Here is a 115,343-nt window from a genome sequence, read left to right as displayed (position 1 = left end):
AGATGTGAAGCCCAGCTTGAGCCATAATGCGTTGTGCCAAATAAAGTTTGTGCTGCAAAACTATCAGACTGGTGAGCTAAACGTGCCGGATATGAAAATAATGGCAAAACAGCTAGACAATGAGGTTACTCGGTTCGATCTAGACTTGACTGCAATGGAAGATGCAGATGGTATCTCATTAGAGTGGACATTTAAGGATGAATTATTCAGTCCAGCTTTAATAGAGAAAATGGCTCTCGGGTACAATCAGTTGCTTGAAAACATATGCCGTGATCCAGATGTAGCAATTCAGCAGCTTCTACCTAACGAAAACTCGTTTTTGATTGACGGTAATGAAAACAATATAGACAGAGAAAAAACCGTCATAGAGCTATTTAGTGATGTGTTGAAACACTCAGAACATAAAATAGCGATTACTGATGAACTTGGCGAGTATAGTTATTTACAGGTGCATAACCGAGCAATAAGACTTGCTGCAGCCTTAGAGCAAATGGAAGTTGGAGCTAATTGTACCGTTGCGATTTTAAGTACTAGGAAAGCACATTTATTAGTAAGTATGTTAGGCATCATGATGAGTGGTGCGAGTTACATTCCTATTGAACCAAGCTTAAATCAAAACCGAATCGAAGCTATTTTGATTGATGCGGATGTTGATGTGGTATTGGTTGAGGAGTCATTTGCTGAGCAGAATGCGTTATCAAGTGTCGATTATTTTACACTTGATGATTGTTTTTCTGAGGGCTGGTTTGAAGAATATGCTCAAGATAGCATAGATGTAGCGTTTCCTAATCCAAATGATACTGCATATATTGTTTATACATCAGGATCAACAGGAACCCCAAAAGGTGTGGAAATTTCACATAGGGCGCTCACAGATTATTGTGTATATGCCCGAGAAAACTATTACAAAGACTGTTCAATAGGTAGTTTTGTCGTTACTTCTCATGGTTTTGATATTTCTGTGCCATCACTGTTACTCCCCTTACTCTGTGGTGATCAGGTGATACTGTCGACACCAAATAAAGAAATAGAGCAGTTGGCAGAATATGTATCAAACCCTTCGAATAGTCCTGTATTGGTAAGAATGACGCCTATGCATGTAGTAGCACTAAACATGCTCTTGGAAAATAAAGAGGTTAACGAAACTCCCCATGTGTTTGTAATAGGGGGCGAGCAGCTATACTTTGAAATGGTCAACAAATTAAAACATAGGCTACGTAAAGCTAAAATCTATAATCATTACGGCCCAAGTGAATCAACGGTTGGTTGTCTGATATACCCACTAGTTGGGGAGAACACGATTTCTAGTGGCCCTGTGCCTATCGGTAGACCGATGGAAAATACCTCCGTATTAGTTTTAGACCACAAAGGGCGAGAAGTACCTTTTGGTGGTAAAGGTGAATTATGGGTGAGTGGGCCTTGTTTGGCAAAGGGGTATGTTAATCAGCCTGAGTTAACTGCAGACAAATTTTCTTATCGTGATCAAGTAAGGTATTACAAGACAGGAGATCTCGTTTCAGTGAATGAAAGTGGTCAACTTGTCTTTATCTCACGCATTGATAACCAAGTCAGTATAGATGGTTTTCGAATAGAGTTGAACGATATCCGTTCTAATATTATAGCTTGCGAAGTTGTTGATAATTGTGCTGTAAATACTGTCGAAGTAGAAGGTAGAACAAGAGTTGTAGCGTACGTTATATATAGCGACTCGGAGCAAACAGTAGAGCAATTGGAACAGCACCTCTTATTAGAGTTAAAGAACCGGTTACCTAAATACATGATGCCTTGGGCTATTGTTCAAGTGGAAAGCATTGCTACAAATCAGAATGGTAAAATTGATTTTGATGCTTTACCGCTACCAAAGGAAGAGCAAAAACCTCGTGAGGTGGTAGAGCCTAAAACTGAGTTAGAAACTTTACTTTGCCATATTTTTACTAAGGTTCTTGGACGAACAATAATTAGTATTGAGGATAACTTTTTTAATTTAGGCGGTGATTCAATCTCAGCAATACAAGCTGTTGCAGAAGGACAGAAAAAAGGTGTCAAATTCTCTCTACAAACACTATTTGACTATCCAACAGTTAAAGAACTATCAACTATGGTAGAAGAACCAGATAAACTGCAACCTAATCAAAAGAGTGAAGGGGAAAGTCTGTTGTTGCCTATGCAGCAGCAATTTTTTAACAGAAAGTTAGTTAATGAACATCACTACAACCAATCTATTTTATTAACTGTACCAGAGTCTTTAAACCTAAAAGTATTGAGACAGATGTTTGAATGTTTGGTCAATACCCATGACTCACTGAGACAGTATAGTGTTGATGATAAAATGTACTTTGAACCAAACGAGGGCGAACTGTTAGATAAAGCGATAAGTTATTCCTCGATGAAGAATATGAAAGCGGAAATTGATGCACTTCAATCAAGTTTTGATTTAAGCCAGCCTCCGTTGTTTAAAGTTTGTCTTTTTGAAGATAATGGGCAGCCGGAAAGGTTGTTTATTGTTCTCCATCATTTGTTAGTAGATGGTATGTCGTGGCGCTTAATGTTGGACGATCTGAATTGCTTGTTTGAACAAATTGAGCAAAACTCTTCTTTAGAGCTTATACCACAAACGCTCTCTTTAAAACAGTGGAGTGAACATGTTGAGCGATATAGCCAATCCATTGAATTTGAAAAAGAGTCTAGTTACTGGCATAGTCAACTTGCTAAAAAGGTCGACAATTGGCCTCATCGTATCGTAAATTTCGATGCTAATACGCAAAATGAACTGATCTCGCTTCAGTTTGAGCTGGATGAAATAATGAGTAATGAGCTTGTAAGTGCTGCTAACACAGCTTATAGAACAGGCACGCAAGAATTACTGCTTTCTGGAGTAATACTCGCATTAAATTTATGGACAGAAAATAATCGTTTTATTACCTATTTAGAAGGCCATGGTAGAGAAACATTGGATGAGGTAACTCCAAGTCGATTAATGGGATGGTTAACGACCTACTACCCTGTGCACATTGATATATCTCAATGCACTAATACAGGGGAGGTGATCAAGGTAGTCAAAGAAAGTATGCGCGTTGTACCTTCCAATGGACTTGGCTTTGGGTTGTTAAATAAACAGGGTTCTGTGATTCAAAATCAAGAATTGGCTGTTGAATTCAATTATCTTGGTCAATTTGATGCGACATTTTCTGATAATAGTGCCTTTGGCGTTGCTCAAGAAAACCGAGGTAATGAGCGTTGTCCTATGCAACAGCAAAGAAACGGTATCTATATAAATGCGGTTTTAATTGATGGTACGTTGAAGTTTTATTTGTCGATTGACACAGCGAAGGTAAATAAATCGTCAGCTTTTGATTTGTTGGCGCTTATGCGTACTCAAGTTGAGCTTATCGCTACACACTGTTTGATGGTGCTAGAGCTTATTGATAACGAACCTGAAAATTCTGCACGGTTGGATAACCATTCAATGGCAAATTCTACAGAAGAAGAACAAAATATTGAGGAATTTACAATTTGAATACGTTCAATCTGTTAAGAGAGCTAAGAGCAAATGGCGTTAAAATTTTTCTTGAGAGAGAGAATATTCGCATTGGTGCTGCTAAAGGCAAAATATCTCAGCAACAACTTGAGTTGCTAAAGCAAAACAAATCTGAGCTAATAAGTTTATTAAAAGAAGAGCAACGGTTGCTTGCAGAACAAAAGAATATTCAAACTTTAACGGTTTCTGACTTCCCGCTTGCAACTGTCACTTCAAGTCAGCTTAGTGCATGGCAAGAGAAGTATGAAATCGAAGATATATATGCTGCAACCTCTATGCAAGCTGGGATGATCTTTCATAGTCTAAAAGACAAAGGGGCCTCTCTGTATGTTAACCAACTTTGGTGTCGACTTGATAAGTCTATAGATTTAGATGACATGAAATTGGCTTGGGAGTTCCTTTTACAGCAACACTCGATATTTCGTACAGCTTTTGTTGGTCAAGAATCGCAGTTGCAGCAATTAGTTTGCAAATCGTCCGATATTCCATGGAGTAACTACGATCACACACATTTGAGTGAGGCTGAGCATGAGCTACAATTTCAACAGTTTTTGGAAAATGATCAGTTAGTAGAGTTTGATTTTGAACATCCTCCTTTATTAAGGGTTGCGACGTTTAATTTAGCTGATGGTAGTCACCGAATGGTATGGACATACCATCATGCGTTAGTGGACGGCTGGTGTTCTAACTTGGTATTGCAAGGCTTGATTGAAAATTACAAGACAATACAACAAGGGAAGTCTCCGAGAAAGGTTGCGTTAGAGAGTGATTACAAGCGCTATATTCATTGGTTATCCAAGCAAGATCACAAAGAAACTTCAAGTTATTGGCGCAATAAATTACAGCCGCTCAATCACTTAGTTTTATTAGCTGACCAAGATCAGGGGGGGGCTCCGAGGTTTAACGCATGTAAGATTAATCTATCAGAACGTCTAACTGAACAATTAAACCAGTGTTGTCGTAATCAAAGTATTACACTAAACAGTTTAGTGATGGGCGCTTGGGCATTATTAGTTCACAAAGAAAGTAATAGTAACATAATCAGTTTTGGTGCTACGGTAGCTGGTAGGCCTGCGACGTTAAGAAATGTTGAAAAGACAATTGGATTATTCATAAATAGTATTCCTGTTGTTAGCCAGTTCACAGGAGAGGGCTCGTTAGTAGACTGGTGTAAAAGTATTCAAGATTATCTTGTCCAAAGCAATGAACATAGTTACTACCCTCTGACAGAAATTCAAAAACAAGCGCCTATTAATGGCAAATTATTTGAGTCTTTAGTTGTTTTCGAAAACTACCTAGTAGAAAAAAATGACTCAGATGAAACACCCTTTGTTCAAGATGTTGGTCACAAAAACCAAACAAGTCAGCCCTTAGCGTTAGTTGTATTACCTGCTGTTTCACTTGGCTTTCATTTAGGTTATCAGCAGCAATTATTTTCAGATAAAAAAGCTAAGCACTTATTGGACGAGCTTCAAAGTATATTGGAAGTTTTTGCTCACTCTGAGCCTAAGGCATCCATTAGTCAGATGTTGAATTCATTGGGCGTAGCGAATAGAGAAACGGTAACTGTATTGGAAGGAAGGGATAGGGAAGAGGTATTACACCGCTGGAATGATACACAGCTTGATTACCCTAAAGACTTACTTTTGCATCAATTGTTTGAGTCCCAAGTTAGTAAATCACCTGATAGAGTCGCGTTAACTTTCAAAGGCAGTAGCCTGACTTATGCTGAGCTTAATGATAAAGCTAATCAAGCGGCTAAATTACTTAGACGAAACTATTTTGAGAAATATAGTCACGATATGCCTGCGGAAACCTTAGTTGGTTTATATTTTGAACGTGGTTTTGAAATGGTGGTGGGGATCTTAGCCTGCTTAAAAGCTGGTGCTACCTATGTGCCCATCTCTCCCGACTTTCCTCCTGCAAGAACGCAGTACATAGTGGACGATACAAATACTTCATTTATTCTGTCGCAATCTTCGCTCATACCTAAACTAGATATTGAATTATCAGATATGATAAATGGTCCTGATTTAATTGAATTAGATCTAGTAATGAGTAGTGCTGATGAATCAATAGCACCTTTTGTTAGTGATGCCAGTTCCTGTAATCTCGCATACGTAATTTACACTTCAGGTACTACAGGAAACCCTAAAGGTGTAATGATTGAGCATTGCAATGCCGTACACCTTGTTTATGCTCAACAACTAGCTTTTCATGCGTCCGAATGTCAGCGTTCATTACTGTTCGCAAGCTATACCTTTGACGCGTCTGTATCAGAGCTGTTTATTGGGCTAAGCAATGGTCATGAGGTGTTTATTTGTAGTGATGAAGATCGCGAAGCCGATAACTTAAGAAAGTTAATTCAGAATAACAATATTGACTTAGCAACCATACCACCTGCATTGCTACAAATTATGGCAGAACAGGGGGGGTTAGCATTAAAAGTCCTCGTATCAGCCGGTGAAACTCCAGCTAAAGGTGTCCTAGAAACGTTTCGTAAGAATTCATGCGTCATTAATGCTTATGGTCCAACGGAATCAACTGTTTGTGCGAGTACTCATAAATATCAGTGTGAAGTGGATGACGCACTTATTGGGTTGCCAATTCGAAATGTCTTACTTTATGTTCTAGATGAACAATTACAGCCAGTGCCCAATGGTACGCAAGGTGAATTGTACATAGGGGGAGCAGGACTGGCTCGAGGGTATTTAAATCGAGCAGAGCTCACGGCGGAGCGCTTTATTGACAACCCGTTTGTAGACGATGCGGCAAGGGCATTGGGCTATACCCGGTTATATAAAACGGGGGATGTGGTACGTCGTCGAGAGGACGGCAATATAGAGTATTTAGGGCGTAATGATTTCCAAGTAAAGATCCGCGGCTATCGCATAGAGTTAGGTGAGATAGAAGCGGTGTTGTGTGAGGAGACATCAGTACGTCAAGCAGCTGTGATAGACCGAGCCAGAGATGATGGTAGTGTGTATTTAGTGGCATATGTGGTGATGCAAGAAGGGCAGACGTGTGACTCGACACACTTAGTGTCGCAGTTAGGCGCAAAACTGCCAGAGTATATGATACCGAGCCACATAGTCACGTTAAGCACACTACCGCTGACGTTAAACGGCAAGTTAGATAGACGCGCATTACCGGCCCCGGAGATAGACAGCGAAGAGTTTGTGGCGCCTCGTAATGAGACAGAGCAAGCATTGTGTCAGGTGTGGCAAGATGTGTTGGGGTTAGCGCAGGTGGGCATAGAGGATAACTTCTTCCGCTTGGGTGGGGACTCCATTGTATGTATACAGTTGGTATCACGTCTGCGTCAGGCTGGTTATGTTTGTCAGGTAAAAGACATCTTTAATGCCCCAACCGTTGCGCAGTTGTCTTGTTTATTAGCAGACAACATGCTGAACGGAGTTGCTCAGGTTGAAGCTGAGCAAGGCGAGTTGGTTGGGACATTTGATTTATTACCCATTCAGCAATGGTTTTTTGATAAGGCATTACCAGCACCTCATCATTGGAATCAAGCCTTTATGGTACGTCTTCCTAGCACAGTAAGCCCCCAAGCATTGCAAGCTGGGCTCGAAGCACTAGTTGCGAGACACGATATGTTGCGCTGTCGATTTATCGATAATAAACAACAGTATTATGGGATGGATGAGGTAAACACCGAGCTGTTAACATTAGACGTTAGTAACTTAGATGAGGCGCAGTTACACCAGCAACTTACAGCTTTTCAGTCCGAGTTTGATTACCAGTTTGGGCCATTATGGTGTGCTGTACACTTAACGGGCTATGACGATGGAAGTGCTCGATTGTTTATGGCGTTACACCATCTGATTGTGGATGCTGTTTCTTGGCGTATTTTAGTAGATGACTTGAGCATGATTATGCAAGGGCATACACTGCCAGATAAAACAAGTAGTTATCGCCAGTGGGTTCATGCATTAAAGGCATTAGAACCAGATACAGAAGAAATACGGTATTGGCAGGGGGTTATGGCAACCCCTTGCAGTTTGCCAACTGCTGAAGAAACAATCATGGTTGATGTATTACAACAGTCTTCAGAAGTAACAGCGCATCTATTACGAGATACTAACGAAGGTTTTAATACCGAGATTAATGATGTGTTGTTGAGCGCTATGGTATTAGCGTTAAGTGAAACACTGGGTGAGCAAGCGTATACGCTAGGATTAGAAGGACACGGTAGAGAGCCAATGGACGAAACATTGGACTTATCGCGTACTATAGGTTGGTTTACCACACTGTATCCAGTGCGTTTGTTAGGACAAGAAACCGTTGCGGATACGTTAATTGCAACGAAGGAAACATTACGTCAGGTGCCAAATAAAGGATTAGGGTTTGGTGCGCTGCGTAACAAAGGTGAACTTGGGGGAGCCTTGCCAACTATCATGTTTAACTACCTCGGCCAATTTGGAGATGGCTCAGGACAAGTTGAAGATTGGTCTTTGGTAGGAGAAGATGTGGGCATGACTAGCGCTGCAGGCAACGAAGACAGTGTACTGTTGAGTGTTACTGGCGCGATATATGAGGGACGCTTGCGCTTTAAAGTGGTAAGTCGACTATCTGAGTTAGTGCATCACAACTTTAATGAGGCGTTTACATCAGCGTTAGCAGCGGTTGTGGCAGCAGGGTGTGCGCAAGCCAAGCTAGGGGGGCGTAAAACGCCGAGTGATTACGGGGTTCCGACATTGTCAGCTGCTCGTTTGCAGTATTTACAAAAGACGCATGACATTGAAGCCTTATACCCTGCCAGCAGCTTACAGCAGGGCTTTATCTACTATCACCTGAATGAGCCAGACGACGATGCGTATAGAGTCCAAGTATTATTAGATTATCATTGTGCTTTGAATATTGCGCACTACCGTCAAGCATGGCAAATGGCGTCACTGCGTTTCCCCAGTTTACGCGTATGCTTTGATTGGCAAGATACCCTAGTACAAATAGTGACTTCAGGGGTTAGCCTAACCGACGAGCACTTTAGTGTGGTTGACATTAGTCAATTGGCGTCAGATGTACAGGAGCAAGAAATCGAGCGGTTGCAGCAAGAGGCACGGATGATTGGCTTTGACTTGAGTCGTCCGGGACTGGTTAGGTTAACCATCGTTAAACGAAGCGATACCTTGTACACGGTGATTAAAACAGAGCATCACAGTATTTCGGATGGCTGGAGTGGGCCGGTACTGGGGCAAGCGGTACACGAATATTATGAAGCATTGCAAGCAGGTCTCACGTGTGAGATAAAACCAGATCAGGCTTACTTAAATGCACAGGCTTACCAAATGAGCCGTCAGGCGCAAAGTGAAGCATTTTGGCAAGCACAAAAGCAGCAGTATGGTGAAGCAAATGATCTAAGAGGCTTGTTTGATAGTTCAGTTGAACTGGCGGATAGCCACCTTAATACGGCTCCTAAAGAGCAGGCCCTGGAGCTAACAGGGAATGCATTAGCTCAGTTGAAGAACATGTGTCGGGAAAGCGGGACGACGGTGAATGTTGCGTTGCAGTTTGCTTGGCACTACTTACTTCACGGCTATACCCAAGATAATCAAACATTAGTGGGGACAACAGTATCAGGTCGTGATTTACCGATTGAGGGTATTGAGTCGAGTGTCGGTTTATACATCAATACGTTACCACTTTCGGTGTCGTGGGATGAACAGCAGAGCGTTGAAGGCGTTTTACAATCAATTCAGCAAAGTATCGCGATGTTGAACAGTCATAGTGCGATATCGTTGGCGAAGTTACAGGAAGGGGGTCATCGCTTATTCCATAGCTTAGTCGTATTTGAAAACTACCCAAGAACGGCCTTAGAGGGGGCGGAAGGGATCATCAATCAGGTTCATTTTAGAAAATCAGTGGAGAAAATGGACTATCCGCTCACATTACGTGCGTTTGAGCGTGATGAGAGCCTAGTGATGGCCTTGTGTTACAACGGAGATTGGCTAAGCAACAAGCAAGCAACGCGTTTATTGTCTCAGGTGATGCGTATTCTCACGCAATTACCTCAGGTGGAGAGGTTATCTCAGTTATGTCTATTGGATGAGCAAGAGCGCACTGCGACCTTATTAGAAGGTAACGATACACAAGCGACTTATCCCATTCATGGTACTCTGGTGAGCGAGTTTGAACGACAAGTATTAGCAAGCCCAGAGCATATCGCTTTAGAGATGGGTGGGGTCCAATTGAGTTATCAGCAACTTGATGCGCAGGCGAATCAGCTTGCACGAGAGTTGCGTGATAGGTATCAGCAGCGCCATAGGCAAGCGATGCCAGCGAATACCTTGATTGGTCTGTATATGGACAGAAGCGTCGAAATGATGGTTGCGGTGTTAGCTGTGCTGAAAGCAGGGGGGGCATATGTGCCAATTTCACCAGAATTTCCAGCAGAGCGAACGGCCTTTATCCTAAAAGATACGGGGTGTCCGTTTGTCTTAACGCATGCGGCGGGTACTGAAGCTTTGCAAGGCGGATTAGCAGAGCAAGAGTGCGCAGCAGAATGGTTAGCCGTTGAACAAGTGATGAAGCATACTGTGGCCAGCGATACAGCACTGCCGTTGAAAGCAGGGCCAGAAGATCTAGCATATGTTATTTATACCTCAGGAACGACAGGGCAGCCGAAAGGGGTAATGATAGCGCATCGTGCAATAGTTAATCGTATCAACTGGATGCAAAAGCGCTACCCGTTAAGTAGTGAAGACAAAGTATTACAAAAGACGCCTTACATTTTTGATGTATCAGTATGGGAGTTATTTTGGGCGCACTGGGCGGGCGCCTCGTTGGTGATGGCAGCACCTGATGTGCATAGACAGCCAGAAGCCTTGCATACATTGATAGAAGAGGCAGGAGTGACAACATTACACTTCGTGCCTTCGATGTTAGCGGCATTTTGTGCAGAGATGTCGAGTGAAGGTAAGGTATTACCGCGCAGTGTTAAGCAAGTTTTTAGTAGTGGAGAGGCACTGCAGGTGAGTCATGTGGATGCTTTTTATGGTTTAGGGCAGCATGATGCGGTATTACACAATTTATATGGCCCAACGGAAGCGTCAGTGGATGTGAGTTATTTTGACACACGAGAAGCGTTTACGAGCCATGTACCGATAGGCAAAGCGATAGATAACACGCAACTCTATATCCTTAACAAACAATTACAGCCAGTGCCCAATGGTACGCAAGGTGAATTGTACATAGGGGGAGCAGGACTGGCTCGAGGGTATTTAAATCGAGCAGAGCTCACGGCGGAGCGCTTTATTGACAACCCGTTTGTAGACGATGCGGCAAGGGCATTGGGCTATACCCGGTTATATAAAACGGGGGATGTGGTACGTCGTCGAGAGGACGGCAATATAGAGTATTTAGGGCGTAATGATTTCCAAGTAAAGATCCGCGGCTATCGCATAGAGTTAGGTGAGATAGAAGCGGTGTTGTGTGAGGAGACATCAGTACGTCAAGCAGCTGTGATAGACCGAGCCAGAGATGATGGTAGTGTGTATTTAGTGGCATATGTGGTGATGCAAGAAGGGCAGACGTGTGACTCGACACACTTAGTGTCGCAGTTAGGCGCAAAACTGCCAGAGTATATGATACCGAGCCACATAGTCACGTTAAGCACACTACCGCTGACGTTAAACGGCAAGTTAGATAGACGCGCATTACCGGCCCCGGAGATAGACAGCGAAGAGTTTGTGGCGCCTCGTAATGAGACAGAGCAAGCATTGTGTCAGGTGTGGCAAGATGTGTTGGGGTTAGCGCAGGTGGGCATAGAGGATAACTTCTTCCGCTTGGGTGGGGACTCCATTGTATGTATACAGTTGGTATCACGTCTGCGTCAGGCTGGTTATGTTTGTCAGGTAAAAGACATCTTTAATGCCCCAACCGTTGCGCAGTTGTCTTGTTTATTAGCAGACAACATGCTGAACGGAGTTGCTCAGGTTGAAGCTGAGCAAGGCGAGTTGGTTGGGACATTTGATTTATTACCCATTCAGCAATGGTTTTTTGATAAGGCATTACCAGCACCTCATCATTGGAATCAAGCCTTTATGGTACGTCTTCCTAGCACAGTAAGCCCCCAAGCATTGCAAGCTGGGCTCGAAGCACTAGTTGCGAGACACGATATGTTGCGCTGTCGATTTATCGATAATAAACAACAGTATTATGGGATGGATGAGGTAAACACCGAGCTGTTAACATTAGACGTTAGTAACTTAGATGAGGCGCAGTTACACCAGCAACTTACAGCTTTTCAGTCTGAGTTTGATTACCAGTTTGGGCCATTATGGTGTGCTGTACACTTAACGGGCTATGACGATGGAAGTGCTCGATTGTTTATGGCGTTACACCATCTGATTGTGGATGCTGTTTCTTGGCGTATTTTAGTAGATGACTTGAGCATGATTATGCAAGGGCATACACTGCCAGATAAAACAAGTAGTTATCGCCAGTGGGTTCATGCATTAAAGGCATTAGAACCAGATACAGAAGAAATACGGTATTGGCAGGGGGTTATGGCAACCCCTTGCAGTTTGCCAACTGCTGAAGAAACAATCATGGTTGATGTATTACAACAGTCTTCAGAAGTAACAGCGCATCTATTACGAGATACTAACGAAGGTTTTAATACCGAGATTAATGATGTGTTGTTGAGCGCTATGGTATTAGCGTTAAGTGAAACACTGGGTGAGCAAGCGTATACGCTAGGATTAGAAGGACACGGTAGAGAGCCAATGGACGAAACATTGGACTTATCGCGTACTATAGGTTGGTTTACCACACTGTATCCAGTGCGTTTGTTAGGACAAGAAACCGTTGCGGATACGTTAATTGCAACGAAGGAAACATTACGTCAGGTGCCAAATAAAGGATTAGGGTTTGGTGCGCTGCGTAACAAAGGTGAACTTGGGGGAGCCTTGCCAACTATCATGTTTAACTACCTCGGCCAATTTGGAGATGGCTCAGGACAAGTTGAAGATTGGTCTTTGGTAGGAGAAGATGTGGGCATGACTAGCGCTGCAGGCAACGAAGACAGTGTACTGTTGAGTGTTACTGGCGCGATATATGAGGGACGCTTGCGCTTTAAAGTGGTAAGTCGACTATCTGAGTTAGTGCATCACAACTTTAATGAGGCGTTTACATCAGCGTTAGCAGCGGTTGTGGCAGCAGGGTGTGCGCAAGCCAAGCTAGGGGGGCGTAAAACGCCGAGTGATTACGGGGTTCCGACATTGTCAGCTGCTCGTTTGCAGTATTTACAAAAGACGCATGACATTGAAGCCTTATACCCTGCCAGCAGCTTACAGCAGGGCTTTATCTACTATCACCTGAATGAGCCAGACGACGATGCGTATAGAGTCCAAGTATTATTAGATTATCATTGTGCTTTGAATATTGCGCACTACCGTCAAGCATGGCAAATGGCGTCACTGCGTTTCCCCAGTTTACGCGTATGCTTTGATTGGCAAGATACCCTAGTACAAATAGTGACTTCAGGGGTTAGCCTAACCGACGAGCACTTTAGTGTGGTTGACATTAGTCAATTGGCGTCAGATGTACAGGAGCAAGAAATCGAGCGGTTGCAGCAAGAGGCACGGATGATTGGCTTTGACTTGAGTCGTCCGGGACTGGTTAGGTTAACCATCGTTAAACGAAGCGATACCTTGTACACGGTGATTAAAACAGAGCATCACAGTATTTCGGATGGCTGGAGTGGGCCGGTACTGGGGCAAGCGGTACACGAATATTATGAAGCATTGCAAGCAGGTCTCACGTGTGAGATAAAACCAGATCAGGCTTACTTAAATGCACAGGCTTACCAAATGAGCCGTCAGGCGCAAAGTGAAGCATTTTGGCAAGCACAAAAGCAGCAGTATGGTGAAGCAAATGATCTAAGAGGCTTGTTTGATAGTTCAGTTGAACTGGCGGATAGCCACCTTAATACGGCTCCTAAAGAGCAGGCCCTGGAGCTAACAGGGAATGCATTAGCTCAGTTGAAGAACATGTGTCGGGAAAGCGGGACGACGGTGAATGTTGCGTTGCAGTTTGCTTGGCACTACTTACTTCACGGCTATACCCAAGATAATCAAACATTAGTGGGGACAACAGTATCAGGTCGTGATTTACCGATTGAGGGTATTGAGTCGAGTGTCGGTTTATACATCAATACGTTACCACTTTCGGTGTCGTGGGATGAACAGCAGAGCGTTGAAGGCGTTTTACAATCAATTCAGCAAAGTATCGCGATGTTGAACAGTCATAGTGCGATATCGTTGGCGAAGTTACAGGAAGGGGGTCATCGCTTATTCCATAGCTTAGTCGTATTTGAAAACTACCCAAGAACGGCCTTAGAGGGGGCGGAAGGGATCATCAATCAGGTTCATTTTAGAAAATCAGTGGAGAAAATGGACTATCCGCTCACATTACGTGCGTTTGAGCGTGATGAGAGCCTAGTGATGGCCTTGTGTTACAACGGAGATTGGCTAAGCAACAAGCAAGCAACGCGTTTATTGTCTCAGGTGATGCGTATTCTCACGCAATTACCTCAGGTGGAGAGGTTATCTCAGTTATGTCTATTGGATGAGCAAGAGCGCACTGCGACCTTATTAGAAGGTAACGATACACAAGCGACTTATCCCATTCATGGTACTCTGGTGAGCGAGTTTGAACGACAAGTATTAGCAAGCCCAGAGCATATCGCTTTAGAGATGGGTGGGGTCCAATTGAGTTATCAGCAACTTGATGCGCAGGCGAATCAGCTTGCACGAGAGTTGCGTGATAGGTATCAGCAGCGCCATAGGCAAGCGATGCCAGCGAATACCTTGATTGGTCTGTATATGGACAGAAGCGTCGAAATGATGGTTGCGGTGTTAGCTGTGCTGAAAGCAGGGGGGGCATATGTGCCAATTTCACCAGAATTTCCAGCAGAGCGAACGGCCTTTATCCTAAAAGATACGGGGTGTCCGTTTGTCTTAACGCATGCGGCGGGTACTGAAGCTTTGCAAGGCGGATTAGCAGAGCAAGAGTGCGCAGCAGAATGGTTAGCCGTTGAACAAGTGATGAAGCATACTGTGGCCAGCGATACAGCACTGCCGTTGAAAGCAGGGCCAGAAGATCTAGCATATGTTATTTATACCTCAGGAACGACAGGGCAGCCGAAAGGGGTAATGATAGCGCATCGTGCAATAGTTAATCGTATCAACTGGATGCAAAAGCGCTACCCGTTAAGTAGTGAAGACAAAGTATTACAAAAGACGCCTTACATTTTTGATGTATCAGTATGGGAGTTATTTTGGGCGCACTGGGCGGGCGCCTCGTTGGTGATGGCAGCACCTGATGTGCATAGACAGCCAGAAGCCTTGCATACATTGATAGAAGAGGCAGGAGTGACAACATTACACTTCGTGCCTTCGATGTTAGCGGCATTTTGTGCAGAGATGTCGAGTGAAGGTAAGGTATTACCGCGCAGTGTTAAGCAAGTTTTTAGTAGTGGAGAGGCACTGCAGGTGAGTCATGTGGATGCTTTTTATGGTTTAGGGCAGCATGATGCGGTATTACACAATTTATATGGCCCAACGGAAGCGTCAGTGGATGTGAGTTATTTTGACACACGAGAAGCGTTTACGAGCCATGTACCGATAGGCAAAGCGATAGATAACACGCAACTCTATATCCTTAACAAACAATTACAGCCAGTGCCCAATGGTACGCAAGGTGAATTGTACATAGGGGGCGCAGGACTGGCTCGAGGGTATTTAAATCGTGCAGAGCTCACGGCGGAGCGCTTTATTGACAACCCGTTTGTAGATGATGCGGCAAGGGCATTGGGCTATACCCGGTTATATAAAACGGGGGATGTGGTACGTCGTCGAGAGGACGGCAATATAGAGTATTTAGGGCGTAACGATTTCCAAGTAAAGATCCGCGGCTATCGCATAGAGTTAGGTGAGATAGAAGCGGTGTTGTGTGAGGAGGGAACAGTACGTCAAGCAGCCGTGATAGACCGAGCCAGAGATGATGGTAGTGTGTATTTAGTGGCATATGTGGTGATGCAAGAAGGGCAGACGTGTGACTCGACACACTTAGTGTCGCAGTTAGGCGCAAAACTGCCAGAGTATATGATACCGAGCCACATAGTCACGTTAAGCGCACTACCGCTGACGTTAAACGGCAAGTTAGATAGGCGCGCATTGCCGGCCCCGGAGATAGACAGCGAAGAGTTTGTGGCGCCTCGTAATGAGACAGAGCAAGCATTGTGTCAGGTGTGGCAAGATGTGTTGGGGTTAGCGCAGGTGGGCATAGAGGATAACCTCTTCCGCTTGGGTGGGGACTCTATTGTATGTATACAGTTGGTATCACGTCTGCGTCAGGCTGGTTATGTTTGTCAGGTAAAAGACATCTTTAATGCCCCAACCGTTGCGCAGTTGTCATTAATACTGCAACACACTGAGAGTATCGCATTATTAGAGCAAGCACCCGTTGAAGGGCGCACTCCATTGTTACCTGTACAGAGGATGTTTTTTGATGAAAACCGTAAAAACCCTCATCATTTTAATCAGTCATTATTATTGAATGTTAAAAATGGCATGTCTGAAAGTGATCTACATCAGATAGTTGAAGCGATACTAACAAGGCATGATGTTTTTAGAATGCGTTTTAAAGACCTTGAGTCTGGGACAAACTTCTATCAAGAGCTAGATTCTGCAATGGTTTGTAATTCGGTAGAAATGATAGAGCTGTCCTCGTATGAATACATCGTATCGACATGTGAGCAGATGCAACGGTCTTTGGATTTACAGCAAGGACCATTATTTAAGGTGGTTTGTATCAAATTACCTGATGGTAAGCAGAAGTTACTAATCCTAGCGCATCATTTGGTGATAGACGGTGTGTCTTGGAGGATTTTACTTAGAGACCTCCAAGTGGCAGTCGAACAAATAAAGAATGGCAGTGCACCGAAACTAGCGGCGAAGACAAGCTCCTATAAAAACTGGTCTCAATTTATAAAGCATTTTACAAAAGAAAAAGGGTTCTCAAGTGACCAGGAATATTGGCTCGATAAATTATCTGAATACGCTTGCGTTTCAAAAAGTAATCGGATATATATTGAAAATAGTTATACAAAACAAGTTCGTCAAAGCACATTTACCTTAAAGCCGTTGATTACCTCTCGACTTTTAGGATCTGCCAATGATGCCTTTCGTACTCGTCCAGAAGAATTGATGCTAGCCTCATTATTTAGAGCTTGTAATCAAGGTTTAGGCTTGGATGCAGTTCAGATCAATTTGGAAGGTCATGGGCGTGAAATGTTATCTAAAGATTTGGATGTATCAGAAACAATAGGCTGGTTTACGACTTTCTATCCTTTGATATTGATTAATTCCGAATTAGATAATGTTGAAAGCTGGGTCAAGTATACAAAAGAAACGATTCGCAACGTTCCTAACAAGGGATTAAGTTTTGGGGCGTTATCTTATTTTTCACCAGAAGAAGATGTCAGAGAAAAATTACAAGGCCAAGTTGATAGATCTATTGTATTTAACTATTTGGGGCAGTTCGATAACGTGTTATCGGATCTGGATAGTTCATTTTCCATAGCATCAGAGTCAAGAGGCCAAGAGACATTAGAGCATGACACGAGTAGAAGCGTTATTTTTAATGCTCGTATTGTAAGTAAACAGTTCGAGGTAACTGCAATCGTATTTTCATCTGATGAGGATGCGAACAAAGTGGAATTACTTTTGACTTATTTTCAGCAAGCGTTATTAGAAGTTGTTGATTTTTGCGAAGAAGTAAATCAACGCAACGATCTTAAGAATAAAATTAAAAACCTAGATTTATTAGAGTTAGAAAGTAGCGACTCAGCTTCCTTAATAAAATTAGAAGAGATTATAGGATTGGAAATATAATGTTAAACAATTTGTTGCAAACTTTACATGAACGGAATATCAAACTTCAAGTTCTAGAAGGTAAACTTAAAGTATTTGATGTCGATGGTAACTTAGATAACACAATACTTTCTGAACTAAGGACTTATAAGGAAGACTTACTCGCTATTTTCAGCCAAAGTAAGGGGTTTACACCAAGTGATTTTCCATTCGCAAATTTAACTCAAGAACAACTAGACGCAATAGAGAAAAATTACACCGAAGTAGAAAATATTTATCCAGCAGTACCCATGCAGCAGGGGATGTTATTCCATGGGTTTGAAGATGGAACTGGTGAGTCTTATACCAGCCAAACTGTATATAAGTTGTTTGGTAATTTGGACGACATACAATTTCAAAAAGCTTGGCAAATGGTAGCGCAGCGGCATGATACTTTTCGAACTTGTTTTGTAGGATTTGAAACTCATACTATTAATCAAGTTGTTCTGGAAAAAGCCAATATTCCTTTTAACACACTAGAGTGGAAAGATTTAGATAGAGATGAATTTCAGAGAAAATTGAATGAGTTTAAAAAAGCAGACAAAAATAAAGGTTTCGATTTTGCCGTAGCTCCTCTCATGCGATTGACAAAAGTCATGGGGAGAGACGATGAATTTTATTTGGTTTGGACAAGACACCACTCCTTGTTAGATGGTTGGTGCCAAAGTATTGTCTTTAAAGAAGTGATGCAATGTTATGATCATTTAACTATTGGTTCACCTCTTCAACTTACCGATACACCGCCTTATCAGAGCTATATTGAATGGTTTGTTGAGCAAGACCAAACGAAAGCGAAAACATATTGGCAAGATTACCTACAAGGTTTTAGTTACCCCACACCACTCGTTGTAGATAAGCAGATTGAATTGGCTGAAAATGAAGATTCTGTTGGTCGTTATTATTTTAATGTAGATAGAGACACTACGAAAAAGCTTTCCTCGTTGGCGAATCAATATGGCGTAACAATCAATACTGTGTTTCAAGCTGCTTGGTCGTTATTGTTAGCGAGTTACAGCGGTGAAAAAGATATCGTTTTTGGCGCGACGGTTTCAGGTAGGCCAGCAGAAGTTAAAGGTGTCGAGTCAATCGTTGGCTTATTCATTAACTCATTGCCTGTTAGAGTGAACTTTAACAATCTGACATCTGTGTTAGATGTACTCGAAAACTTAAGTGCTTCGTACTCAAACTCAAACGCTTATAGTTATTGTCCACTCAATGAAATCCAGAAAAATAGCGAAGTGAGTAATGGAGCATCTCTATTTGATTCGTTAGTCATATTTTCAAATTTTGCAGAGTTAGATCAAAAGGGGGTTGATGTACAAGCTGCAAACTCGCTTACATTAGATTCTGTACAAACAGATGAATATACAAATTACGGCCTTACGTTTATGGTAACGATGTCAGACACCTTGTCGGTTCGTATTACCTACCCACGGAATCGATTTTCTGAAGATGTACTTGCGCCTTTGGGAGACCATATATGTAATTTGCTTATCTCAATGAGTAATGGGTTTGAACAAAAGCTGAGTGAATTACAGTTGTTGAACTCTCAAGAGTTAGGATTGATAGCTGAAGATCTTCAAAGTGTGCATTCTATTTCGAAATCAAAAACTAGGTTTAATGAGCTATTCGAGCGACAAGTTGAGAAATCACCTCACGCACTCGCAATAAGGTTTTTAGATCGAACATTAAGTTATGAAGAGTTAAATGGTAAAGCTAATCAGTTTGCGCACCTATTAAGAGAAAAAGGGGTTAAGCCAGGTGATAATGTTGCTTTGTGCTTAGAGCGATGTGAAGATATTCCTATAAGTATTTTGGCAATTATGAAAATTGGTGCAGCGTATGTGCCTGTTGATCGCTTCTATCCAAGCCAACGATTTCAGAATATTTTTGTTGAGGCCAATGTTAAGCATTTAATTGTCCATAACAATTTATGTATGTTACCTGGTTTAGAGGGACCTGAAGCCATTGCTATTGACCACCCTGACACTTTGGATCATTTAGTGTCGTTACCAAATACAAACATTAACGCAACTGCTGAGTTCGGTGAAACAGCATACGTGATTTTTACATCTGGCTCACGTGGCAAACCAAAAGGCGTAGAGGTTACTCACAGTAATATTTGCCATTTCCGTGACGTATTTGCTAGTCAAATGGCAGATTTAGACCTGCCTTCTCACAGTTCTTGGTTATGGCATGTTAGTTATACATTTGATGCGTCTTTAAAAGGTATGGCCGCACTTTCTTTGGGTGGGGCTGTCACTATCGCTGCCGAGAGTCAGTATCAAGATACGGCTTCTTTACTTCGTCTTATGCGCGAAGGAGACATTCAAGTATTCAACGGTATTCCTCAGTTAGTTGAGCTAATGATTGAAGAGTTTGAAGAACAGGATCGTTATCACCTTATTTTAAGTGGCGATACCATTTCTAAAAAAATCCACTCAAATACGCTTGAATATATTAGTAGAGTAGATAAGAAAGCAATTAATGCATATGGGCCGACTGAATTATCTGTCAATATCTCATATGGGCTAATTGAAGAAAATGTGGCAAATAATGTGATTGGTAAGGTTGTTGAAGGAAACTACCCGATCGTTATTTCTCCGTTTGGGGCGATTTTACCAAAAGGTATTCCTGGTCAACTTTGTGTCTCTGGCGCGAGTGTCAGCATAGGTTACATAAACAACCCAGAGTACAACGAATTGGCGTATGCAGAATATAATCTGCTTCATGAACCTAGTCGCTTCTACCGTACGGGTGATAGAGTCGTTCTAAATCACGATGACACGATGCAATTTATAGGTCGTACCGATGATCAAGTTAAAATTCGTGGTTTTAGAATTGAACTAGACGAGGTCAGAGAGGCACTTACACAAGTTCCCTCAATCAGAGAGTCATACTTATCTGTATTTAGTGACTCTGCTGGCATCAACCATCATGTAGCGTATTGTCAATTAAACGCGGATGAGCAGGGGGAAGAGAGTGAACAGACAGAGGAAATTCGTAGAAGTCTTTCGAAGTTAATACCTGAATACATGCTACCGAGCTATATCATATTGCTTAGTGAATTGCCCAAAACACCAGGTGGTAAGGTAAACAAGGCGAGTTTGCCAAACCCTCTCGACGCGAAGAAGTCTGATCTGGAAACTGATCCTCAGTCGGAAGTAGAAAAGACATTGCTGAAAATATGGTGTGAAGTTCTTGGCCATGAAAGCATTGGCCTCACTGATAACTTTTTCAGTATTGGTGGTGACTCGATTATGTCAATGCAAATCATGGCAATGGCTAAGCGTAGTGGCATAGTCTTTAGTGTTAGACAGTTATTAATAGGGCAGTCAATTAGAGGGTTGGCTAAGATGATTGAAACAGATCATCAAGAAACATCTAAACAGTCAGAAAGTGAAGGGTTTCAAAAGCTATTGCCTATTCAGCATCGTTTTTTCGATATCGATTCTGATCACGTGAACCACTACAATCAAAGCTCTTTGTTGAAAGTATCAGGAAACTTTAGCTTCTCCCACTTAGAAAAAGCTGTCCAAGCAATTGTTGAGCGGCACGATGTATTACGACTAAAGTTCTTTAAAGATGACAACAAATGGTATAGCAAATACAACCCATCGAATAACTTTAAGTTAAAGCAACAATGTATAGAAGAAGATATTAGCCATATTTCTGATACCGAGCTTGCTGAATTCATGTGGTCTAGAGGGTCTGAAGTACAAAAAAGTCTAGATATTGAAGCTGGTATATTGTTTAAGGTCTATTACTTCAATAGGGGTCAAGAGAACTCAGGTCGTGTGCTATTTTGCTTCCATCACTTAGTCACTGATGCAGTTTCTAGATGGGTGATGATGTTAGACATAAGTCAAGCCTTAAAAAGTTTGGAAAAAGGTGAAGAAATAGTTCTTAAAAGTAAAGCCGCATCGTATCAACAGTGGGCTGAATATCTTACTACAGCAATGGATGAAGGAAAATTCGCAGAGGATAGAGAATATTGGCTCAATAATTACATCCCTGTTGAAGACAAATTGCCTGATGAATCTGCATTTATCACAGAGCCTGATCCAAACAACTTTGAATTTGTTGAGCTGCAACTTTCAAAGAAGCATTTCCCGGCAATCGCTTCTATGGACAAGTCAGCAATAGAAGACATGTTGTTGAGCTCTTTAATGCATGGGCTGGCGAAATGGAGTGGACAAGATACCCAGCATATTGATTTAGAAAGCCACGGCCGTATTAATTTGGATGGTGCTCCTGATGTATCTGAAACAGCTGGGTGGTTTACCTCTGTATACCCTTTAAGTGTAAAGGTAGCGCAGCAAAGTCCCGAGCAAGTATTTAACATTGTAAGAGCTCAGCGCTCAAACATACCAAACAGTGGAATAGGTTTTGGTTTATTTAAGTATTTCGCTAATGACTTCCAAATGCGTGACCAATTAAAGGGCCGCAGTTCAAATGTTGTATTTAACTTCTTGAGTGAAAGTTTGAGTTCTTCTTCTAGTGAACAAGAAATAGAAGTAGCACCTGAGGCGGTGGGTCCTCAGTATGATCTTAATCGTGTCACTCCTTATCAGTTTAATATCTTGTCCTTTATTGCAGATGGTGTATTACATATTCAATTTAACTATAGCAACGTTGAATACAGTTTAGAGAAAGCTCAGACTCTATCTGAAAATGTTAGTCAAGCGTTGCAATCATTATTAAGAAACGATCAACTGAACACAAACCATGGCTTGAATGCTCAAATTGCGGCTGGGCAAGATAATATCTTAATTGAACTTAATCAATCTAATGCAGACACAAACTTATTCTGCATTCATCCGATTGGTGGCTATGCAAACCATTATGAGTCAATGGCTGCTAGCTTGGCGGACACATGCAAAGTCTTTGGCTTACAAGCACCTGATATATTCGTTGATTATCATACAGAGAAGATAGAAAGCTTAGTGGAGCAATATATCCAGCTAATTAAGCGTGTACAGCCTAAAGGTCCTTATCATTTGTTAGGGTGGTCAGCCGGAGCAAGACTAGCTTATGAGATGGCAACTCAGTTGGATAAGTTAGGGGATGAAGTCGGTTTGGTTGGGCTGCTAGATCAACCTCCTACAGAAAGTCAGACTTCAGAAGATAAGAATGAATTTGCAAAAGTACAGAGCTTCTTTGGTAATACATTGGAAATTGATTGGAATGAAGTTACGCAACTTTCTACTGAGCAAGCGATTAAACAGTTAGCTCTTACTGCCAAAACACAGGGATTAGCACATAAAGGGTTAAGCATTGAACAAGTGGAGAATTACATACGCTTCTTAGTTACTTTCCCACATGCTATGGATAAGCTAAAGATGAAACAATCAAGTTTGAACCTTCATCTATATAAAGTATTAGATCAAGAAGAAGCAGACAGGTATGAGTTAAACCAATATTACAATTGGGATCAAATTACTTCAGGTGACATTTCAGTGAAAAGAGTCGCTGGCAACCATAGTAATATGATTGAAAGACCTTACGTTGACTCGCTAATCGAGCCGTTGAAGTCAGATTTAACCAAAGTGAAAGGGTAAGCTGACTAAGTTATGACTCTAAATAGTGAAATAACATTACATGAGTTAGCGGGAAACAAAATGTTGTTTCACGCTAACTTAGATGGCCGAAAACTTAAAGATTGGGTTGATGACAATCAACGCCTGATTCAAGCTGTAATTAATGAAAGTGGTGTAATCTTAATACGAGGTTTAAAACGGATGACTTCGTCACAGTTCTCCGGAATTTTGGAGCAGCTTTTTGCTGGGCCATTACTCGATTACACCTACCGCTCAACACCTCGAACGCATTTACGTGGTAATGTTTACACGGCATCTGAGTATCACTCAGAGCTTACAATCGTTCAACACAACGAAAGCTCTTACTCTAATTGTTGGGCAAGTCGTTTAGGGTTTTACTGTCAGCAACCTTCCAAATCAGGAGGCGAAACGCCAATCGCAGACAGTTTAAAAGTCTACGAATTGATACCGCAAGAAATTAGGGAAGAGTTTGAACGTAAGGGGTTGCGTTATGTCAGAAATTACGGCTTGGTCGATCTACCATGGCAAGAAGTATTTCAAACAGAAGATAAGGCTGTCGTAGAAGCTTCTTGCATAGAAAATAATTTAGATTTTGACTGGACTGAAGGTGGCTTACGAACGACTCAATTAAATCCCGCTGTTGTTATTCACCCTAAGTTAAACAAGAAGGTTTGGTTCAACCAAGCGCATTTGTTCCACGTGAGTGCATTGCCCAAAAAGGTTAGAGAGAACTTAATCAGCGTGTACGGGGAGTGCAATTTACCTCGCAATTGTACATTTGGGGATGGTAGTTATATTCCAGATGACATGATAGCTGAAATTTTAGCTGTGTATGAGCGTCAAATGATTGTATTCAAGTGGGAACAAAATGATGTGTTGCTATTAGACAACATGCGCTTTAGTCATGGTCGTTTGCCGTTCACTGGTGCGAGGAAAGTTTTAGTTGGAATGACAGGTAAGACAGGGTGGACGGAGTGTACTTAATCTAATGGAGTTAACATAAATGACGACAAGCACATCAGAAGCTTTGCTCGATGAAGTCTATTATGCGTACAACAAAGTACCATTTTTTAAAAAGCATATAGATAAAAGCGGAGTAAGCATTAATCAAATAATGGATAGTAAAGATATTTCACTTTTGCCTTTGACGGAGAAGCGAGATTTCAGGAAACACTTTCCCGTTGGTGTATTTGCCCAAGGGTATAGTATGGGCTCTCCATTATTAACTCGTTCGCAAAGTTCCGGAACAACAGGTGATAGGTTAGTTACTTTTGAGCTAGGTATGCTGTTAATAGGGCGAGCCGTTGCTTGTACTGAAGTGAATGCAGAAGTTGAACACGCTTTTGTAAAAACACAGAGAAAAATAGTACGCTACGCTGCACCAAATTGCTCCGATGTCGAGTGTGCGAATCCCAATAGTAGTAAAGAAGATAGAACGTTATCAGATGGTACACTGGTTTTGCCTGTCTATCATGATCTTTTGACAACATCTGAGCATCTTATAGAAACGGCAATTAAAGAGATTATTGAATATCAACCTGACCTATATTATGTGGATCCAACACATTTTGCTTTCTTAATTGGAGAATTTCAAAAGCGCGGCATAATCCCCCCAAAAGCGCCTATTATTTGTTCTTACTCGTCGGTAACCGCGTTAAATCGTCGACGTATATTATCTGGGTTTGACCAAGCCGTTACCTTTTCCGAACTCTTGTCTTGCTCCGAGATGGGATGGGTTGCAATGGAATGTTGCCATGGTGCACTTCATCTCAATGATAGTTCGTTCCATATAGAAATTTTAAATGATAATGGCGAACAAGTTGAACACGGAGAAATTGGAGAGCTAGTAATTAGTAGTATAGATCAAGGAGCTGTTCCGCATATTAGATATAAAACGGGAGACTATCTTCGCCTTGATGAAACGCCATGTCGATGTGGTCACTCACATCGAAAAGTGTCAGTAATTGGTCGTGCTTCCAATTGTATTGCGTTGGGCGATGGAACACAGGTTTGGGCCAGTACGCTAGATAGCTTAATTGGTGCACCCAAAGGTCTAAAAATGTATCAGTTGCACCAGCATACCAATGATTATTTTTCATTGAAGCTAATAGCTGAAAAAGACTTTGAGCAAACGCAGCTATCAGCTAGCTTGGCTAAATTAAAATCTTTGCTTGGATTAAATAGTCATTTGGATATTAGTTATGTTGACTATATAGCGACGGAGCGATCTGGAAAATTTCAAATAATAAAAACAGATTTAAATGGGTAGCCTTGTGATTAATAAAGAAACCAACATGAATAGCATAACAAATGAATTTCCTGGATTGAATGCGGAGATAGATGGTGAACCTGTCTTGTATTTAGATAGTGCAGCAACCTCATTAAAACCCAAAGTAATGATTGACGCCATAAGTCGATATTACAGTGGAGTTGCCTGTAACGTACATAGAGGCAAGCATTTCGCGATGGAAGAAGTATCTAATCAATACGAGCAAGTTCGTTATAACGTCGCTAATCTGATTCAATGTCATGGAAACGAGGTCGTCTTTGTTAGCAATACAACAGAAGCAATTAATATGGTTGCTTCTGGTCTAGAGCTGCAAAAAGATGATTTAGTGTTAGTAAGTGAGAACGCACACCATTCAAATTTACTTCCTTGGTCAAGTAAAGCTAAGACGGAAATTATAGTGAGCTTACCCAATGGCGCTATTGACATTGAACAGTATGAAAGGCTTTTACAGCAAAAACCAAAAGTTGTAGCTTTGACTCATTGCTCGAATGTGACTGGTATATATATTGACTTAGAGCGCATGGCTGCTTTGGCTAAATCAGTAGGCGCCATTGTCCTTGTTGATGCTGCTCAGTCTATACCTCATCGAAAAGTGTCAGTGAAAAGTGGCAACATTGATTTTATGTGCTTCTCAGCGCACAAGATGTTGGGTCCAAACGGTGTCGGTGTGCTGTATGGTAAAACAGACATGCTTGAGTCATTAGTTCCTCAAACTTTAGGTGGGGGATGGTTGATTGGGTTGAGTATGATTCTTTTAGATTACGTAAAATACCGCATAGGTTTGAAGCTGGGACACCAAATATAGCCGGAGTGATTGGTTTCGGTGCGTCAATTGACTATTTAAATAGAGTTGGAATTGACGTAATAAGTGAGCATGACAGACGTTTAGGCCACTTTATATTAAAAGAGGCTAAAAAAAGGGACTATATAAAGGTCATTTGCGATGATGAGAGCCTTGATAGAGGTGCGGTGCTAAGTTTTGCTATCAGAGGATTAGACGACTTAGATGACGTATCTAGATACTTAAGTGATTCGTATGGAATCATTGTGAGAAATGGTCACTTATGTGCTCAACCATATACTCAAAGCCAAACTGATGGGCAGGTACTTCGTGTATCAGGATATATCTACAACAGTGAGGAAGACATTAAAACTTTCTTTTCTGCATTAGATGAAATCTGCACGAGCATGCTGAATATAAGTTCGGTTTCAGCGTAGAGGGGGAAGCAAATGGATTACTTAGCATTGTTAAACCAGGGGAGCGTAACGACTTCCTTTTTTGATCAGAACAAACCACTTCCTTTAGTCATAACTGATACCTCTAATAGTATTTCGTTAATAGAATGGGCATCAAATAACAGTGAAGTGATTAAGCAATGTGTATTCAAGTATGGTGCTGTATTATGTCGAGGCTTCGTAGTAAAAAGCCATAAGGATTTTGAACGTTATATCGAGCTAACTTCAGCAGGCGCGTTACCATATCATGAACGCTCATCTCCAAGAGAACAGGTGGAGGGTAATATTTATACGTCGACAAGCCAACGAGCAGATCAATCTATATTTTTGCACAATGAGCAGTCTTACAATCTTAACTTTTCTCGTAATATTTACTTTTATTGCGAAGTGCCTGCAGCAGTTGGTGGCGAAACACCGTTAGCTGATACCCGAAAAATACTTGAGAGAATTCCAGAGCCGTTAAAATTAAAACTCGTAGAGAAAGGATACCAGTATCAAAGGAATTTTTCCGAGCTTTTTGGCTTAACATGGCAAGAAGCATATCAAACCAGAGATCGTAATGAGGTTGAAAGTTACTGTACACAAAACGACATTCAGTTTGAATGGGCGGACGGAGATATAGAGCTGCGTACGAGGCAAAAACGAGCAGTTATTGCTATCCATCCTTTTACAAAAGAAAGGTGCTGGTTTAATCACTGCACATTTTTCAATTTCAAAACTTTGTCAGAGCAAGTGCAATCTTCTTTGAGTACTATTTTCGACATGAAAAATGTGCCAAACCAGACTTGCTTTGGAGACGGAACTCCTTTCTCTCACTCTGAAATTATTCAATTGCAACAAGCTTATTTAGCGGAAAAAGTGAGTTTTAAGTGGGAGTCTTCTGATGTGTTAATGGTAGACAACATGCTTTCAAGTCATGGTCGAGAACCATTTCAAGGAAACCGAAGAGTGCTAACAGGGTTGAGTGAACCAACATTGTGGAGCGATGTGCAAGATAAAGAAATGATGGTATTAGAAATCTAGGCTTGGTGAATAATGAATATTGAATCTGGGATCAGAGACACTTCAGCACAAGATGAAGTTATCGTAACAAAAAAGAGCCGTGGGCCAATAGTGAAATGGGCAATTGTCATAATCATTTGTTTAGTTGTTGCTTTTAGCGTTTGGGGCAGAGTGTATTCCATTCTGTCTGGGGAGAAAGGAATTTCGGTTGATCAATTGAGCTTTATCGAAGTGGGCAAAGGTGACTTCATACGGCAAGTCACAGTACAAGGTGTCGTTGTAGCGGCCAATAGCCCAACCATATATTCAGGTTCTCCTGGTATCGTTCGCTACTCGGTAAAGGCTGGAGATGCTGTTAGTAAAGGGCAAGTGCTAGCGACAATAGAATCTCCTGAGTTAAACAATCTAGTTAACCAAGAACGTACAAGACTATCTGAACTAGAGCTTGCAGTTGAGCGCCAAGAGCTTGAACTTAAATCAGCGCTGTCAGATGCGCAAAAAGAGATTGATTTAGCGAAGGTTAACTTGGTTTTGGCTGAAAAACAAAAAGAACGTGCAGAAAAATCCTTTGAAGCTCAGATTATTAGCAAAGAAGCATTAGAGGTAACTGTAGCAGAGCGCGAGGTAGCTTTACTTAACCATAAACACTCAATTATAGAGTATGGAAATGTTAAGGACGAAGAGAAATTTGAACTGGATACACGCAATTTTGAGCTTCAACGGCAAAAATTAATTTTAGAAGATGCTGAGCGCCAGTTAACGGAGTTAGTTTCCCACTCCCCAATTAACGGTGTGGTGGGGGTGACAAGCTTTAAAGATTTTGATCAAGTTGAAGATCATCAACCTTTATTAACAGTAATCGAATTGGATAATTATGAAGTTGAAGTTTACATACCTGAAATCTATGCGGATGAAATGACACATATGATGGAGTCGAAGGTATTTGTGAATGGAGAATATAAAAATGCTCAGCTTGTAGGAATTTCACCAGAGGTAGTCGATGGCCAAGTTAAAGGGAGACTCCGTTTTGCTGATAATTCTATTGGACTCAGACAAAATCAACGTGTTAGTGCACAAATTTTTATTGAGTCAAAGAGGGATGTCTTAAAACTTAAATCTGGGGCTTATTTGGATTCATCCGGAGGAAAGTACGTTTATGTTGTTAAGGATCAACACGCTGTCAAACGTGAAGTCAATTTTGGAATGAGAAACGCTGGAGAGGTTGAAGTTATTAGCGGTCTTAAAGAAGGTGAAGTGGTAATTGCTTCAAATGTCGAACTGTTTGCTCAAGCAAAACAAATATATTTATATAAATAAAACTTAAAGAGATAAATATGGAACACTTAATAGAAATAAAAAAAATTCGCAAAGTATTTAAGACTGGGACCGTAGCGACTAATGCACTCAGAGACGTTGATTTAACAATAAATAAAGGTGAGTTCGTGTCGATCAAGGGACCATCTGGTTCAGGTAAATCAACGCTATTAAATATAATAGGTTTGTTAGAAGATTATGAATCTGGTAGTTATAAACTTGATGGTGTTGAAGCTAGTAGTCTGAATGATGATCAGGCTTCAGAACTTAGAAACGAAAAAATCGGTTTTATTTTTCAAAACTTTAATTTGATCGCTGAATTGTCACTTTATGACAATATAGAAGTACCTCTTATATATCGTGGCATGACAAGTCAGGAACGTAAACAACGTGTTGAAGAGTCTTTGCGTTTAGTTGGACTTTGGGGCCGTAAAGAGCATCGGCCAGATCAATTGTCGGGTGGTCAACGTCAACGTGTCGCTATCGCTAGAGCTTTAGCTGGCAAGCCTTCACTCATTTTGGCGGATGAACCAACAGGTAATCTAGATAGCGAAATGGCTGCATCAGTTATGGACTTACTGTATCAAATCAATGAAATGGGCAATACCATTGTTATGGTAACGCATGATGATGAATTAGCATCAAAAACTCAGCGACAAATTCAAGTGACGGATGGCGTTGTTAAACAATGCGATACTGAGACAGAACTTCTAAAAGAGCAGGAAGCGTCATATGCTTAAATATAATATGAAAATGGCGTGGCTTTCGATTCGCCGTCGCCCTGTATTAAATCTTTTAATGGTAATGGCTATCGCTATTGGTATTGGTATATTTACTGCAGCAATCACAATGGTCTATCAAGGAAGCCAAACAGACTTACCACATAAATCTGATCGACTATTTTTAGTTCAACTAGATAGCAGGAATCTGGCAAGCGAACCTGTAGATAATTTTAACAAGATGATTGATATGACTTACATTGACACGGTTAATGTCAGTCAAATTGATTACCCAAAATCTCAAATAACATTTGGCTGGCTTACCGACCAGCTCGTAAATGTCGAGAATAAAAATGTAATGCCATATAGAGGCTTTTCATTTGTAACTAATAGAGCTTTTTTTTCAATAATGGATATTCCATTTTTATATGGCTCTGCTTGGAGCCAAGAGCAAGAAATAAGTGGTGCGCCAGTTGTAGTTATAACAAAGGCGAGAAACGATTTATTGTTTAACGGTGAAAATAGTGTTGGTAAGCAAATTCGTTTAGATGATAAAGCCGTAACTATCGTTGGTGTAATTGATGAGTGGCATGTGAGATATCGATTTTATGATCGTACTTTCATGAAAGGCCTCTCTGATGATGCGTACCTACCGTACCGATATGCTTTAGATGCAAATTTATCACGTAATGCACGCTTTGAATGTTGGGATAACACTAGCATGCGTTATCAATCGAGTGGCACTGAGGAGCTTTTGGCTTCAGAGTGTGGCTGGATTACAGTTTGGTCGTTATTAGACAGCAAAGACGATTTAGCTGAATTTAGAAATGTCCTAGATGATTATGTAGATGGACAGCGTGCTTCAGGTCGTTTTCCGCGAGAAGGTGGTCATCTGTTGACAAGCCTCGATGAGGTGATGGCCTATGTACATAACAAGAATGTTGATTACCAGTTCTATTTCATTATTGGCAGCATGTTTATGGCCGCGTGCATATTTAGCGCTGTAGGTATTATGTTGGCTAATTTTATGAGCAAAACTAGAGAAGTTTGCATTAGACGTGCATTAGGTGCGAAGCGAAAAGTACTGATTGGCCAATATATTAGCGAAGTTGCGGTAGTAGGGTTTATTGGTGGTGTATTAGGTATATTTATAAGTTTTGGATCCCTTCACCTTATGAAGCTCAAAATGTTTCACAGTGTAGGTTTTTATGCTGACATCGCGGATTTAGATTTGTTGTTTAAGCTAGATGCTGTCATGGTTGGAACTGGAATTTTCATTGCAATCATTAGTTCAATTCTAGTGAGTATTACCCCGATTTTAAGAGTCTGTCAGGTAAAGGTTAGTCGTAACCTTACGATGGAATAGGATAACAAGATGAACTTAAAACACATTCTCACAATGATAAAATTCCATAAGTTCTTTGCACTAGTGATTATTTTGCAAGTTACTTTATCCATGAGTGTTGTTAGCAACTCTTTCTTTTTGGGGTTAAAAGTATACAAAGAGTGGTCTCTAGCAGAGGGAATAGTCCCAGAAGAATTAATCACTATTAGTGCGAAAACTTATCAACCAGGTGCCAACTTTCAAAGCTTATTAACAGAGGATCTTGATGAGCTGAGTAAAATTAAAGGTGTAAAAGGCGTTACTCCGATCAACTTAACCCCTATCGCAGCCGGATGGCCAAATACTATTTATGATAGTGAAGGCGAAAATAAGACTAGTTTGCAAACGCATATCTTTAATGTCGACAGCAATGGTCTTAATGTCTTAGGCCTAAAATTAATAGAAGGGCGAAACTTCAATAGTATTGACGTCAAGTATAGCGATGGTTCAGAGCAACCTAATGTGGTTATGTTGAGTGAAGCTATGGCTGAAGAGTTGTTTTCTGACAGCGATGCAATAGGCAAAACTATATGGCTAGCTGAGGATTCAAGTCCAGTTGAGGTTATTGGGATTTACAGTAATTTTATTAGTAGTCAATTCTTGGCGGCTAAAGGGATGCCTTATCGCAGCATTTTACAGCCTAAAGTTGTTTGGCATAGAGAAAATGCGCAAAGTTACATAATACGGGTAGAACCAGGAACCGCTGGCTCTGTAAAGAATGCAATAAGTGACCATTACGCCCAAATAGTAGGGAGAACTGGTGGTAGGCCTGATTCACTTGCTGACGTAAAGTGGCAAGTTTTCTTTGAAAGAGTGGGTACATTTCTCATGTATATGACGATAAGTGCCTTATTATTAATCATTACATTTTGCGGCCTTATAGGATTGATTAATTTTATAGTCTCTACTCGCAAGGGACAAATCGCAACAAGAAGGGCATTAGGCGCGAAAGTGAGCCGTATTATATGGGAATTTATAACTGAAAATATGGTGATTACTGTCGTAGGTATTCTATTTGGTTTGCTCTTTACGGTAGTTATTTCTTCAATGTTTAGAGAATTTAATGGTTTAGTAGCAGCTGATTTGGTTTATGCGTTGGTTGTAGCTGTCGTTATATGTTTACTTAACGCGATAGCCGTGACTATTTCTGTTAGAAAAACAGTTAAACGTCAGCCATCTGAATTGTTGATATAAAAAATTTACAGCCCTAAGTAGGGCTGTTTTTTCGTGGGTATATAATATGACTAAACTTACAATTCTTGATCAAACCCCTGTTTTTGGCACACAAAGCGGTGTTGATGCAGTAAGAAGGAGCATAGCATGCGCCCGCTATGCAGAGGAAATTGGCTATGATGCATATTGGGTAACAGAACAACACTCTATGAAAGCTTTTGGTTGTGCATCTCCAGAGATATTAGCTGCGAATATATTGGCGCAAACTAATAAAATTAGAGTTGGGGTTGCTGGTATCCTGATTGGGCATTACTCACCTTTAAAAGTAGCCGAAAATATTGCGTTGTTAAATGCGATAGGTAATGGTCGATTTGATTTTGGTATCGGACGTACCCCAGGCGCAATGCCTGATGTCACTAAAGAGTTAGGTGGTGAAACTTTCACCCCCGAAGAGCTTGATAGAAAAAGTGATGAAATTATTTCATATTTGAGTGACATGAACTCTTTAAGTGCAGTTCCAGTACCAGACTCTTTTGACAGTTACTGCATATTATGTGGAAGTATGGGAGGTGCAGTTAAATACGCAGCTCAAAATGGATTACCATTGGCCTACGCTATGTTTGTTAACCCTACTCACTGTCAGGAAGCGATAGAGTATTATCGTTCGAATTTTGTCCCATCTAAGCTTTTCGATAAACCTAGAGTTTCTTTGGCTGTCAACGCTATCGTTGCTGAGAGTGACGATATAGCGCAGGAGTTGGCTTTACCGGCCATTAATTTTTTTATTCGAAGCAGAACTGACGGTTATGAAGGAAGTTTTCCTACACTGGAAGAAGCCAAACTATATGACTTCAGCGAATCTCAGAATCATATGCTAACGCATATTTTGAATTCTTCGCTAATAGGTAGCCCTGATACCGTGGAACCAAAACTAAAAGCCTTATTGACGCAAACCCAATGTGATGAGTTAGTTGTATTAACACTGGTTGAAAAAGAAATAGAACAACTATTTTCATACCAAGCAATCCATAAAATCATGCAAAAGCATAATAAAGAAAAGCAATAAATTCATTGGAGCATAGAGTATAAACACATGACTAAACAATATTATTTAAAGGAAAATGTTTTTATCAATCCTCTGGTAAATAGTTGGTATGCTTGGCCTTATTTGCTACCCCCTGTTACATTTGCAATGTACGCGAGTAAAACACATAAAAGACTAATGAACTCGTTTGTCAATAATAGCGAAATACATATTATGGCTAGCCAAAATAGCGAGTTAGTTGGTGGAGAGTTCGTTGATTGTAGCCTTGAGCAAGTTGAGGAAGTCAAACAATTATTGGCTAATCTGGATGAACAATTACCGTTTCTGCAAGAGATAGCGAATGCTGTTGATAAACTGAACAGTATGCTTATGCAGCACAATACTGGGCTATGTATTGAAGCGTTGTATGAACAAATTCCGGAACCTTTAAAAGGCTATGTTGAGCTAAATATGGATTTGTATCATCAGCCCTCCTTTAGACTAATTGAGGGGTTGCTTTATAAGGGGCCATATTATCGTAAAGACTTGCAATCAATTTCGTTTGGGTTGCTAAATGAAGATTATAAACGCCCATTCATATTTAATACTCCTATATTGCCACAAAGTAATAATCTATTAGTGCAAGCTTCATTTGATTCCGATATTTGGGATGATGTGTTTTCAGCACGTACAACGCCTTTAACTGAAGAGAAAATTAGAACTTTATTCGAAGATAGATTACTAAAAGGTGGTTTGTCTGTTGAAGAATTATTTACGGAAGAGGCCCCTAGTAAACGTCACCAAAAAGTGGCAAGTGGGGTTAAATTTACATATACGGGACATGCTGGCCTTCTTATTGAGTCGCCTGATGTGAGTGTGCTAGTCGATCCGATTATTCCGTCGAGAATACAGAGCAACCATAACGATGTGGTCAGCTTTAGCGAACTCCCAGATTATATAGATTATGTTTTGATCACTCATAATCATTCTGATCATGTACAGTTTGAAACGCTTTTACAGCTACGTCATAAGATCGGTAAAGTTATAGTCCCAACTAATAACGGAGGCTCTTTAGCTGATCCGTCACTAAAACTAATTCTACAAAATTTAAATTTTAATGTTGTAGCCGTTGAAGATATGGAAGAAATAGAGCTTGTAGGCGGGCGTATTATTGCACTACCATTTTTGGGTGAACATGGGGATTTAAATATTCGAAGTAAATCGGCTTGGTTCGTAGAAATAGCTGGGAAGTCTATTTTTGTTGGAGCTGATTCGGTTAATTTAGAATCTGCGCTTTACAGGCAAATTAAAGAATATGTTGGCAATATAGATGTGCTAGCTATAGGGATGGAGTGTGTAGGTGCACCTTACACTTGGTGCTATGGTGCGTTAACAACTTCTACGGTTAGCAAAGAAATCAAAGAGTCAAGGCGTTTAAATGGCTCTGATTTTGACAAAGTTAGAGTGATGTTAGACATATTTAAACCGAATCAAATGTTTATTTATGCGTTAGGCATCGAACCTTGGTTTCGATATTTTATGGGTCTTGAATACACAGAAAACTCAGAGCAATTGATTCAAACAAATATGATGCTTAATTACTGTAGAGACAGAGGGGTCTCTATAGAATTATTAGAAGGTAAATACTCTGAGTTTATAGAATAGAGGGGCTTTATTTTTAAGCTCTGGTGGTGTTTAGAAGGTAATCGTGCAGCGAACCACTCCTGGAGATTAACATTCCAGGGCAGTAAACTGTCGATATCGCACTGTGGTTGAGCCAAGGCGTTTAAGCAATGCATCACATAGTCGAATGGCGTTAGGCCGTTTGCTCTGGCTGTTTCGATTACACTATAGAGGATTGCGCTACTCTCTGCTCGGTTGTTGTCTATTTTTAGGTGTCCGTCATCGAGGTAGCGGATGAGTTTCGGCCATTGTCTTAGGGTGTAGTGGACACCGAACAATGATAATAGTTCATACTTTGCGTTGATTTATGGGCTATACATTTCTGTATTACATATCTTGTGGTTCTGTTTGATCGCATTTCTTGTCACTTCTGAAAAAGTATTATCTGTTTTTCAAAGAGTTGGAAACAGAGTTAATCAAACCTGCGGTGTCGGACTTGTAGTGTTTGGGGCAACTCTAGCGTTCACGAACTCAACAAGCTCGTAAAGCAAAGCTTCCATGCCACTACAAACAAAGAAACGAAAAAAAGTTGGTGAGCTTTCAAACACCACTCCATAGCTATCAGTCATAAGGAAATGTACTGTGATTTCTATACTACGATCTGCTATTGAGTAATTACGTTAAATTAAAATGGGCCAGAAATGGTTGGATGAACGGCCGCTTTGTAGAATGAAGGTAACATTGATAGTGTGATTACGTCAAAATCGCTTGGTACTTATACCGTCAGTATCCCTTGGTAATCACACTGCTATAGCTAAATAGAATAGACTCAATCGGCTACTTGGTTGAGTCTACTCTTCCCTTAAGGTATTTCCAGTTAGCGCGAGCGTAATGTTCTGCGTCTAATTGCAACCATGACGCTACTTAGTAGAATAAACAAGTAGCCGAACGCACCACCTGAACTGCCTTTATCTTCCTTATCGGTCGTCGTTGGAGTTGAGCTCGCTTTGTACTGTGCTTTTACAACCAGCTCACTGGTGACTTGGTCAAAAGCTAGATCCCAACCGGTAAATGTATAACCATCTCGTTTTGGCTCAGTGGGCGGCGTTGCTGCTTGTCCATGAGCAACTTCTGCTGCTTTGATGACGGTGTCATTCCAATCCACAAACTTCACTTGATACTTGTTAATCTCAAATTGTGCCGTAATGGTAAGATCTTGATTGACATCATTAAAGTCGGTATTCCAGCCTGTAAATGTATAACCTTCCCGGGGCGGAACTTGAGGAGCCGTTGCAGCACTACTTTCTTCAATAGTTTGAGTAGAAAGCACGCTTCCATCCCAGTTCTTAAACACGACACTAAATTGTTGTGGTTCATAGCCTGTTACCTGAAATGCGACTTTGTTGTCTGTGTAGTCTAATTCAGGGGCTTCTGATGAAAAGCGAACACTGGGTGTAAACACGCCAGCTTCGCTAGGCGTTACAGTAAACGAAACTTGGACTGACTTAATATCAGACGCGCCAGAAAAACTACATAAGCGACTGTTACTCTGGTCGATGCAGTTAACTGTATATCCTTGATCTATAGAATGGAAATCCAATTTGATTGCGGCGTCAGCATCGAGGTAAAGATCAAATAGGCGCGGTAAACTGGACAATGTGTTTTCAGTTATTTCCAGCGTAACTCGATTGCTGGCTCCTGTTTTTACCTGTTTTGCTCCCGTTATATCTTTCACTGAGATTTTACTGATCTGTTCTTCGTCAACAAAGATATAAGGCGTGGCGCCTAACGTTGTTAATTCTCGGGCTTTCGCACCTTGGCTATAAATGCCAGCAGAATCTATTTGAATGTTGGCATCTAACTGCCAAACACCTTGACCTTTTTGCAAGTCATCTGTGCTGAAATTTAGGCTTGTAGTGCCAACAAACGTATTCTGATCACTGCCCTGTTGCCACTGTTCTATGGTGAAGAGTTTATCTTTTGCCTCGGAGCCTTCTGGTGCTCTGAGAGAGTAGTAGCCTTTGGCCATACCAGAAATATCTGACGCCGTGACGGTTAAAGTAACGTTTTGCTCACCATTCGTTGAGGTCAATTGATTTGATGAAAAAGCGATATTGTTGATGCTTGGCGGCACAATATCTAGTTCAGTTTGATTTTTAACCGTAATAACGGAAGGTAGACCGAGTTGATTAAAGTGGCCTCGATTGTAAGCCCCCATATTTCCATTGCTATCTGTGAGCATCGCAGAGGCAACAAACCACTCACCTGGTAGATCTTTATCAGTAAAGGTAAAAGAGTAATTCGAACGATAAACTCCTTCGACATCCGTTTCTTGCCAATCAGATGACTCAGCCTGTTTTATCGCAAGTGATTTATACTGGCTAGGTGGTGAAACCCTTATTACACCTTTAGACATCGTTGAGTGGTCATAAGCTTCTATGGCTATATTAACCGTTTTATCGCCTGTATTTACATCAACTTCAGTGTCTGAAATCGTAATTGATTTTATTTCAGGGTTAACGCCCTCAGAGACTTTATCATTCGCGACGATGATATGTGGGTTAAAGCCCGCAGCTTCAATTTCACTCTCGCGCAGCCAAAAGCGAACAGCGTTGTTTACGTCAAGTATATGGCCTAGGGTTAAAAACCATTTACCATTTAGGTCGGCATCAGTGAAAGTGAAACTGACCTTACTTTCGTAAACTCCCGGCTCGTCCGTTTTTTGCCAATTAACAGCGGCTGCAGATTTATTGCCACCCCAGCTGAAGCCTGTTGGTGGTGATAAATAAACGCGTGCGGCTTTTACACCGCTTTCATCATAAAACCTTAGTGTTATATCAACGGTTTTGTCACCGTCGTTGACATTAACTGAGTTGGAGCTCAACTGGATTGATCTTAACTCTGGTGGATTTCGTTCGGTTTCAGTTGTCGTTTTTTGTTCTTGGAAGCAGTGGGTATTGAGTACATCCAACATAGACTCGGCGGGCAATAAATTGTCACTTTTGCCATTTTCAGCATTTGCCATTAGTAATTCAATTTTTGTATCACAATCTATTTTTGGGTTAGTGATGGTATCTAAACTAAGTGATTGGCTTGCTTGTGCATTCATTGCTGCTAGCCCAGAGACTAGCGTTGCCAGTGTGGTTTTCTTAAAGAGATTAAAACTCATTGTTAGTCCTTTAAAGTTATTGCGTATAGCACTATTTAGCGAAATACTCGGTTAGTACTGATTAGTACTACAAAATTGAGTAAACACCCTAAATTACCATATGGCTCTAAATCTTTAGAGGATTTTTTGTACTTAAATTGTGAACAAATGTGTAAGCCAGTTTTCCCTACTCTGTTGAGTTAAGGTGATTTTTTAGATGTTCGATAAAAAGCTGGGTTTTATAGGGGGTGTAGTTTGTTTTGGGATAATACGCCCATAATTGTTTTGTTTCGGATTTTATTTCAGGTAATACAGGTATGAGTAAACCTTGATCAAGTTCCCTTTTCACATAGCTAGGCGCAATAAATACCAGTCCCAAACCTTGTACTGCTGCTGTCAACATAGCGTCGAGTTGATCAGAAACGAAGTTATAGTTGTCAAACTGGAAGACATCGCCATTTTCTAAAATAATCCCGCCTAGTTTGTGGTAATAACTGCTTAACAACATTTTATGTTGGCGCAGATCATTAAGGGATTTGATAGGCTCATGTTGTTTGAGATAGTGAGGAGCACCAAAGATCTGCATTTGATAATCAATGAGTCGACTGCCTTTATGAGAGGCTGAGTCAAAAGCTTCATAGTAGCGTGTGATCACTAAATCGTGAGTAAGATCTGGGTGTGCGCCAGGGGCGATGACATTAAGGTGAATTTTTAATTTGGGATATTTGGCTAAAAATGAGGCGATATTTGGCATTAAAATGGTGCTGCCTACCGCGAGTGTTGAAGCGATTTTTAAGCTACCAGATGGCGCTTGATTCAGTGCTTGTCCGTGATCAGTTAAACATTCAAACTGCGCTAGCCATAGAGAAGCCTTCGGTAAAAAGTGCTCCCCAGCCTCAGTGAGATTGACTTGGCGAGTGGTACGAATAAATAGCGTTAAGCCAAGCTGTTGTTCTAACCAATCAATTCGCTTGCTCACTGCAGATGCTGAAACCCCCTCTTCATCTGCGGCACGAGTAAAACTGCCAAACTCTACAACTTTGCTAAAACTCCGCACTCCGGTTAGCCAATCCATTAATTATTTCCTAGCAAGAATAAGTGTTTTTATTATTACCTTGTTTTTTGGATATTAAAAGCTCGATAAAATCATCCTCAGTAAATTCAAGGGGGTTGACGTGTTTCAAGTTGTGTTTTTAGCTGTTTTGCTGATGTCTTGCTCTCAAATCGCAAGCCAAATTTACATTCCTGTTTTACCTAATATCACGGATTCCTTACAGCTTACACCTAGTCAAGGACAAGCAGCAGTAATTAGCTATTTTACTACACTAGGAGCTGCGCAACTGCTGGTTGGGCCGCTACGAGATAAGTTTGGTGATAGACCTTTATTTTTTAGTGGGCTGGGTATTTTACTGTTAGGCACAGTTTTTTGTTCGATTGCATCTAGCGCCGAGGTATTTTTTATCGGTCGAGTGTTGCAAGGCATTGGTGCTGCGTCGCCGGTGTTAATTGGTAGAACGCTTCTTGCTGCTAGATTATCAGGTAGTGAACTTAAAAGCGCGATGGCGACGCTATCAATGTCGGTGAGTGTTACTGCGATTTGTAGTCCATTCTTGGCTGGGGTGTTATCTGGCTGGGTAGGGTGGCAGGGGATGTCATGGTTTGCGTTTGCTTATTATATTTTGATACTGGTTTATGGCTATAAAACTATGCAGCAGAGCAGTAAAATTACTATGTCGCTGAGGCCAAAAGCGCTCTTTAATGAATATCAAAGTCTATTGTTAAACCGCTCGTTTATTTCCCTTGCGTCGCTCAAGTGGTTGCCTACTTTTTTGTATCTCACCATTCAACTGTATCTGCCGTTTTTATTGGCACGGCAGTTTGGCTTGGAAGCTAACGCAATAGGTCAGGCGATGATGATCCCCATGTTTGGTTTACTCATAGGGTCAGTATTAACTAAGGTATTGCAGCGCAAGCGCACTTATTTAGATATCGTGATTTGGACTTGGCCGGCGCTCGTTGTCAGCGTGTTATTGCTGCTATTTGCAAGTGGTAGTGCGTTTGCTGTTTTGCTTGCTTATGCTGCGATTATGTTTGTATTTGGCGCTTATTTTCCAAGTTACATGCACCTTATTGGCGTTTTACATCCAGAGAAAGCAGGAACAGCTAATGCGCTAGTCGGCGCGGTTGAGCTGTTATTTTTTTCTTGCGTGGCTTGGTTAGTCAACCGATGGCTACTGAGTGGCGTTGAGTCACTCGCGGCACTCGTTTTTGGTTGTGCGCTGTTACTGTTTATAACCTGGCGGCATTTACGCACTGTCCTTATGCCGATTTGTAAAGAGTAATAGAATGCAGGGTTTCTGCTACATAGCATTTATCTATGAGACTGTTGGCTATGTATGTGATCTTAGGGTAGGGAAAAATAACAATGCAGTTTGAAACAGAACGTTTATCCATAAGGCGAATGACAATGGACGACTTAGATGCGGTTTACAGCCATCGGAAAAACCCAAATACGTCAAAATATATCGGTGCGCCTGCCACGTTCGAATCGGCAAAAGAGAGGCTAATTCAAGCTTGCCAACCTTGGAAAGGTGGGGTCGATGAGCGTTTGATCCTTGCGATCGTTAAAAAGCCACAAGCTCAACTTATTGGTGAACTCGTTTTTAAATATGTCGATGCAGGAAAACGGGTCGGTGAGATTGGCTTCCGATTAGCTGAGGCCGAAATTGGTAAGGGTTATGGGGAAGAAGCCGCAGCATCACTGATAAAGGAGGCTTTTCAAAGTTTCTCTGTAGATACAATTCAGGCCATATGCGCTGTAGACAATCAACAATCGCAGCGGTTGATGCTGAAGTTAGGGATGAAACGCAAAACTCGTTTAAAAGCCTTTTTGGATATAGGCGGTGAAAAGCACGATATCTATATCTATCAATTAAATAACCTGAGTTGCTAGATCTAGATAAGGAAATAATTTAAGGTGATTTTAAAACAATGAGTTAGCTCTAAACTTCCAGTAAAATAGAAATTAACTTGAGTTTATGAAGCTTGACCTATAAAAGGGAACTAATTACAGTGCTTGATTTTAAAGGATTAAATGTGACATGAAAAGAATAACCGTTCTGGCGTTGCTGCTACTCTCTGGATGTCAAACTAGTAACACTTCTGTGCCGTTAACAGCTGAAGAGCTAAAACATATTCGCTATGTAGATATGCGACATTTACCCATCAAAACTCAAGCGGATGGTTATTGGATTCAAAAACGCCGGATAGAACCCATATATCCAATAGAGGCGGCCAAAGGTGGGATATCGGGATGTGTTTCTTTGATGTTGGGTATAACCCCTGATGGGAGAGTGGGAAGCTATAAAATCACCAGCAGTTATCCCGAGGGCGTTTTTGATATCAGCGCACTTCAGGCTATTAAAAAGTGGCGTTGGATCCCCGATGACAACAACCCTGCGCGTCAGGCTATATTAATCGATGCGAAGCTTGATTATTTTGTAATTCAAGGGCAAAAAAATTTGGATGAAGCAAAGCGAAACTGTGAATTCACCTCCATTCCGGGGCGTTAAGTGTAGCAGTTTTACTGCATAGCGCGCGAACGTATCCGCGCTTTTATGATTTGAGGCAATTAAAATGGAATTTGAACTTTTAGCGCAGCACAAAGCGCTGATACCAATCATTGCAAAATGGTACTTTGACGAGTGGGGGAGCATTGTTGAAGAGGCTTCTGTAGAGCGTTTTGAGCAAAAGCTTTTAGACTATCTTAACGAGTCAGCCATTCCTTGTGTAATCGTTGCGCTTGATGGCGATACAGTCGCAGGAGTCGTGCAGCTTAAATTTCATGAAATGAGTATCTACACAGATAAAGAGCACTGGATTGGTGGTGTATATGTGGACAAGCCCTATCGTGGAAAGCAGTTGGCGTCACGCTTAGTGACAGAAGCGGAGCGGTTAGCCATTAAATTCGGTGTCAAAACGTTATATTTACAAACGGAACACCCAGAAGGTGGACTCTACCGAAAACTCGGCTGGCAACCGCTCGAAAACGTCAATTACCGAGGCGTTGATGTGGTAGTGATGAGCAAAACAGTAGTTTAGTTAAACAAGCTAGATTTTAAGCTCAGGTATAAGGCGTAATAAAATCCGACTGTCTCATATGTGCAAAACTAGACCGTTCATCAGCAACTTATCGCCTTAAATCCAACTGCTATAATGGACGTTCGCCCAACTTGTGTTCGGACAGAAACAATTTAGAGCCGAATGTCGGATCCATGCTGTAAGTTCAATTAGTTGGTATAATGTTATCCTTTTAGTTATTTTAGAAAGGCTAACAGACATTTAAGTAATGGAACTAGATAGTCCTAAAACTATACCAAATATTAAAAATGTTACGCCACTCACTTTATTGAATCGGCCTCGGCCTTTTTCGCCTACTAGCAGCTTTACCTTCTCAGCAAGTGCTGCATAACCAAAATAAATTGTGAAATGGATCAATGCACTGATAATGCACAGCATCACAACTTGAGGCATCAATAAAACGGTTGGATTAATAAATTGAGGTAGTAATGCCGATACAAAAATTAATGCTTTTGGATTCAAAGATGTAACCCAAAATGCTTGCTTAAAAATCAGCCATGGTTGATGGTGTAAAGAGGACTGAGAGCCGTCAGTATCAAGCTGAGACACTGGCGAACGATATACTTTAATGCCTAAATAACATAGATAACCAGCACCAATTACTTTTATAAAAGTTAATAGTTCACTAAATGTTAGAATGACTGCTCCCAGACCTGTCGCACTTATAATCAACAAGAGCTGAAATGCAGCGACATTACCTAAAACGCCAAGCGCTGCTAGCTTCTTTCCATGGTTCAATCCATTGTTTATAGAAAGTAACACAGATGGTCCAGGTGACACCAAAAGTACCGTAATTATTACAGTATACGTAACGTATTGTTCTATATTCATTTTAATTCCTGACAATTACTTAGTTACTTGGTTTTCACTGCCGTAATCGCGAATAACATTGCCAACTCTTATTCTGAAGTGGCTAAAAAGCTCTTCCTTTCCTTTTTTCTGAGCGATTTGGTGTTCAAAATGCTCTTTCCATTGCATTAGCGCTGTTTCGTTTTGCCAAAATGATAAGGATAAAAATCTATCTTGGTTAGAGAGGCTTTGAAAACGCTCAATAGAGATAAAGCCATCAACCTCGTTGAGTGTACTTTTCAACGCCTGCGCCATTTCAAAATAGATCGCTTTTCCCTGCTCTTTTGGAGTTACTTCAAAAATCACTGTGAGCATGTATTTTCTCCTTCAAGATCTCGCTTGTAAGTTGAGGGTACAACCTGCAAAAACGTACGTTTCTCATTAACAATAAACTTTTCCCTTTGGGCAAAGCGAAAGTTGCTTTTACCAAGTTCTGACAGGCGTAACTTGCTTCTATAGCGTTCATAATCAGCCAAAGAATCAAAACTGATTAAGCCGTAAGCTATATTATTTGAACCCTCATGAGGTAAAAAATACCCTAATAACTCTCCTCCACATACGGGAATGATTTTGCTCCAGTTTTCAGCGTATCGTTCAAACATATCCAATTTGAAGGGATCAAGCTGGTATTCAATAAAACAGGTAATTTTCAAAGTGGTTGTCTCCATTTTCGTTTTTTGGCAGTCTACTCGTCATTAAATTTTGATACTTCGATGGCGATCGAACTGTGAAGGAAAAAGAGTGGAACCTAATATTGCCTATATTGGAAATTTAATCGGAGATACAGCTCGTTCTAAAATGCTTACAGCCTTGATGAGTGGTAAAGCGCTAACGGCAACAGAGCTATCACTTGAAGCAGATATTACCCCTCAAACAGCGAGCAGCCATTTAATGAAATTAGTTGAAGGCGAGCTTTTAGTCGTCAGGAAGCAAGGCCGCCATAAGTATTTTCAGCTAAGAAATATCCAAGTCGCTGAACTTATTGAGCAAATGCTTAATATTAGCGTATCTGTATCAAGTCCAAAGATATCAACTGGGCCTAGAAACGAGAGATTGAGAAAATCCCGTATTTGCTATGACCACCTAGCAGGAGAGTTAGGCGTAAAGCTGTTCGATGCTTTGGTGGACAAAGGTTGGCTAATTGAAAACTCTACTGAGATTATATTGACGAAAACAGGGCAAAAGTTTTTTAGCAGCATAGGCGTTGATTTCAGCTCTTTTAAAAACCGAAGCAGACCAATATGTAAGGCATGTTTAGATTGGAGCGAAAGAAGAAGCCATCTGGCTGGCAGTTTAGGTAAGTGGGTACTAGACGATGCTATGAATCGCAACTGGGCAACACAAGATTTGGATTCAAGGGTAATTCAGTTTACTCCTCAAGGACTTAGTGCCTTTACGAAAAGGTATGGTATTTAAGTGTTAATACATATTGTTGATGTATGCCGTTCAATGTTAACTCCTCGCTTAAAGGCGGTCTTAATGCCAACTCGCTAAAGGTAATAAATAGAGCCAATGCGTTGCTCAGAGGCTCTTTTAAAGTTACTACGTTAACAAGCTTTAGGGCAGGAATGAGTTGGCTGAACGACCGCTAGGTATGTACAAATAGTGCAAACAGCAGACATCCACCATAACATAAATGCAAATTATGGTGGGTGTAAGTGTTAGCCTAGTATTATTCATCTTGCTTACATGAAAATGGGCCAACCAGGTCGCTTTTGATGGCAAATTTGGTATCAATTTCCGGATGCCGTGTTTTTATCTCCTCAAGCGCTTGCTCGAAGTTCTTTTTAACCATCACTCTCCAAGGATGCGATGAAAATAAAATATAGTTATCGTAGTCATTCACATGAAAATGGATATCCCCGATATAGGTGAGGCTATTTTCTGCTATATCAAAAGTGCCAAGGCAGTTTAAGTTGGGATCAACTAATTTGGATCCTTGCATATATAACACCTGGTCAATTTCGTGCGTCCCCACTGGTAGTGGTAGAACAATCAACTTTTCCCGGGTGTCTTTTAGAACGAAGCTGTAGTTGTCTAGCATTTTTTGTGTATTTCGGGTAATGAATTGAGCATTACCAATATCGCCAGAGGTACTAAAACGGGCTAAAGCTAAGCCATGTCCTTCAGGCAAAGGCTTTTTAGCATCATATGCCAATTGCGCGCAACCAGACAGAAAAAGAGAACAAACAACAACCATAGTTTTAAACATATTTACTTCTCACTACATAAAGGTGCGGCATTACAAGCACCTATCAAATTCTAATCGCGAGCATTAAACCCAAAAAAAGCAAACATTACAACTACAAGAAATACACAAACAACCATGATTTTTAGAACAAATAGCAGACACCCACCATAACATAAATACAAATTATGGTGGATGTCAGTGTTAGCCCGTACTTCAATAGTGCATTTATCGCGGCGTTTAAGTGGTAGTGAAGATTATAGCTTTGCTTTAGCTGTATACTGTTCCAAACCGAACCTGACGCAACTATGGGATCCTCCTTCCAATGGCAGACCAAGCTATTTCACTTTCTAAATATAATCAAGATTGGCCACGGATGTTCCAAGATGAAAAGCTAAGGTTAGCGCCTTTGCTATGCCCTTGGATTGAAGGTGGTATTGAGCATGTGGGTAGTACAGCGGTGGTTGGTATGGTTGCTAAGCCTGTGATAGATATTATGGTGGGGGTTAAGTCGCTAATAGCGTCAAAAGAAGCCATCCAAGTGCTCACTCAACACGGTTATTGTTATTACCCCTATAAAGCTGACGTAATGCACTGGTTTTGCAAACCAACGCCTGAGTTTAGAACCCATCACTTACATCTTGTTCCTTTCAACAGCCTACTTTGGCAAGAGCGTATTTCTTTTAGGGAAAAATTAAGAGCATCATCTGTTTCAAGAGCTGAGTATTGCGCGTTAAAGCAGGCATTAGTAGAAGAATACAAAGATGACCGTGAGCAATATACTCAACAAAAATGGCCGTTTATTAAACGGGTGTTGGGTTGTTAATTTAATGTTGATTTTTTGGTTCTTAGCCCAATATAACGTAAAGCAGTAGTCGAGTATTAAATAGGTGAGGCTTGGCTCTGCTGTGATTTTTACGTTAGAGGAGTTGAAGAAAAGGAATGAAAGGAAAAAAGATATTAATTGTTGGTGGGAGTACAGGTATTGGCCTCGCATTGGCAAAACGCGTAAGTGAAGATGGCGGTGAGGTATTAATAGCCTCGAGATCTGCATTTGACAAACAAGCTAGCATTAGAAGTCAGCCATATCTTGAAAGTTGTACTTGTTATTCGGTTGATATCACAGTTGAAAGTGAGATTAAAAACCTACTTGAGAAAATAGGAAAAATTGATCATCTAATTTTTACTGTTAAGTCTCCACTCATTGTTTCTCCATTTTTAGAACTCGATCTCAAAGAGGTTCGTCATGCTTTCGATACTAAGTTTTGGGGGCAGTATAGCTTTGCTAAATTGGCTCACCAATATATTAACGATGGCGGGAGTATTGTGTTTTCGTCGGGAACATTAGGTAAGCGGCCTTATAATGGGTACTCAACATTAAGTACGATAAGTGGTGCAGTTGAGTCACTTGGGAAGGCTTTGGCAATTGAGCTTGCTCCTATTCGGGTCAATACCGTTTCACCAGGATTTAAAACATTGAAAGAGTTGGAGGAAAAAATTCCTCTAGGTCTTGGAAGTGATTCTCAAATTTCCAATTCATATTTGTTTTTGATGAATGACAGTTATATAACGGGCTCAACGATAGTGAGTGATGGTGGAGCTATGCTCGTTTAGGGGTGACCTACAATGCCAAGAAAACCCAAGAGCCTTGGCTCTTGGGTTTTACATTAAAGCAGCAATTAATTCGCTTTTGTCGCTTTATATTTGATAGTTACATTGTAGTAAGGGAATAGGCCGCGTAGGCGGAAATTCCATTTACCTTCTGCAGGTTCGTCAAATACACAGCTTTCTTCACTCCCCCAAAGGTATGGACGACAGTCGTACTTGAAGAAGTTTGGCATTTTCTTATGGCGTACATATAGGTCTGCTTCGCCTTGACCTGTGATTGATACTTCTAGTTTATCAAAGCCCGCTGGTAGCTCGATTGAGCGATGTTGCCACCAGAACCAACCTGCAAGGCCTGTAAACTCGCCTTCAATAATCGTCGGCTCTTTAGCAAGGTTAAGGTCGATAACCACAGGGTCATGATCCGATGCGCGATAAGCGTGTGTTGCGTAAAGACTTGCTTTGTGAGTATCTGACTTGTACTCAGTGTTGTAATCTAGCGCAACGGGTTCGTCAGCATTGATATGCCAATCCGTTACTGACTTTACTTTCTCCATCATCGTGTTTGAAGCAAAGGCGTGATCTAGGCTACCGATACGTCCTTGATACACGTATGAATAATCTAAGCTATTGCCATGAAGCGTTTGCTTGATGTTGGCATAACCATTCTCGACATAGGTGTTGATTGGATCTTCCTGAGCGTACGCGTTCATGTCACCCAGAATAATCACATCATCTTCCGCAATTCCTGTCGGATTTGTGCCAAGCCAAGTCGCTAGGGTATTAACCGCAGTGACTCGAGTTTGGTTCCAACAACCTTGACCATCATTTTGGTCTTGATCTAAGCCCTCAGCTTTTGAGCAACTGCCTTTAGAGCGTAAATGAGCCATTACTACCGTGAAGACTTCGTCGCCGCTTGCCTCTTTGAAAGTTTGTACGACAGGAGGACGGTTACCATAGTCAAATGGTACTGTTTCGGTAAATGCTGGCGTGCCTACTTCAGCTACTTTATTACTACGATAAATGATGCCGGATGTAATTGCGTCCCCACCCACTTGATCAACATTTAGGTTTACAAATGCGTAAGTATTAGCAGAGTCTGTCGCATTTAAAGCGTTAACGAGATCGGCAATCGCACTAAACTCACCAAAGCCATCATTTTCTACTTCTAGCAGACCAATAATATCGGCATCGAGCGCCGAAATTGCAGCAACCGTTTTTGCTTTTTGGCGTTCAAACTCTTCTAGGTTGTCAGCTCCTCGTGACGTTGGGAAACCTGCACCTTGACCATCACCATTGAAGTAGTTTAATACGTTGAAGCTAGCAATACGTAAATCTCCACGCACTTCTACCTGAGGTGCTTCTGTACGTAGATTAGTATGAACAAAGTTTGGTGTTGTCGTTGGGTGAATACGGTATTGGCTATAACCATATCCCATTACACCCTCAAGGCCTGTCACAGAATCGCCCAGTCGTAAGGTGTTATAGGCATCTAGTGTAGGTGATGGGTAAGGAATAACGTCAGGGTTTTGTACTGATGAACCATCATCCAGTAAAATTTCTTTGCGCTTGTTCTCAGCTTCTAGCTGGTTAGCTGCATCACCTGGAGTTGCTACTTGAGTGCTCTGGTATAAACGTTCGGTACCTAAGCGTACTTCGCCGTAGCGCGCAAGTCCGTATGTATCGTTAACGACCAACTCATTTGAAATCGAAACCAACATGCCTTCGTAGGCTTCAAGACCGTTCTCTGCAGGTAAAGTAACGGTAGTCGCTGAAGCCGTTGCAGAACCACATAACTCAATTGCGTCGACGTTAATAAGTTGAGTTTGACCATACTTCTCTTCAACTTTACCACGTAATTTAACCACATCGCCTGTGCTTACTGGTGTTGCAGTATATACGACAAAAATACCTTCGGACGTATTACTATCAGCATCATAGTCAGTGCTTTCTTCTTGAATGAAGAAGCCGCCAAGCCCCGCATCTGATTGTAGGCTTGCAGTGACAACAGCTTGAACTTCAACCGTTTCTCCAGCTAATGGGCTTGCATCGCCTGCGCCCTGAATGGCACTGATCAAGGTGTTATTTTCGCCACAGATAACAGGCTCTGGCTCAGGTACGTCACCGCCATTAATGTGGATACCTAGGTTGCTAAAATCGTCTTTAGCAAGTGCAAGCCATTGTCCAGCGCCAATAAATGCAGAAGTTGCATCAGTTCGGCCGGTTGTTATTGCAGGATCTCTGACAAGCGTTTTATCTTTTGTTCTAATATCGCCATCAATCCATTCACTACCTGGGTCGACACCCACCTGACCTAGGCTATCAACAACTGCACCATTGAGCGTAAGCGTAACGGCGTCATCACCATTAAACCAGCTACTTGTGTTTGTTAACTGTGCCTTTGCGATGATCTCTGCTGCGGAGTCTGCATGAGCAATGACATAAGTTGATTTAGCCGCAAGTTCACCACTTAGTTCTATGTTAGTGCGAGCTTCTGTTGCGCCATTAAAGAAGAAATTGACAGAGTAACCAGTTAGATCGACAGCTTCGTCACTACCATTGTAGAGCTCAATGGCTTTGTTATAACTGCTACCTTCAACATACTCAGAGATAATCACCTCTGCTTGTGCATTTAGGCAAGCTAATGCAATAGCTGAAGCTAGGATAGATTTTTTAATCATTTTTTATTTTCCCGTGTATTAGAATTATCCGAATTTTTATTCGGACGCAGTATTTTAAGCGCTATTGATGACAATTCAATTAAACTTCACTGTTTGTTTACATTGGTTTACACTAAATTGTGTGTTGAAGGACAAAAGTCGTTGAATTTTATGCCATATTCAAACGTTGCCTGTGAGCAATTATGTGTATATTTCGAGATGCAACGGTTGCGCTATACTCAATTAGGATCGGAGCAAATATTTGTAGCAAAGTTGCCAGTCAACTTAATTTGAAAATGAAGGCGGGAGTGCGTAAACATGGCGATAAAGAGTGTAAAACAGTCATGCCTTCTGTTTATTGCCCTGTCATGCACATCATCGGCAAATGATGCCATAGTGGGAGCGCATAATGTTTGGCCTCCCTACGTCATTAACGAACATTCCGGTTTTACTGTTGATTTAGTTCGCGCGGCATTTAAGGCCGAGAATCAAGATTTTGAAATGCTCATTATGCCATTCAGTCGTGCCATGCGAATGGTTGAGAAAGGGCAGGTCGATATGATCCCCGCTTTATGGCGTTCTGAAAGTCGCGATGAACGCTTTATTTTTAGCAAAGCTTATTACAGTAATCGGCTGGTACTTATTTCACGTACAGAGCCAACCATTCATTTTAAAGAGTTGGACGATCTTAAAGGGCTAAGTGTATGTGCTATTCGGGGCTTTCGTTCTGAAATTGCACTCGCTCAGATCCCACAAATTCGCCTAGAAAAGCTCACAAACCTGACTTCCTGTTTGTCGCTTCTCAATAAAGCGCGAGTAGATGCTGTAGTTAGCGACGAGCTTGCTTTTGCGTATTTACAATCTCAACACGCTGAATTTCACAGCTTCAAAGTACATCAACCGACCATAGCACAATGGCCGCTTCATATTGGCGTTAGCAAATCTCATCCGAATGCAATAGCAATTATTGAATTGTTCAATAAGGGTTTGATACAACTTAAGACGAATGGTATTTATCAGGCAACACTTAAAAAGTATCAATTAGATGAGTGAATAACCGAGCATACTCGCTTCTGTTATATTATTTATGTAATTGGGGCAAACTGAAGCTGCTGTTTATCTATCATCATTTCCAATAGGTACGAAATGCTGGTATCAAAATCTTGATACGCTTTGCCGAACTTTTTACGCAATGTAACTTGTAATGATTCTTGTATCTTTGCTGGCGTTGTACCTTTTGCTAGCGCTTCATGTACTGCATTCCAGGCAAAAGTTAAAAATTGAATATCTCTAGAAACTGATTTCACCGAGGTATTTTCCCCGTGCCCGGTTAGTACGAGGAGAGGGCTTAGTTGCTTCACTTCTTTGAGTACTGAAATGAGCTGGGTAATGTTACCTCTAGGTGTCATGATGGGCATAAAGTTGGAGTTCACTACGTCACCTCCAATTAGAATGCGTTGTTTGGGTAGCCAAAGCATAACATCACCTGGCGAATGACCATCGTTGGCGAGCACAAATTCAACTTCAGTATCACCAAAAGTACGGGCTTGTTGATGTAAAATGGTTGAGGTAGGGATGGCGAGTGTGCTCTCACCAGTTGCGCCTTTAGTCATATTAAAAAACGCTTTAACATCAACCGACCCATCGCTTTTCATCGTCTCAGCGGACAAAGAGGTGGAGATAAGCTCTGCACCGAGCTTTGCAAAAGCGGCATTGCCAAGCCAATGATCGGCATGGCTATGAGAGTTGACTACCCAGCGAATTGGCTGTTCAGTTACACGTTTAACTGCTGCGATAATAGCGTTACCAATGTGCTCGGATGAACCAGTATCGAACACTAATACACCTTGAGTTGTAACAATAAAATGACTGTTTGAATTCCACCCTTTATTCTCAACTGTTGGTCTGCCATAAAAAGGAGAGATTACGCTATAGACATTCTTTGAGACTGAAACGGCTTCTAACTCAAGTGATTGAGATTGTGCATTGACGTGAGCACAGAAGAACCCAACAATCATGAGCCCTGATTTAATTCGATTTAGCATCATTTATCCATATTATTGTTATTATTTATATCAGTACTTGAAGCTGCTCACTTCAATGGCCCAATTGAAACTAACATTTTCTCCAAAATGAGTTCAAGCGCTTACGCTGCTTAAAGTGTAAGCAAGCGTGTCACCTTATTAAACTCGCTTTTTAAAGCCTCAAATCATCGTTCAACAGTCAATCAGCAATGAGCTTATGCATACGTATTCAATAGATTGTTTAGCTAGGAATTCTATATTGTTAATCTTGTGTGAATAAGAGGCGCAATAATGAAAAATATAAAACTAAACCAAATTGCAGCGGGAGTGTTGTTAGCATCCAGTTGCGTTACACCTGCATATGCCGCTGACGGCGACCCAACAACATTCGTTCATTTATTTGAATGGTCTTGGGCTGACGTTGCTATGGAGTGTGAAACGTTTTTGGGGCCAAATGGCTACGCGGCTGTGCAAGTATCGCCACCCAATGAGCATATTACAGGGGATCAATGGTGGACTCGTTATCAGCCAGTCAGTTATGAGATTGCGAGTCGTAGTGGCAGTCGAGCCGAATTTGCCGATATGGTCGCGAGGTGTAAATCTGCCGGAGTAGATATCTATGTTGATGCCGTTATAAACCACATGGCTCATGGCAGCGGGACTGGAGTTGCGGGTAACACTTTTGGCAACAAACAATATCCTATCTATAGTCCACAAGATTTTCATGAAACCTGTGCAATAAACCCTGAAGACTACGGTAATAATGCATGGCGAGTACAGCACTGCGAACTTGTAGGGCTTCATGATTTAGACACCGATGCGAGCTACGTACAAAATACCCTCGCGGGCTTTTTGAACGATTTACAGTCTCTGGGCGTGGCAGGGTTTAGGTTGGATGCAAGCAAGCACATGCCCGCAAGTGATATTGGCGATGTGTTAGCCAAGCTAAATCGACCAGCGGTCGTTTTCCAAGAGGTGATTGATCAAGGAGGCGAGGCGGTTTCTGCTTCTGAATATCATCAAAATGGTTTAGTCACCGAGTTTAAATACAGCATTAAACTGAGCGAGACATTTAAGCAAGGCAAATTGGCTTGGTTAAAAAGCTTTGGCGAAGCTTGGGGTATGATGCCAAGTTATAAAGCCGTGGTATTTACAGACAACCATGACAACCAACGCGGGCACGGTGGTGCAGGCTCTATCGTTACCTTTCATGATGGTAAACTGTATGATTTAGCGAATGTATTTATGCTGGCATATCCTTATGGTTATCCTAAAGTGATGTCTAGTTATGAATTTAATGGCGACGCTGATACTGGTGGCCCTTCGGTGCCTGTTCATCAAAGTGGTAACCTCAATTGTTCCAGTCAATTATGGCAGTGTGAGCATCGTCGCCCAATGATTGCAGGTGCAATGCAGTTTAGAAATCATACTAATGGCAATTGGACTGTGGCAAATTGGTGGGATAATGGTAATAACCAAATTGCATTTTCTCGAGGTGATTTAGGCTTTGTCGCCATTAACCGAGAATCTTCTAGTATGGGTCAAAGCCTGCAAACAGGGCTCTCTGCCGGAATCTATTGTGATGTGCTAAGCGGAGGTATCGGCCAAGAAAACTGCGCGGGTAGAAGCATCGAAGTTGATACCAACGGTTACGCACAAATTAATTTAGCTGCTATGGATGCCGTAGCCATTCATCATCAAAGTAAACTGGCAACGCCACCAGAGACCGGTGATTGGCAACGCACATTAGTCTTTATTAAAGCGGAAACTCAATCTGGTCAGGATATGTTCGTTCGAGGTGGTCTTGATCATGTCGCAGCATTGCAGCGCGGGATTGATTGCGGCGCCGATCCTGCTCTTTGCTCTTTACCTATCAAGCATTTGAACATGCGAAACATGACAACTTCGGCTTGGAAAGTGGCTGATACCAGATTGGATTGGCTAGCGGCTGAAACTGGGCAGTCTAGTGATGCCCAAGGGAGTCCGCTGGATTGGACAACCAATATTTGGCCTGCTAACTGGGGCGCGGAAAAACGTTACGACAGCGATGGTTTTGGCGTCATGTCACTCAATCAATGGGGAGCACATTACTGGTTGCTGGAAGTAGAAATGGACTGTAGCAAAACATTCAACGGTTGGTTTGAAGTAAAAGCATTCGTTAAAAATGGTCAAGGTTGGGAAGGGGATATTAACCAACAAGACACGCCATATACGAGCAATAATCACTTTGCTCAATGCGGAAAGTTGAACGTGTTTGAGTTTGGCACAAACTCAGTCTCTATTTCGTCATTATAACAAAGATGGACTAGGGCTAACCTAGTCCAGATTTACACTCCTCAGTGCTGTAAAAATTACATCCAACCAATACACTAATCTTTAATATTCATATATTTCATGATGTTATGTGGTGGTATTGATTCTGCATAAGTCTTCGCATCTACCTCTACATCAGCAACGTATTGAAGGAGAGAATGATGACGGAGTCAGACAATATTTCAGTCGCGATCTTAGCCACTGACGGATTCGAACAAAGTGAGCTGATTAAACCTAAGCAGGCGCTTGAAAGCGCTGGATTTAATGTTGATATTATTTCATTAAAAAAGGGGGGGATTACCGCTTGGGATGAAGACCGTTGGGGTGAGAAAGTCGCCGTTGATTTAACCTTGGATGAAGCCATACCCAGTAAATATGCAGGGCTCGTTTTACCTGGCGGGTTGTTCAACCCCGACAGGCTAAGGCAGGAAAAATCGGCGGTTAAATTTATTCAAGCCTTTTCACAGTTTGGGAATAAGCGCCCAATCGCGGCGATATGCCACGGTCCTTGGCTGCTAATCGAAGCCCAGTTGGTTGAGGGCAAAACGCTTACCTCTTTCCCAAGTATCAAAACCGATCTTAAAAATGCAGGCGCAGACTGGATTGACCTAAAAGTTGCAGTAGACGACAACTTGATCACGAGTCGCAATCCAAATGATCTTGATGCTTTTAATGAAGCAATAATTGAGGCTCTGCAACAAGATACTATCAATTAATCGAAAGAGTGAGTTTGTGCCGTTTCAAACAGACACTAATTGGTATAAATAAGGAGAGGATAATGTCAGACATAAAGAAAACTTTTTGGGAGGCGCTAGACAGCAGCCCCAATGTGATGATTGGTTTGAGTGATGACAATAATCACCATGAGCCAATGCGCGCACAGTTGGATAAAGACGCCAATGGCGAGTTTTGGTTTTTTACCAGTAAAACAAATCGTATTGCCAAGTGTGGTAAAGCGACTGCTCAATTTTCCAGTAAAGGGCACAACGTATTCGCTTGCATTCGCGGACACTTAATTGAAGAAACGCGACAAGACGTACTTGATGCCCATTGGTCAAGACAAGCCGAGAGCTGGTTTGAAAAGGGTAAAGATGACCCCGAGCTTATCATGCTCCGTTTCGAACTGGACGATGCTGAAATTTGGCATGTTAGCCCCGACTTGAGCGGCTTATTAAAACTAGCCGTGGGCAAAAATGTAGAACCGGAAGAGATGGGTGAGCGAGAAACGGTCCAGTTTAGATAATCACATTACTCAATTTGAAGCAGTCACTAGGGCGCAAAGACGGTACTTGTTTTTGCGCCTTCATTGCTTCCACTCACGTGAAAATGTTCCCAAATGTATTGTTAGTAGTTTAACTATTTAGGACTTTGGGGAATTCTCTGGACAACGGCTAACACTGTGATAACAATAAATGTATTGATTTTAAAGTGAGCTGTTTCAGTGAATTCAGGAGTTTACATGGCCACCGAGGATACCTTTGATAATTGGCAACACGCCTTATCTGCCAGTTATGAGCAATTAATTAATCAATTTGTTACTCACACGCCGCAACTATTGGGCGCGGCACTCATGCTGCTTGTCGGTTGGGTGGTGGCTTGGCTATTGAGCAAGCTAACTATTTCGTTATTTAAGCTTTGCAATCGTGCATTGGTGGGGTTAAGTCAACGAGTGCAAACCGAACAAACGCTTCAGCTAAATCTAAAACACGCTCGATTAATAGGGAAAACCGTGTTTTGGGTCACGATGATGTTTTTTATCGCAGCAGCCACATCCAGCCTTGGCTTAAACTTCTTCAGTGATTGGATCTCCTCGCTACTCAGTTATTTACCAAACCTCCTCGCTGGGATATTTATTATTGTTGGTGGTTATCTGCTTGGCAATTTGGCCAGTGCCATGGCAAGAGCTGGTGCGCAGTCTGTAGGGTTTGCGCGAGTCGAAGTCGCGGGTAACATCGCCAAGCTCGCGATCCTATTTACCGCAACGGTAATAGGTATTGAGCAATTAGGGATCAATATTCAATTTGTGACCAATATGGTGGTGGTGCTGACAGGCGTACTGTGTGCGGGAGTTGCATTGGCTTTTGGTCTTGGGAGTCGAGAACTAATCGCAAATACTGTTGCGGCAAAACAAGCGCTGCGTCACTGTCGAATTAACGATCAAATTGAAATTGCAGGCGTTTCAGGCACGCTCACCGAAATCACGGCAACGATGTTAGTGATTGAAACCCAAAAAGGGAGAACCCTAATACCGGCAAGGCAATTTTTAAAGGACTCGGCACATATTACCGCTACACACAGTCATTCAAGTAAGCAGTAGGGAGGCTCTATGTCAGCGTTAAACCTCAAAATTGCGCAACACTTTTTACAAGAAGAGCCAGCAGGCGCCGCGCGCTTACTTTCTTTGCAAACGCCAGATGTCGCTGCTGAGTTACTAAAAACGTTACCAAATGAAGTTGCTTTAAACGTACTTAAAGTCATGCAGCCTCGCAGTGCAGCGGAAATACTGATAACGCAAACGGATGTGGATATTGCTAGGTGGCTAGGTAAAATGAAGTTGGCTGATATTGCTGCTATCTTAAGGCATTTACAGGACGAAGAACTTGCTCGTTTTCTTAATCTCATTTCAGTAAGACGACAAACTCTCTGTAAGATGTTAATTAGCTACCCTGATTATACTGTGGGAGCGTGGGTTGAGACGGACGTATTAATTCTTGAAGAAACAATGACAGTTGAGGAGTCACTACTGCGCTTAAAAAAGCGTGACTATATCGGGTTTGCGCTAGTTTATGTGGTAAATCAGCATCGCCATGTGGTCGGTCAGTTGTCACTAACTCATTTGCTTCGAAAAGCGCCGCAACAGAAAATTGCAGATTTGATGGATACTCACGTCGCTTCTCTAAGTGGTTATACCGAGTTGCATAGTGCATTGAAATCGCCCGTTTGGGCGCAACAAGATCAGGTTGCAGTTGCCAATCGAAGTGGTGATTTTATTGGGGTATTGCCACATTACAGAGTGAGAAGTGCACTTGGCCGAATGGATGAAACACAAGACAAGCCAAGTGAATCTTTAGATTTATTAGATGCCTACACCAGTTCGTTTGTCAGTATGTTAGATACATTGGTGCCAGTTAAGGTCAAGGGGAAATAAGCGATGAGCGTAGCGAAAGATACATTAGATTCAGCGGTAGAGCAGCTCAGTGATGAGTTTTTAAGTAAGTTTCCGCTCAAAAGTGCGCAGCTCCTTGGCACTTTACCTCCAGACGAAGCCGCTGAATTATTACAACAGCAGGCACAACATATCATTTATCGTTTATGGAAATATTTGCCGCCGGGAGCCGCTGAACAAATTTTCCAGCAATTCCCTGTGGATTATCAAGCACAATTTATCGCGAGCCTAGATAGCCATATTGCGGTCGGGCTTTTGAACAAACAGTCGCAGGAAGCGCAGCAGGTACTACTTGCTAAATTAAAGGAGCAGCATTCAACCATAGCGGATGAACTTAGTGAGTTGCTGGTTTTTCCTGAAAATACCGCTGCGAGAATGATGAACAAAAAGGTTCAAGCGTTTTACTCAGATACAACACTACGAGAAGTACTTGCGCAGCTGAAGCGATTAGACGGTAAAGTGCCAGATGTCATCTATGTGTTAAACGAACAGCAGGATTTAGTGGGCGAAACAACACTCAATATTTTAGTGGGAAGCTCCTCAAGTAAAACCCTAATGCAGGTTGCGACACCGATCCGAGTCACGCTAAATGTAATGGATCATAAAGATCAGGTCGTGGAAGCGTTTGAAGGGCACAAAGTGCGAGCAATTCCGGTACTTGATGCGCAGCAACAGCTAGTTGGGCAGATCCGATTTTTTGACGCCTATCAGTCAACCAAAGAAGATTTAGCGAGTGATATGCAGACCATGGTAGGTGCGAGTAAAGACGAAAAAGCTCTATCAAGTAGCTGGTTTGCAGTAAAGAAACGGCTCCCGTGGTTACAAATTAACTTGTTAACCGCATTTGCAGCCGCTGCCGTTGTGGGGGCCTTTGAGGGATTGATTGCTCAAGTTACCGCTTTAGCTATTTTACTGCCGGTAGCTGCTGGACAGTCGGGTAACGCAGGGGCTCAAGCTTTGGCGGTAACAATGCGAGGCTTAACACTACGAGAAATTTCAACGCGACACTGGTATCAGGTGATGCTAAAAGAAATGATGGTTGGTCTGCTAAATGGCATAGCAATAGCCGTTACTTGTGGCATTGGCGTATATTTGTGGAGTCAATCACTCGGTCTTGCACTTGTTATTGCGCTTGCGATGATATCGTCTCTTGTCATTGCGGGCAGCTCAGGCGCCATTGTACCAATTGCCTTGAAAAAATTTGGACTCGACCCTGCGCAATCTTCATCAATTGTACTTACGACAATTACAGATATAGCGGGTTTTATGTCATTTTTGGGGATTGCGTTGTTGCTGTCAGATATGTTGCCGAAAGGCTAAGTGAGGAGTGGGATAATTCGTAGAGCTAGTGCAGGCACTAGCTCTGAGCAATACGTATTAGTTAACTACTACGTTGCTTGCTTGAGGACCTTTCTGGCCTTCTTCAACTGTGAAAGACACTGATTGGCCTTCAGTTAAAGTTTTGAAACCGTCAGAAACGATAGCACGGAAATGTACGAATACGTCTTTACCGCCGTTTTCTTGAGTGATGAAACCAAAACCTTTCTCTTCGTTGAACCACTTAACTGTGCCGTTTACTGTGTTAGACATAATTGAAACCTTTTTCAAAAAATTAAATATGTGGTGAAAATCACCGATAAAGCGATAGATAAAACTTAGCTAGTAACGCATTGGTATATCTATAAACGACTTTTTAAAAAAAAGAGTATCAAGAAAAAACAGTGCAGCAGTAGTAAGTGCTCTAAGTATCTAAAGCCTGCATATAGTATAGCGTTCTTAAGGCGCTGTCCAATGAAGTTTGCAACTTTTTTGTTTAAAAAGTGAGCGGAAATAAATTTTGAGCGAATTTATTGGTGTAACTTTGATTGGGATGGACGAATTTGAAACATGTGTTTTCTTCGCTTTATTATTACCAAACTGTCCATCGTATCCTGTATTCTTCAGCTTGCTTATTTCAAACTGCGATAAAATAAAGTGGTAACGCGCTCTTCTGGTAGCCAATTAGCATAGTTAAGATTAAGTACTTGTAGTGGGCGAGCGGCTACAACCTCTTCCAAGCTTGTATTATTTTTCATTGCATCTAGCATAATCGTTTTCGCTTTATGTAATAGTGCTAGATAATCTTGTAAATTTTGTTTATCTGTTACTGGGCCATGGCCTGGTATGACGGTGGTCTTGTCGTCTATTTTCTTTATCACATCTTGTACAGCTGCAATGACCCCATCTAAGGAGCCGCCGCTGTCGACATCGACAAAAGGTAAGCTGCCTAAATTAAAATAGATATCGCCCATATGTACGGCATTTGCTCGGTCAAAAAAGATCACTGCATCGCCATCGGTATGGGCGTGATGATAATGCCATAAGTGAGCATGCTCTTGGTTAAAGTGGAGCTTCATATCACTGCCAAACGTCAAAGTTGGCAAGTAGTCAGAACCATCACCGTGTTTTTGTTCTAACCGCTTGTATACATTGTGATGTGCGATAACATGGCTGCCTGCTTGTGCGAAATTTTCGTTGCCTCCTGTATGGTCGCCATGATGATGGGTATTAATCACAAACTCAGGTGCGTTGGGTTGGATAGTTTTGATTTTTGCTTTAATTTGTTCGCTGAGTTTAGCGAACTGATCATCGACAATGTAAACGCCATCTGAGCCTGAACTTATCGCAATATTACCTCCTTGCCCAAATAGCACATGAAGGCCCTTTGCTACCTCTTGCAACTTAAATTCAATATCATCAGCTTGTGCGTTTGAAATGTTTATCAATCCAAACGCGATGGCAGCGAACGAATTTCTTGCTAATTTAATCATGATCCATCCTTTTTATTCTATTTTTTGTTTATTTCTATAAGGCAGTGGCTTCAGGTGTTTTATCATACGTGTCGATTCACTCTTCTGCCGCTGCTGCGTTGTCTATTACCTGCCTCAATGCAGCATCCATCTTTAGGATAAAGTCTTGTTTAAATGGATATTTTCCTTCGAACCCTTTTAGGTACCCAATGTGGGCAGTGCGCCGCATTACTATTTTATCTTCAACAATATTACTGGTGCTTAAACTTGGTGTTATCTGCGACATTTTATTGATACCAAGTAAAGTAGAAAGCCGATCATTGACGTAACAATCAATGCGCCCACGTGCGAGCTTTTCAATATTTGAACGTGTGCTTTTGTTTTCCCAAAGTTGAATAAGTCCTTGTTTTTGCGCTTCCATTAGGCTTTCATCTAAGATGATATAACCGGCATTAATGCCAATATTAAGTACTCTTTCTGGTTTTACATGAGGCAAGTTTTTTAGCGTGATCCCTTGATTGCAAAAGGCAACCACCACCTCTTCTTGAAGAGGAATTGAATATGGCCAGATATAGGGGCGTTTTTTGATATGAATATAAGGTGGCATTAACGCCATTGCATCACCGGATGCCATAGAGGAAACACCTCGCTTCCAAGGTACCGCTTGCAAATTAACTTGATATTCATGACTCAGCAAACGTGCGGCTTGCTTCACTATATCGACATAGATGCCATAAAGCTCGCCGTTAATTTGATAACTATAAGGCGGGTAAGCATCGTCGACCAAAATGGTTACTTTAATAGGTGCTGAGTATTCTGGTTTATGGGGAGCAGCGCTAGATAAAAGCGGCAGAAAGATACAGCAGCAAATAAAAACAAAGCGAAACAAATTCATTTTTCACTTATGTATGTAGAAGTCGTCTTTAAAATATAGAGGTTTTTTACGAAAAATCTAATGAGTTGAAACCGCAGCATTTTGAAAAGGGCTTATCGATATTAAAAAATGATAAGCCCATATTGTTTAGTGGCTAATGCTCAGGTTTGTATGTTTTCTCTCCAATTTGAAGTCTGTCAAACCGCGGTGAGATTCTTCGATATTGTCCTTGCAGCAGCAACTCAATGATTTTATTGTCACTTTCTGCCCACTTGGATAAAGGAAAATATGCAATTTGCCATTTTCCGTCATCCAGATAGATTAGCCTGATTTCAGTATCGTGAGACTCTTCTATCAACAGTAGGTATTCTGTCTCCTCTGTTTTATCGAGCTGAATAGCGAATAGAGCGGTTCTTACTGCGTATTGAAATGCGTAAGGACTCTGTTTTACATGTGCAGAAACCGCGTGCTTCATTTCTATTGGGAGCGCATCGCTTGCTACATTGAGCAATTCAATATTGGTCCAAATATCAACGTCTTCGGGTTGTGCTGATTCAGCCGTTAATGCGCGCTCAATTGTTTTAATAAGCACCGCATCCGAGCTGTTGCGTTTTATCTCTTCAAGCGCTTCAACACCAGGTTTACCGAGTTGGTTAGCAAAGTAGTAAGTATCGAGCTGGTCAATTTGTTGGTTACTTTGTAAAAAACGTGAAACCTGACTCATCACAGTTATCTTTCTAAAGTCCAAAAGAGGACTTTGTGACATCAACAAGATGCTAGTGATTAACAGCACGATGGGGCGGTTAGCCAGTCCAAGGTTGTTTACCCAGCTTGACTTAAATCGAGCAAAATTAACAAGATACCCAATAGCGAAGAGCCCTAAGAAGGCACAAATAGTAATTGCCCAGAGTCTGGCGATGTTGAAGCCGTACTGATCAACCCTTAACCATAATCCATAGGCGCTAATGGATATGTAGATAGGGAAACAAATTAACACAACCAAAGTGAGAATTTGCACCCATGTACTAGAGTTTTTGCCATAATTAGCAGTATTGAGTGTAATGAGTTGCGCACCTAATAGGAAAAATACCAGTGCGCTGCCACCGTTTTGCCAAAGCGGCGCAAGGCCAGTGCCAAGCAAACTGATTAAAAATAGTGAGGAGATAAATGCAAGTACTGGCAATAAAAGCCGTGCAAAGCCCTGACACACTATGAATAATTGGCTCAGAGTGCTGGCTTTATCTCGCGCATTTATGACACCTATTGCTTGAGCTAGTGTTAATGCTGGATAAAAGAACCAAGGCTCGGAGAAAAGCTCGGCAAAAAATTTGATATTGATAACAGAAAACAAGCCAGCCCAAAGCCCCAAAATTGCGCCTGTTGCTAACGTAAATAGTTGTGCCGTTAAAAACACAGTGATGACACTGGCGAAGCAGTCTGCAAGCGCGGAATATTGCGGTAAAGATGCGTGGCTGCGATCTGTTACAACCAAGGGGATCACTAGAAAGGTACATAGAAATAGAACTAGCGGAAAAGGCCAACATTGGAAAAAGGTGTCAGATAGTGGGGAGTGTAATTGCAGGCCGGTATAAAATCCGAGCGAGAGAACGAGGACTCCAAAGGCTATAAACCAGAGTACTTGCTTTTTAGTTAGTGATTGAAAGCTGGCATATAGAATCAACGCAGGAAATGTGATTGCGAAAGCATATAGTCCAAATAGCCACTCATTTGCAAGCTTGGGCCAATGTTCAATCGCGAGCAATTGATGCAGTAAAACTAGTACAACCCCTTGAACAAGCGCGAGTAATAACAGCCGTTTTGATTGCTGAGTAATATCCATGTTCTATCCTTTATATCTGCAGTGCATTGCAGTAGGTCTGTGATCAGTAAGTCCTCTAATGGTAATAAACTAAAAATAAACCCTGCGTGACTACTTAACCTAAGTTACTCAGTCTCACAGGGTTTTTATACTTGTAGATTAGACGCTAATTTTAAAGTTTATTCTCTGCGAGTGCGATAAAGAAACTATAGCTTAATGCGACATCGTGAATACGCTTAAAGCGACCAGACGCACCACCGTGGCCAGCTTCCATGTCGGTTTTTAGCAGCAGTAGATTATCATCTGTTTTATATTCTCGTAGCTTAGCGACCCATTTCGCTGGCTCAAAGTACTGCACCTGAGAATCATGCAAACCCGTGGTTACAAGCAGATTTGGATATGCTTGGGCTTTAACTTGATCGTAAGGTGAGTAAGACAGCATGTAATCAAAATACGTCTTCTCATTTGGGTTGCCCCATTCGTCGTACTCATTTGTGGTCAGCGGTAGCGTTTCGTCAAGCATGGTATTGATCACGTCTACAAATGGAACTGCCGCATGTACACCATCGTACAACTCTGGCGCTTGGTTAATGACTGCACCCATTAATAGGCCACCTGCGCTGCCACCCCTCGCATAAATACGTGAAGCATCCCCATACTTTTGCTCAACGAGTGCTTTTGTGACATCAACAAAGTCGTTAAAGGTGTTCTTTTTGTTTAACTTTTTGCCATTATCATACCAAGGACGGCCAAGCGTTTCTGAACCACGAATGTGTGCAATAGCATAGACAAAACCACGATCTAAAAGGCTTAATCGGCTTATTGAGAAGGTTGGCTCAACATTAGAACCGTATGAACCATAACCGTATTGTAGTAACGGGTTTGAACCATCTTGCTTGAACTTATCTTTACGATAAACAATTGAAACCGGTACTTTTATGCCGTCACGTGCGGTGATAAAAATACGTTCAGATTGGTAGTTTTCAGGTGCAAAGTCGCCCAATACTTTGTCTTGCTTTAATAGTGTTTTGTCTAAACTAGCTAGGTCGACATCATACACAGAAGCCGGGGTCGTCATACTCTGATAACCAATTCTTACTGCATTTGCATCTAGGTTTTCGTTACTAGTTAAATAAACGGCGTAAGCCGGGTCATTAAAGGTTAAACGCTTGCTTTCGTTATTATCTAAATTTAATACGGTGATTTGGCTAAGACCATTTTCACGCGTTTCGTAAACTAGGTGCTGATTAAATAGCTCAAAGCTATCTAGTTTTGCATCGGCATTGTGCGGTACAACGGTTTGCCATTTTGAAATATCACTTGCATCACTGGCTTTAACGCGCATCAGCTTAAAGTTTACGGCATCTTTATTGGTGTGGATGTAATACCAATCGCCAAGTTTAGCAATGCTATATTCATGACCACTTTCTCTAGGGATAAAGCGCTCAGGAGTTGCTTTTGCATTATCTGCGTCTAGTAAAGATACACCTGACGCCTCGGTACTTGAATGGTGAATGTATATTTTGCTCTTGTCTTTACTCTTTGAGATATACGTGTAATAGCTGTTATCTTTTTCTTCGTAAATTAATTCATCTGTGCTTTGTGCTGTGCCTAGAGTATGGCGAAACACTTGATAACCAAGCAAAGTAACAGGATCTTTTTTGATGTAATAGATAGTTTTGTTGTCATTTGCCCAAACGATAGGACCTGAAGCGCCTTCAATCGTATCGTCTAATAGCTTACCTGTCGTTAAATCTTTGATTCGAATCGTATAAATTCGACGACTTAATGTATCCTCAGCAAAAGCTAACAGGTTTTCGTTGGTTGAAATGGAAAGACCACCGACACCATAATAGTTTTGACCTTCAGCGCGGATATTCGCATCAAAGATAGCTTCTGCATTTTTACCATCTTGGTGTTCACTGCGGTAATAAGTGAAGTATTCTTTGTCACCCTCAGTGGCACTAAAATAATAGTAACTGCCGTTTAATACTGGCACGCTGCGGTCATCTTTGACCACTTTGTTTTTAATTTCGTCAAATAAGGTTTGTTGTAGTTGCTCTGTATTTATGAGCTTACTGTCGGTATAGGCATTTTCTTTGTTTAAGTGTGACAACACCTTTTCGTCACTTCTAGTATCGTCACGTAGCCAGTGATAATTATCGACAAGTTCTTGACCGTGAATGGTCGTCTTGTGTGGGATCTTTTCAGCTATAGGTGCCGTTACCGCTGTGGCTTGCTCAGCGGTAGCTTCAGACTTTGTGTGTTGTGACGGCGCTTCTTGACAACCGAGTACAGTAACCAAAGATGCTGCTACTAATGTAAATTTAAATTTCTTCATTTTTATTCTTCTGTAATAAATCAATTCATCGAGTCTAACTAGTTCTTATTATGAGGACAACTAATTGAGACGATATTTTGTAACAATTGCAAAAAACAAGATATTAGTTTTCTATTCAGTCAATATCAAAGCGGCCAACCAAACGCTCTAAGTCTTTAGCTAAGCTAACTAATTGGTCAGCGCCTGCATTTAATGCGGCTGTTTCTTCTCCGACTTGTCGTACAGAAACATCCACCGAGTCAATCAAACGTCTAGTGTGGCCTGCATTTTCTCCTTGTAATGAGGCCTGTGACGCTATATTTGAAACCGAAGTTTTAATTCTTGATACTGCCTGCGCGATATCAGTAAATGCTTGCTGCGCGCTTTGTGATTGTTTGATAGTCGTTTCAGATTCGCTTACGCTTGATGTCATTTGGGCTGATACCGTCCTCGTTTGAGCGATGAGGTTGGTTAACACTTGCTCTATTTCCTGCGTGGCGTCATGTGAGCGCTGCGCAAGCGTTCTTACTTCATCAGCAACCACCGCAAAGCCCCTACCTTGTTCACCTGCACGGGCTGCCTCAATCGCTGCATTTAATGCTAAAAGATTGGTTTGCTCTGCGATAGAACGGATCACGCCTAAAATATTAGTGATATCTTGGCTTTCACTTTCGAGCTGGTTCATGGCGTTGGCGGACTCAGCCAACGAATGATTAAGCCTCGCAACCTGCGATACTGTACTTTCTATTGTGCTGTTACCACGCTGAGCGTGATCGTCCGCAGTGACGACATCCTCCAAAGTGTGACCGCAGCTTTCACTGATCTGTGCAGCAAGCTGCTCTACGGTTTCAGTGGTCGTAGTAGCACTGGCAGAGTCTTCAGCCTGCGTATGGCATTGATTACGGATATCGTTGATACTCTTTTGTGACCCTAATGCAGCATCATTCAATGTTGAGGCATTACTTTGAATATCTTTTACGAGCGAATTAATTGAGTCCAAGAATTTATTGAACCACGTGGCCAGCTCTCCAATTTCATCATTGGTGACGACTTTTAAACGTTTGGAAAGGTTGCCTTCACCTTGTGCTATTTCTTTTAAACCATCAGACACCATTTCAATAGGTTCAACTATCTTGTTGGCAAGCGTTATTGCAATAATAATAAACAAAATTACCATGATAACCGCGATAATAGTGATACTAATCGTCATATCGTAAGCTGAAGCTAAGATTTCATCTTCATCGATCACTGCGATAAATTGCCAACCGAGTGTGTCAGAGCGATAAATCTTAGCATCATAGGTTTTATTATCAGTTTCAATAGTGAGGTAGGGTTCGTTTGTGGCGCTGCGAATGGCCTTGTAAAGGGGGCTGGTGAGATCTTTAATGTGTTTAAAGTTATGATTTTTATTTTTGGGATCGGCAAGTACAGTGCCTTCGGCATCAAGAAGGATTAAATATCCCGACTCCCCGAGTCGAATATTGCTCACGATATCGGTCAGTGTAGCAAGCGTTACATCTAATGATTGCACGCCAATTACTTTGCCATCACGTTTTATACCTGTGGCAACAGAAACCATAGCTTGTCCCGTTACTCCTTGATAAGGCTCAGTAAGGATAACCTTGCTGGGATCTTTAGAGGCGTTTTGATACCAAGGGCGCTTTCTTGGATCGTAATCACCAAGGGGCTCCGCAGGATACTGAATAAAACCACCGGAACCGGTGCCAAGATATACAAACAATAATTCTTCGTGGGTTTGCCCAAATGCCCGATAAAGCTCAAAAATATTGCTTTCGGTTTGGCCGTTCTGTAGCGGAGTCATCGGTTTCTCTGCACCAAAATAAGTGGTAGTGTCTTGACCCACTTGTTGCACAGCCTTGGACTCGGCGAGGAAGCGCGCATTTTTCTTCATCTGCTCAAAAAACAGTACAAAAGACTGCTCGGCTTGCCTTATCTCATTGCCAGAAGCATCAAGGAATTTATCAAGAGAGTCGCTTTTGGTCTGAGAAATGCTGACCACAGAAATCGCTAAAATAGGAATGATCACAGTGAGAACAAAGCTAATAATGAGCTTTTTGCGCATTTTCATACAGACAACCCTTAACTATCCGAGTGTTTTTATTATGCTCCTAGCAGGAGCGCATATTCTCAGGGCAAATCTGAGCCACGGGCGTGGCTCGTTAAAGTCCGTATTACAAGCTCTTTGCAGTGGTAAATTTGACCAAGCAACGTACTTCAGAAACTAAAACTAATGTTACCCCTCTAATAGGTTTAGCATTGGATCTCATGTTTTTTAAGTAATTTGTAAAAATCAGAGCGATTACGCTGTGCAAGTTTTGCAGCTTCCGATACATTCCCTTCGCAAAGTGCCAGTACTTTTTGGATGTAGTCATATTCAAACTGGCGTTTTGCTTCATTTAATCCTGTAAACGCATTCTGCTCTTTATCTTTAGGCAGGGCTTTTTGTACGATATCTTCAGTGATCATTTTACCTGGCGTAATAGCAACACAGTGCTCCACAATATTATGGAGCTGACGGATGTTGCCCGGCCAATGGTAATTCAACAAATGCGTAATACTTTGTTGGTTAAATTGCTTTTCGCCATCGCTGAGTGCACTTAAGAAGCGTGATGCAAGTAGTGGAATATCTTCCAATCGCTCTCTTAAGCTTGGGATTTCAACAGACACCACGTTTAAGCGATAGTATAAATCTTCACGAAACTGCTTTTCCGCAACGGCGCTTTGAATGTTCTTATGGCTTGCAGAGACAAAACGAACATTGACCTTATGCTCGGTTTGGCCGCCCACCGGACGAACGGTTCGCTCTTGTAAAACACGCAGTAGTTTAACTTGCAAATCAAGCGGCATATCACCAATTTCATCGAGGAATAGGGTGCCGCCATCTGCCGCTTGTACTAAGCCTTCTTTGTCGCTCACCGCGCCAGTAAACGCCCCTTTTTTATGGCCGAATAGCTCAGACTCCAATAAATGAGCGGGCATTGCGCCACAGTTAATCGCAATAAATGGGCCTTGCGCTTGGTTACTAGCCAAATGGATTGCTTTTGCCGTCACTTCTTTACCGGTACCGCTCTCGCCTTGGATAAGAATGTTTGCGTTACTGCTGGCAAGTGCTTGAATTTGTTGTACCAATTGACGCATTGCGGCACTTTGGAATAACAATCCATGGAAGTTATTTGGATCCGAAGTTTGTGCCGTCCTCACTTTACCTGCAAGCGCCTCATTGATGACATCGAGCATTTGCTGAGAGTCAATGGGCTTGGTTAAAAAGCTCACAAAGCCCTGCTGCATGGCGTCAACAGCGTCAGGAATAGAGCCGTGAGCTGTCATCATCACAACGGGCATGCCAGTATAATACTTCTTTATTTGCTCATTAAGTTCAAAGCCGTTCATGTGCGCCATCTTCAAATCGGTGATGACCAAGTCGATAGGCATTTTCTTGAGGATATTTAACGCTTGCGTACCGCGGTGCGCAACTTCAACTTCGTAGCCGTGACTTTCTAAACGCATGGCCAGTAGCTCAGTTAAAGACGTATCGTCATCCACTAAAAGTAACTTTGCGCCTTGTTGTGTTTGACTCATAGTGAATCCTCCTCAAGTGATGGGTTTTCAGAAAGATCGGTTTCTAAACGTTGTTTTTCTATGTCAGCAAGTTTTTGTTTTAGCTCGGCAAGCTGTTTTTGGGTTTGTAACAATTGCGCTTGGTGCTGTTGCGCCTTATTGTCAGAGTAATAATTACTGATTTTTTGCTCACGAAGGCTTTGAGTATGCCAAGCTAGCGATTCAAACCAAATGTTGTAATCGTCTGGCCAGTAATCTTGTAGTTTTACTTCTTCAATGGCTTTAAGTTGCTTGGTGGTTGAGTCGGTACCGCAATAGGTGTGAATAAAGCCTTGTAAGTGCAGCGCACCTTTATAGTAATCGTTAAATGTCACGTTATGTTTTTTAGCGCACTGGCTGACTAAGGCTTTGATCACCTCAGCTAAAGGTACAAACTTAGCGCTGGTTTCTGTTTTTACAGGGCCAATAAATTGCTTTGTTTGCTCGACGTTTTGCTCCGTTGTGGCACAACCACCGAGCAAAAATAGCGTGATACTTAATGCGATGTATTTCATTTTGGATCCCTTTTTGGAAAGGCGACTTGAATACTGGCGCCAGATTCTACTGATAGCCATTTCACATAGCCTTTTAATTGCTTCACACACTCAGAGACAATGGCTAAACCTAAGCCACTGCCATTATTATTTTTATTTTTTTCACCACGAACAAATGGCTGGAATAATGAATCGGCTTCATTGATGTCGATGCCATCACCGTCGTCACGGACTATCAACAATACTTCGCCATTTTGTTCTTCAATTGAAATAGTGACATTGCTTTTAGCGTGATCAATGGCATTGCTCACTAACTGAGTTAACACTAATTTGCACGGAAGATAAGGTACTTTTAGGTCATCATGATTTTGCCAGTTCACTATCACATCAGTCTTTCCTAGCTTATCGCTAAGATGTTTTGAGATTTCTTCTTGGATAAGATTCATTTCGGCGTCGTGATGTAGGCTATCAGGGTGACTGGCCGCGCTATAGCTGAGCAAATCATCGATCAATGATCCAAGCTTTGCAACAGAGTTTTCCATAATGATGAGAATACGTTGTTGTTTTGGATTAACATCTCCAAGCAATCCACTATTTAATAAGCTGCTTCCTTCGTTTAGCGATGCCAAAGGTGTTTTAAGTTCATGAGTAACATGGCGCAAGAAGGTTTCTTTTTGTTGTTGAATACGCTTAAGTTCGAGCCTTAGCCAATTTAACCTGTCACCCAATTGCTGCAATTCATGGCTGCCAGAGAGTTCTACCGACTTATCAAAATTACCTTTACCTACCTCAGATACCGCAGATTCTACCTGATTAAGCTGCTGACAAATCCGGTTGATCAAAAAGATGCTGATCACGATAAGGGTGGGTAGCAAGATAACGAGACCGAACATAAACCATGTTTGCAGTTGCACGAAATGGGCTTCTTGATCAGATAGGCGCTTATTAAGTGTTTGCTGAAAGCTTTCCTCGAATTGATTAAGCACCTTAACCAATTGTTGGAACTCTTCAGCTTTTGAAGTGGCATTGATCTCATCGGGAGCGAACTGTCGCCATTTAGCAACAAACAGCGAATCGGGTAGATTTATTTTTAATAATTGAATGCGCTTTTTGGTGTTTTGCCACTTCTGCTCGATGCTTTCTTGCAGTGTTTCACTTTGCAGCAGCTGATTATTTTGCAGTGCTTTTTCAAGCGCACTGATATCCGCTTTTACAAAATTGTATTCAAGGATAAGCTTTTGATTTTTATTATAAATATCCTGGGTTTTTTGTTGATTTTTGGATAGTGCCTGGGCGTACCACAAAGTCAGTGTGAGTATTGGAAGCACACCAATAAACATGGCAATAAGTGCCTGTTTTTGTAATGACTGAGAAAAAATTTTTTTCACGATGCTAAATCCTTTATAAGGGTGCACAAATTTCAATCAAATGGCGTTGCGAGATTTGCAAAATTTTCTCTCCAAAAATTTACCTGTTGCAAAGCTGCGACAATCTAACATTAAGAAAAATAAAGACTTTTTATTTTTCGCTTTTTTAGCTGTTGCCATTTAGCAACAGTCAGCCTTAATCCAACCTTAATCTTTTCAAGTGGTTTTTCTTAACTTATTGATAAACGGTGTTTTTTCAATTTTGGCATCAAAGTTGGAATAGTTATCTCGAAAGCGAAAAACGAAACGCAAAACCAAATGCAAAATCAGTTTTTAGCTTTAATAGCAAAACGTTTAACACAGAATTTAGTTTTTAATCTTATGAGGAAAGCACGATGAAAAATCTAGCAATCGCAGTATCAGCAGCAGTAATGACTTTGGCATCAGTAGGTGCTCATGCAAACACTGATTTCGACAAACTAGACATGAATGGTGACGGTTACATCTCTATTGAAGAAGCAAAAGCAGATGAAGGCCTTCTTGCTCAATTTAACGAGCTAGACGCAGACCAAGATGGTCAACTAAGCCAAGCAGAATTTGATAACTACGAGGGTTAATTTGCCGAGTTATCACATCACTTTAATCGTTAAGGAGAAGATCATGAAAAATTTATTAGCAGCACTATCAATCACAGGTATGACATTGGTTTCAGCATCGGCAATGGCGATAGACGACTTCGAAAAGTACGACACTGATGGCAGCGGCACAATCAGCATGGCTGAAGCAGAGGTTAATCCTAAGTTGGCTGAGCAATTCAAGACACTTGATGTTGACGGTAACGGCGAGCTGAGCGAGTCAGAGTACGAGCACTTTGAAGGCTAATTTAAAAGCTCGATATCGGTGAGTCTTCGGACTCTCCGTCAAGACTGAACTTTAAGGAGAATATGATGAAAAACCTACTAGTAGCAGTATCCCTTGCTGGCCTGTCAATGGCATCAGTTAATGCAATGGCTGGTGACGACTTTGCCAAATACGATGCCGATGGTAGTGGCACAATTAGCATGAGCGAAGCGAAAGTAAATCCAAATCTTGTTGAGCAATTCTCTCAGCTAGACGGTAACGCTGACGGCGAGTTAAGTGAATCAGAATTCGCAAATTTTAAAGGCTAAGTAATAGCCCTCTAATTTCATGAAACGAACAGTATTTAAATTTTTGAGGAATAAATGATGAAAAACGTACTAATTGCACTATCAATCACAGGTTTATCTTTCGCGTCTGTTAATGCAATGGCGGGTGAAGACTTTGCGGCGCTAGACACAGATCAAAGCGGCACAATCAGCATGAGCGAAGCACAAGCACACACGGCGCTTGCAGAGCAATTTAAAGAATTAGACGCTGATGCAAATGGCGAGCTAAGCGAAACAGAATTCGCAAACTTTAAAGGCTAAACAGTAGCCCTCCAATTTCATAAAACGAACAGTATTTAAATTTTTGAGGAATAAATGATGAAAAACGTACTAATTGCACTATCAATCTCAGGTCTATCTTTCGCGTCTGTTAATGCAATGGCGGGTGAAGACTTCGCTGCGCTAGATACAGATCAAAGTGGCACAATCAGCATGAGTGAAGCACAAGCACACACAGCACTTGCAGAGCAATTTAAAGAGCTAGACGTTGATGCAAATGGCGAGCTAAGCGAAACAGAATTCGCAAATTTTAAAGGCTAAGTAATAGCCCTCCAATTTCATAAAACGAACAGTATTTAGAATTTTTGAGGAATAAATGATGAAAAACGTACTAATTGCACTATCAATCACAGGTTTATCTTTCGCGTCTGTTAATGCAATAGCGGGTGAAGACTTTGCGGCGCTAGATACAGATCAAAGCGGCACAATCAGCATGAGTGAAGCACAAGCGCACACTGCACTTGCAGAGCAATTTAAAGCGCTAGACGTTGATGCAAACGGCGAGCTAAGCGAAACAGAATTTGCAAACTTTAAAGGCTAATTAGAGCTGGAGAAGTAAATTTACCTGCGCAAAGGAGTGACAGAGGAAAAGGAACTGATGTCAGGGAGCAGGGAATAGAGTTCAAAGATTATGATTATTGTTGAGTAACTGGCAACACAGCTGATTTGTTCAACTAAGCGCCTTTTTTCGGGCAAGTTTAAACAAACTGGTATAAAGGAATACTTACAGCGAGGCATCGCTATCAGAATCTTTGAGCTCCAAATTGAGAGTTTGGATGTCATTAGGGAAGTAAAGTGAAGGATCATAGTCGGTAAGAGTAAGGCGGTTATTCGCACCGCACCCAAAGCTTGGCTTTATAGCCAAGCTTTTTTTGTTTGTTTTTCAGACTCTTCTGATCTTTAAATTTAACGACATCACAGTTACATTTGGAGTTTTTTACCTATTTTTTGGCAGCTAGATGCAGGAAATGTAAGTTACTTCTATCACTAATAGCTAAGTGATTGCTTGACCTGTGATCGTCACAAATAGAAAAATATAGATCAACTTAGCGCCTTTGATAAAAAATAAGTGTGATACGGCACGGTTTTAAGTGTTGCTTGGTTAACTTAACTGCATGTAATATCACTAGTAATACTTAAAACGGGGAAACAATTTCGGCGTTTGAAACCATTGAATGCTATGTTTTGACCAAATATTAAATCTTAAGGAAAAGTATGATTTTTTTACCTTTTCATAGAGTGAAAAGTGAGTCACTTCAAATTGTTATATGGGTATCTAGGCTCTTTTATATGGCAGGAGTTTTGTCGATGCTCTTAGGAGTGTTTAAGGAATTCTATAGTGTTTATCAGTGGATAGCTTCACCTATATATAGCGAGGATCGAACTCGCTGGACATCATACCAATATAGTTTAGATTTGCTACACCCAAATTGGCACTTTATATTTTTGGGGATAATTTTAGTTTTCTCTTCTTGTATTTTAATTACGTTAGTTGTTAAAAGCGAGTTGAATCTTAACAAGTAAGCTTCAGGTTGGATTTAGCATTGCGCTGACCTCTATATCTACCTTTTTCTAGTGTTACAGTCAGCTCATACATTTTTGCAAACAAAAAAGTCGCCCGAGGGCGACTTGGAAACGTGACATCATGTAAAAACAGGGGGAAGTGATTTCAATCGATTATTTATTTTCGATGAGATTGCCTTTGCCAATTTCAATCTTTCTTGGCTTGAGTGCTTCTGGAATCTCGCGCTCAAGGTCAATGACTAACAGGCCGTTTTCAAGTCCTGCGCCAATCACTTTGACGTGATCGCCAAGTTGGAATTTACGCTCAAAGTTACGCTCTGCGATGCCTTGATGGATAAATTTGCGTTCGGCTTTGTCTTCTTTGTTTTGCTTTTCGCCTTTGACTGTCAGAGTATTGTTTTCTGACTCAAGGCTAAGCTCTTGCTCGGTAAATCCGGCAACAGCCATGGTAATTTGGTACTTGTCTTCACCGGTGGCTTCAATGTTATATGGTGGAAAGCTTGGTTGCTTTTCGTTGCGTGATGCTGCATCCATTAACTGTGCTAAATGGTCAAAACCGATGAATGAACGATAAAGTGGAGATAGGTCTACTGTACGCATAATTTGTATCCTCATAAAGCGATAATTAAGCTATTTATTGCTTCAATTAAAGCCAATAAATAGCATATAAAACATTTACTTAGTTTGGGTTGGGACCCTGTCGGCGTCCTCACAATACTATCTATGGACGAGGCAAATACTTTTCAAGAAACTTTTTTAAAAAAGTTTCTATTTACCTGAATTTTATAAGATTCTTTTTCAAGAAAATTGTCTTTGCAGGTGAAGAAGCACCATTTGATGCCTCTTTTTTATTGCGTTATTTAGGATTTAAGTTTTGCTGTCTCAACATAGAGACTTGATCAAACCCTATTCCCCAGTCGTCAGTTTCAACTTCCTCTATGACAACAAAAGTAACTTGTGGCGCTTTATCAAGGACATCCACCATAAGCTGAGTTGCACCTTTTATTAAGGCTTGCTTCTGGGCAGGTGTAACGCCTTCCTTTGTGATTTTAATATTGATGATAGGCATTGATTATCTCCTACAGATCATCATACATTTTGTTGACGATACGCCATTGTCCATCTTCTTTAAGTAAGCCAATAAAGTCGATATAGTGATGTTCAAACAGTGGGCAATACAGCTTGACCATTGCTTGATGGTTTACAACATCCACCGACAAAATACGGTAATTTAAAGCAGCGCTTTGGCTTTCGGGCGTTTGTCGAGATGAGACCAAATCTAGCCACTGTGATTTGGTGCGCCTCATTCCTGGAGCTTTGAGCACCGCGTCAGCGTGGAAAATCGCATCTAACTTTTTAATATCTCCTTGGTGTAGCCCTTCAAAATATTGTTGAATAACCGCGGTTACGTTGTCTAAATCCTGTTGTTTGAGAATAGGCTTAGTCATATTAAGCTCATGCGTCTTTACTGTGTGCTTGTTCAGCTGCTATCGAGGCGATAAAGCTGGGCCTTGCCTCAACTGCAGCTAACATTTTGCTGACTTTTTCTGGAATGACAATGTCGACTGGAAAATAGGCGCCCCAACGCGCATATACAGCCAGCATGATATCCGCAGTGGAAACCTGATCGCCGCCTAAAAATGTTTGCTGCGCTAACTTTTTCTCGACTAACCCCCATAATTCGTTGATGGCAACCGCTGCCGCTTCTAAGAATGGCTGGCGTGCATGCTCGTCAGCAATCGCACTTGTGGCAAAAAACAGACGATTGTAAGCCGGGTGCATCGTAGCATTAGCAAACAGAATGTTTTCTATCGCTTGTTGCTTTTGAAAAACATCAGCTTGAGGAAGAAGGTTATTTTCGTGTTTATTGAGTAGATAAAGTAAGATTGCAGCTCCTTCTACTAAGCTGTTTTCGCCATCATTAAGAACCGGGACTTTACCTGTTGGGTTAATGGCTAAAAAGTTATCAACACCGCGTTTGTCAACCAGTTCGAAGGGTTGTTTTAGTTCTCTTAATATGACTTGCGTTGCTAGCGCACAAGCACCTGGTAAGTAAAATAACGTATACATAATGGTTTTCCTTATTTGCTTCTTGGCTAAAAGACAAGCTCAGTGTATAAACTAGATGTTGTTTGATATATAGCTACAATGAGAACCAAGAGTTCACATGGTGGAAACAATAATCAAGGAAAGTATGAACAAGCTACGAGCGATAGAAATGTTTGTAAAACTGGCTGAGGTACGCAGTTTTACTCGTGTTGCAGAGCAATATAATACGTCCAAATCCATGATCAGTAAGGAGATCAGCCGACTAGAAGCTGAGCTTGGTGCGCGCCTTATACATCGCACTACGCGTAATTTGCAGCTCACGCATGTGGGAGAAGGCTATTTGCAACGTGCTAGGGATATTCTCAATAAGTTAGAGGATGCAGACACCTTCATACAAGAGTCGCAGCAAGCACCAAAAGGCAAGCTAAAAGTGAACGTGCCAATGGTGCTAGGGATCACTGACTTAGCTGCAATGTTCGCCGATTTTATGCAAGCGTATCCCGATGTCGATCTTGAAATACATTTAGGAGATGAGGATATCGACTTAGTAGAACAGGGATTCGATTTAGGTTTTCGGGCTTCCAGTCGCCCGTTCGACTCAAGTTATATAGGAAAAGAAATTACTCAATTTAGCTATCATGTATGCGCCTCACCACAATATTTAGCGAGTCACCCTGCAATCGATTCAGCACAAGATTTAATTCATCATAATTGTTTTGAATACAGCTATTCAAAACGCAAGAACTTATGGCCATTAGACGAAGGTGTGCGAATAAAGGGCTCCCTTAAAGTGAACAATGTCCTTTTTATGTTGCAGGCAATTAAAAGCCATTTGGGAATAGGGGTTTTACCTGAATTTGCCTGTAGAGGGGCACTTGAAAAGGGCGAGGTCGTTAGTATTTTACAGCATGCTAATAAACCTACACTCGCCTTATATGCGCTATATCCAGCACGCCAATTTGTGCCAGCTGCGGTACTTCAATGTATCGAGTTTTTACAGGCTTGGTTTAAGCGTGAAGGGCACTGATTGTTAAGTAAATAGCCTGAGCTGCGGATAATTAATGCCTTTCTAGCAGCCAGTTTTAGCGCTAACTGCGTTGAATTCACTTCCAATAGCCAGCTATTGGTGCGTAAATTCGCCTTGCCTACAGGATGTAGGTACCTTAGCGAGAGCAGGACGCGGAAGCGGTGTTTTCCCTAAAACTCTCTGGCTAGACAAGGAGAAAACTAAGTTGTGCTTTAGCAACAATGAGTTGGAGCATTCCTTATCCAAACCTCAGGTTAAATAGATATTACTTTTTAAGGTGGTTTACATTACTTCATTACTTTGCCACATTAACTACTGGTTTAGATGATGGAATAGTCAATGAAATGTGATAAACAAAATGCCAATCGAAAAATAGGTCTGGGGCTCGCTATCGGCGCGGGAATAGGCACAGCCGTAGGCGTTGCATCAGGGCAAATCATGTACACCTTGCCTATCGGCATTGCGATGGGAATATTGATTGGCCGTAAGTATTTTTAATCTATTTTGGCACTCGGTGCGTATGTGTGATTCTGATTAGAACACAACAAGATTAAGCAAGTGCAATTTAGTGACTCAGAAATTTCCAGGATCATTGAAATGGCGTGGGAAGATAGGACGCCATTTGAAGCTATCGAGCGACAGTTTGAGCTTAGTGAACCTGACGTGATCAAGTTGATGCGTAGCAGCTTAAAATCCAGTAGTTTTAAGCTATGGCGGCAACGAGTAAATGGCCGTAACACAAAGCATATTAAACTTAGAAGCAAAGCGGTCAATCGTGGATACTGCAAAACGCAATACAAGCAAAGGTAATTAAAATGCAGAGGCCGTTAAGCCTCCGCCTATACTAATGAAGGTTACCTATCGTAAAGTGGTAGCGCAACGCCTTCAACGTTAGTGAATTCTAATACCGCGATAGGAGTAAACTGCGTTTTGCGTAAAAATCGCGTGGTGACACTTTTTGGTGAGTGAATCGTAAACTTACCAACGAAAGGCAAGATCCAGCCGCTAGTAGAGGTCAATACGCCACTTAGTTGAGGGATCTTAGACTCATCAGGAAGGTTAAAGCTGGGTACAACGTTATCACCGACCGAGTACAATGGTGTGTTTGTGCCAATTTTACGCTGATATTCAGCACTGAGCAAAGGCTTACCATTTTTCTTGGCCAGCTCGAGACGATGTGTATTTTCACTTAGGGTGATGTCAACTTGGGCCAATTGTTTGGGGTAACCCCATATTTCACCGGCCTCAACCGCTTTTGCATTGTCCAACATCAAATGAAAGTTGAATGAGGCGTAATCGTGAGGGAGCCCCATCGACTGCTTTTCAGCATTAGCAGTATTGATAGTTGTAAATGCAGCCATTGCATAGTTTACTTGTGCTTCAAGGGAGTTCAGGTCGCTTGGACAAGGTAAGTCGAGATCTGGCGCATTTCTGCGTTGAATAAAAAACGTTGCGACCGTTTCGTTGTATGCTCCTGCTGGACTTTCTGTGATTTTTTGAGTGTAAAAAGCCGCAATACCTTTTCCGGAGCTTTTGCCATCACATTTGGGCGTAACAACTTTCCAACCGTCATTCCATAAAAATCGTTTTGCTCGTTTTGCATTAATTAAACCCAGGACTGCACTGGTTGCTTCTCCCTTGACATGAAAAGGCACAGAGATTTCAGTGCCGTCATCCAAGTATTTTATTTCAGTGGTTGGGTATGTATTCTCGAGGTCAAAGGCGAGAGTATGGGCGCTAAAGATGAGTCCTAGCACGACTGCATTTTTTATCATTTTGCTTTCCTTAAGTAGTGAGATCAACAAAGTAGATTGTCAAATTCAAGACAAGTTGAGTAATCGTTTCCTTTTTGGGGATGTTATGTTAACAGTGGAATGTGAAAAATCAAAGTGCTTTAGTTGATAGAGTGTATCGGTGGTTAGTTCTTAAAGCGACATTAAGGATGTCGCTGATTTAAAGTGATTAAGTTTAGGGAAAAGGCGATCACTTTAGTTAGTTTACGTCGCTTGCAAGTAAGCCGAATAGTGCAGAGTCTGAAACTTCGCCAGCAATTTCCCAGCGAGCACGTAAGTGACCTTCTTTAGTAAATCCGAGTTTTGTAAGTACTTTGGCTGAGCCGATATTAGCAGGATCAATCTCTGCTTCAATACGCCTCAACTGTAGTGTTGAAAAAGCATAGTCAATGAGTGCAGAGCCCGCTTCTTGAATAACACCTTGCCCCCAGTGAGATTTGGCAATACCAAAGCCAATTTCGGCGCGACGTGACTCTTTATCCCAGCTAAACAGTAAACATTTGCCAATTACTGTTTCATCACTTTTCGAAACAATGGCCAGTGTGATCGCTTGTTGTGTAGTCAAGTCTTCATGTGATTGCTTGATAAATTGTGTTGCATCGTCAAGGCAGTCCCAAGGTGGCGTGTTCCAATAGCGCATGACGTCTGCGTCCGAGAATATGGCAAACAGCGCTTCGGCATCTTGTGAGGTTAAGGGTCTCAGTGTGAATCGCTCGGTGTCGAGTTTGATTGTAGTTATACCAGTTGTATTAAGTAAATGATCTATCTTGAAGCGGGGAAATAGCTTTAGTAGCAAGGCAAAAATTTTGCTATTTAGTTGTTCTAAATGAGAAATTTTTAACGAAGCTAATATGCTATTTCACCCTTCAAATTGATTAGAGAATTAATTCAATTGGTATTAATTGCAATATCTTTTTTCCTTGATAAAAAAGGGCGCCAATTAGCGCCCTCAAACAATAAGCTAGCTTACTTATTTATTCGCGTCTTTAACGGCTTTTAGCTTCGCCGCGTGGTCAATTTCATAATCTGGCATGTCTTTTTTGCCTTCGATTAGGTAGTTGTCCATCCAGCGCATCAAGCGCAAGCTGTAGTCATATTGAGCTGCTGCTTTGCGGTTACCATGACCTTCGCCAGGATAGTAAACTAGACGTACGTCTTTACCTTGCACTTTCATATAGCGATATAGCTCCATAGATTGTGCTGGGTGTACACGTGGGTCATCTTTACCATGCATAATTAGTAATGGCGTCTTCGATTGACCAGCCCAGTAAATCGGACTGCGCTCTAGGTACCACTGCCATTTATCCCAAGGGTAAGAGCGAGCGTGCACTAAGTACATTTCGTTTGAGATATCGGTAGTACCAAACTTAGAAAGTTGGTTAGTTACCCCAACAAACATCACGCTTGCCGCAAAGTGTTCAGTTAGTTTTGTAGCACCCCAAGCAGAGGCATAACCGCCGTAAGAGCCACCAGTAATACCAACACGCTTGGTGTCTACTAAACCGGTATTGACTAGGTATTCTTTCATATCTACTAAGTCGTCAAACTCTTTACCTGCGTAGTCGCCTTGGCCAAGTTTTGAGTAATCAACGCCTTTACCTGTCGAACCACGGTAGTTTGGATAGAATACCGCATAGCCGCGTGCTGCGCCCATTTGACCTGGATCTGAATAGCTCGTGAGCCAGCCATTCTTATCGTGGCTTTCAGGACCACCGTGCACTGACATGATCAGTGGATAACGCGTACCTTCTTGATAATCAAGTGGATAAATTAATACGCCACCAATTTCAACACCATCGCGGGCTTTGAAGTTAATAGCCTCTTGTTTTGCAAAACGTTTGTTGTCTAACCACGGGTTTGAGTTTGATAGACGAGTTGCCTTGCTTGAGCGGATCACAAACACTTCATTCGGGTGCTTAGCTGTATTCGCACGTAGGGCAATGGTTTTGTCTGAATCAGAGATTGATAGATTCGATGCGATAAACTTACCTTCTTTGATAAGTTTCTTGTATTTGTTTGAGCCAACTTTAATTTGGCCAACAAAACTTTCAGCGCCGACGTTCGCGACAAAAGTTAGCTGGTTCTTACGGTTTGACCACTCAAAATCACCGATGTGACCCATAAAGTTCGGGATCCACTCTTCTACGTTGCCGCTTTGTGCATCGGCAAGGTATAAGCGACCAGTTGCCGGGTCGTGCTTGTCTTCAGCGCCTAAAATCGCGATGTATTTACCATCGTGAGAAAATTCCGCGGTACCAAGCTTACCTTCTGTTTTGAATGACGTGGTAATTTGTTGTGTTTTTGCATCAAGTACATGCCATTGTGACTTCATATACTTGTCATCAATAAGCGCTGTTGGCTGGGTTTTTACCAGTAATTTAGAGGCATCGTCAGCCCAGTTGATTTCACTAACATAGCCTTCGATGTTCAGTGCCGCTGGAGTCAGCGGTTTTTCTGATGCTGCAAGATCAATGATATGAAGCTGTTTGTTTTTTAAACCCAGTTCATACACTTCAGCCATAAAACCAAGCTTTTTCAGCTCTTTTTCTGACTTATCGGCAGCTGGCATTGCAAGGATAGCAACCTGTTTGCCATCAGGGCTTAGGCTATAAGCTGAGATCCCAGTTCCTTTTAGTGAAAGCACTTTCTGTGCTTCCCCACCGTTTACCGCGATGCGATAAAGGGCGCGTTGCTTGTCTTCTTTTTTCTTGGTTAGGAAATAAATGAACTGACCGTCGGCCGACCAAGAGATGCTTGAGATGCTCACTTTACCGGTGATAAATGGGCGCTCTAGACCTTCGTCGTCAATCACATAAAGTTCACTGTAATTAGAACCATTTTGGTCAACGTAAAGCTCGCGCGGTACAGAGCGAGTAAAAGCAACGAGTTCGCCGTCAGGACTGACCGACGTTGAGCTTACCGATTGGATCTTTGGGATGTCTTCAATAGTGATGGTATCGCTTGCGAGGCTTGTAGCACTGGTGAAGCCCATTGCTAAAGCCAAAGCAGACTTAAGTAGTTTCATTATTTATCCTAAATTTTCATTCACTTGTTGTAACTTCAAGATGAAGTTTTTAGGCATTCTACTTGTCACTAGAATAAAAACCAATGTTTGCGATTAATTGTCGGTTAAGCCTGATAAAGCGAAGCCGTTATCTTTTATAAGCCAAAATTCAGCGCCCCTGAATAATCAACCTGAAACGGCATAAGGTGATTAAGTGCATACGAAATGTTGCCTTTGTCATCCATGATGTAGATAGAAGCACCACAATGTTTGCAAAAACCATGCTCTTGGATGGTTTGAACTTTCGAATGCGGCACCACAAATCGTTCGAGAGATTTACAGGGATTTTCGATAAGACCATGAGCCTGAATAAACTGCACACCAGTGCATATTTCGTTGGCTGTTGTCGTGGTGAAAATACGATAGTGGATCTGGCCGCAGTGGCACGACGTGGTGATCATGTTGATGTCCTTTATTTTCTTTTGAGTTAAGTTTACTTTTTATTTTTAGTTAATATATATTCATTTGGTGTAAAGACTTTTTCCTAAGAGGAAATAATGAGAAAGGAATACGATAAACTTCACTTACTTAAAATATTATGTTGTGTCGCTGAGCAGCACTCCTTCAGCCGAGCTGCAGAGCAGCTCGGTACCACGACATCAGCGGTGAGTAAATCGATAGCTCAGCTAGAGTCATCTTATGGACAAGTACTTTTAAATCGAACAACCCGTAAACTCGCATTGTCTGATGCCGGTAAGTTGGTGTACGAAAAAGGGAAAAAGATCCTTCGTGCGCTACGCGATTTGGAAGAAGAAGTCGAACAGGTTGGAGTGCATCAATCAGGTCACCTAAAAATAACCTTTCCAAATACGATAGGGCGTATGCTACTTAGCCAAATTTGTATCGACTTTCAAAAGCGCTATCCACAAATAAAGTTAGAGCTGATGTTTACCGCAGCAAATCAGGATTTAATCGAAGATGAGATTGATGTCGCTTTTAGGCTTTCAGCTGCACTCAAAGATAGTCAATTTTATGTCTTGAAATTAATCAATATAAACTCTACTTTTGTTGCCGCTCCCAGTTATTTGGCGGCGCATGGGAAGCCCGAGCAATTGGACGAACTGAGTAGGCATAACATGTTGTTATCTAAACTTAACCACGTTGAAGATAGTTGGCATGACGGAACTCGAAGTTATGCTCTGCAAGGTAATTTGATAGCGAATAGTCGCTTCCACATTCGAGAAGCGGTGTTGGCAGGATTGGGGATTGCCATGCTACCGTCTTATTTCTGCCAACGGGATATTGATTCGGGCGCTTTGGTTGAGCTGTTTCCCGAGCAAAATAGGCCCGAAGTTACTTTGCATGCCATATATAAAGTAAAACGAGAGCACTCTGCAAAGCTGGATTTATTCTTAGGTTTTGTACAGTCGCAATTATCATGCAAATCAGAATTGGTATCTTAGCCCTGCATAGTAGCGCCGACCATTCACATATACCCCTGTTGGTGCGTACTCATTGCGATCATAGGTATAGATTTGTTCGTCGGTTAAATTAATAAACTCAAATTGCGCATCGAGGTTATCACTTAATTTCACCGTGAGGCTGCCGTCTAATTGGCCGTAGTTATCCATCATGGTCTCGCCTACACCGGTGGCAAACTGGGTTCGATAATTATAGCTAAGCCGTGCGCTAAATTGGTGGTTCTCGTAGTAAGCGGTGAGGTTAGCGCTGTGTTTTGAGGTGCCTGGCACTTTGTCCTGTAAGCCAACGTCAGCGTTGTCACGTTCGCCATCAACGTAGGTGTAATTGGCGATTAACCCAAATCCGTACGCAAGTGTTTGCTGGTAGCTTAGTTCAACGCCACGGATACTGCCGCCAGCGCCATTACTAGGCCTATCGATAGACATCAAAATGCCTTCGTGACGTTCAAGTTTCCGCTCAAACTCGATAAAAGACTCCACATCCTTGTTAAATAAGGCGATTGAGGCGAGTCCTGCATCGTCAAAGTACCATTCAAGGCTGGCGTCAAACTGCGCCGCTCTATATGGATCTAAGCTGGCGTTACCACCTTGTCCTTGAGCCTGGGTCACGTTGTAATTGGTTGAGGGCATAAGGTGATGAAATTGTGCTCGTGACATGACGCGTGCAACGGAAAAACGGCCAACCAGACTTTCGCTTAAATCAAACTTGATATTGGCGCTGGGTAGAATATCGATGTAATCCCGAGATTCTTCATGCCAAACATAGCTGTCGGGCGCTTCGATGGGGGAGGCGACACGTTTAAATGCGGCAGAGTCTTGAAAGGTTTTGACCACCCGTACCCCAATGTTGGCTGCATAGGATTCACCAGCGAGTTGCATTTGACCGTAAGCGGCGGCGGTTTTTTCTGTAATATGAAAACGACTGGCTTTTTCTATCTCTTGTTCAAAATTGAGCGTATCGAAGTCTTTGGCGAGCAGTGTAATATCGGCATAACTGTAGTTTTTTAAGGTGTTTGCACTACCTACGCCGCGCAAATAATCATCCACAAAAGTGCCCGGATAGGCGGCCAGTGTAGTGCCAAGCTCGCCGGCTAAACCATCAAGCCCTCCATCTTTGGAGCGATAGCGCAAAAAGTCCCGTTGATGGTCCTTAAGTTTAATGCCAAATTTAATCGCGTCGACCTGTTTAAAGTCGATATCGTACGCAAAATCGGCTTGCGCGAAGTATGATTTATCTTTGCCATCTTGGCTGTCATTTCGAGCTTCGGTGATAAACCAACTCGCCGCATCTAACGGAGAAGTCCCATAACTTGCGACGATGTTTTTTCGCATTGACGTATCGACATGAAAACGGGTGTTAGCAGAAAACTGTGACGTGACGTCTTCTTTGGTGCCACCAGAGCCGTGGCTTAGACCCACTTGAAACTGGCTTGACCAATAAATGCCATCATAGACCAAGTCTAGATGGGCACTTTTGGTGCTGATCTGCGAGTCTCGCCAAATGGCTTCCATGCTGGTATTGAACGGCGCTGCTGTGGGTAAATAGTGGGCGCTCACCAAAGTACCATCTTGTACTTGTAAATCGGTTACTCCGCCGCCTAGGTCAATAGACTTTGCACTTTGCCAGAGAAAGTTTTGATTGTTGTTGTCTGCGTTTAGGTGAGAATAAAGTAAGTGACTATTTAACCTAAGTCGTGGGGAAAGCTGAAACGCGGCATTGACTGTATAAGCCTGCAACTCTCTTTGCTGCTGAAAAATCGCGGATCCCCCACCTCCTGGAAACCATAACGTCTGGCTTTTATCTTGTGGAGTCTGCTGGGTGGCATACCAAGTATCATCATCACCTTGGTATAACGTTCTATCGTGCCATCCCCAAGATTCTAAGCCGTCGCGTCTGAGGCTGCGATCTCGTCGTGTTGCGGTAAAAAGCACAGCATAGTCGCCACTTTCGCTATGATAGTTATAAATTGCAGATAATTGTGGGTCGAGTTTATCGCTCAAGTCACTGTATTGGAACTGGGCCGTTACAACGCCATAGCCTGAAGGCGTAAGCAGAGGGTCGCGGGTTTTTATATTGATTGCACCACCTAACGACCCTTCATCCTGCATAGCTTGTGGTGTTTTGAACACCTCAAGGCTAGAGACGACTTCACTGGGTAATAAGGTAAAATTAAAGCCTCGGCTTGGCTGACTTGAGATCCACCAATCAGCGGAGGCGAGATATTGACCATTCAAATAGGTTCTATTTTGCTCGGGGGTTGTGCCTCGCACGCCGATCCGCTCACCTTCACCTTGTGCTCGAGAGAGTGAAATACCGGTGATCCGTTGCAGCGCCTCTGCGACGTTTTTATCTGGAAACTTACCTATGTCTTCAGCACTGATCGTATCTGAAACTTGTTGATTGTGGCGTTTATTACTGAGAGACTTGACAACGCTGTCATGGAAGGCACGGATTTCGATGCGTTCTATGGTATTTTCAGCTGTCTGATTTTGCTCAACGGCATAACTTGCAGCTGTGATAAAGAATGCGCTACAAGAAACTGTTCGGATGAGAAATTCTGACATTGTGCTCAACTTATAATACGAGTAAGTTACCTTTAGTTGATACTCATAATACGCTTTTATTACGAGCCTAACCATAGTTTTACAAATTTTTAGTAGTTGATGGTTGAAAACTTAGATAAACGTTTTTTAATCAATGAGATACTCGTCGACCTGAGTAATTTATCTGTGTGTGTTGACGGTTCTTGGAGAAGCATCGAAGCGAAGCATGCGGCATTATTGCGTCTATTGATTGCTAACAAGGGACAGGTTGTTACCAGAGACGCCATCTTAGATATCGTATGGCCCGGTACTATCGTCAGTGATAACTCTGTTAGCCAGCTGGTGGTACAGCTACGTAAGCTGCTTGGTGACAGTTCAAACGAGCCAAAAATAATTAAAACGGTACCACGCCTAGGTTATCAATGCATTGCACAAATTGAAAAAGCCCCGACGCTACTTGAGCAAGTAGAGGAGCTGTCTCGTGGGCGTGGCGCACAATTTGCGCTGCTCGGTTTTTTTATGGGTCTTGTGGTGACTTTGCTTGGCGTTTTTATGGCTAAGCAGTGGCAAAATGAATTGCAACAGCTGCCCATCACTGCAACTCGGATCACATCCTCGCCGGGTGCAGAAGTCTTTGTGCGCTTTTCTCCAAATGGTAACTATTTAGCTTACAGCTATTTAGCTGAGGGAGCCGATCAATTTGATTTGGCGGTCTATGATCTTGAGACCAAAACAACCCATACGATAAAAAGCAGCGGTTATAGTGAAGAGTCGGCAAGTTGGTCTTTAGATGGTAACTGGCTGATTTATTCGCGCTCGGATCCGGTTTCCTGTGAAGTACGGGCGTTACACGTGAAAGGTCCAATAGAAATGTGGCGACTAGCGCGCGATAGCGTGCTTGGCAGCTGTAATAGCGCACAAGACTCAGCGCCTTGGCTTGAATATCGAGCGGGTCATTTTATCACTAAGTCTTGGGATAAAGGTGGGACCTATTTGCAATCTGTAGCGGTCACTTTTGCGGATAATCATCCTAAAGTGCTCAACACTACGGCGTTGCCTATTCGCGATGTAACTCATTATCAAGTTAACCAACAAGCGCTGTTGTATCAGGTAAAAGAGCAGGGCGTTTATCGCCTAAATTTGGGGCAACTTGGGGACCCTGAAAGGCAAACTACCACACTCTCCAAGCAGTCTTTTTCGGCATTGAGTCATGGTTATCAGGACGATACGGTTATTATCGCCAAACAAAACTTGAGTGTACTGAAAGGTCGTGAGCAGCAGCTGTTATACTCCGGATTTGGTGCGATATCTGAGGTTGATGTTAATACGCATTTGCGTGCTTCGGCGCACACTGAGGGCGTGGCTGAAATTAACTTTTATCAGCTCGCTGTAGATGCACAAAGCGAAGCACAGCAAAAGCAGTTGACGTCGCCCGCAAGGGTGGATCTACTTGCCGCTTTGTCTGATGATGGCGCACATTTTGTATATGCCTCGGTGACAGCCAAAAATAATGATGCGCCACAATTTGAGCTGTGGCATAAACATGCTTTTCGACCAACATCGAGTTTGCTTGGCACTATGCCGCTGGGAGAAGTGCCTATTTTGCTCTTGCTGTCGCCTAATAACGAATATCTCGCCGTATTATCAAAGTCGCATAAAGTGTATTTAATAAGCTCTTTTACTAAAGAAGTGAAAAAAGTAGTTGATAACTTTGCCGAAGTTGCTGATTTGCATTGGTCACAGGATGGTAGAAACCTGTATTATCGAGCGAAGCTCTCGACGGAGGCCAAATGGCAGGCATGGCAATTTACCGTATCTCAAGGGCGCAGTGAGCAACAACCTCTGGTGACTCGTTCGTCTGATTTATCCCTGACTCAGAAGAACTCAAGCTTTGTGGGGTACAAAGAACAAGTTAGGGAATACCTAGTTGCTGCGCTGACTGAAACAATTGATGTAGAGCAGTTACGTGGGTCTTTATCTCTTTACCAGCCAGCAGTATACCGAGACGGGGTTTATTTTGTACTGAAAAGAGGTCACCAACTGGTGCTTTATCGCTATTTAAGTAGTGAAAACAAAGTCGAAGAAATTCAACCAATTGGGTTACACCTTTACGCGGGGTTTACCGAGTTACAGGTACTAGCAAGCTTCGATGGCAGTCAGGTCATATTCAATCGGATCAACAATTATGAAAGTGACATAGTATTACTGGAGTACGGTGAGCGATGAAGACATCAATGTTACGAAGCCCAGGTTGGGTACAGTTAGTTAGCTAGTTTTTGCTGGAATAAGCGTATTGCTTTACTACTCCAATTGCGCTGTGATGCCGACTTCAAAGCCTGTGAGGCAAGCTTTTTGGCCTCTGCCTGATTATCTGTAAGTTTGGCAGACAGTAGCAGTAGTTCAGGGTGTTCGGGATCGATGGTGAGACCATGACGCAACCAAGTCTTGGCCTGAGCTTTGTCGTTGAGACGAGTTAAATAAGTGTTTACTAATAAAAGTGTGGAGCGCAAATGGCCGTTATTCGAGGCCTCGGTAAGTACTTGTAGAGCACGTGGAGCATCCTGCTGTTCTGTGTTTGTAAGCAGTGTTCGTGCTAAGCGATATTTTGCGATATCCATGGTCTGTGCTGCGTGTTCTAGCCAAAGTACACTAAGTCGATGCTCTCCCACATTGATAAGCTGAGTTGCTAAGCGATATTGTGCCAAGTCCAAGCCATTTTTAGCTGCGGCTAAATACAGTTCATTTACCGGCTCTTCAGAGCGCCAGTGATAGCGCAGTAGCTGATACGCATTGTAATCTTTCATACTCAACCAGTTAGCAATATAGTATTGTACTTGCGCCACACCGCGCTCTGCCGCATCGATATTCTGCTTAAGCTGTTTTTCGTAGGCCTTCTTTTGAATGGCTAAGGTTTCGCGATATTGCTCGCCTTTATATGTCGCAAAATGGTAAATCAAGGTGTGTGCTTGTTTTGGACCACTATAGCGCCACTTTTCTACCGCATTTAGCAAGCTAGCGGTGAATATGTGCTTGGGGTAGCTATCTACGACCTCAATATTGGTGGCCTTACCGCTTTGGTCGATATCAAACTCTAACCAAACCCAGCCCTCAATCCCTTGTCGTACAGCCTCATCTGGGTAGTCAGGTAATACATCGTGAGTTTTACTCGGCGTAGAAACGATATTGGGTTGTTTGAGCCGGGCAAGTGTTGAATCAAGTAAATAGGTGTCTGCCAGACGATTTTTTTGAAGTGTTACGAAATCTTTTAGACCACTTTGGTCGTCGGACTGCTGCAAAACGAGTTGCGCAGTTTGAAAGGCTTCAGCTATACCGAATTCTTTAGCCAATGAAAACCAAGCAAAGGCATTTGCAGCACTTTGTTCGGTTCCTTGGCCGTATAAATACATCACCCCAAGATTATACATGGCGTCTGCATTACCTAATTGAGCTAGGCGATTGAATTCAGAAAATGCAAGAGTGAATTCTTCATTCTGATAGGCGAGGGTAGCATCGTAAAGATCGGCTTTTGTCAGCCAACTCATGCTCATAAAAAATGAAAAAATAAGCCCAGAAATGAGATTGTTGCGCATTTTATTGATTACTCATCCTCGGACTGCTCTTTGGGGTTGCTGTGGTCATTTTTAATAGGCTATATAACCACAATATAAGGGAAATTTAAATAATAAAAGCTGATAGCAAACGCTATCAGCTTTTTGGAACTCCGGGCAGGGAGTTTACTAAGTCGAACCTGTGTTAGCTTGGAAGCGACTTAATTCGAGTCATGAAACTATTTTCTTTACGGCTAATAAGACCAGATTTAGCGGTAAAAGTTTCATTCGCTATTCGGTGTTAAAAGTTAAATCTAACCCCTGCGCTAAAACGCCTTCCATCGGCATAGACACCCGTTAGTGCCTGCTCAACTCCCTTTACCTGATAGCTAAATGTATGTTCATCCGTCAAGTTGATGGCCTCAAGAATAAATGCCACATTCTCATTGTAATTATAGGTAAGGTTGGCATCTACTTGACCATAATCGTCAATGTATCCTGGCCAGTCTCGACCTGTATCATACCCTGTTCTGAAGTTGTATGAGATACGGGCACTAATGAATTCGTTTTCATAATAAGAACTCAAGTTAACGGTATGCTCAGAGTTGCCTGGGATGGTGATGTCGTTACCTTCATCATCTTTGGCTTCACCATCTACATAGGTATAGTTAGCTGCAACGCCAAAACCTTCGTATAGCTCTTGTTGATAACCGACTTCTAGGCCTTGAATGCGGCCTGCTTTCCCATTAACAGGACGGCTGATCAGCACTTCTTTACCTTCGTGAGTTTCAAGTGCTGGTTGGCTCTCGATAAACGACTGAATATCTTTGTAGAAAAATACCGCAGAAAAAAGGCCTGCGTCGCTAAAGTACCACTCGATACCGGTATCAAACTGCGTCGCTCGATAGGGGTCGATGTCAGGGTTACCGCCAGTGCCGGTTTGTGTTTCTAGGTTGTATGAAGTTGATGCGGTCATATCGGCGTAATCTGGGCGAGACATAACTCGTGCCGCAGAAAAACGCATTAATAAATCGTCATCTAAGTCAATTGCCAAGTTAATGCTTGGAAGAATGTCGAAGTAGTCCTTTTCTTCCGTTGTCCATACCTCAGCACCTGACTCACCTGCAAACGCGGATGAGGTTTGTTTGGTATTTACAAGTCTTACACCTAAATTACCGCGTAGACCATCTGCATCCAGATTCGCTTTAATGTAGCCTGCGGTAATTTTTTCATTGATATCGAAAGTACTGGCTTTCAATACTCGGTAATTCCAACCCAGCGCATCACCTTCTTGGCGTATTTTGTTTGAATCAGTAATTGCGTAGCTGCGCGTTGTGCCCGATGAGCCTATGCCTGATAGGTAATCAGATGGCATGGCTTTAGAGTAATCAGCCAAACTCCAGTTTAAGTCTGTGCGATTGTCCGTTGTGTGTTTGGTATTAAAACGACTGTGATCACGATATTTAAAGCCTACCTTGATCTGATTAAAGATAGCGACATCAATTGGGCGTTTAAAATCGGCTTGAAAGTAAGTTTCATCATCTTTCGCATCATTGCTGTCATAGCGTAAAAAGCCTAAATTCCATTTATCACCATCGTTTGGATCGGCAGCATAACTGGTCTTTACGTCTTCCTCTTGTGACGCATCAAAGCTGTGAACATAGTTGCCTTCCCAACCAACGGAGCGATCCGCTTGTGAACCACCCGAACCTTCTGTGTAACCTAAGTGATATGAAGATTCCCAAAGTTGCCCTTGATGTTCAACTTTTAAGTCGTACGATTTGGTTTTGAGCTCAGAGTTACGTACTTTGGTCTCATCCAGAATGTTATTACCATCTGGTGATAAGCCAAGCGTCCCGCCGACGGCCATCTTTCCAACTACGGGGTGGTCGATAACGGTAATGTCAGTATATTGTGAGCCGCCGTAACCGGGTAACCACAGGAAGTTTTGATTTTCATTGTCGGCTTCAAGTGTAGAGTCTAACGCATTGAATACAATGTCCATATTTTCATTTGGACGATATTGTAAGGCGAGGTTTATCCCCGTGCGAACGCGCTGCTGTGAGAACATGGCTGAGCCGCCACCGCCAGGGCTGTAGACATTGTCGACGACGGTACCATCTTCAAGTGTGATATCACGATAGGTCCAAGACCATGCTTCAATACCATCGCGGCGCAAGTTACGTTCTTGGCGCACGACAGAAATTAAGGCGCCAAAAGATTCATCATCGGTCTTAAAGTTGTACATAGCGGAAAGTTGTGGGTCGGTTTCACCTGACACTTCGCTGTGCTGTGCGATAATTGAACCTGCAATTTTATTTGGCTCTAAATCAAGCGGCTTACGTGTTCTAACAATCACGGTTCCACCAATAGAGCCTTCGTCAATATCGGCTTCTGGTGATTTGTAAACTTCAAGCCCAGAAATGATTTCAGAGGGTAACATTGTGTAGTTAAATCCACGGCTCGCCGCTGAGTTAGTCCACCAGTCCGCTGAGCCAACGGCTTGACCATTTAATAAGGTCCGGTTTTGGCTTTCACCTGTGCCTCGAATGCTAACGCGTTCACCTTCACCAAAACTACGCGTGATTGAAACACCGGTAATTCGTTGTAATGATTCGGCAACGTTTTGATCTGGAAATTTGCCAATGTCTTCGGCGGTTACTGCATCAACAATGGCGTCTGAGTATCTTTTTGTATTGAGTGATTGAACAACGCTGCCACGGATCCCTCTGACTTGAATAACTTCAACTTCACCATTTTTAGCTGCTTCTTGATTGTTGTTTTCTTCAGCGAGAGCTAGACCCGGTGCAAAAAGTACCGAGCCGAGCAAAGATTGGCTGATTAATACAGCCAGTTTTTTCTTGTTATTGCGAAACATAAATTCCCCTTGAGTGCTTACTTGTGATTGACCACGAGAAAGATTAAACACCAGTGGGGTTTGTTAAATCTTGAATTGAAATGAATAGTTATGAATTTGGAGGTTTTTAACTTTTGTTTTTCTTATTTTATTGAAATATATGGATATAAAATAATATTTTCTCGGTAGCTTACGGTTTAAGTTAAGTTTACTGGAAGGATTTGACTTTATTTTTTGTTAACATTCATAACTACAAAGAACTGGAAAGTCGCCTTTCCAGTTCTTTTTGCGCGTTATAAGCTCTTTTTAGGTGGCAGTACAACGTTTGAGAAGATAAGGCCAGCGATAAGAGACATAAATATTAAAAAGGTTTGTTGGCCAATATGGTCCGCATGAACAAAGCTTTGGCCTTCAATTAAAGAATTAAGTCCAATATAGGTTTTAGAACCAGGGACCAACACAATCAAACCTTGCATTGCAACAATGGACGCAGGGGCATTTACCACACGGTTAAAGATATTACTAAAGACACCCACTGCAAATGCACCTACAAAAGTACCAAGTGCATAATCAAAGTAAACCGCAGAGCTGATACTGGCTGCGTAGGCGATAAAGCCTGATGCGAGTGACCAACTTGCATGGCGTAACTTTGTTCTAAAGATAATAACTAGGCTGCTACAAAGTAATAGCACTGCAAGCCAAGCCGTCCAACGTGGTAATGGTGATGGTTGTATAAAATCAACTTGTCCAAAAAACGCAAACCCTAAACTGATCCCCAAAAATGCACCGAAGTAGAGCTTAAAGAGCAACATAATAGAGTCCATGACTCTAGCGGTGCCTGACACTAGATGGCGAGCCGATAATTCCGCAAACCCAAGCGCCAGCGCCAAGCCAGGTATAAACACGATAATGGCCGAAAGTACCACCAAACGGATGTTGACCTGCGGGTCAATGTATACAGACACTGCGCAGGCAGCAACCGCTGATACGATGGCGACCAAAGGCTCAAGCATATGTGTTACGCGTTTGGAAATACTTGCCCAAAGCACGAATATGTAGACCACAAGCGATATTAGCGCCGACCACCAAACGTCATTCCAGCTAGTTCCCATCAGCATCGCAAATGCGCCACTTGAGGTTGCAAATGCAAGACCCGTCATTAACTTATTATAAGGGGGCTTAGCGTGCAAAATGGCTTCAAGGCATTGTTCAGCTTCTTGGATTGAAAGCTCACCAGATAACACGCGTGTTGCGACGTCATCCGTATCTGCCAATGAACCTAAATCATGATCGCCGGGATCAACTCGCGCCACATGGGTATATTCTTCTTCATGACCTTCGGTCCAAATTACAAAAGTGACAGATGTCGGAGACATAACAAAGGAAGACTTTAGCCCTAGGTGAGTGGCTATTTCCATTAAATGTGCTTCGAGTCGATAGGCAGGGGTACCGTATTTGTGAAGCATTTTGCCTAACTTCACAATAAAGCGGCGTTTCTCTGTAAAGGTTGCGTTATTCAACGAAAGAGAACCTTAAATATGTAATGCCAATTCTACTGAATGAAGCGAATTGGCGAAAATGTTAAAAAAGTATGGTGTTTGAAATTAAAAAAATCAAACTGAGCTCATCATGGGTACGCGCTGCTAGTAAGATACATATCATCTAGATTTTAGTTATGTTTTTGCACACGAATTTGATATTCGCAACAGACTATTTGCATAGGTAAATTTGGCGGCCAAGATTGCTGCGAATTCTATCCAGATTCTCAGTAATGTCTATAGTTTTGGCCGCAAATATTTGCATTTTTTATAAACAGGTCTCGGCGATACATTTATTGCTAAATGCTAAGAGTTACGATGATTCTCTGATCTGCAATGAAACATCCACCAAGGTTCTAACGGCAGGCTGTGATTTGTTTAAAATTTCGGACAGTGTATGGCATGTCCGCTTACCGATGTCGTCGGCATCAATTCTGACGCTCGTTAATGCGGGTTTCATCAGCTGGGAGTCTTGCAAGTCATCAAAACCGACAACTTTGATGTCTTCACCAGGTACCAGTCCATGTTCGCGCATGGCTTCAATTGCACCGTATGCAATGACGTCACTAAAGCAAACGATAGCTTTTATCTCTTTATGGTCAGCGATGAGGGTATTAAACGCTTCTCGGCCCCCTTGGCGATTGGTTGGAGCAGCGATCGCAGGTTGCGCTTCATTTAATCCGTTGAGTTTTAGCGCGCTTTGGAAACCAGACAGTCGCTCATGGTAATCAGAGATTTCAGGGGTACCACCCAAAAAAGCAATGTTTTTTATGCCTTGCTCAATGAGGTGAGTCGTTGCTAGGTGAGTCCCTTTTTTATTGTCAGGTAGAATACAAGGGGCTTTCGCGAAGGCCACTTCACGCATAATGGTAATAACTGGAAATCCAGAGTCAGCCAATTGATCAAGCCACTCTCGCGGGGTGCTTGGTGCGGGCACCATGACAAAGGCACAAACGTTGTATTCTTTAAGTGTGTTAACCACCTGGCGCTGGCGATTAAAGTCTTCGCCTGTATTGACCAGCATAGGTACCATACCTAATGCATAAATATGCTTTTCTAATCCGACAGCAAGCTGAGCAGAGTAAGGGTTAGTTAAGTCGTTGATAACAACCGCAACAAGATTAGACTTTTTACTACGTAGCGCTGCTGCATCGCGATTATAAACGTAGCCCAGTTTTTCGATGGCTTTTAATACTTTTTCTTTACTTTTATCGCTGACTTTATCGCTATGCGTTAGAACGAGGGATACTGTTGATTTAGAAACTTGTGCCTCTTCGGCAACATCGAAAATGGTAACCTTAGCGAGTTTTTTATCGTTGTTCATGCTAATTCGTATCAATTATGGCTGGTTAAGTGACTAAGTGTACATCAAGTTTTCATCGCATTAAATCGCAAATCTCTGCACATTTCCCGATAATCGTTATATGATCATCCGTTAAACGCCGAAGATAGGTAAATACAGTGAAATTATTAAAACAAATCACATTTATCATATTAATGACTACCGTATCATATACGGTATGTGCACAAGGGCAAGGCTACATGACACCTTCTCCAGAGCTGGCAAAGCTTGTTGATGCACCATTGATCCCTACATCTAAATTGAGTGCGAACGGTAATTGGTTGGCATTGTTACAGCGCAATAGGGTGCTTACGCTCGAAGAGCTTGGGCAGCCAGAGCAAGCGCTTGCGGGGATAAAGTTCAACCCGCAAACTTTTATGCGGACCTCCAGCCGCCAATATAGCTCTATTGAGTTTAAACATGTCGCAACCGGTGCCTTAATTAAGGTGACAGGTCTACCTAAAGGCAAGATCAAGTCGCCAAGTTGGAGTGCAGATAGCCGCTATCTCGCGTTTATTCTTGAACAAGAAAATAGTGCTACGCTTTGGGCTTACGATATTGAGCAGCGCAACCTTAAACAGCTCACTCAATCAACTTTAAATGGCGTGGTGACTTCAACGCCATATCAGTGGTTGCCAGACAGTACTGCGATTATCGCAAATATTGCTATTAATCATGGCAAACAGCCAAGCGCAAAAGATAAATCTAGTCTAACACCAATAGTACAAACCACATCTGGCAAAAAAGCATCGACACGCACTTATCAGAATTTGTTGTCTAGTCCCTATGATATTCAGCTATTTAAGTTCTATTCTGAGGGGCAGTTAATTAAGCTAAATCTTAATGCTAGCGCGCAGCAAATTGGTAACCCAACCTATCTTAAACACTTCTCTGTTTCGCCAGACTCTACCAATCTAGTGGTCGGTATGATGGCCGATCCTTTCTCATTCCAAGTGCCTTACAGCCGTTTTCCTGCGGTATGGCAGGTGTGGGGGATGCGCGGTTATCCATTATTTGAAGTGGCAAGACAACCACTAGCCGACGCACTGCCAGCGGGCTTTGATAGCGTAAGAGAAGGCCCTCGCAAGATCCAATGGCGTGACGACCATGGCGCGACGTTAATATGGGCCGAAGCGCAAGATGGTGGGGACATGAGTGCGAAGGTTGATTACCATGACCACCTTTACACGATTAGTTCGCCATTCAAAAAAGAGCCTGAACTTTTCGCAAAAGTAGAACGTCGTTTTTCGAGTATTGAATGGGCCGATAACAATGTTGCGATTTTGAATGAATGGCGCTTTGCCGATCGCAGTGTTCGCTCTTCTGTATTTTCTCCGCGCAATCCAGAGCAAAATCGCGTGGTGTTTTCAGAGCGCAGTTATAATGATGCATACAAAGATCCTGGCAACTTTGTATATGAAAATAGTGATTTAGGTTCAAGAGTGTTGAAGCTAGTTGGAGGCAGGTATTTGTTTTTAACGGGCGACGGTGCATCTGAGAAAGGCAATATTCCTTTTTTAGATCGTTTTGACGTAAAAACCAATACTTCAACTCGTATTTGGCAGTCGAGCGAACCTTATTACGAACGAGTGCGTGCAATGTTAGATGACGAAGGTATGCGCTTTATTACTGTGCGTGAATCACGCCAAGAGCAACCTAACTTTTTTGTCCGTGACTTACAGTTTGATACTTTGGAGCAGCTAACTAAGTTTGCGCATCCTTATCCTGCATTTAAAGGCGTTGTAAAAGAGCAAATCAAGTACAAACGTGATGATGGCGTTGAGTTATCTGGTAATCTTTATCTTCCTACAGATTATGACCCATCAAAAGGTCGTATACCTGTGTTGATGTGGGCTTATCCGCTTGAGTTTAAAGATAAAGCCGTTGCCTCACAGGTGCGCGAATCGCCTTATCAATTCCCATATATTGGCTATTGGGGACCTATGCCGTATTTAGCAAAAGGTATTGCTGTTTTTGATGATCCGACGATGCCGATTGTGGGGGCTGGTGATACGCAACCTAATGATACATTTAGGCAGCAATTGGTTGCGAGTGCGAAAGCAGCTGTTGATACCTTAGTGGAAAAAGGTATAGCAGATCCTAAGCGCATTGCGATTGCAGGGCATTCGTATGGGGCGTTTATGGTGGCTAACTTACTTGCCCATAGTGATTTATTTGCCACTGGCATTGCACGAAGCGGGGCTTATAATCGCACCTTGACGCCATTTGGTTTTCAGGGGGAGCCGCGTAACTTCTGGGAAGCGCAAAACGTCTATGCCAGTATGTCTCCTTTCTTTCACGCGGAAAAAATCAACGAACCTATGTTGATGATCCATGGAGAGGAAGATCCAAACTCAGGAACTTTTCCTATGCAATCTAAACGTATGTTTGCTGCAATGAATGGCTTGGGTGGTAATGCTAGGCTGGTGATGCTGCCAGAAGAAGGCCATGGCTATAAAGCACGAGAAAGTATTTTACATGTACTTTGGGAGCAAGAGCAGTGGCTTGAAAAGTATCTGTTCCCTGAGAAAGAAGAAGCAATCCCTGAAGACACGTCAACAGATGAAATGATCTCGGTCGCAACGGAAGCGACAGTTAACTAACAGTAAATCGATACAATGGAGGGGGTAGTAGATCTACTCCCTCTATTTACCCTATTCAATTATACGAAACTTAAGTTTCCTACTCTTTACTGGATACTGAACTGCCGACGGAAGCGGTAATTACCATAAAAATGGCAAGCCATTGCCAAACAGTCAGCAACTCTCCAAGAATTAAAAAGCCAGCCAACGCCGCAACAGCAGGTTCAACGCTCATTAAAATACTAAACCCTTGTGCGGGCATTTTTCGAAGCGCTACCATTTCTAGGCTATAAGGCAGGGCGCTGGATAATAAACCAATTGCGATACCTAATGGGATTAGTGACCAATCAAGCAGTGCAGCACCTTGAGACACCACGCCAAACGGCACGATAGCAAGGGCTGCAACCGTCATGCCGATTGCCACAGTCACCCCGCCGGAGCTTTCATTGCCTGAGCGCTTACCGTAGAGAATATATCCAGCCCAACAAGCGCCAGCAACTAAGGCTAAAGCAACACCGACTGGGTCTAAGCCATTGACATCGCCAAGATCTGGTAACAATAGCAAGATCCCCAAAATAGCAAATGCAACCCACAAATAATCACGTTTCCGTTTAGATGAAAACAGCGCTACGGCGAGCGGCCCAGTAAACTCTAATGCCACACCAATGCCAATAGGGATACGTTCAATGGCATAGTAAAAGGTGATATTCATGCCGCCCAAGCACAGGCCATAAACGATGAGTGGTCGCCAGTTTGTTGGTAAATGACGCCAAGGCTTGAACACCAAGCATAAAATAAGAGCTGAAAATCCAAGGCGATATGCTGTGGTACCCTCTGGCCCCACAAACGGAAATAACTGCTTGGCAATAGAGGCACCGGATTGAATGGTGACCATAGCGCAAAGTAGGCATAAAATCGCAATGACAAAGTCGCGGCTAAGTAGTGGCATTGAGACCCCAATAAGATAAATAACAAGCTTAAAAATGGCGATATAAGGCTAGTCTAATCGTGTCTAAATAATGGCTCAATTACTTTTGTATATTTTATGCCTTTCTTGGTTTTTGAAATGGTTATTTGTTGATTTGTTTACTTTTAATTTTCAATGTTTTCTTTTTATTATCGTTCCAATTTTGTTTACGTACTCAGATAGTTAAGCCAAGCACTTTCATGTTTTTGCATATTTTTATGCTTTTTCGAGTCTAAGTGCGCGAGCTTATCGCTGTCATTGATAAAAGGGCCTGCTCTACAAATGGTACAGTAATTATCACCCAGGTAGTCAGGCACTTTGAGCTTTTCTTTGATGGCGTGAGCTGGGTTAACAGACCAGTAATAGCTAATACCGCTGGTGTCTTTTACGTGTTTATCACGGTCGACATTGCGAATTTGATACTCTGGGAACTGTGAAATCTCAAATCGAGATTGGCCGAGGTAATATTGCTCAAGTCCGTTGACAAGGCTGCCTTCTAGATTCCACTCAATATAGGGCTTTACGTCCTTTGAGGTAATGATCCCGAGCTGAGCGCCATCTGGGTCAAGTGCATAAGCCGCTGCGTTTATTAAGAATTCTCGCAGCAATTTCCGATTGAGACTGTTAACGCTCAAGGTCTGGTTTTGGAAGCTTTCAAACGAACCAAATGCAGGAATGAGAGGAAATTGAAAAATAACTGCATCAAAGGCATGCGACGGCACATTTTGCCAACAATGTGCCTCAGTGACATCAAATTGAGTCACTACATTTACCCCTAAATCATGCAGCTTATCAAATGCATTATCTTGATATTTATGCTTAAGTTCACTTTCACTGTCGTAAACACTGGCAGTAAGATGGGCTGGAGCAAAATGTTTTGCTAATGAATATGAGAAGCTTAAATCGCCGTCACCAACGGTAAGAATACGCCAGTTTTTATCGAGTATCATGTAACAATCTAAATCAGTAAAAGGAGGAGTTTATCAAATCCGGCTATTATCTTGTAGCAATTGGCTCTTTTATTAGTTTAAAGCCAACTAGACAGAATACACCAGCCAAAAACCAAATCCCTCCAGCCACAATTGCAAAACTGGTAGTTTTTTCAGGGAAAACAATGGCTAGCGGCAGTGTAATTGCTCCCCTTACTAAACATAACGTTGAAATAGTAAAGATGGCGGGGCGAAGCATAGGTAATGGTTTGATCCACTTGAGGGCGGAAAGTGCGTAGGCGGCAGTGGTTAGAAATAATGCGGAGATAAAAACGGTTGCAGTAGGCGCATACCAAGTGCCTGCGATGGCGGAGTCGATAATATCTGCTGGAGCAAGTTGCGCGCGATAGCAACTAGCACCCAAATAAATACATGAAAGATGTGCAACTGCAGTAAAGATAGCAATACCCGCAAATGTTGAAAGGAAAATACAGCCTATTATCCTTTTAGTCTGGTATTGCATTGATTTCCTTTATTTATATCGGAACGGTGTAGTACCATTATTTGTCTATTATAAGCGTTTATAACTCAGCATACCTAAATGAAGAGTTCTCTTTAAGAAGTAGTATACACGTAAAAAAATACAGAGGAATAAGTGCCCAAAATGTATACGAATAGGAAAACTCGCTGCCAAAAGCCGTCATTACACACCCAACTAAAGGCATTGCAATGCCCAGAAAGTAATAAGCTCTGCTTTTATAAAGCCAACCAAATGGAATGAAGTGAGAGCCAAAAAGAATGGCGAAGGCAAAAGGGAACCAATTTGGGACTAATTGAAATACTAAGATTAATACTGGCCAATATAAAAATTGGGCGCATGCTAACACCGTCCCTAAGTTTGATAACGGGGGGTGTTTAGCAAATGGATTGACTTTGAACATTTTTGAGATTAGGAAGGCTATTGGGAATGTACTTCCGGTTGCAAAAATCACCATGACCAAAGCTTGTCTTTGCGGCATAAAATGAATGGCTAAAGTACAAAAGCAAATTACCATTAAACCTGCAAATGGGAATCCTATCCCTTTTTTAGTTAGGTTTATTAATTCATCTCGGTTGTCCATAATATCTCCCTGAGTCAGCCTTTTGCTCTCTCTAGCCATTGGGTATTAACCTTATCGTACCTCTGAAATTCGCTTTCGGTTGCTATGTGTCTGTAAAGAACTTGCTTATCAATGCCCTAGTTGGTCGAGTAAGTCCATTACTTCAACGCTGGCATGTTCCATTTGGTTAAGCTGTTTTACTGCGCCTTGAGAATCACCTGCTTTAAACTTTTTCATTGCTTCTACACCAGCTCTATGGACTTCTTTATGCGGAGCTTCTAGGCGTTTAAACGCATTGTGACCACCAAACTTTTGGGCGCCATCGCCACCAAACCACTTACCTAAGCGGCACATCGTATGATCGGCAAAGTCACTGATATTTTTATGGCTATTGCCAATAATAACGTTGTATACGTCTCCTTTCCAAACGACATGATCGAGCTTTACGGTCTGGATAAAGGTTTGAGTAGTAGAGACCAAAATGGTGTCTTTCATTGAATCACAACAACTTACTATTCCTTCGTATTCATCGTTTAGGTGTCCAATACTGTCAGATAGGGTGATATTAGACGCTTGAATTTCTTCCACGGCACTCACGGTTGTATGAGTCGTATCGATGATCTTTTTGACCAGATCGGAGACTTCGTTGGCGGACTCGTTGGTGTTGGTTGCCAGTGCACGTACCTCATCGGCGACAACCGAAAAGCCACGGCCAGCTTCACCCGCCCGGGCGGCTTCAATAGCAGCATTAAGCGCTAACAGATTCGTTTGATCTGAAATTTTTGAAATCGTCGTGACAAAGGTATTAATACTATCGGCCATCTGTGATAGGCCAGAAATATTGGTGGTCATTCTGTCCATATTGCCGCCGAGCTGCTCCATTCCCGTGAGTATTTTACGCAATGCGGTTTCAGATTTAGAAAAGGCGGAGTTTACTTGCTCAATTGAATGGCTTTCTTCTTCAATACTCATAAAGCTTGCAAGAACGGTTTCGCGGATCCCTTGCACTTGGCTTAATCCAGTCAATGCACACTGCAGTAGTTGATTGTCAGTATTATCATTGAGTGCAGCTTGTGAACTTACAACTTCTTGTTTTAATGACTCATTTTCAGCAACTAATTGCGCATTCGCATGTTTTAAACTGGCAATCTCTTGTTGCGCGGCTAATAAGGCTTGTTGGGTTTCATTGTTTGTAAATAGTTTTGCAAACACGTTATTTTCCCTTGTAACTTGATATTAACGCAAGCTTAGCAATCATTGGAAAATAGTGCTACTTCTTTAGGTTTTAAAAAAGCTATAAATTTAGAGAAGTTAGCGTAGAATTGTGATTGGATTTTGGCGCGCTGAGCGTCATTGAAATTGAATCAATAAAACTGTGTTATGATGTTATCCTCGAGCACTAGATCTGAGTGATTTACCGCGTTTATCGCCATACATATGCTCATCGGCTTCGTGGATGATGAGATCAGCTTGTTTAGCTGGGTCAACTTTGACCATTCCAATACTGACGTTAATTTTGTAATCGTGTAATCCCTTTAATAATGCCGCTCTTACTTCGTCTGTATCTGGAAGCACCGCATTAATATAGGCAATAAATTCGTCTCCCCCGATACGAAAGCTGTAGTCTAAGCCAAAGTAATCTTTCATATTCTGCGTAAACTTAATCAAAACCTCGTCGCCAATATGATGGCCATAGTTGTCATTCACCTGCTTAAAATTATCTAAGTCGAGGTAGAGTAGCCATTGATTATCAAAGCGATGTGTTTGCAAGCCTTCAAAACATGCGCGACGACTGCCCACGCCTGTCATCGCATCATGGTTAGCTTCATACCGCATCCGCTCCTCTAATAATCTTCTTCTCTCTACTTCTTTTTTTAGCTCTGTAATGCTGGCTCTTTTGTTGGTGATCATGCAGTAAAAACCAAAGCTGATGAGTAAAAAACCGATATTTTTTAAAGAAGTGTCAAAATTAAGTAAGGGAATGGAAAAACCGTCGGTAAAATTATCAATAATATCAAGGAGTAGACCCGCACAATACACAAGTAGGGCAAGGCGTAAGAACGGATTTGCGATTTCTCTGGTGATCAAATTGAATAAAGTGAAAGAAATACCGAACCAAAACAATTCTTCGTAGCTCTCGTATTCGTAGTGACCAATATAGTACATGTAGCCACCAAAAAAGATGATGGCTATCCATATAACTAAGGGAGCTAACGCGTGTTTGATCAAAATACTTTGGCTTCTGGTGCTTCAGTTATCTTTAGTTATAGTTAATTGAGCTTAAGAAGCAAGCCGCTTATGCGTTTAACTCAAGTGCTTGAGCAATCATAAATAGATGGCTAACAAAAACGAGAGAAGTCAGTACTGTTCGCATTTTTTGATAGTCTTTATGATAGTCACCCCAGCGAGACGAACTGCGCTCTATAAAATATACAAGCCAATATGCGATAGCGAGATAGAGAAGCAGCCATTGTGGTGCTGCAATACTAAGTAAGGGATAAGGGATTACCACAATCACGGCCAGTATCGCTTGTTTGTAGGTTTGCTCACCTGCACGCCATAAATTTCCGGCCATAAAAGCTAGAATCCCTAGACTGTAAAACTGAAAAGCATGAAGCACGTCACTTGATACACCTGTCATTAGCGTCCACGCGATACAAGCCAAAAAGGGAATGAAGCCAAAGTAACCAAGTTGAATATGATTGAAATACGGGTGCATAGTCACGCTCTGCTGTAGTTAATTGCTGGGATCATACCGTAATTATCTTATTTTTATACTCTTATGCTGAATTAGTTGATCACTTAAAAGAGAGTTATCGGTTTTTTCGATTACAGTGATTCAAACAATCCATTTTATTTAATTATCACTTCCCCTTATCTTTGTACTCAAGCCAAGGCGAACAGTAATCGCCAACATTATTTTAAACTAAACAACAGTGAGGAAAGCGATGAGCACTTCATTAATCAATACTAAAATTCAACCATTCAACGCAACTGCATACCATGGTGGCGACTTCGTAGAAGTTTCTGAGCAAGACCTACTAGGCAAATGGTCAATCGTATTCTTTTACCCAGCGGATTTCACTTTCGTGTGTCCAACAGAGCTTGGCGACTTAGCTGACTACTACGCACAGCTACAAGAAATGGGTGTAGAAGTTTACTCTGTATCGACAGACACGCACTTCACGCATAAAGCATGGCACGATGCGTCAGACACCATTAAGAAAATCCAATTCCCAATGATTGGTGACCCAACAGGCCGTATTACTCGTAACTTCGGCGTGATGATCGAGGAAGAAGGTCTGGCACTTCGCGGTACTTTTGTTATCAACCCAGAGGGCGAAATCAAAGTTATCGAAACGCATGACCTAGGTATTGGCCGCAGCGCCAAAGAGCTAGTACGTAAAGTACAAGCTGCTCAATACATCGCATCTCACGATGGTGAAGTATGCCCGGCATCTTGGCAGCCAGGTGAAGAAACATTAGCGCCTTCACTAGACCTAGTTGGCAAAATCTAATTTGTCAGGGGAGTGCGATATGCACTCCCATCTCAACCATCTAGATGAATCAAATTCATCGTTTTTGCGAATTTTTACTGTAGTTTCTGCAGAGGGTTACCTTATATGTTAGACAACCAAATTAAAACTCAACTACAAAGCCACTTTAGCTCTCTACAACGTCCGATTGAACTCGTCATTACTGTTGATGACAGTAAAAAATCGCAAGAGCTAAAAGGGTTAGCACAAGACTTAGCGTCATTGAGCGACAAAATTACTTTATCTGAATCAAGCGAAGGTGAACGTATCCCACAGATGGTGGTGCGTGGCGTTGAAACAAAGAGCGAAATTACGTTTGCCGGTGTGCCTATGGGACATGAGTTTACCAGCTTGGTACTTGCATTATTGCATTCAGGTGGCCATGCCACTAAAGCATCGGCAGACGATTTGGAACTGATCAGGAATATAGATAACGCATTGAACTTTGAGGTTTACATCTCACTGAGTTGCCAAACTTGTCCGCAAGTCGTACAGGCCTTGAATCTCATGGCGGCTGTTAACCCAATTATTACCACCACCATGATTGATGGCGCTTTGTTCCAAGAAGAAGTGGAATCACGCAATATCATGGCCGTGCCAACCGTGTACTTAAATGGTGAGCAATTTAGCCAAGGCGCAGTGAGCCTGAGCGATATACTACTCAAATTGGATAGTAAAGCTGGTGAAAAACAAGCGGCATTACTTAACGAGAAAGACGTGTTTGACGTGCTCGTTGTAGGTGGCGGCCCTGCTGGTGCATCAGCTGCAATCTATGCTGCTCGCAAAGGGTTAAATACAGGGGTAGTTGCGGAGCGTTTTGGCGGCCAAGTTGCCGATACTTTGGGCATTGAGAACTTTATCTCAGTGCAAAAAACCGAAGGTCCTAAGTTGGTTGCACAGTTAGAAGAGCATGTTAACCAGTATGGCGTTGATGTGATGAAGAACCAGCGTGCAGCGGCAATTAACAAAGGTGAAACCATTGATATCACACTTGAAAGCGGTGCGGTATTAAGGGCCAAATCTCTAGTCTTGGCAACAGGTGCACGATGGAGAAGCATGAATGTACCCGGCGAAACCGAGTACAAGGGTAGAGGTGTAGCATATTGCCCGCACTGTGACGGTCCATTATTTAAGGGGAAACCTGTTGCAGTCATTGGTGGCGGTAACTCGGGTATTGAAGCGGCTATCGACTTAGCAAATATCGTTGAACACGTCACGGTATTAGAATTTGCCGATACGCTCAGAGCTGACGAAGTGCTGATCAAAAAGGCGAAAAGTCTTGCTAACGTTACCATTATTAAAAACGCACAAACCACCGAAGTAGTTGGTGACGGCAATAAAGTAACGGGTTTGAACTACACAGATAGAGTGAGCGGCGGATCGCATTCATTACCATTGGCTGGCATTTTTGTACAAATTGGGCTTGTACCAAATACTGAATGGTTAAAGTCGAGTGAAGTTGCACTTAGCCGCTTTGGCGAAATCGAAATTGATAGCAAAGGTGCGACTAGTCTAGCGGGCGTTTACGCCGCAGGCGATGCAACCACCACACCGTTTAAGCAAATCATAATTGCGATGGGTGGTGGAGCGACAGCAAGCTTAGGCGCTTTTGATTACCTAATTCGGTTAGGACAAGACGACGAGCAAGCTGCTTAACTTCTCGCATTACTGGAAAGAATCATTGCAACAATACACCCATGCAATGCTCCCAAGCCACACTTCAACAGTGTGGCTTTTTTTGGCTTAGGTTTCTAAGACTCATCGCTGCGTAAAGCATCTCCTACTCCAAATTGTATAGTGACTTGTGGGTGGCGGTTTATCCGGCGAGAGGTTACTAGCTTAGCTAATAGGATTTTGGTTGAATAAGAAACACAAGATCGCTGCGTAAAGCAGCTCCTACTCCAAAGTGTAGTGTGTCTTTGGGCTTTCTAGAAAGCAAAAAAGCTTTGAATTGTCCGTGCTGTCGCCTCTTTGTCGCCAAGCTTTCACTTATTTGGCGTTTTAAACTTCATATTTTTAGGGTATTACTTAATAACGCTAGGGAATAGATATAAGTGTAAAAAATGAAAATTGATGCCGCTTTAATAATCAGGCAAAGGATGCTCAAGGGGTGGACCCAAGAGCAATTAGCTGGTGCTTCTGGTTTAAGCAAAAGAACCATTCAGAGGGTCGAAAGAGAGGCGAGTGCTTCCATGGAAACTCAGAAGGCACTAGCTGCCACTTTTAATTTAGCTTATGCGAGTCTTACTCTTAAGGAGGCTAGAGTGATGAAAAAATATGAATATAAAACAGTTGAATTACCATTTAAATTGCGCTTTTTTAAATCAGGGACACCAGACGTGCAGTCGCTATTAAATGCTGAAGGGCAAAATGGCTGGCAATTAAAACAGGTTGTTATTCCTGCATCAGGCTTTGGTGAATCTGATTCCATGGTTGTTATTTTGGAGCGAGAGACAGCATAACAGAGCTAGTGTTGGCTCGTCTGTTTACCGGTCGTACCATCACTTCAGATCTGGTTACTATCCATGCGTTGTAATGGCGCTGCCGATATAAACTGCTCAAAATGCTCACACCAAATAATAACGCTTTGAAACTGGGCCAGATCAACTTGGCGATACTTGGGCAGCACGAACTGCGAAAATTGGTTAATGTTGGCAATTTCCACCATGGTGTGTTTTTGTGCTTTAAAATCGGCTTCTGTTTCAATAAATGTTTTGGCGAGGTAGAGGCGATAATCAGGTCCAGGGGCTATCTCACCCACAAATGCAATGTGGTTATCCGTAAAATAAATCTCACCAGTGGCGTAATGTAATGCGTCTGAATCTTTAAGCTCCTTTTTGAATTGGCCTTTGTATGTTGCGGCTTTACTGATCTCAAGTATTTCTGTGTAGCTAGCCGCCGGAGGTTGCGTCATTATCGGTAAAGTGTACACACCCATAATAAACCCTATGATAAACACCACAATGAGCAATAGTAACGTAAATAGCGTCCGCAAAATCATTTCCAAGTGAGCAATAAAGTCAAAGTATAGCCAAATTATAAGGCTCTAGTAGAAAAAACGACTGCGTAAAAAAAGGGTTGTTTTTAATTTTGTTGATAAGAAAAAAGTGCTTTTATTAAATGTAATTTAGTACCCAATGTAGATAAAACTTTACACAGAGTAGTGCCTTCTGATTGTTAATTATTAGAGAATAAAGTATTTCAATTGTTTTTATTATTGTAATAGTCAGAGTAAACAGGTGTTTAGGCCGGAACTATGGTGTAAAGGTGTTTTTAATCTAACCATAAAGTGCTGAATGTAATTAATAATCTCATCTATTGTTATTGATTTTTGCTTGGGTAAAATGCCTCGAGTTCGAGTTGATGCTCATAATAAGATTAACTTGGATACTTTTTTGTTACAAAAATGAAGGCGAGCATGCCATGGACGTGCGATAGCTTATCAGTTGTTAAAAAATGACAGCGTTGTTTTTTACTGCCGAAGTACAGTGGCGTGACCAAGATAAGTTGTGTTTATCAACGAGTAAAATCTTAGTGCGTAGAGCAAGACTGAATTTCGTGTGACAAGCAACAATAGATTCTCGCTCATTCTAATCTTAATCGAAGTGGCGGTGGTCACTTCTCTAATACGAGTAGAAGAAAATGAAAAACTCTATGTTAACAGTCAGTATTGCCATGGCACTTGGCATGGCTGCATCGAACGCATTTGCACATGGTTATATGGATAGTCCAAAGGCAAGACAAGCGATTTGTGAGGAGCAGGGCGGATTTTGGTGGCCAAAAGATGGAAGCAATATCCCAAACGCAGCATGTCGAGCAGCTTACCTAGCATCTGAGCATGTGCAGTTTATTCAAAAGCATGAGTTTGCAGCAAATGTTCCGGATTATTTTAATCTGCAAGCGGTACAAGCTGTTGTTCCTGATGGACAACTTTGTGCGGGTGGCGACAGAAACAAAGCGGGTATGAATATCGCGTCGAGTGAGTGGCAAAGAACTGCGATAACGCCAGATGCTCAAAACCAAATTAAAGTGAAATTTCGTGCAACAACGCCTCACAACCCTAGCTTTTGGCAGTTTTATCTCACCAAACCGGAGGCGGATATTCAGTCAACGCCCCTAGCGTGGCAAGATTTAGAGCTAGTGCAAGAGTATGGCAATGTAGACTTCTTCGTCGCACCAGACGGTAAACGCTATTATGAAATGCAGGTCGCGGTGCCGAGTAAATTCAGCGGAGATGCTATCTTATATACGCGTTGGCAGCGTGATGATGTTGTAGGTGAAGGCTTTTACAATTGTAGCGACGTCACCATAGTACGAGATACTACACCGACTGAGCCGGTAAGTTGGACGTCTGCTGGTTTTTTTATCAAACAGGGTCAACTGGCTAATTTAGGCGATACGGTATGGCTACGCGTGTTTGATGGTGATGGGCAAGAATTGGTACAAGAAAAACTGTCGATAACACAAAGTAATATCAATCATTGGGCTGCGCAATTTGCTAGCACACTTAATAATAATCATGCGAATACGCTGCAAATTGGCGTACAACAAAGTGACGGCAATATTGTATTTGATGCTGCGCAACTCGCTGCTAATCAGCTGTTTGTAAGTTTTCCCCAGTACACTTTTAACCTTTCAATTCTAGCTAAGCCACAAAACCGCGCCCCTGTGGTTCATACCCCTGCCGATATCACGCTAAAAGAAGGCTCAAGCACATCACTTCATGTTCATGCGTTTGATGATGACCAAGATCCACTCACCTTTGCATGGCAGATCCCTGCGCCACTGAGTTATAGCGGTAGCGGTGCAACTATCACGTTGGCTGCGCCTGAGGTTCAGCAAAATACCGACTATCAGGGGCAAGTCACCGTTTCTGATGGCACGTCTGAAAAAGCTGTGAGCTTTACCATCACAGTGACTAACCAAACCGCGCCACCAAATGGTGATACGTGGCGTGCCGATCAAGTTTATACCGCTGGCGATACCGCAGTGTATCAGGGAAAAAGCTATCGTGCTAAATGGTGGGTAAAAGGTCAGCAGCCCGATCAAAGTGATGCGTGGGAGCTGGTCGATAAGTCCGATGCTAGTAACACATGGAATGCCAATAAGGCATATACAGGCGGCGACAGAGTGAGTTATCAAGGCGTTGAATATCAAGCGCGCTGGTGGACCAAAGGTCAACAACCAGACAAGCACTCAGTATGGCGCAAGCTGTAGTCTAAAACCCCGCTGAAAAATCACTGGTAGATACCACTGCCAGTGATCTTAATCTCAAATGCAAGTGTAGCAGTGTTGATTTTTAGACAGACGTTAAATTTATAAAAATGCAATATAGAAATTTTTAGTCATTTTATTTGAGTTTAGTTGTAAAAAATATTTTCTCACTATTTAGCTGGGTTTTTAAACTTATTAAATAAGATGTTATTGTGATTTTGTGTATTTTATATTTGTTGTGATATTTTCATTTTTGCAATTTATAGATTGGTGCGTATTTATAGGTTTTTAATTTATATTTTCGTGGTTTGGTTGAGTTTTTTGTTTTCAATGTTGTTATTATGTTGGTTTTTAATTAAAAGGAAATTTCATGAAAGTTTTATCTATTGGTGCGTTATTATTCGCTATAAGTACAACAGCTTTTGCTGGCAATCCAACGAGTGTAGGTGATGTTGTTGCTCGAGATCTATCAATTTCAGGCCTAGGTTGGGCTGGGCACGTTGGGATCTGGGACGGTTCAAAAGTACTTGAAGTATTGAATGATAACACTGTCATTCACAAAAACACGCTGAGTAGCTTTAAAGGTGCTTCCTCATACTGGGGCGCAAAGTACGGTCGCGGTACTAGGCATGGAGAAATCGTTGAAGCTGGGTGGGCACAACGTAGCTTTGATCCAGAATATACAATCACAGCACAATATACAGAAGGTAAATGGGTATATAAAAATGGTAGTTTTGTAAAAGTGAAGGCAAAGTTCCGTTGTGATACTTTTGTAAACTACTCATACAAAAAGGTTACTGGCGAGAATTTAGTTACCGTTTTTACTCCGAGAAATCTTTATAATAGCTTCCCAAGCACTAGGTAATTCGAGGTGGATATGAAACTAATTGCAAAATATGTAGCATTATCTTTATTAGCTGTTTTTTTGGTTGTCATTTATTTTGTATCCACAGCAGAAAAGGAAGTAAAAAAAACTGCACAAAATAATGAGACCGTTCCTTTTATTAGCCAGTCCGAGCTCATAGCTACACTTCCCGATTTTTATGATATGGATGTTAAATTAACAGATAAAGAAAATAATAAAATGTTAGATTTAGCAGATACGCTTAGTTTAACATTAAAGAATAGTTTTGGTACAAAGGCTATGCTTGATTTTGAAGCTGAGCTAATAGAGCTATTAAAAGATCCGAATATATCAAGAAAAGATAAAATAAGTATATTGTGGAATATGGTACAGCAGTTAGGCGTGGAATCAGAGCAAGGCTTGTATGTGCTTGAGTATATGAGTACCTTGGCTCCTATTGAGCTGTCCAATGAGTTAATTTTGCTATTCGAAAGTGCATCAGAGCGGGCAAAATTTGGCTTACTAAATGTACTTGAGACTATCTTACTGGTTAATGGAGAAGAGGCGAAAGTTTCTGCCATGCATTTATCAGAAGTAAAGCAGCAATTACTCGATGTAATTAGTGGTCAGCTAGCCAATGTGGAAGATCCTACATTAGGCTTTTCAATTCTTGAGGCTGTTGTTGGTCACCTTCCTTTTGAGAAAGCCAAACTATTGATAGATGACCAGTTTGTGATATCAGAAAATAAATCTAATGACGTATCAAATGATGCTATCAGAGCAACAAAAGCTGGAATTTATAATCGTCTCGCATTGGCTAACCCTCAATCAAGGACTGAATTTTTGCCGCAATATATTGAAACTCTTAATAATGAGCCGTTACAAAAGGTAGAGCGAGAGTCGCTAAGGCAAGATCTCTTTAATATCATCAGAATAGATGAGTTTATGAATGAGGCTCCGCATGAGTTTAAGCAAACGGTGAATGCATTTTTGGCACGAGACCTTCCTGTGATGGACATCGACAGTGCTGAATTTGATTACGATGCCGTAAAGCTGTATTCAGATTTGTCAATTGCGATGGCAAAATTGAGTGCATCGGCTCAACGCTCTAGTGAGAGCATATATACACAACAGATTAATGCAGCTAAAAGCCCACTTGAGCAAGCGATTTTGATAAGTCGTTCACCGTATCAGCTAAATGAATTATTAACTGATGAATTTACCCGAGCAAGAATTAGCAATGACTTGCGAGCAGAGGCCAAGCGGATAGGTGCAGATTCTGCCTATGCTGATTTGCTAAACGATGCCGCATCTCGGTTGTAGGTAAACGCGTTGTAGCCACCTTTGGTTGGCTACAACACTTACTACGTAATCACAAATTACATTAACTGCTGTGGTTTGATTTCAATATTAGCACTATCAGAACTTACCCATACTTCGCCATCTTGAATGGTAATAGTGAGCTTGATGCTACGATCTGCTAATTGGGCTAAAGCCTGAGTCGCACTATAATCCAAACTGAAAATACTCAGATTTTTAAAGTCGTATAATTTAGGCTGATGTTTTTGCCACCAAATAGCTTGATTATTTTCACCATAGGTGTAAAGGATCACTTGCTTTGATTTATTGCACGCTTTTTTAAGGCGCTTTTCATCAGGCAGTCCTAGTTCAACCCAAAGCTCAATCTCTTCGCTGTAATTCTTAACCCATAGCTCAGGTTCATCGTCAGCGCACAAGCCTTTAGTAAACTCAAGTCCCTCACAGGCATTTAGTGCATAAGCAAGTAGCCTGATCATTAACCGTTGTTCGTTTTCAGAAGGGTGTTGAGCTAGCGTTAAATTAAAGTCTTGGTAAACATGTCTGTCCATATCACTGAGTGATAGTTGGGCTTTGATAATAGTAGATTTGAGCGCCATAAATTTGCTTAAAAAATTTTTACGCCAGTATAGCGGGTTGAGATAACAATTTACAGAATGTGATTGTGGAAATGAAACACAGCCTCGCAATGAGACTGTGCTTATTTGAATTGCTTAACGTTCTAGCAGTTAATTACAGTTACTTGATATATGCCAAATATTGGGTAACGACTCTTGTAGTTTGCTTACTTGAGCACAGTCGATACTTGGGTTTCCATATAAACTTAAAGATTCTAGATTGGTCAAACCGAATAGCGGTGACAGATCTGAAATGTTGCTATAGTCCAACTCTAAACGGGTAAGGTAGGCGTAATTTTTTATTGTACTGTAGTTTGTCAACTTAGTATTATCCAAGTCCAAATAAGTTAAGGTAGTAGGCAAGCCAAAAAGCGCAAAGTCATATACGGTTTGGTTGTACGTATTTAACTCAAAGGTGGTCAAAGACTGAGGAAGTGTAGCTTTAACCGTTAGTTCACCTGTGAGTCTATAGATGTCTAGATTCTGTAAGGTGTGGAGCTGAGCTAAGCTAGGATCTCGTAACAACGAACTATTAACTGAGCCATCCAGTCTTAAAGTCTTAATTGCTTCAAACTGTGTAATCCCATTAAATGATTCAATTGCTGAGCCATCACAATAGAGAGAGGTATTACGTACTGCATCTTGATATCTTTGATTTTTAATACATTGCTTAAATGCTTCATCGGTAATTAAGCTCAAATCGACCGGCTTAATAATACAGTTAGAGTTAGAAATATTTGTTGTTACACCATCGAGAGATTTTAATAGCTCCTGATCATCACAATAAATGGCACTACTTTGTATTTCAAGTCTTTCCAGATTGCTTAAACTGGCAAGCATGTCTGCTCTAAAAAACGTAGAAAAGCTGCTTAGTGTTAATGACTTCAACTTGGTTAATGATGCGATGTCAGAGATGTCAGCCGCTAGAGAGTAGTTAATAGAGAGAGTTTCTAAGTTTTCAAATTGAGATATCTGAGTGATATCTTCTAGCTCTTTAAAGCCGCTGATCTTGAACGATTTCAGGCTCGAGTTTGAACCTAGATAATCGAGAGTAGTGATTTTCTCTTCATTATCATAATAGTGACCTTTTGATAACTCAACTGATTCGAGCGCGGGGAAGTTAGTCAAGTTCACCATGTTTGAATAGCTGCTGCCCTTCACGTTTAGTGTTTTTAAGCTTGAAAATGTTGTTTCACTTGAAGCTTCAAATAAACTAACTTCAAGGTTAAGTGTTTCTAATGCATGCATTTTACTTAACGTATCTAGTGCAAAGTTTGAGTAATCGCTGTCGACGGTGAGGTCGCGCATATTTTTAAGCTCAGACAATGCGCTAAAATCCGCGTTATTATCCAATTCACGAATATACAATTCGGTTAGGTTTGGTGTGAAACTTAGCCAGCCTAAATCATTAATGTTATGCAGGCTATTAAGCTTTAATGATGTTAACTGCGGCATCGCTTGCAAAAATCTCAGAGAAGAAAGGTTTAAACTCTTCAAAGACAAGGATTGCAGTTCCGTTAAAGTTGATAGCTCACTGGCATTATCAACGCTTAAATTGTTTAATGACAGAGAGGTTAGCTTCGTATTACTAATGATGTCCGCAATATCAAGCTCAACATTGCTATAATAAGTACTAAGACCTAGTTTTTCCAACTCACTAAATTTTTCTAAGAATGAGAAATCTTCAATCCGCGTTCTGCTGAGTACGAGTGTTGTCAGATTTGTTTTGGCTTCTATTGCTGTTGAATCAGCGGCTTCGATAGTATCAAGTGTTAATGCCGTGAGGTTAGGTATGGCGCTTAAAAATGACAGTGAGTCCAGATCATTTATGTATGTCAAAGATAAACTCTGCAAGTTACTAAAGCGTTTTAGGGTACTTTTATCATCAATGCTTAGAGAACGTAGGGTCAAACGAGTGAGCTTATCACTTGGAAGTTCACTGAGCTGTATAGTTTCATATTGGCTACTATAGTTTTCTATTTCAAGCGTATGAAGTTGCGTAAAGCCTGATAGATCTAGCATCTGGAACGCTAGGCGTTTGCCAGAGCTATCTTCTTTGTTTTCAATAATAGACAAAGACTCAAGTTTGTTAAGCTTATTAATTTGTTCTAAACGTGCATCATTATTTGAGCTGTGCTCAGCTGCGGCAAACGCGTTATCGAGCTTTAACGCGGTGAGCGTAGAAATTTGAGCTAACTCTTCGAGATTATCCAATTCTGCGTTTTTAATAGACACGGTTGATAAGCCGCTAATATCCGACAGCCCTGATAATGTTACAATTGGGTAGTCTGTACATTCCACAATGGAAATGCCCACATCTTGATGTGTATCTGATAAACATTGCGCCAGCGCCGCGTCTGAAATCGTTAAGCTTGAAAGTGGAGCGTAAGCATTTAGGTTGACAGTAAATTCTTGTGAGCTTGAGTCTCCTTTATCGTCTGTCGCAGTTAACTTAAACGTTAACGTGGTCGCTTCATTGATGTCAGGTGCACGAAATTCGAGCGTTTCGTTATTATTGTTTATCAGCTCGACTGTTGTTCCTGCCGTTTGCTCCCACAGCAAAGTTTCAATCGCACCATCTTCATCTGTTACGGTCGCAACGGCTGTGATTGAGTCTCTTTCCATTGCAGTAATTGGTGCTATGGTCGCAATTACTGGTGCTTTATTTGTTGATGTGACTGGTGTATTGCCTTTGTCACTGCCACTACCGCCGCAAGCTGCTAGAGTGGAGGTGAGTAATGAGGTTACGATTCCCTTGTATATAGCGCTTTTAATCATCTTGATATCTTATCTTGTTTTATTAAATAATCAGTCGGCGGGGAAGTGTACTGTATTTAGAAACTAGTTTCCAATAATTACACTAATAAATAAGTAGACTTTTTTTATTATCATGTGGATGTTTTTTAACATGCTGTTTATTAAATAGATATATTACTTAGACCTGCGAAACTTTGCGTTGGCTGAATTTTTATCGCTACTAATTGGCATTCCTAAAGATGTTCCAATAAGTTGTCGTTCTCCTATGAGAATAGTGCTTATTATTTTTGAATCGGCAGGCTTTATCTCTCGATAGGCCTATGTCAAAGTGCCATGAAGCGCACTGACTGAAGGCTATAAAATTAGGATAGGTATATGGATAAGCTAAAAGCAATTACGGTATTTAGGCGCGTTGTCGAGCTTGGAAGCTTTAGCGCGGCGGCCGATGATTTGTCGTTATCAAAGGCCGCGATAAGTAAAAATATCAATGAACTTGAGGCCTATTTAAAAAGCCCTCTTATTCATAGAACCACGCGTAAGATGCATGTAACTGAGAGCGGACAACAATACTATGACCACGTCAGGACTATTTTGGATGAATGGGCGAGTGCTGATCTTTCTATCATAGAGTCTTCGCAGCAACTTTCAGGGCTTTTAAGGATCAATATTCCAATGTCGGTAAGCATATTAATGTTAAATCCAGCCATTTGTGAATTTATGAAACAGTACCCCGAAATATCGGTAGAAGTTGTCATGAACGACCAGTATATCGACTTGGTCGAACAAGGGATTGATATCGCAATTCGTGGAGGAGAAGCACTAACAGACTCGACGCTTAGGTCCAGAAAACTAACTACTATGGATCGCGTTCTTTGCGCTTCTCCATCGTACTTAACACAATATGGTACACCTACAAGTCCTCAACAACTGATATTGCATAATTGCTTGGTTTATAGTCTATCTTCTTCAGCAACTAGGTGGACATTTTCGCGTAAGGACGACACTCAGGTTGTCAACATTCAAAAGAGTAACTATTCCGTTAACAACGGTTTGGCTTTAAAACAAGCGGCATTAGCTGGGCTTGGAATCATGATCCTTCCAGAAGTGTTTGTTGCAAAAGAAATAAACTCTGGTGAAT

87 protein-coding genes and 1 pseudogene (2 of these 88 cut by a window edge) are annotated in these 115,343 nt (G+C 41.8%); 47 read left to right on the top strand and 41 right to left on the bottom strand.

All coding sequences use genetic code 11. The features are described from left to right. The 14 genes in view from GSF04_RS02785 to GSF04_RS02725 are tightly spaced (at most 46 nt apart) and all read left to right on the top strand, a layout consistent with a single transcriptional unit that may run on beyond the window. Positions 1-3,517: the 3' end of a non-ribosomal peptide synthetase gene (locus tag GSF04_RS02785; protein ID WP_211856477.1), read on the top strand. It extends 4,397 nt beyond the left edge of the window; the window shows 3,517 of its 7,914 coding nt (coding positions 4,398-7,914); its start codon lies off the left edge, out of view; it ends in the stop codon at positions 3,515-3,517. After that, positions 3,514-17,451 (top strand): non-ribosomal peptide synthetase, encoded by a 13,938-nt coding sequence (locus tag GSF04_RS02780; RefSeq protein ID WP_211856476.1) that lies wholly within the window; start codon positions 3,514-3,516, stop codon positions 17,449-17,451. The genes GSF04_RS02785 and GSF04_RS02780 overlap by 4 nt, the downstream gene beginning before the upstream one ends. Then, positions 17,451-23,030 (top strand): condensation domain-containing protein, encoded by a 5,580-nt coding sequence (locus tag GSF04_RS02775; RefSeq protein ID WP_211856475.1) that lies wholly within the window; start codon positions 17,451-17,453, stop codon positions 23,028-23,030. The genes GSF04_RS02780 and GSF04_RS02775 overlap by 1 nt, the downstream gene beginning before the upstream one ends. 12 nt (positions 23,031-23,042) lie before the next feature. Next, positions 23,043-24,014: a TauD/TfdA family dioxygenase gene (locus tag GSF04_RS02770; protein ID WP_039491320.1), complete on the top strand. Its 972-nt coding sequence runs from the start codon at positions 23,043-23,045 to the stop codon at positions 24,012-24,014. Positions 24,015-24,033: 19 nt separating this feature from the next. Beyond that, positions 24,034-25,299: a phenylacetate--CoA ligase family protein gene (locus GSF04_RS02765; RefSeq protein WP_039491318.1), complete on the top strand. Its 1,266-nt coding sequence runs from the start codon at positions 24,034-24,036 to the stop codon at positions 25,297-25,299. A 25-nt stretch (positions 25,300-25,324) separates the two neighbouring features. After that, on the top strand, positions 25,325-26,125 hold the full coding sequence (locus GSF04_RS02760; protein ID WP_249122322.1) for an aminotransferase class V-fold PLP-dependent enzyme: 801 nt from the start codon (positions 25,325-25,327) through the stop codon (positions 26,123-26,125). Then, complete coding sequence (locus GSF04_RS23260) at positions 26,047-26,538, top strand: aminotransferase class V-fold PLP-dependent enzyme (protein WP_249122321.1); 492 nt, start codon at positions 26,047-26,049, stop codon at positions 26,536-26,538. Before GSF04_RS02760 ends, GSF04_RS23260 begins: the two co-directional genes overlap by 79 nt. Before the next feature lie 12 nt (positions 26,539-26,550). Next, positions 26,551-27,579, top strand: a complete 1,029-nt coding sequence (locus GSF04_RS02755; RefSeq protein WP_211856474.1) for a TauD/TfdA family dioxygenase — start codon at positions 26,551-26,553, stop codon at positions 27,577-27,579. Positions 27,580-27,591: 12 nt separating this feature from the next. Beyond that, positions 27,592-28,875: an HlyD family efflux transporter periplasmic adaptor subunit gene (locus GSF04_RS02750; protein WP_211856472.1), complete on the top strand. Its 1,284-nt coding sequence runs from the start codon at positions 27,592-27,594 to the stop codon at positions 28,873-28,875. A gap of 17 nt (positions 28,876-28,892) precedes the next feature. Next, entirely contained in the window at positions 28,893-29,612 is a 720-nt protein-coding gene (locus GSF04_RS02745; RefSeq protein WP_039491314.1) for an ABC transporter ATP-binding protein, read from the top strand. Next, positions 29,605-30,957: an ABC transporter permease gene (locus GSF04_RS02740; RefSeq protein ID WP_211856471.1), complete on the top strand. Its 1,353-nt coding sequence runs from the start codon at positions 29,605-29,607 to the stop codon at positions 30,955-30,957. The genes GSF04_RS02745 and GSF04_RS02740 overlap by 8 nt, the downstream gene beginning before the upstream one ends. A gap of 9 nt (positions 30,958-30,966) precedes the next feature. Further along, positions 30,967-32,169 carry an ABC transporter permease gene (locus tag GSF04_RS02735; protein WP_211856470.1) on the top strand — a complete coding sequence of 401 codons (1,203 nt, stop codon included), beginning with the start codon at positions 30,967-30,969 and terminating at the stop codon, positions 32,167-32,169. A gap of 46 nt (positions 32,170-32,215) precedes the next feature. Continuing rightward, positions 32,216-33,214, top strand: coding sequence for an MsnO8 family LLM class oxidoreductase (locus GSF04_RS02730; protein ID WP_039491307.1), 999 nt, complete (start codon positions 32,216-32,218; stop codon positions 33,212-33,214). A 27-nt stretch (positions 33,215-33,241) separates the two neighbouring features. After that, positions 33,242-34,837, top strand: coding sequence for an MBL fold metallo-hydrolase (locus GSF04_RS02725; RefSeq protein WP_039491305.1), 1,596 nt, complete (start codon positions 33,242-33,244; stop codon positions 34,835-34,837). A 68-nt stretch (positions 34,838-34,905) separates the two neighbouring features. Here the strand turns inward: GSF04_RS02725 and GSF04_RS02720 are convergent. From GSF04_RS02720 to GSF04_RS02710, 3 genes and pseudogenes are all read right to left on the bottom strand, one after another. Continuing rightward, positions 34,906-35,124: pseudogene (locus GSF04_RS02720) on the bottom strand (transposase domain-containing protein); the annotation flags it as partial. Between the two features lie 548 nt (positions 35,125-35,672). After that, positions 35,673-37,964: an InlB B-repeat-containing protein gene (locus tag GSF04_RS02715; protein ID WP_211856469.1), complete on the bottom strand. Its 2,292-nt coding sequence runs from the start codon at positions 37,962-37,964 to the stop codon at positions 35,673-35,675. A gap of 166 nt (positions 37,965-38,130) precedes the next feature. Next, positions 38,131-39,018 carry a LysR family transcriptional regulator gene (locus GSF04_RS02710; protein ID WP_211856468.1) on the bottom strand — a complete coding sequence of 296 codons (888 nt, stop codon included), beginning with the start codon at positions 39,016-39,018 and terminating at the stop codon, positions 38,131-38,133. A 100-nt stretch (positions 39,019-39,118) separates the two neighbouring features. Between GSF04_RS02710 and GSF04_RS02705 the strand changes: the two genes are divergently transcribed. From GSF04_RS02705 to GSF04_RS02690, 4 genes are all read left to right on the top strand, one after another. Next, entirely contained in the window at positions 39,119-40,285 is a 1,167-nt protein-coding gene (locus GSF04_RS02705) for an MFS transporter (RefSeq protein WP_211856467.1), read from the top strand. A gap of 83 nt (positions 40,286-40,368) precedes the next feature. Beyond that, a complete protein-coding gene (locus tag GSF04_RS02700) occupies positions 40,369-40,896 on the top strand; it encodes a GNAT family protein (protein WP_211856466.1) in 528 nt (175 codons plus the stop codon). 148 nt (positions 40,897-41,044) lie between these two features. Next, positions 41,045-41,515, top strand: coding sequence for an energy transducer TonB (locus tag GSF04_RS02695; RefSeq protein WP_211856465.1), 471 nt, complete (start codon positions 41,045-41,047; stop codon positions 41,513-41,515). Positions 41,516-41,579: 64 nt separating this feature from the next. Continuing rightward, positions 41,580-42,044 (top strand): GNAT family N-acetyltransferase, encoded by a 465-nt coding sequence (locus tag GSF04_RS02690; RefSeq protein WP_211856464.1) that lies wholly within the window; start codon positions 41,580-41,582, stop codon positions 42,042-42,044. Positions 42,045-42,284: 240 nt separating this feature from the next. Here the strand turns inward: GSF04_RS02690 and GSF04_RS02685 are convergent, their stop codons facing one another. The 3 genes from GSF04_RS02685 to GSF04_RS02675 are packed head-to-tail and all read right to left on the bottom strand — an operon-like array spanning position 42,285 to position 43,600. Further along, complete coding sequence (locus GSF04_RS02685) at positions 42,285-42,914, bottom strand: LysE family translocator (protein ID WP_211856463.1); 630 nt, start codon at positions 42,912-42,914, stop codon at positions 42,285-42,287. A 15-nt stretch (positions 42,915-42,929) separates the two neighbouring features. Further along, positions 42,930-43,247: an antibiotic biosynthesis monooxygenase gene (locus tag GSF04_RS02680; RefSeq protein ID WP_211856462.1), complete on the bottom strand. Its 318-nt coding sequence runs from the start codon at positions 43,245-43,247 to the stop codon at positions 42,930-42,932. Continuing rightward, on the bottom strand, positions 43,235-43,600 hold the full coding sequence (locus GSF04_RS02675) for an NIPSNAP family protein (RefSeq protein WP_211856461.1): 366 nt from the start codon (positions 43,598-43,600) through the stop codon (positions 43,235-43,237). The genes GSF04_RS02680 and GSF04_RS02675 overlap by 13 nt, the downstream gene beginning before the upstream one ends. Before the next feature lie 73 nt (positions 43,601-43,673). On the opposite strand from GSF04_RS02675, the gene GSF04_RS02670 reads away from it, so the two are divergent. After that, entirely contained in the window at positions 43,674-44,348 is a 675-nt protein-coding gene (locus GSF04_RS02670) for a helix-turn-helix domain-containing protein (RefSeq protein WP_102058476.1), read from the top strand. 256 nt (positions 44,349-44,604) lie between these two features. Here the strand turns inward: GSF04_RS02670 and GSF04_RS02665 are convergent, their stop codons facing one another. Continuing rightward, entirely contained in the window at positions 44,605-45,144 is a 540-nt protein-coding gene (locus GSF04_RS02665) for a hypothetical protein (RefSeq protein WP_211856460.1), read from the bottom strand. A 301-nt stretch (positions 45,145-45,445) separates the two neighbouring features. Here GSF04_RS02665 and GSF04_RS02660 point away from each other — a divergent pair, with 301 nt between their 5' ends. Beyond that, a complete protein-coding gene (locus GSF04_RS02660) occupies positions 45,446-45,946 on the top strand; it encodes a GrpB family protein (protein ID WP_211856459.1) in 501 nt (166 codons plus the stop codon). A gap of 116 nt (positions 45,947-46,062) precedes the next feature. Beyond that, complete coding sequence (locus GSF04_RS02655; RefSeq protein WP_211856457.1) at positions 46,063-46,734, top strand: SDR family oxidoreductase; 672 nt, start codon at positions 46,063-46,065, stop codon at positions 46,732-46,734. 65 nt (positions 46,735-46,799) lie between these two features. On the opposite strand, the gene GSF04_RS02650 is transcribed toward GSF04_RS02655, so the two are convergent. Beyond that, on the bottom strand, positions 46,800-49,406 hold the full coding sequence (locus GSF04_RS02650) for an ExeM/NucH family extracellular endonuclease (RefSeq protein ID WP_211856455.1): 2,607 nt from the start codon (positions 49,404-49,406) through the stop codon (positions 46,800-46,802). Positions 49,407-49,703: 297 nt separating this feature from the next. On the opposite strand from GSF04_RS02650, the gene GSF04_RS02645 reads away from it, so the two are divergent. Then, positions 49,704-50,438: a transporter substrate-binding domain-containing protein gene (locus GSF04_RS02645; RefSeq protein WP_249122320.1), complete on the top strand. Its 735-nt coding sequence runs from the start codon at positions 49,704-49,706 to the stop codon at positions 50,436-50,438. Between the two features lie 32 nt (positions 50,439-50,470). Here the strand turns inward: GSF04_RS02645 and GSF04_RS02640 are convergent, their stop codons facing one another. Beyond that, positions 50,471-51,430 (bottom strand): MBL fold metallo-hydrolase, encoded by a 960-nt coding sequence (locus GSF04_RS02640; RefSeq protein WP_211856453.1) that lies wholly within the window; start codon positions 51,428-51,430, stop codon positions 50,471-50,473. Positions 51,431-51,700: 270 nt separating this feature from the next. Here GSF04_RS02640 and GSF04_RS02635 point away from each other — a divergent pair, with 270 nt between their 5' ends. From GSF04_RS02635 to GSF04_RS02610, 6 genes are all read left to right on the top strand, one after another. Beyond that, positions 51,701-53,704 (top strand): alpha-amylase family protein, encoded by a 2,004-nt coding sequence (locus GSF04_RS02635; protein WP_211856451.1) that lies wholly within the window; start codon positions 51,701-51,703, stop codon positions 53,702-53,704. Positions 53,705-53,883: 179 nt separating this feature from the next. Continuing rightward, a complete protein-coding gene (locus GSF04_RS02630; protein WP_039491278.1) occupies positions 53,884-54,438 on the top strand; it encodes a type 1 glutamine amidotransferase domain-containing protein in 555 nt (184 codons plus the stop codon). Between the two features lie 62 nt (positions 54,439-54,500). Then, positions 54,501-54,965, top strand: coding sequence for a pyridoxamine 5'-phosphate oxidase family protein (locus GSF04_RS02625; RefSeq protein WP_039491276.1), 465 nt, complete (start codon positions 54,501-54,503; stop codon positions 54,963-54,965). Positions 54,966-55,181: 216 nt separating this feature from the next. After that, the gene (locus GSF04_RS02620) at positions 55,182-56,039 is read left to right on the top strand and encodes a mechanosensitive ion channel domain-containing protein (protein ID WP_211856449.1); all 858 of its coding nucleotides are present in this window, start codon (positions 55,182-55,184) and stop codon (positions 56,037-56,039) included. A 9-nt stretch (positions 56,040-56,048) separates the two neighbouring features. Then, entirely contained in the window at positions 56,049-56,870 is an 822-nt protein-coding gene (locus GSF04_RS02615) for a magnesium transporter (RefSeq protein ID WP_211856447.1), read from the top strand. 3 nt (positions 56,871-56,873) lie between these two features. Continuing rightward, the gene (locus GSF04_RS02610; RefSeq protein ID WP_039491271.1) at positions 56,874-58,208 is read left to right on the top strand and encodes a magnesium transporter; all 1,335 of its coding nucleotides are present in this window, start codon (positions 56,874-56,876) and stop codon (positions 58,206-58,208) included. 57 nt (positions 58,209-58,265) lie between these two features. On the opposite strand, the gene GSF04_RS02605 is transcribed toward GSF04_RS02610, so the two are convergent. The 9 genes from GSF04_RS02605 to GSF04_RS02565 form a co-directional block, all read right to left on the bottom strand. Then, positions 58,266-58,478: a cold-shock protein gene (locus tag GSF04_RS02605; protein ID WP_010369631.1), complete on the bottom strand. Its 213-nt coding sequence runs from the start codon at positions 58,476-58,478 to the stop codon at positions 58,266-58,268. Between the two features lie 359 nt (positions 58,479-58,837). Next, complete coding sequence (locus GSF04_RS02600) at positions 58,838-59,698, bottom strand: MBL fold metallo-hydrolase (protein ID WP_211856446.1); 861 nt, start codon at positions 59,696-59,698, stop codon at positions 58,838-58,840. A 76-nt stretch (positions 59,699-59,774) separates the two neighbouring features. Then, the gene (locus GSF04_RS02595) at positions 59,775-60,572 is read right to left on the bottom strand and encodes a transporter substrate-binding domain-containing protein (protein WP_211856445.1); all 798 of its coding nucleotides are present in this window, start codon (positions 60,570-60,572) and stop codon (positions 59,775-59,777) included. 133 nt (positions 60,573-60,705) lie between these two features. Next, a complete protein-coding gene (locus GSF04_RS02590; RefSeq protein WP_211856444.1) occupies positions 60,706-62,391 on the bottom strand; it encodes a DUF4153 domain-containing protein in 1,686 nt (561 codons plus the stop codon). A 151-nt stretch (positions 62,392-62,542) separates the two neighbouring features. Beyond that, a complete protein-coding gene (locus GSF04_RS02585) occupies positions 62,543-64,711 on the bottom strand; it encodes a S9 family peptidase (RefSeq protein ID WP_211856443.1) in 2,169 nt (722 codons plus the stop codon). A 115-nt stretch (positions 64,712-64,826) separates the two neighbouring features. Then, positions 64,827-66,779 carry a methyl-accepting chemotaxis protein gene (locus GSF04_RS02580; RefSeq protein WP_045988037.1) on the bottom strand — a complete coding sequence of 651 codons (1,953 nt, stop codon included), beginning with the start codon at positions 66,777-66,779 and terminating at the stop codon, positions 64,827-64,829. Positions 66,780-66,961: 182 nt separating this feature from the next. After that, the gene (locus GSF04_RS02575) at positions 66,962-68,290 is read right to left on the bottom strand and encodes a sigma-54 dependent transcriptional regulator (protein ID WP_211856442.1); all 1,329 of its coding nucleotides are present in this window, start codon (positions 68,288-68,290) and stop codon (positions 66,962-66,964) included. After that, positions 68,287-68,823, bottom strand: coding sequence for a hypothetical protein (locus GSF04_RS02570; protein ID WP_211856441.1), 537 nt, complete (start codon positions 68,821-68,823; stop codon positions 68,287-68,289). Before GSF04_RS02570 ends, GSF04_RS02575 begins: the two co-directional genes overlap by 4 nt. Then, on the bottom strand, positions 68,820-70,190 hold the full coding sequence (locus GSF04_RS02565) for a sensor histidine kinase (RefSeq protein WP_211856439.1): 1,371 nt from the start codon (positions 70,188-70,190) through the stop codon (positions 68,820-68,822). Before GSF04_RS02565 ends, GSF04_RS02570 begins: the two co-directional genes overlap by 4 nt. A gap of 374 nt (positions 70,191-70,564) precedes the next feature. Here GSF04_RS02565 and GSF04_RS02560 point away from each other — a divergent pair, with 374 nt between their 5' ends. The 6 genes from GSF04_RS02560 to GSF04_RS02535 all read left to right on the top strand — a co-directional run bounded on the left by GSF04_RS02560 (position 70,565) and on the right by GSF04_RS02535 (position 72,176). Next, the gene (locus GSF04_RS02560; protein ID WP_010369619.1) at positions 70,565-70,786 is read left to right on the top strand and encodes an EF-hand domain-containing protein; all 222 of its coding nucleotides are present in this window, start codon (positions 70,565-70,567) and stop codon (positions 70,784-70,786) included. A gap of 43 nt (positions 70,787-70,829) precedes the next feature. After that, complete coding sequence (locus GSF04_RS02555) at positions 70,830-71,051, top strand: EF-hand domain-containing protein (protein ID WP_211856438.1); 222 nt, start codon at positions 70,830-70,832, stop codon at positions 71,049-71,051. Positions 71,052-71,116: 65 nt separating this feature from the next. After that, entirely contained in the window at positions 71,117-71,338 is a 222-nt protein-coding gene (locus GSF04_RS02550; RefSeq protein WP_211857478.1) for an EF-hand domain-containing protein, read from the top strand. Positions 71,339-71,395: 57 nt separating this feature from the next. Next, a complete protein-coding gene (locus tag GSF04_RS02545; protein ID WP_010369616.1) occupies positions 71,396-71,617 on the top strand; it encodes an EF-hand domain-containing protein in 222 nt (73 codons plus the stop codon). A 57-nt stretch (positions 71,618-71,674) separates the two neighbouring features. Next, the gene (locus GSF04_RS02540) at positions 71,675-71,896 is read left to right on the top strand and encodes an EF-hand domain-containing protein (protein ID WP_211857476.1); all 222 of its coding nucleotides are present in this window, start codon (positions 71,675-71,677) and stop codon (positions 71,894-71,896) included. Between the two features lie 58 nt (positions 71,897-71,954). After that, entirely contained in the window at positions 71,955-72,176 is a 222-nt protein-coding gene (locus GSF04_RS02535; protein WP_045963238.1) for an EF-hand domain-containing protein, read from the top strand. A 1,136-nt stretch (positions 72,177-73,312) separates the two neighbouring features. Here the strand turns inward: GSF04_RS02535 and GSF04_RS02530 are convergent. The 4 genes from GSF04_RS02530 to GSF04_RS02515 form a co-directional block, all read right to left on the bottom strand. Then, positions 73,313-73,759, bottom strand: coding sequence for an Hsp20 family protein (locus GSF04_RS02530; protein WP_010379331.1), 447 nt, complete (start codon positions 73,757-73,759; stop codon positions 73,313-73,315). 256 nt (positions 73,760-74,015) lie between these two features. Next, the gene (locus GSF04_RS02525) at positions 74,016-74,228 is read right to left on the bottom strand and encodes a 4-oxalocrotonate tautomerase family protein (RefSeq protein WP_211856437.1); all 213 of its coding nucleotides are present in this window, start codon (positions 74,226-74,228) and stop codon (positions 74,016-74,018) included. Between the two features lie 10 nt (positions 74,229-74,238). Further along, complete coding sequence (locus tag GSF04_RS02520) at positions 74,239-74,607, bottom strand: nuclear transport factor 2 family protein (protein WP_211856436.1); 369 nt, start codon at positions 74,605-74,607, stop codon at positions 74,239-74,241. A 7-nt stretch (positions 74,608-74,614) separates the two neighbouring features. After that, the gene (locus GSF04_RS02515; protein WP_211856435.1) at positions 74,615-75,229 is read right to left on the bottom strand and encodes a glutathione S-transferase family protein; all 615 of its coding nucleotides are present in this window, start codon (positions 75,227-75,229) and stop codon (positions 74,615-74,617) included. A 124-nt stretch (positions 75,230-75,353) separates the two neighbouring features. Between GSF04_RS02515 and GSF04_RS02510 the strand changes: the two genes are divergently transcribed. From GSF04_RS02510 to GSF04_RS02500, 3 genes are all read left to right on the top strand, one after another. Beyond that, complete coding sequence (locus tag GSF04_RS02510) at positions 75,354-76,235, top strand: LysR family transcriptional regulator (protein ID WP_211856434.1); 882 nt, start codon at positions 75,354-75,356, stop codon at positions 76,233-76,235. 339 nt (positions 76,236-76,574) lie between these two features. Next, positions 76,575-76,733 carry a hypothetical protein gene (locus GSF04_RS02505; RefSeq protein WP_019647622.1) on the top strand — a complete coding sequence of 53 codons (159 nt, stop codon included), beginning with the start codon at positions 76,575-76,577 and terminating at the stop codon, positions 76,731-76,733. Between the two features lie 99 nt (positions 76,734-76,832). Beyond that, complete coding sequence (locus GSF04_RS02500) at positions 76,833-77,045, top strand: TIGR03643 family protein (RefSeq protein WP_249122319.1); 213 nt, start codon at positions 76,833-76,835, stop codon at positions 77,043-77,045. Positions 77,046-77,089: 44 nt separating this feature from the next. Here GSF04_RS02500 and GSF04_RS02495 read toward each other — a convergent pair whose 3' ends face one another. The 4 genes from GSF04_RS02495 to GSF04_RS02480 form a co-directional block, all read right to left on the bottom strand. Continuing rightward, on the bottom strand, positions 77,090-78,010 hold the full coding sequence (locus GSF04_RS02495) for an acetoacetate decarboxylase family protein (protein ID WP_130127714.1): 921 nt from the start codon (positions 78,008-78,010) through the stop codon (positions 77,090-77,092). 217 nt (positions 78,011-78,227) lie between these two features. Further along, on the bottom strand, positions 78,228-78,824 hold the full coding sequence (locus tag GSF04_RS02490; RefSeq protein ID WP_349251732.1) for a GNAT family N-acetyltransferase: 597 nt from the start codon (positions 78,822-78,824) through the stop codon (positions 78,228-78,230). A gap of 174 nt (positions 78,825-78,998) precedes the next feature. After that, a complete protein-coding gene (locus tag GSF04_RS02485) occupies positions 78,999-81,053 on the bottom strand; it encodes a S9 family peptidase (protein WP_211856431.1) in 2,055 nt (684 codons plus the stop codon). Positions 81,054-81,187: 134 nt separating this feature from the next. After that, positions 81,188-81,493 carry a hypothetical protein gene (locus tag GSF04_RS02480; protein ID WP_211856429.1) on the bottom strand — a complete coding sequence of 102 codons (306 nt, stop codon included), beginning with the start codon at positions 81,491-81,493 and terminating at the stop codon, positions 81,188-81,190. A 96-nt stretch (positions 81,494-81,589) separates the two neighbouring features. Between GSF04_RS02480 and GSF04_RS02475 the strand changes: the two genes are divergently transcribed. After that, entirely contained in the window at positions 81,590-82,495 is a 906-nt protein-coding gene (locus GSF04_RS02475) for a LysR family transcriptional regulator (RefSeq protein ID WP_211856427.1), read from the top strand. On the opposite strand, the gene GSF04_RS02470 is transcribed toward GSF04_RS02475, so the two are convergent. Then, on the bottom strand, positions 82,478-85,078 hold the full coding sequence (locus tag GSF04_RS02470) for a TonB-dependent receptor (protein WP_211856425.1): 2,601 nt from the start codon (positions 85,076-85,078) through the stop codon (positions 82,478-82,480). The two genes, GSF04_RS02475 and GSF04_RS02470, sit on opposite strands and share 18 nt — an antisense overlap. 99 nt (positions 85,079-85,177) lie before the next feature. On the opposite strand from GSF04_RS02470, the gene GSF04_RS02465 reads away from it, so the two are divergent. Further along, positions 85,178-87,283, top strand: coding sequence for a winged helix-turn-helix domain-containing protein (locus GSF04_RS02465; protein ID WP_211856423.1), 2,106 nt, complete (start codon positions 85,178-85,180; stop codon positions 87,281-87,283). A 35-nt stretch (positions 87,284-87,318) separates the two neighbouring features. On the opposite strand, the gene GSF04_RS02460 is transcribed toward GSF04_RS02465, so the two are convergent. From GSF04_RS02460 to GSF04_RS02445, 4 genes are all read right to left on the bottom strand, one after another. Continuing rightward, positions 87,319-88,647, bottom strand: coding sequence for an energy transducer TonB (locus tag GSF04_RS02460; RefSeq protein WP_211857448.1), 1,329 nt, complete (start codon positions 88,645-88,647; stop codon positions 87,319-87,321). Between the two features lie 259 nt (positions 88,648-88,906). Further along, positions 88,907-91,483 (bottom strand): TonB-dependent receptor, encoded by a 2,577-nt coding sequence (locus GSF04_RS02455; protein WP_211857447.1) that lies wholly within the window; start codon positions 91,481-91,483, stop codon positions 88,907-88,909. A gap of 272 nt (positions 91,484-91,755) precedes the next feature. After that, positions 91,756-92,982, bottom strand: coding sequence for a threonine/serine exporter family protein (locus tag GSF04_RS02450; protein ID WP_017217546.1), 1,227 nt, complete (start codon positions 92,980-92,982; stop codon positions 91,756-91,758). A gap of 331 nt (positions 92,983-93,313) precedes the next feature. Next, positions 93,314-94,324: a LacI family DNA-binding transcriptional regulator gene (locus GSF04_RS02445; RefSeq protein WP_045989296.1), complete on the bottom strand. Its 1,011-nt coding sequence runs from the start codon at positions 94,322-94,324 to the stop codon at positions 93,314-93,316. Between the two features lie 137 nt (positions 94,325-94,461). On the opposite strand from GSF04_RS02445, the gene GSF04_RS02440 reads away from it, so the two are divergent. Continuing rightward, entirely contained in the window at positions 94,462-96,945 is a 2,484-nt protein-coding gene (locus tag GSF04_RS02440) for a prolyl oligopeptidase family serine peptidase (RefSeq protein WP_211857446.1), read from the top strand. Between the two features lie 79 nt (positions 96,946-97,024). Here GSF04_RS02440 and GSF04_RS02435 read toward each other — a convergent pair whose 3' ends face one another. The 7 genes from GSF04_RS02435 to GSF04_RS02405 all read right to left on the bottom strand — a co-directional run bounded on the left by GSF04_RS02435 (position 97,025) and on the right by GSF04_RS02405 (position 102,639). Further along, entirely contained in the window at positions 97,025-97,873 is an 849-nt protein-coding gene (locus GSF04_RS02435; protein ID WP_039491207.1) for a DMT family transporter, read from the bottom strand. 185 nt (positions 97,874-98,058) lie between these two features. Further along, positions 98,059-98,841, bottom strand: coding sequence for a Rossmann-like fold-containing protein (locus GSF04_RS02430; RefSeq protein WP_211857445.1), 783 nt, complete (start codon positions 98,839-98,841; stop codon positions 98,059-98,061). A gap of 46 nt (positions 98,842-98,887) precedes the next feature. Next, complete coding sequence (locus GSF04_RS02425; RefSeq protein WP_211857444.1) at positions 98,888-99,343, bottom strand: hypothetical protein; 456 nt, start codon at positions 99,341-99,343, stop codon at positions 98,888-98,890. 58 nt (positions 99,344-99,401) lie between these two features. Continuing rightward, a complete protein-coding gene (locus GSF04_RS02420) occupies positions 99,402-99,980 on the bottom strand; it encodes a hypothetical protein (protein WP_069021786.1) in 579 nt (192 codons plus the stop codon). Positions 99,981-100,049: 69 nt separating this feature from the next. After that, positions 100,050-101,132: a methyl-accepting chemotaxis protein gene (locus GSF04_RS02415; protein ID WP_069021784.1), complete on the bottom strand. Its 1,083-nt coding sequence runs from the start codon at positions 101,130-101,132 to the stop codon at positions 100,050-100,052. 174 nt (positions 101,133-101,306) lie between these two features. Next, positions 101,307-102,086 (bottom strand): GGDEF domain-containing protein, encoded by a 780-nt coding sequence (locus tag GSF04_RS02410; RefSeq protein ID WP_017218245.1) that lies wholly within the window; start codon positions 102,084-102,086, stop codon positions 101,307-101,309. Positions 102,087-102,216: 130 nt separating this feature from the next. Beyond that, entirely contained in the window at positions 102,217-102,639 is a 423-nt protein-coding gene (locus GSF04_RS02405; RefSeq protein WP_211857443.1) for a DUF3429 domain-containing protein, read from the bottom strand. 229 nt (positions 102,640-102,868) lie between these two features. On the opposite strand from GSF04_RS02405, the gene ahpC reads away from it, so the two are divergent. The 3 genes from ahpC to GSF04_RS02390 all read left to right on the top strand — a co-directional run bounded on the left by ahpC (position 102,869) and on the right by GSF04_RS02390 (position 105,918). Then, positions 102,869-103,438, top strand: a complete 570-nt coding sequence (gene ahpC / locus GSF04_RS02400; RefSeq protein ID WP_010377859.1) for an alkyl hydroperoxide reductase subunit C — start codon at positions 102,869-102,871, stop codon at positions 103,436-103,438. Positions 103,439-103,543: 105 nt separating this feature from the next. Further along, positions 103,544-105,112 carry an alkyl hydroperoxide reductase subunit F gene (ahpF, locus tag GSF04_RS02395; protein ID WP_211857441.1) on the top strand — a complete coding sequence of 523 codons (1,569 nt, stop codon included), beginning with the start codon at positions 103,544-103,546 and terminating at the stop codon, positions 105,110-105,112. 407 nt (positions 105,113-105,519) lie between these two features. Further along, a complete protein-coding gene (locus GSF04_RS02390) occupies positions 105,520-105,918 on the top strand; it encodes a DUF4177 domain-containing protein (protein ID WP_211857439.1) in 399 nt (132 codons plus the stop codon). A 44-nt stretch (positions 105,919-105,962) separates the two neighbouring features. Here GSF04_RS02390 and GSF04_RS02385 read toward each other — a convergent pair whose 3' ends face one another. Next, a complete protein-coding gene (locus GSF04_RS02385; protein ID WP_211857437.1) occupies positions 105,963-106,457 on the bottom strand; it encodes a DM13 domain-containing protein in 495 nt (164 codons plus the stop codon). A gap of 641 nt (positions 106,458-107,098) precedes the next feature. Between GSF04_RS02385 and GSF04_RS02380 the strand changes: the two genes are divergently transcribed. The 3 genes from GSF04_RS02380 to GSF04_RS02370 all read left to right on the top strand — a co-directional run bounded on the left by GSF04_RS02380 (position 107,099) and on the right by GSF04_RS02370 (position 110,837). Further along, positions 107,099-108,673 (top strand): lytic polysaccharide monooxygenase, encoded by a 1,575-nt coding sequence (locus GSF04_RS02380; RefSeq protein WP_211857435.1) that lies wholly within the window; start codon positions 107,099-107,101, stop codon positions 108,671-108,673. A gap of 367 nt (positions 108,674-109,040) precedes the next feature. Then, on the top strand, positions 109,041-109,535 hold the full coding sequence (locus GSF04_RS02375; protein ID WP_130127242.1) for a hypothetical protein: 495 nt from the start codon (positions 109,041-109,043) through the stop codon (positions 109,533-109,535). A gap of 12 nt (positions 109,536-109,547) precedes the next feature. Beyond that, positions 109,548-110,837 (top strand): hypothetical protein, encoded by a 1,290-nt coding sequence (locus GSF04_RS02370; protein WP_211857433.1) that lies wholly within the window; start codon positions 109,548-109,550, stop codon positions 110,835-110,837. A 56-nt stretch (positions 110,838-110,893) separates the two neighbouring features. Here the strand turns inward: GSF04_RS02370 and GSF04_RS02365 are convergent, their stop codons facing one another. Both GSF04_RS02365 and GSF04_RS02360 read right to left on the bottom strand, forming a co-directional pair. Then, a complete protein-coding gene (locus GSF04_RS02365; RefSeq protein WP_069021772.1) occupies positions 110,894-111,430 on the bottom strand; it encodes a YaeQ family protein in 537 nt (178 codons plus the stop codon). 129 nt (positions 111,431-111,559) lie between these two features. Then, on the bottom strand, positions 111,560-114,226 hold the full coding sequence (locus GSF04_RS02360; RefSeq protein WP_211857431.1) for a hypothetical protein: 2,667 nt from the start codon (positions 114,224-114,226) through the stop codon (positions 111,560-111,562). A 354-nt stretch (positions 114,227-114,580) separates the two neighbouring features. Here GSF04_RS02360 and GSF04_RS02355 point away from each other — a divergent pair, with 354 nt between their 5' ends. Next, positions 114,581-115,343, top strand: the 5' portion of a protein-coding gene (locus GSF04_RS02355) for a LysR family transcriptional regulator (protein WP_211857429.1). The gene runs 131 nt beyond the window's last position; only the first 763 of its 894 coding nucleotides appear in the window; the start codon lies at positions 114,581-114,583; the stop codon falls past the right edge of the window.

It is taken from the genome of Pseudoalteromonas sp. A22, assembly GCF_018141345.1.
Taxonomy (GTDB): Bacteria; Pseudomonadota; Gammaproteobacteria; order Enterobacterales; family Alteromonadaceae; genus Pseudoalteromonas; species Pseudoalteromonas maricaloris.
The sequence above is the reverse complement of the archived record's forward strand: the minus strand, read 5'-3'. Positions and strand labels throughout refer to the sequence as shown.

Bases quoted from the DNA above. Each gene is read 5' to 3' on its own strand.
- GSF04_RS02775 (WP_211856475.1), top strand. From the start codon at position 17,451: ATGTTAAACAATTTGTTGCAAACTTTACATGAACGGAATATCAAACTT.
- GSF04_RS02770 (WP_039491320.1), top strand. From the start codon at position 23,043: ATGACTCTAAATAGTGAAATAACATTACATGAGTTAGCGGGAAACAAA.
- GSF04_RS02765 (WP_039491318.1), top strand. From the start codon at position 24,034: ATGACGACAAGCACATCAGAAGCTTTGCTCGATGAAGTCTATTATGCG.
- GSF04_RS02760 (WP_249122322.1), top strand. From the start codon at position 25,325: ATGAATAGCATAACAAATGAATTTCCTGGATTGAATGCGGAGATAGAT.
- GSF04_RS23260 (WP_249122321.1), top strand. From the start codon at position 26,047: ATGGTTGATTGGGTTGAGTATGATTCTTTTAGATTACGTAAAATACCG.
- GSF04_RS02755 (WP_211856474.1), top strand. From the start codon at position 26,551: ATGGATTACTTAGCATTGTTAAACCAGGGGAGCGTAACGACTTCCTTT.
- GSF04_RS02750 (WP_211856472.1), top strand. From the start codon at position 27,592: ATGAATATTGAATCTGGGATCAGAGACACTTCAGCACAAGATGAAGTT.
- GSF04_RS02745 (WP_039491314.1), top strand. From the start codon at position 28,893: ATGGAACACTTAATAGAAATAAAAAAAATTCGCAAAGTATTTAAGACT.
- GSF04_RS02740 (WP_211856471.1), top strand. From the start codon at position 29,605: ATGCTTAAATATAATATGAAAATGGCGTGGCTTTCGATTCGCCGTCGC.
- GSF04_RS02735 (WP_211856470.1), top strand. From the start codon at position 30,967: ATGAACTTAAAACACATTCTCACAATGATAAAATTCCATAAGTTCTTT.
- GSF04_RS02730 (WP_039491307.1), top strand. From the start codon at position 32,216: ATGACTAAACTTACAATTCTTGATCAAACCCCTGTTTTTGGCACACAA.
- GSF04_RS02725 (WP_039491305.1), top strand. From the start codon at position 33,242: ATGACTAAACAATATTATTTAAAGGAAAATGTTTTTATCAATCCTCTG.
- GSF04_RS02715 (WP_211856469.1), bottom strand. From the start codon at position 37,964: ATGAGTTTTAATCTCTTTAAGAAAACCACACTGGCAACGCTAGTCTCT.
- GSF04_RS02710 (WP_211856468.1), bottom strand. From the start codon at position 39,018: ATGGATTGGCTAACCGGAGTGCGGAGTTTTAGCAAAGTTGTAGAGTTT.
- GSF04_RS02700 (WP_211856466.1), top strand. From the start codon at position 40,369: ATGCAGTTTGAAACAGAACGTTTATCCATAAGGCGAATGACAATGGAC.
- GSF04_RS02695 (WP_211856465.1), top strand. From the start codon at position 41,045: ATGAAAAGAATAACCGTTCTGGCGTTGCTGCTACTCTCTGGATGTCAA.
- GSF04_RS02690 (WP_211856464.1), top strand. From the start codon at position 41,580: ATGGAATTTGAACTTTTAGCGCAGCACAAAGCGCTGATACCAATCATT.
- GSF04_RS02685 (WP_211856463.1), bottom strand. From the start codon at position 42,914: ATGAATATAGAACAATACGTTACGTATACTGTAATAATTACGGTACTT.
- GSF04_RS02680 (WP_211856462.1), bottom strand. From the start codon at position 43,247: ATGCTCACAGTGATTTTTGAAGTAACTCCAAAAGAGCAGGGAAAAGCG.
- GSF04_RS02675 (WP_211856461.1), bottom strand. From the start codon at position 43,600: ATGGAGACAACCACTTTGAAAATTACCTGTTTTATTGAATACCAGCTT.
- GSF04_RS02665 (WP_211856460.1), bottom strand. From the start codon at position 45,144: ATGTTTAAAACTATGGTTGTTGTTTGTTCTCTTTTTCTGTCTGGTTGC.
- GSF04_RS02660 (WP_211856459.1), top strand. From the start codon at position 45,446: ATGGCAGACCAAGCTATTTCACTTTCTAAATATAATCAAGATTGGCCA.
- GSF04_RS02655 (WP_211856457.1), top strand. From the start codon at position 46,063: ATGAAAGGAAAAAAGATATTAATTGTTGGTGGGAGTACAGGTATTGGC.
- GSF04_RS02650 (WP_211856455.1), bottom strand. From the start codon at position 49,406: ATGATTAAAAAATCTATCCTAGCTTCAGCTATTGCATTAGCTTGCCTA.
- GSF04_RS02645 (WP_249122320.1), top strand. From the start codon at position 49,704: ATGGCGATAAAGAGTGTAAAACAGTCATGCCTTCTGTTTATTGCCCTG.
- GSF04_RS02640 (WP_211856453.1), bottom strand. From the start codon at position 51,430: ATGCTAAATCGAATTAAATCAGGGCTCATGATTGTTGGGTTCTTCTGT.
- GSF04_RS02635 (WP_211856451.1), top strand. From the start codon at position 51,701: ATGAAAAATATAAAACTAAACCAAATTGCAGCGGGAGTGTTGTTAGCA.
- GSF04_RS02630 (WP_039491278.1), top strand. From the start codon at position 53,884: ATGACGGAGTCAGACAATATTTCAGTCGCGATCTTAGCCACTGACGGA.
- GSF04_RS02625 (WP_039491276.1), top strand. From the start codon at position 54,501: ATGTCAGACATAAAGAAAACTTTTTGGGAGGCGCTAGACAGCAGCCCC.
- GSF04_RS02620 (WP_211856449.1), top strand. From the start codon at position 55,182: ATGGCCACCGAGGATACCTTTGATAATTGGCAACACGCCTTATCTGCC.
- GSF04_RS02615 (WP_211856447.1), top strand. From the start codon at position 56,049: ATGTCAGCGTTAAACCTCAAAATTGCGCAACACTTTTTACAAGAAGAG.
- GSF04_RS02610 (WP_039491271.1), top strand. From the start codon at position 56,874: ATGAGCGTAGCGAAAGATACATTAGATTCAGCGGTAGAGCAGCTCAGT.
- GSF04_RS02605 (WP_010369631.1), bottom strand. From the start codon at position 58,478: ATGTCTAACACAGTAAACGGCACAGTTAAGTGGTTCAACGAAGAGAAA.
- GSF04_RS02600 (WP_211856446.1), bottom strand. From the start codon at position 59,698: ATGATTAAATTAGCAAGAAATTCGTTCGCTGCCATCGCGTTTGGATTG.
- GSF04_RS02595 (WP_211856445.1), bottom strand. From the start codon at position 60,572: ATGAATTTGTTTCGCTTTGTTTTTATTTGCTGCTGTATCTTTCTGCCG.
- GSF04_RS02590 (WP_211856444.1), bottom strand. From the start codon at position 62,391: ATGGATATTACTCAGCAATCAAAACGGCTGTTATTACTCGCGCTTGTT.
- GSF04_RS02585 (WP_211856443.1), bottom strand. From the start codon at position 64,711: ATGAAGAAATTTAAATTTACATTAGTAGCAGCATCTTTGGTTACTGTA.
- GSF04_RS02580 (WP_045988037.1), bottom strand. From the start codon at position 66,779: ATGAAAATGCGCAAAAAGCTCATTATTAGCTTTGTTCTCACTGTGATC.
- GSF04_RS02575 (WP_211856442.1), bottom strand. From the start codon at position 68,290: ATGAGTCAAACACAACAAGGCGCAAAGTTACTTTTAGTGGATGACGAT.
- GSF04_RS02570 (WP_211856441.1), bottom strand. From the start codon at position 68,823: ATGAAATACATCGCATTAAGTATCACGCTATTTTTGCTCGGTGGTTGT.
- GSF04_RS02560 (WP_010369619.1), top strand. From the start codon at position 70,565: ATGAAAAATCTAGCAATCGCAGTATCAGCAGCAGTAATGACTTTGGCA.
- GSF04_RS02555 (WP_211856438.1), top strand. From the start codon at position 70,830: ATGAAAAATTTATTAGCAGCACTATCAATCACAGGTATGACATTGGTT.
- GSF04_RS02550 (WP_211857478.1), top strand. From the start codon at position 71,117: ATGAAAAACCTACTAGTAGCAGTATCCCTTGCTGGCCTGTCAATGGCA.
- GSF04_RS02545 (WP_010369616.1), top strand. From the start codon at position 71,396: ATGAAAAACGTACTAATTGCACTATCAATCACAGGTTTATCTTTCGCG.
- GSF04_RS02540 (WP_211857476.1), top strand. From the start codon at position 71,675: ATGAAAAACGTACTAATTGCACTATCAATCTCAGGTCTATCTTTCGCG.
- GSF04_RS02535 (WP_045963238.1), top strand. From the start codon at position 71,955: ATGAAAAACGTACTAATTGCACTATCAATCACAGGTTTATCTTTCGCG.
- GSF04_RS02530 (WP_010379331.1), bottom strand. From the start codon at position 73,759: ATGCGTACAGTAGACCTATCTCCACTTTATCGTTCATTCATCGGTTTT.
- GSF04_RS02525 (WP_211856437.1), bottom strand. From the start codon at position 74,228: ATGCCTATCATCAATATTAAAATCACAAAGGAAGGCGTTACACCTGCC.
- GSF04_RS02520 (WP_211856436.1), bottom strand. From the start codon at position 74,607: ATGACTAAGCCTATTCTCAAACAACAGGATTTAGACAACGTAACCGCG.
- GSF04_RS02515 (WP_211856435.1), bottom strand. From the start codon at position 75,229: ATGTATACGTTATTTTACTTACCAGGTGCTTGTGCGCTAGCAACGCAA.
- GSF04_RS02510 (WP_211856434.1), top strand. From the start codon at position 75,354: ATGAACAAGCTACGAGCGATAGAAATGTTTGTAAAACTGGCTGAGGTA.
- GSF04_RS02505 (WP_019647622.1), top strand. From the start codon at position 76,575: ATGAAATGTGATAAACAAAATGCCAATCGAAAAATAGGTCTGGGGCTC.
- GSF04_RS02500 (WP_249122319.1), top strand. From the start codon at position 76,833: ATGGCGTGGGAAGATAGGACGCCATTTGAAGCTATCGAGCGACAGTTT.
- GSF04_RS02495 (WP_130127714.1), bottom strand. From the start codon at position 78,010: ATGATAAAAAATGCAGTCGTGCTAGGACTCATCTTTAGCGCCCATACT.
- GSF04_RS02485 (WP_211856431.1), bottom strand. From the start codon at position 81,053: ATGAAACTACTTAAGTCTGCTTTGGCTTTAGCAATGGGCTTCACCAGT.
- GSF04_RS02480 (WP_211856429.1), bottom strand. From the start codon at position 81,493: ATGATCACCACGTCGTGCCACTGCGGCCAGATCCACTATCGTATTTTC.
- GSF04_RS02475 (WP_211856427.1), top strand. From the start codon at position 81,590: ATGAGAAAGGAATACGATAAACTTCACTTACTTAAAATATTATGTTGT.
- GSF04_RS02470 (WP_211856425.1), bottom strand. From the start codon at position 85,078: ATGTCAGAATTTCTCATCCGAACAGTTTCTTGTAGCGCATTCTTTATC.
- GSF04_RS02465 (WP_211856423.1), top strand. From the start codon at position 85,178: ATGGTTGAAAACTTAGATAAACGTTTTTTAATCAATGAGATACTCGTC.
- GSF04_RS02460 (WP_211857448.1), bottom strand. From the start codon at position 88,647: ATGCGCAACAATCTCATTTCTGGGCTTATTTTTTCATTTTTTATGAGC.
- GSF04_RS02455 (WP_211857447.1), bottom strand. From the start codon at position 91,483: ATGTTTCGCAATAACAAGAAAAAACTGGCTGTATTAATCAGCCAATCT.
- GSF04_RS02445 (WP_045989296.1), bottom strand. From the start codon at position 94,324: ATGAACAACGATAAAAAACTCGCTAAGGTTACCATTTTCGATGTTGCC.
- GSF04_RS02435 (WP_039491207.1), bottom strand. From the start codon at position 97,873: ATGCCACTACTTAGCCGCGACTTTGTCATTGCGATTTTATGCCTACTT.
- GSF04_RS02430 (WP_211857445.1), bottom strand. From the start codon at position 98,841: ATGATACTCGATAAAAACTGGCGTATTCTTACCGTTGGTGACGGCGAT.
- GSF04_RS02425 (WP_211857444.1), bottom strand. From the start codon at position 99,343: ATGCAATACCAGACTAAAAGGATAATAGGCTGTATTTTCCTTTCAACA.
- GSF04_RS02420 (WP_069021786.1), bottom strand. From the start codon at position 99,980: ATGGCTAGAGAGAGCAAAAGGCTGACTCAGGGAGATATTATGGACAAC.
- GSF04_RS02410 (WP_017218245.1), bottom strand. From the start codon at position 102,086: ATGTACTATATTGGTCACTACGAATACGAGAGCTACGAAGAATTGTTT.
- GSF04_RS02405 (WP_211857443.1), bottom strand. From the start codon at position 102,639: ATGCACCCGTATTTCAATCATATTCAACTTGGTTACTTTGGCTTCATT.
- ahpC (WP_010377859.1), top strand. From the start codon at position 102,869: ATGAGCACTTCATTAATCAATACTAAAATTCAACCATTCAACGCAACT.
- ahpF (WP_211857441.1), top strand. From the start codon at position 103,544: ATGTTAGACAACCAAATTAAAACTCAACTACAAAGCCACTTTAGCTCT.
- GSF04_RS02390 (WP_211857439.1), top strand. From the start codon at position 105,520: ATGAAAATTGATGCCGCTTTAATAATCAGGCAAAGGATGCTCAAGGGG.
- GSF04_RS02385 (WP_211857437.1), bottom strand. From the start codon at position 106,457: ATGATTTTGCGGACGCTATTTACGTTACTATTGCTCATTGTGGTGTTT.
- GSF04_RS02380 (WP_211857435.1), top strand. From the start codon at position 107,099: ATGAAAAACTCTATGTTAACAGTCAGTATTGCCATGGCACTTGGCATG.
- GSF04_RS02375 (WP_130127242.1), top strand. From the start codon at position 109,041: ATGAAAGTTTTATCTATTGGTGCGTTATTATTCGCTATAAGTACAACA.
- GSF04_RS02370 (WP_211857433.1), top strand. From the start codon at position 109,548: ATGAAACTAATTGCAAAATATGTAGCATTATCTTTATTAGCTGTTTTT.
- GSF04_RS02365 (WP_069021772.1), bottom strand. From the start codon at position 111,430: ATGGCGCTCAAATCTACTATTATCAAAGCCCAACTATCACTCAGTGAT.
- GSF04_RS02360 (WP_211857431.1), bottom strand. From the start codon at position 114,226: ATGATTAAAAGCGCTATATACAAGGGAATCGTAACCTCATTACTCACC.